117 protein-coding genes (2 of these 117 running past the window's edge) are annotated in these 112,181 nt (G+C 56.4%); 45 read left to right on the forward strand and 72 right to left on the reverse strand.

Annotated elements, in window-relative coordinates:
- From RVM24_RS11285 to RVM24_RS11320, 8 genes are all read right to left on the reverse strand, one after another.
- A protein-coding gene (locus RVM24_RS11285; RefSeq protein WP_431474001.1) for a hypothetical protein crosses the window boundary here: on the reverse strand, positions 1 to 177 show its beginning. It extends 381 nt beyond the left edge of the window; only the first 177 of its 558 coding nucleotides appear in the window; the start codon lies at positions 175 to 177; its stop codon lies off the left edge, out of view.
- Between the two features lie 184 nt (positions 178 to 361).
- Entirely contained in the window at positions 362 to 2,101 is a 1,740-nt protein-coding gene (locus tag RVM24_RS11290) for an N-acyl-D-amino-acid deacylase family protein (protein ID WP_374812453.1), read from the reverse strand.
- Between the two features lie 127 nt (positions 2,102 to 2,228).
- Positions 2,229 to 2,687, reverse strand: coding sequence for a DUF4112 domain-containing protein (locus RVM24_RS11295; protein ID WP_374812455.1), 459 nt, complete (start codon positions 2,685 to 2,687; stop codon positions 2,229 to 2,231).
- Positions 2,688 to 2,723: 36 nt separating this feature from the next.
- Entirely contained in the window at positions 2,724 to 3,155 is a 432-nt protein-coding gene (locus tag RVM24_RS11300) for a DUF3010 family protein (RefSeq protein WP_374812457.1), read from the reverse strand.
- Positions 3,156 to 3,183: 28 nt separating this feature from the next.
- Positions 3,184 to 3,528: a PBPRA1643 family SWIM/SEC-C metal-binding motif protein gene (locus tag RVM24_RS11305; protein WP_374812459.1), complete on the reverse strand. Its 345-nt coding sequence runs from the start codon at positions 3,526 to 3,528 to the stop codon at positions 3,184 to 3,186.
- Between the two features lie 170 nt (positions 3,529 to 3,698).
- The gene (locus tag RVM24_RS11310) at positions 3,699 to 4,409 is read right to left on the reverse strand and encodes a DnaJ domain-containing protein (RefSeq protein WP_374812461.1); all 711 of its coding nucleotides are present in this window, start codon (positions 4,407 to 4,409) and stop codon (positions 3,699 to 3,701) included.
- Positions 4,410 to 4,447: 38 nt separating this feature from the next.
- The gene (locus tag RVM24_RS11315) at positions 4,448 to 5,143 is read right to left on the reverse strand and encodes a VWA domain-containing protein (RefSeq protein WP_138437063.1); all 696 of its coding nucleotides are present in this window, start codon (positions 5,141 to 5,143) and stop codon (positions 4,448 to 4,450) included.
- A gap of 26 nt (positions 5,144 to 5,169) precedes the next feature.
- On the reverse strand, positions 5,170 to 5,556 hold the full coding sequence (locus RVM24_RS11320; RefSeq protein WP_138437062.1) for a DUF2750 domain-containing protein: 387 nt from the start codon (positions 5,554 to 5,556) through the stop codon (positions 5,170 to 5,172).
- A gap of 111 nt (positions 5,557 to 5,667) precedes the next feature.
- On the opposite strand from RVM24_RS11320, the gene RVM24_RS11325 reads away from it, so the two are divergent.
- A complete protein-coding gene (locus tag RVM24_RS11325) occupies positions 5,668 to 6,567 on the forward strand; it encodes a hypothetical protein (protein ID WP_374812462.1) in 900 nt (299 codons plus the stop codon).
- A 3-nt stretch (positions 6,568 to 6,570) separates the two neighbouring features.
- Here RVM24_RS11325 and RVM24_RS11330 read toward each other — a convergent pair whose 3' ends face one another.
- A complete protein-coding gene (locus RVM24_RS11330; protein ID WP_106694872.1) occupies positions 6,571 to 7,209 on the reverse strand; it encodes an SDR family oxidoreductase in 639 nt (212 codons plus the stop codon).
- Between the two features lie 192 nt (positions 7,210 to 7,401).
- On the opposite strand from RVM24_RS11330, the gene RVM24_RS11335 reads away from it, so the two are divergent.
- A complete protein-coding gene (locus RVM24_RS11335) occupies positions 7,402 to 8,070 on the forward strand; it encodes a glutathione S-transferase (RefSeq protein ID WP_342630948.1) in 669 nt (222 codons plus the stop codon).
- A gap of 53 nt (positions 8,071 to 8,123) precedes the next feature.
- Here the strand turns inward: RVM24_RS11335 and RVM24_RS11340 are convergent, their stop codons facing one another.
- Positions 8,124 to 8,579, reverse strand: coding sequence for a GatB/YqeY domain-containing protein (locus tag RVM24_RS11340; RefSeq protein WP_374812465.1), 456 nt, complete (start codon positions 8,577 to 8,579; stop codon positions 8,124 to 8,126).
- Between the two features lie 102 nt (positions 8,580 to 8,681).
- Between RVM24_RS11340 and tenA the strand changes: the two genes are divergently transcribed.
- Positions 8,682 to 9,350: a thiaminase II gene (gene tenA / locus RVM24_RS11345; RefSeq protein ID WP_374812467.1), complete on the forward strand. Its 669-nt coding sequence runs from the start codon at positions 8,682 to 8,684 to the stop codon at positions 9,348 to 9,350.
- Positions 9,351 to 9,361: 11 nt separating this feature from the next.
- Here the strand turns inward: tenA and RVM24_RS11350 are convergent, their stop codons facing one another.
- The 3 genes from RVM24_RS11350 to RVM24_RS11360 all read right to left on the reverse strand — a co-directional run bounded on the left by RVM24_RS11350 (position 9,362) and on the right by RVM24_RS11360 (position 11,179).
- Positions 9,362 to 9,796, reverse strand: a complete 435-nt coding sequence (locus RVM24_RS11350; protein ID WP_138437058.1) for a DUF4399 domain-containing protein — start codon at positions 9,794 to 9,796, stop codon at positions 9,362 to 9,364.
- Positions 9,797 to 9,861: 65 nt separating this feature from the next.
- Entirely contained in the window at positions 9,862 to 10,473 is a 612-nt protein-coding gene (locus tag RVM24_RS11355) for a class I SAM-dependent methyltransferase (RefSeq protein WP_374812469.1), read from the reverse strand.
- Between the two features lie 64 nt (positions 10,474 to 10,537).
- Positions 10,538 to 11,179: an MBL fold metallo-hydrolase gene (locus tag RVM24_RS11360; protein ID WP_374812470.1), complete on the reverse strand. Its 642-nt coding sequence runs from the start codon at positions 11,177 to 11,179 to the stop codon at positions 10,538 to 10,540.
- Between the two features lie 143 nt (positions 11,180 to 11,322).
- Between RVM24_RS11360 and soxR the strand changes: the two genes are divergently transcribed.
- Positions 11,323 to 11,790 carry a redox-sensitive transcriptional activator SoxR gene (soxR, locus tag RVM24_RS11365; protein ID WP_374812472.1) on the forward strand — a complete coding sequence of 156 codons (468 nt, stop codon included), beginning with the start codon at positions 11,323 to 11,325 and terminating at the stop codon, positions 11,788 to 11,790.
- 19 nt (positions 11,791 to 11,809) lie between these two features.
- Here the strand turns inward: soxR and RVM24_RS11370 are convergent, their stop codons facing one another.
- Positions 11,810 to 12,061 carry a hypothetical protein gene (locus RVM24_RS11370; RefSeq protein ID WP_374812474.1) on the reverse strand — a complete coding sequence of 84 codons (252 nt, stop codon included), beginning with the start codon at positions 12,059 to 12,061 and terminating at the stop codon, positions 11,810 to 11,812.
- Between the two features lie 16 nt (positions 12,062 to 12,077).
- Between RVM24_RS11370 and RVM24_RS11375 the strand changes: the two genes are divergently transcribed.
- Positions 12,078 to 13,070, forward strand: a complete 993-nt coding sequence (locus RVM24_RS11375) for an MBL fold metallo-hydrolase (protein ID WP_374812475.1) — start codon at positions 12,078 to 12,080, stop codon at positions 13,068 to 13,070.
- A 5-nt stretch (positions 13,071 to 13,075) separates the two neighbouring features.
- On the opposite strand, the gene RVM24_RS11380 is transcribed toward RVM24_RS11375, so the two are convergent.
- From RVM24_RS11380 to RVM24_RS11395, 4 genes are all read right to left on the reverse strand, one after another.
- A complete protein-coding gene (locus RVM24_RS11380) occupies positions 13,076 to 13,996 on the reverse strand; it encodes a bifunctional transcriptional activator/DNA repair enzyme AdaA (RefSeq protein ID WP_374812477.1) in 921 nt (306 codons plus the stop codon).
- A 103-nt stretch (positions 13,997 to 14,099) separates the two neighbouring features.
- Positions 14,100 to 14,804, reverse strand: a complete 705-nt coding sequence (locus RVM24_RS11385) for a class I SAM-dependent methyltransferase (protein ID WP_374812479.1) — start codon at positions 14,802 to 14,804, stop codon at positions 14,100 to 14,102.
- A 90-nt stretch (positions 14,805 to 14,894) separates the two neighbouring features.
- Positions 14,895 to 15,344: a hypothetical protein gene (locus tag RVM24_RS11390; protein WP_106694861.1), complete on the reverse strand. Its 450-nt coding sequence runs from the start codon at positions 15,342 to 15,344 to the stop codon at positions 14,895 to 14,897.
- 38 nt (positions 15,345 to 15,382) lie between these two features.
- Entirely contained in the window at positions 15,383 to 17,143 is a 1,761-nt protein-coding gene (locus RVM24_RS11395) for a DEAD/DEAH box helicase family protein (protein ID WP_374812551.1), read from the reverse strand.
- 611 nt (positions 17,144 to 17,754) lie between these two features.
- Between RVM24_RS11395 and RVM24_RS11400 the strand changes: the two genes are divergently transcribed.
- From RVM24_RS11400 to RVM24_RS11415, 4 genes are read left to right on the forward strand one after another with little or no spacing between them, the layout of a single operon-like run.
- The gene (locus RVM24_RS11400) at positions 17,755 to 19,179 is read left to right on the forward strand and encodes a TolC family protein (RefSeq protein WP_374812481.1); all 1,425 of its coding nucleotides are present in this window, start codon (positions 17,755 to 17,757) and stop codon (positions 19,177 to 19,179) included.
- Between the two features lie 10 nt (positions 19,180 to 19,189).
- The gene (locus RVM24_RS11405) at positions 19,190 to 20,479 is read left to right on the forward strand and encodes a multicopper oxidase family protein (protein WP_374812483.1); all 1,290 of its coding nucleotides are present in this window, start codon (positions 19,190 to 19,192) and stop codon (positions 20,477 to 20,479) included.
- A gap of 23 nt (positions 20,480 to 20,502) precedes the next feature.
- Complete coding sequence (locus RVM24_RS11410) at positions 20,503 to 20,928, forward strand: copper resistance CopC family protein (protein WP_374812485.1); 426 nt, start codon at positions 20,503 to 20,505, stop codon at positions 20,926 to 20,928.
- Positions 20,929 to 20,933: 5 nt separating this feature from the next.
- Positions 20,934 to 21,791 carry a copper resistance D family protein gene (locus tag RVM24_RS11415; protein ID WP_374812487.1) on the forward strand — a complete coding sequence of 286 codons (858 nt, stop codon included), beginning with the start codon at positions 20,934 to 20,936 and terminating at the stop codon, positions 21,789 to 21,791.
- 60 nt (positions 21,792 to 21,851) lie between these two features.
- Here the strand turns inward: RVM24_RS11415 and RVM24_RS11420 are convergent, their stop codons facing one another.
- Both RVM24_RS11420 and RVM24_RS11425 read right to left on the reverse strand, forming a co-directional pair.
- Positions 21,852 to 22,268: a helix-turn-helix domain-containing protein gene (locus tag RVM24_RS11420; protein WP_319634396.1), complete on the reverse strand. Its 417-nt coding sequence runs from the start codon at positions 22,266 to 22,268 to the stop codon at positions 21,852 to 21,854.
- 5 nt (positions 22,269 to 22,273) lie between these two features.
- A complete protein-coding gene (locus RVM24_RS11425) occupies positions 22,274 to 22,516 on the reverse strand; it encodes a type II toxin-antitoxin system HigB family toxin (protein WP_374812490.1) in 243 nt (80 codons plus the stop codon).
- A gap of 254 nt (positions 22,517 to 22,770) precedes the next feature.
- Between RVM24_RS11425 and RVM24_RS11430 the strand changes: the two genes are divergently transcribed.
- A complete protein-coding gene (locus tag RVM24_RS11430) occupies positions 22,771 to 23,397 on the forward strand; it encodes a DUF938 domain-containing protein (protein WP_374812492.1) in 627 nt (208 codons plus the stop codon).
- Positions 23,398 to 23,445: 48 nt separating this feature from the next.
- On the opposite strand, the gene RVM24_RS11435 is transcribed toward RVM24_RS11430, so the two are convergent.
- From RVM24_RS11435 to RVM24_RS11455, 5 genes are all read right to left on the reverse strand, one after another.
- Positions 23,446 to 23,826, reverse strand: a complete 381-nt coding sequence (locus tag RVM24_RS11435; protein ID WP_058092303.1) for a ribbon-helix-helix domain-containing protein — start codon at positions 23,824 to 23,826, stop codon at positions 23,446 to 23,448.
- 70 nt (positions 23,827 to 23,896) lie between these two features.
- A complete protein-coding gene (locus tag RVM24_RS11440; protein ID WP_374812493.1) occupies positions 23,897 to 24,466 on the reverse strand; it encodes a DJ-1/PfpI family protein in 570 nt (189 codons plus the stop codon).
- Positions 24,467 to 24,640: 174 nt separating this feature from the next.
- Positions 24,641 to 25,153, reverse strand: a complete 513-nt coding sequence (locus RVM24_RS11445) for a DUF4124 domain-containing protein (RefSeq protein ID WP_319634203.1) — start codon at positions 25,151 to 25,153, stop codon at positions 24,641 to 24,643.
- 120 nt (positions 25,154 to 25,273) lie between these two features.
- Positions 25,274 to 25,729 carry a CopD family protein gene (locus RVM24_RS11450; protein WP_152438841.1) on the reverse strand — a complete coding sequence of 152 codons (456 nt, stop codon included), beginning with the start codon at positions 25,727 to 25,729 and terminating at the stop codon, positions 25,274 to 25,276.
- Between the two features lie 100 nt (positions 25,730 to 25,829).
- Positions 25,830 to 26,453 carry an ankyrin repeat domain-containing protein gene (locus tag RVM24_RS11455; protein ID WP_374812496.1) on the reverse strand — a complete coding sequence of 208 codons (624 nt, stop codon included), beginning with the start codon at positions 26,451 to 26,453 and terminating at the stop codon, positions 25,830 to 25,832.
- Between the two features lie 138 nt (positions 26,454 to 26,591).
- Here RVM24_RS11455 and RVM24_RS11460 point away from each other — a divergent pair, with 138 nt between their 5' ends.
- Together RVM24_RS11460 and RVM24_RS11465 are read left to right on the forward strand one after the other, a co-directional pair.
- Positions 26,592 to 27,218 carry a hypothetical protein gene (locus RVM24_RS11460; protein ID WP_374812498.1) on the forward strand — a complete coding sequence of 209 codons (627 nt, stop codon included), beginning with the start codon at positions 26,592 to 26,594 and terminating at the stop codon, positions 27,216 to 27,218.
- 32 nt (positions 27,219 to 27,250) lie between these two features.
- A complete protein-coding gene (locus RVM24_RS11465; RefSeq protein ID WP_374812500.1) occupies positions 27,251 to 27,796 on the forward strand; it encodes a nucleoside 2-deoxyribosyltransferase in 546 nt (181 codons plus the stop codon).
- Positions 27,797 to 27,864: 68 nt separating this feature from the next.
- Here RVM24_RS11465 and RVM24_RS11470 read toward each other — a convergent pair whose 3' ends face one another.
- The 5 genes from RVM24_RS11470 to trxC all read right to left on the reverse strand — a co-directional run bounded on the left by RVM24_RS11470 (position 27,865) and on the right by trxC (position 31,994).
- Positions 27,865 to 28,677: a histone deacetylase family protein gene (locus RVM24_RS11470; RefSeq protein ID WP_374812502.1), complete on the reverse strand. Its 813-nt coding sequence runs from the start codon at positions 28,675 to 28,677 to the stop codon at positions 27,865 to 27,867.
- A gap of 19 nt (positions 28,678 to 28,696) precedes the next feature.
- Positions 28,697 to 28,972: a hypothetical protein gene (locus tag RVM24_RS11475; protein WP_374812504.1), complete on the reverse strand. Its 276-nt coding sequence runs from the start codon at positions 28,970 to 28,972 to the stop codon at positions 28,697 to 28,699.
- Between the two features lie 141 nt (positions 28,973 to 29,113).
- Positions 29,114 to 29,938 carry a DUF6544 family protein gene (locus RVM24_RS11480; protein WP_374812505.1) on the reverse strand — a complete coding sequence of 275 codons (825 nt, stop codon included), beginning with the start codon at positions 29,936 to 29,938 and terminating at the stop codon, positions 29,114 to 29,116.
- 291 nt (positions 29,939 to 30,229) lie between these two features.
- A complete protein-coding gene (locus RVM24_RS11485; protein WP_374812507.1) occupies positions 30,230 to 31,432 on the reverse strand; it encodes a M24 family metallopeptidase in 1,203 nt (400 codons plus the stop codon).
- A 121-nt stretch (positions 31,433 to 31,553) separates the two neighbouring features.
- Positions 31,554 to 31,994: a thioredoxin TrxC gene (gene trxC, locus RVM24_RS11490; protein ID WP_286251386.1), complete on the reverse strand. Its 441-nt coding sequence runs from the start codon at positions 31,992 to 31,994 to the stop codon at positions 31,554 to 31,556.
- 251 nt (positions 31,995 to 32,245) lie between these two features.
- Here trxC and RVM24_RS11495 point away from each other — a divergent pair, with 251 nt between their 5' ends.
- The 6 genes from RVM24_RS11495 (at position 32,246) to RVM24_RS11520 (ending at position 36,381) form a co-directional block, all read left to right on the forward strand.
- Positions 32,246 to 32,422 carry a type II toxin-antitoxin system RelE/ParE family toxin gene (locus RVM24_RS11495; RefSeq protein WP_374812509.1) on the forward strand — a complete coding sequence of 59 codons (177 nt, stop codon included), beginning with the start codon at positions 32,246 to 32,248 and terminating at the stop codon, positions 32,420 to 32,422.
- A 16-nt stretch (positions 32,423 to 32,438) separates the two neighbouring features.
- Positions 32,439 to 32,729: a helix-turn-helix domain-containing protein gene (locus tag RVM24_RS11500; RefSeq protein ID WP_058092290.1), complete on the forward strand. Its 291-nt coding sequence runs from the start codon at positions 32,439 to 32,441 to the stop codon at positions 32,727 to 32,729.
- Positions 32,730 to 32,811: 82 nt separating this feature from the next.
- Positions 32,812 to 33,339: a retropepsin-like aspartic protease family protein gene (locus tag RVM24_RS11505; RefSeq protein ID WP_106694831.1), complete on the forward strand. Its 528-nt coding sequence runs from the start codon at positions 32,812 to 32,814 to the stop codon at positions 33,337 to 33,339.
- 118 nt (positions 33,340 to 33,457) lie between these two features.
- The gene (locus tag RVM24_RS11510) at positions 33,458 to 34,942 is read left to right on the forward strand and encodes a hypothetical protein (RefSeq protein ID WP_230715894.1); all 1,485 of its coding nucleotides are present in this window, start codon (positions 33,458 to 33,460) and stop codon (positions 34,940 to 34,942) included.
- Positions 34,939 to 35,979 carry a succinylglutamate desuccinylase gene (locus RVM24_RS11515; protein ID WP_431474002.1) on the forward strand — a complete coding sequence of 347 codons (1,041 nt, stop codon included), beginning with the start codon at positions 34,939 to 34,941 and terminating at the stop codon, positions 35,977 to 35,979. Before RVM24_RS11510 ends, RVM24_RS11515 begins: the two co-directional genes overlap by 4 nt.
- Before the next feature lie 114 nt (positions 35,980 to 36,093).
- The gene (locus tag RVM24_RS11520) at positions 36,094 to 36,381 is read left to right on the forward strand and encodes a type II toxin-antitoxin system ParD family antitoxin (protein WP_061333929.1); all 288 of its coding nucleotides are present in this window, start codon (positions 36,094 to 36,096) and stop codon (positions 36,379 to 36,381) included.
- Positions 36,382 to 36,946: 565 nt separating this feature from the next.
- Here RVM24_RS11520 and RVM24_RS11525 read toward each other — a convergent pair.
- The 14 genes from RVM24_RS11525 to RVM24_RS11590 all read right to left on the reverse strand — a co-directional run bounded on the left by RVM24_RS11525 (position 36,947) and on the right by RVM24_RS11590 (position 49,931).
- Positions 36,947 to 38,161, reverse strand: coding sequence for an IS256 family transposase (locus tag RVM24_RS11525; protein WP_152439654.1), 1,215 nt, complete (start codon positions 38,159 to 38,161; stop codon positions 36,947 to 36,949).
- A gap of 96 nt (positions 38,162 to 38,257) precedes the next feature.
- On the reverse strand, positions 38,258 to 39,121 hold the full coding sequence (locus RVM24_RS11530) for a PEP-CTERM sorting domain-containing protein (RefSeq protein ID WP_431474003.1): 864 nt from the start codon (positions 39,119 to 39,121) through the stop codon (positions 38,258 to 38,260).
- 242 nt (positions 39,122 to 39,363) lie between these two features.
- The gene (locus RVM24_RS11535; RefSeq protein WP_431474004.1) at positions 39,364 to 39,534 is read right to left on the reverse strand and encodes a hypothetical protein; all 171 of its coding nucleotides are present in this window, start codon (positions 39,532 to 39,534) and stop codon (positions 39,364 to 39,366) included.
- 90 nt (positions 39,535 to 39,624) lie between these two features.
- Entirely contained in the window at positions 39,625 to 40,119 is a 495-nt protein-coding gene (locus RVM24_RS11540; protein WP_431474005.1) for a gamma-glutamylcyclotransferase family protein, read from the reverse strand.
- A gap of 135 nt (positions 40,120 to 40,254) precedes the next feature.
- Complete coding sequence (locus RVM24_RS11545; protein ID WP_431474006.1) at positions 40,255 to 40,623, reverse strand: hypothetical protein; 369 nt, start codon at positions 40,621 to 40,623, stop codon at positions 40,255 to 40,257.
- A gap of 389 nt (positions 40,624 to 41,012) precedes the next feature.
- Entirely contained in the window at positions 41,013 to 41,609 is a 597-nt protein-coding gene (locus tag RVM24_RS11550; RefSeq protein ID WP_431474007.1) for a transposase, read from the reverse strand.
- A gap of 202 nt (positions 41,610 to 41,811) precedes the next feature.
- Positions 41,812 to 42,567, reverse strand: coding sequence for an IS21-like element helper ATPase IstB (istB, locus tag RVM24_RS11555; RefSeq protein WP_374813366.1), 756 nt, complete (start codon positions 42,565 to 42,567; stop codon positions 41,812 to 41,814).
- A complete protein-coding gene (istA, locus tag RVM24_RS11560; protein ID WP_374787886.1) occupies positions 42,564 to 44,030 on the reverse strand; it encodes an IS21 family transposase in 1,467 nt (488 codons plus the stop codon). The genes istB (RVM24_RS11555) and istA (RVM24_RS11560) overlap by 4 nt, the downstream gene beginning before the upstream one ends.
- A 260-nt stretch (positions 44,031 to 44,290) precedes the next feature.
- Complete coding sequence (locus RVM24_RS11565; protein ID WP_431474008.1) at positions 44,291 to 44,941, reverse strand: hypothetical protein; 651 nt, start codon at positions 44,939 to 44,941, stop codon at positions 44,291 to 44,293.
- Positions 44,938 to 45,558 (reverse strand): 7-cyano-7-deazaguanine synthase, encoded by a 621-nt coding sequence (locus RVM24_RS11570; RefSeq protein WP_431474009.1) that lies wholly within the window; start codon positions 45,556 to 45,558, stop codon positions 44,938 to 44,940. The genes RVM24_RS11565 and RVM24_RS11570 overlap by 4 nt, the downstream gene beginning before the upstream one ends.
- Complete coding sequence (locus tag RVM24_RS11575; protein WP_431474010.1) at positions 45,555 to 46,886, reverse strand: nucleoside 2-deoxyribosyltransferase; 1,332 nt, start codon at positions 46,884 to 46,886, stop codon at positions 45,555 to 45,557. Before RVM24_RS11575 ends, RVM24_RS11570 begins: the two co-directional genes overlap by 4 nt.
- Complete coding sequence (locus RVM24_RS11580) at positions 46,883 to 47,275, reverse strand: hypothetical protein (protein WP_431474011.1); 393 nt, start codon at positions 47,273 to 47,275, stop codon at positions 46,883 to 46,885. Before RVM24_RS11580 ends, RVM24_RS11575 begins: the two co-directional genes overlap by 4 nt.
- Positions 47,276 to 47,572: 297 nt before the next feature.
- Positions 47,573 to 49,096, reverse strand: a complete 1,524-nt coding sequence (gene dgt / locus RVM24_RS11585; RefSeq protein WP_431474012.1) for a dGTPase — start codon at positions 49,094 to 49,096, stop codon at positions 47,573 to 47,575.
- 49 nt (positions 49,097 to 49,145) lie between these two features.
- Complete coding sequence (locus tag RVM24_RS11590; RefSeq protein ID WP_431474013.1) at positions 49,146 to 49,931, reverse strand: hypothetical protein; 786 nt, start codon at positions 49,929 to 49,931, stop codon at positions 49,146 to 49,148.
- A gap of 219 nt (positions 49,932 to 50,150) precedes the next feature.
- Here RVM24_RS11590 and RVM24_RS11595 point away from each other — a divergent pair, with 219 nt between their 5' ends.
- From RVM24_RS11595 to RVM24_RS11605, 3 genes are all read left to right on the forward strand, one after another.
- Entirely contained in the window at positions 50,151 to 51,491 is a 1,341-nt protein-coding gene (locus RVM24_RS11595) for a hypothetical protein (RefSeq protein WP_431474014.1), read from the forward strand.
- Positions 51,492 to 51,656: 165 nt separating this feature from the next.
- Positions 51,657 to 52,901: a type VI secretion system PAAR protein gene (locus tag RVM24_RS11600; RefSeq protein ID WP_431474015.1), complete on the forward strand. Its 1,245-nt coding sequence runs from the start codon at positions 51,657 to 51,659 to the stop codon at positions 52,899 to 52,901.
- A 10-nt stretch (positions 52,902 to 52,911) separates the two neighbouring features.
- Entirely contained in the window at positions 52,912 to 53,367 is a 456-nt protein-coding gene (locus tag RVM24_RS11605; RefSeq protein ID WP_431474016.1) for a hypothetical protein, read from the forward strand.
- Between the two features lie 51 nt (positions 53,368 to 53,418).
- Here the strand turns inward: RVM24_RS11605 and RVM24_RS11610 are convergent, their stop codons facing one another.
- Positions 53,419 to 53,787 carry a helix-turn-helix domain-containing protein gene (locus tag RVM24_RS11610; protein ID WP_431474017.1) on the reverse strand — a complete coding sequence of 123 codons (369 nt, stop codon included), beginning with the start codon at positions 53,785 to 53,787 and terminating at the stop codon, positions 53,419 to 53,421.
- Positions 53,788 to 53,884: 97 nt separating this feature from the next.
- Between RVM24_RS11610 and RVM24_RS11615 the strand changes: the two genes are divergently transcribed.
- The 4 genes from RVM24_RS11615 to RVM24_RS11630 all read left to right on the forward strand — a co-directional run bounded on the left by RVM24_RS11615 (position 53,885) and on the right by RVM24_RS11630 (position 57,739).
- Complete coding sequence (locus RVM24_RS11615; RefSeq protein WP_431474018.1) at positions 53,885 to 54,352, forward strand: lecithin retinol acyltransferase family protein; 468 nt, start codon at positions 53,885 to 53,887, stop codon at positions 54,350 to 54,352.
- Between the two features lie 386 nt (positions 54,353 to 54,738).
- Positions 54,739 to 56,283: an IS21 family transposase gene (istA, locus tag RVM24_RS11620; RefSeq protein ID WP_431474019.1), complete on the forward strand. Its 1,545-nt coding sequence runs from the start codon at positions 54,739 to 54,741 to the stop codon at positions 56,281 to 56,283.
- A 14-nt stretch (positions 56,284 to 56,297) separates the two neighbouring features.
- Positions 56,298 to 57,053, forward strand: a complete 756-nt coding sequence (gene istB / locus RVM24_RS11625; RefSeq protein WP_011783959.1) for an IS21-like element helper ATPase IstB — start codon at positions 56,298 to 56,300, stop codon at positions 57,051 to 57,053.
- Between the two features lie 143 nt (positions 57,054 to 57,196).
- The gene (locus RVM24_RS11630; RefSeq protein ID WP_431474020.1) at positions 57,197 to 57,739 is read left to right on the forward strand and encodes a hypothetical protein; all 543 of its coding nucleotides are present in this window, start codon (positions 57,197 to 57,199) and stop codon (positions 57,737 to 57,739) included.
- 295 nt (positions 57,740 to 58,034) lie between these two features.
- Here RVM24_RS11630 and RVM24_RS11635 read toward each other — a convergent pair whose 3' ends face one another.
- The 10 genes from RVM24_RS11635 to urtA all read right to left on the reverse strand — a co-directional run bounded on the left by RVM24_RS11635 (position 58,035) and on the right by urtA (position 69,820).
- Positions 58,035 to 60,095, reverse strand: coding sequence for a DUF4209 domain-containing protein (locus RVM24_RS11635; protein WP_431474021.1), 2,061 nt, complete (start codon positions 60,093 to 60,095; stop codon positions 58,035 to 58,037).
- Between the two features lie 242 nt (positions 60,096 to 60,337).
- On the reverse strand, positions 60,338 to 61,483 hold the full coding sequence (gene gapS4b / locus RVM24_RS11640) for a GapS4b family protein (protein WP_431474022.1): 1,146 nt from the start codon (positions 61,481 to 61,483) through the stop codon (positions 60,338 to 60,340).
- 12 nt (positions 61,484 to 61,495) lie between these two features.
- Complete coding sequence (gene gapS4a, locus RVM24_RS11645; RefSeq protein ID WP_431474023.1) at positions 61,496 to 62,422, reverse strand: GapS4a family protein; 927 nt, start codon at positions 62,420 to 62,422, stop codon at positions 61,496 to 61,498.
- On the reverse strand, positions 62,412 to 63,437 hold the full coding sequence (locus tag RVM24_RS11650; protein WP_431474024.1) for a nucleoid-associated protein: 1,026 nt from the start codon (positions 63,435 to 63,437) through the stop codon (positions 62,412 to 62,414). The genes gapS4a and RVM24_RS11650 overlap by 11 nt, the downstream gene beginning before the upstream one ends.
- Positions 63,391 to 63,945 carry a nuclease-related domain-containing protein gene (locus RVM24_RS11655; protein WP_431474025.1) on the reverse strand — a complete coding sequence of 185 codons (555 nt, stop codon included), beginning with the start codon at positions 63,943 to 63,945 and terminating at the stop codon, positions 63,391 to 63,393. Before RVM24_RS11655 ends, RVM24_RS11650 begins: the two co-directional genes overlap by 47 nt.
- Positions 63,946 to 64,184: 239 nt before the next feature.
- Positions 64,185 to 64,883, reverse strand: coding sequence for an urea ABC transporter ATP-binding subunit UrtE (urtE, locus tag RVM24_RS11660; protein WP_431474026.1), 699 nt, complete (start codon positions 64,881 to 64,883; stop codon positions 64,185 to 64,187).
- Positions 64,883 to 65,707, reverse strand: a complete 825-nt coding sequence (gene urtD, locus RVM24_RS11665) for an urea ABC transporter ATP-binding protein UrtD (protein WP_431474027.1) — start codon at positions 65,705 to 65,707, stop codon at positions 64,883 to 64,885. Before urtD ends, urtE begins: the two co-directional genes overlap by 1 nt.
- On the reverse strand, positions 65,704 to 66,840 hold the full coding sequence (gene urtC / locus RVM24_RS11670; RefSeq protein WP_106694813.1) for an urea ABC transporter permease subunit UrtC: 1,137 nt from the start codon (positions 66,838 to 66,840) through the stop codon (positions 65,704 to 65,706). Before urtC ends, urtD begins: the two co-directional genes overlap by 4 nt.
- Positions 66,841 to 66,843: 3 nt before the next feature.
- Positions 66,844 to 68,448 (reverse strand): urea ABC transporter permease subunit UrtB, encoded by a 1,605-nt coding sequence (gene urtB, locus RVM24_RS11675; RefSeq protein WP_431474028.1) that lies wholly within the window; start codon positions 68,446 to 68,448, stop codon positions 66,844 to 66,846.
- Positions 68,449 to 68,521: 73 nt separating this feature from the next.
- A complete protein-coding gene (gene urtA, locus RVM24_RS11680; RefSeq protein ID WP_138435329.1) occupies positions 68,522 to 69,820 on the reverse strand; it encodes an urea ABC transporter substrate-binding protein in 1,299 nt (432 codons plus the stop codon).
- Positions 69,821 to 70,161: 341 nt separating this feature from the next.
- Here urtA and atzF point away from each other — a divergent pair, with 341 nt between their 5' ends.
- From atzF to RVM24_RS11705, 5 genes are all read left to right on the forward strand, one after another.
- Positions 70,162 to 72,003 carry an allophanate hydrolase gene (gene atzF / locus RVM24_RS11685; protein ID WP_431474029.1) on the forward strand — a complete coding sequence of 614 codons (1,842 nt, stop codon included), beginning with the start codon at positions 70,162 to 70,164 and terminating at the stop codon, positions 72,001 to 72,003.
- Between the two features lie 58 nt (positions 72,004 to 72,061).
- A complete protein-coding gene (gene uca, locus RVM24_RS11690) occupies positions 72,062 to 75,694 on the forward strand; it encodes an urea carboxylase (protein ID WP_431474030.1) in 3,633 nt (1,210 codons plus the stop codon).
- A gap of 425 nt (positions 75,695 to 76,119) precedes the next feature.
- Positions 76,120 to 76,815, forward strand: coding sequence for a GntR family transcriptional regulator (locus RVM24_RS11695; protein ID WP_431474031.1), 696 nt, complete (start codon positions 76,120 to 76,122; stop codon positions 76,813 to 76,815).
- Between the two features lie 408 nt (positions 76,816 to 77,223).
- Positions 77,224 to 77,496 carry a ComEA family DNA-binding protein gene (locus RVM24_RS11700; RefSeq protein WP_061332622.1) on the forward strand — a complete coding sequence of 91 codons (273 nt, stop codon included), beginning with the start codon at positions 77,224 to 77,226 and terminating at the stop codon, positions 77,494 to 77,496.
- Positions 77,497 to 77,605: 109 nt separating this feature from the next.
- Positions 77,606 to 78,550 carry a DMT family transporter gene (locus RVM24_RS11705; protein ID WP_431474032.1) on the forward strand — a complete coding sequence of 315 codons (945 nt, stop codon included), beginning with the start codon at positions 77,606 to 77,608 and terminating at the stop codon, positions 78,548 to 78,550.
- A 24-nt stretch (positions 78,551 to 78,574) separates the two neighbouring features.
- Here the strand turns inward: RVM24_RS11705 and gloA are convergent, their stop codons facing one another.
- The gene (gene gloA, locus RVM24_RS11710) at positions 78,575 to 79,117 is read right to left on the reverse strand and encodes a lactoylglutathione lyase (RefSeq protein ID WP_431474033.1); all 543 of its coding nucleotides are present in this window, start codon (positions 79,115 to 79,117) and stop codon (positions 78,575 to 78,577) included.
- A gap of 200 nt (positions 79,118 to 79,317) precedes the next feature.
- Positions 79,318 to 80,457, reverse strand: a complete 1,140-nt coding sequence (locus RVM24_RS11715; protein ID WP_431474034.1) for an alkane 1-monooxygenase — start codon at positions 80,455 to 80,457, stop codon at positions 79,318 to 79,320.
- 257 nt (positions 80,458 to 80,714) lie between these two features.
- Between RVM24_RS11715 and RVM24_RS11720 the strand changes: the two genes are divergently transcribed.
- From RVM24_RS11720 to RVM24_RS11730, 3 genes are all read left to right on the forward strand, one after another.
- Positions 80,715 to 81,371 (forward strand): GntR family transcriptional regulator, encoded by a 657-nt coding sequence (locus RVM24_RS11720; RefSeq protein WP_374815992.1) that lies wholly within the window; start codon positions 80,715 to 80,717, stop codon positions 81,369 to 81,371.
- Between the two features lie 196 nt (positions 81,372 to 81,567).
- Positions 81,568 to 82,584, forward strand: a complete 1,017-nt coding sequence (locus RVM24_RS11725) for a DUF6160 family protein (protein WP_374815989.1) — start codon at positions 81,568 to 81,570, stop codon at positions 82,582 to 82,584.
- A 107-nt stretch (positions 82,585 to 82,691) separates the two neighbouring features.
- Positions 82,692 to 83,639, forward strand: a complete 948-nt coding sequence (locus tag RVM24_RS11730) for a YbgA family protein (RefSeq protein ID WP_286251405.1) — start codon at positions 82,692 to 82,694, stop codon at positions 83,637 to 83,639.
- 70 nt (positions 83,640 to 83,709) lie between these two features.
- On the opposite strand, the gene RVM24_RS11735 is transcribed toward RVM24_RS11730, so the two are convergent.
- The 3 genes from RVM24_RS11735 to RVM24_RS11745 all read right to left on the reverse strand — a co-directional run bounded on the left by RVM24_RS11735 (position 83,710) and on the right by RVM24_RS11745 (position 86,510).
- Positions 83,710 to 84,441: a DUF481 domain-containing protein gene (locus tag RVM24_RS11735; protein ID WP_374815378.1), complete on the reverse strand. Its 732-nt coding sequence runs from the start codon at positions 84,439 to 84,441 to the stop codon at positions 83,710 to 83,712.
- A 25-nt stretch (positions 84,442 to 84,466) separates the two neighbouring features.
- On the reverse strand, positions 84,467 to 85,486 hold the full coding sequence (locus tag RVM24_RS11740; protein ID WP_106694802.1) for a rhodanese-related sulfurtransferase: 1,020 nt from the start codon (positions 85,484 to 85,486) through the stop codon (positions 84,467 to 84,469).
- Positions 85,487 to 85,778: 292 nt separating this feature from the next.
- Positions 85,779 to 86,510 (reverse strand): DsbA family protein, encoded by a 732-nt coding sequence (locus RVM24_RS11745; protein WP_374815380.1) that lies wholly within the window; start codon positions 86,508 to 86,510, stop codon positions 85,779 to 85,781.
- Between the two features lie 115 nt (positions 86,511 to 86,625).
- Here RVM24_RS11745 and RVM24_RS11750 point away from each other — a divergent pair, with 115 nt between their 5' ends.
- Positions 86,626 to 87,588, forward strand: coding sequence for an NAD(P)H-dependent flavin oxidoreductase (locus RVM24_RS11750; RefSeq protein WP_374815382.1), 963 nt, complete (start codon positions 86,626 to 86,628; stop codon positions 87,586 to 87,588).
- Here the strand turns inward: RVM24_RS11750 and RVM24_RS11755 are convergent.
- The 5 genes from RVM24_RS11755 to RVM24_RS11775 form a co-directional block, all read right to left on the reverse strand.
- Positions 87,574 to 88,170, reverse strand: a complete 597-nt coding sequence (locus tag RVM24_RS11755) for an ACP phosphodiesterase (protein ID WP_374815384.1) — start codon at positions 88,168 to 88,170, stop codon at positions 87,574 to 87,576. The genes RVM24_RS11750 and RVM24_RS11755 overlap by 15 nt on opposite strands.
- Positions 88,171 to 88,179: 9 nt before the next feature.
- Entirely contained in the window at positions 88,180 to 89,688 is a 1,509-nt protein-coding gene (locus RVM24_RS11760; RefSeq protein WP_374815386.1) for a DUF5666 domain-containing protein, read from the reverse strand.
- A 38-nt stretch (positions 89,689 to 89,726) separates the two neighbouring features.
- Entirely contained in the window at positions 89,727 to 90,122 is a 396-nt protein-coding gene (locus RVM24_RS11765) for a DUF6502 family protein (RefSeq protein ID WP_374815388.1), read from the reverse strand.
- The gene (locus RVM24_RS11770; RefSeq protein ID WP_152438884.1) at positions 90,119 to 90,982 is read right to left on the reverse strand and encodes a DUF6502 family protein; all 864 of its coding nucleotides are present in this window, start codon (positions 90,980 to 90,982) and stop codon (positions 90,119 to 90,121) included. The genes RVM24_RS11765 and RVM24_RS11770 overlap by 4 nt, the downstream gene beginning before the upstream one ends.
- A gap of 77 nt (positions 90,983 to 91,059) precedes the next feature.
- Complete coding sequence (locus RVM24_RS11775) at positions 91,060 to 92,490, reverse strand: DUF5666 domain-containing protein (protein WP_374815390.1); 1,431 nt, start codon at positions 92,488 to 92,490, stop codon at positions 91,060 to 91,062.
- 194 nt (positions 92,491 to 92,684) lie between these two features.
- On the opposite strand from RVM24_RS11775, the gene RVM24_RS11780 reads away from it, so the two are divergent.
- Positions 92,685 to 92,861 carry a DUF6435 family protein gene (locus tag RVM24_RS11780; protein ID WP_286921006.1) on the forward strand — a complete coding sequence of 59 codons (177 nt, stop codon included), beginning with the start codon at positions 92,685 to 92,687 and terminating at the stop codon, positions 92,859 to 92,861.
- Between the two features lie 37 nt (positions 92,862 to 92,898).
- Here RVM24_RS11780 and RVM24_RS11785 read toward each other — a convergent pair whose 3' ends face one another.
- The 3 genes from RVM24_RS11785 to RVM24_RS11795 form a co-directional block, all read right to left on the reverse strand.
- On the reverse strand, positions 92,899 to 93,243 hold the full coding sequence (locus RVM24_RS11785; RefSeq protein WP_286921004.1) for a chaperone modulator CbpM: 345 nt from the start codon (positions 93,241 to 93,243) through the stop codon (positions 92,899 to 92,901).
- Positions 93,244 to 93,254: 11 nt separating this feature from the next.
- Positions 93,255 to 94,226, reverse strand: a complete 972-nt coding sequence (locus RVM24_RS11790; protein ID WP_374815393.1) for a DnaJ C-terminal domain-containing protein — start codon at positions 94,224 to 94,226, stop codon at positions 93,255 to 93,257.
- A gap of 92 nt (positions 94,227 to 94,318) precedes the next feature.
- Entirely contained in the window at positions 94,319 to 94,564 is a 246-nt protein-coding gene (locus tag RVM24_RS11795) for a Rho-binding antiterminator (protein WP_374815395.1), read from the reverse strand.
- 111 nt (positions 94,565 to 94,675) lie between these two features.
- Here RVM24_RS11795 and RVM24_RS11800 point away from each other — a divergent pair, with 111 nt between their 5' ends.
- The 6 genes from RVM24_RS11800 to pntB all read left to right on the forward strand — a co-directional run bounded on the left by RVM24_RS11800 (position 94,676) and on the right by pntB (position 101,505).
- Positions 94,676 to 95,356 (forward strand): DUF3348 family protein, encoded by a 681-nt coding sequence (locus RVM24_RS11800; RefSeq protein WP_374815397.1) that lies wholly within the window; start codon positions 94,676 to 94,678, stop codon positions 95,354 to 95,356.
- Entirely contained in the window at positions 95,353 to 97,152 is a 1,800-nt protein-coding gene (locus RVM24_RS11805) for a DUF802 domain-containing protein (protein ID WP_374815399.1), read from the forward strand. The genes RVM24_RS11800 and RVM24_RS11805 overlap by 4 nt, the downstream gene beginning before the upstream one ends.
- Positions 97,152 to 97,808 carry an OmpA family protein gene (locus RVM24_RS11810; RefSeq protein ID WP_374815401.1) on the forward strand — a complete coding sequence of 219 codons (657 nt, stop codon included), beginning with the start codon at positions 97,152 to 97,154 and terminating at the stop codon, positions 97,806 to 97,808. Before RVM24_RS11805 ends, RVM24_RS11810 begins: the two co-directional genes overlap by 1 nt.
- A complete protein-coding gene (locus RVM24_RS11815) occupies positions 97,805 to 98,410 on the forward strand; it encodes a DUF2894 domain-containing protein (RefSeq protein WP_374815403.1) in 606 nt (201 codons plus the stop codon). The genes RVM24_RS11810 and RVM24_RS11815 overlap by 4 nt, the downstream gene beginning before the upstream one ends.
- A 113-nt stretch (positions 98,411 to 98,523) precedes the next feature.
- Positions 98,524 to 100,101 carry a Re/Si-specific NAD(P)(+) transhydrogenase subunit alpha gene (locus tag RVM24_RS11820; protein WP_374815405.1) on the forward strand — a complete coding sequence of 526 codons (1,578 nt, stop codon included), beginning with the start codon at positions 98,524 to 98,526 and terminating at the stop codon, positions 100,099 to 100,101.
- 12 nt (positions 100,102 to 100,113) lie between these two features.
- Positions 100,114 to 101,505 (forward strand): Re/Si-specific NAD(P)(+) transhydrogenase subunit beta, encoded by a 1,392-nt coding sequence (gene pntB / locus RVM24_RS11825; protein WP_374815407.1) that lies wholly within the window; start codon positions 100,114 to 100,116, stop codon positions 101,503 to 101,505.
- A 107-nt stretch (positions 101,506 to 101,612) separates the two neighbouring features.
- On the opposite strand, the gene fba is transcribed toward pntB, so the two are convergent.
- The 4 genes from fba to tkt all read right to left on the reverse strand — a co-directional run bounded on the left by fba (position 101,613) and on the right by tkt (position 107,233).
- Entirely contained in the window at positions 101,613 to 102,677 is a 1,065-nt protein-coding gene (fba, locus tag RVM24_RS11830) for a class II fructose-bisphosphate aldolase (RefSeq protein ID WP_374815409.1), read from the reverse strand.
- A 243-nt stretch (positions 102,678 to 102,920) separates the two neighbouring features.
- Positions 102,921 to 104,081, reverse strand: a complete 1,161-nt coding sequence (locus tag RVM24_RS11835) for a phosphoglycerate kinase (RefSeq protein WP_374815411.1) — start codon at positions 104,079 to 104,081, stop codon at positions 102,921 to 102,923.
- A gap of 120 nt (positions 104,082 to 104,201) precedes the next feature.
- Positions 104,202 to 105,233: a type I glyceraldehyde-3-phosphate dehydrogenase gene (locus RVM24_RS11840; RefSeq protein WP_431474035.1), complete on the reverse strand. Its 1,032-nt coding sequence runs from the start codon at positions 105,231 to 105,233 to the stop codon at positions 104,202 to 104,204.
- Complete coding sequence (gene tkt, locus RVM24_RS11845; RefSeq protein WP_431474036.1) at positions 105,233 to 107,233, reverse strand: transketolase; 2,001 nt, start codon at positions 107,231 to 107,233, stop codon at positions 105,233 to 105,235. The genes RVM24_RS11840 and tkt overlap by 1 nt, the downstream gene beginning before the upstream one ends.
- 235 nt (positions 107,234 to 107,468) lie before the next feature.
- On the opposite strand from tkt, the gene RVM24_RS11850 reads away from it, so the two are divergent.
- The 4 genes from RVM24_RS11850 to metF all read left to right on the forward strand — a co-directional run.
- The gene (locus RVM24_RS11850) at positions 107,469 to 108,470 is read left to right on the forward strand and encodes a metalloregulator ArsR/SmtB family transcription factor (RefSeq protein ID WP_058092732.1); all 1,002 of its coding nucleotides are present in this window, start codon (positions 107,469 to 107,471) and stop codon (positions 108,468 to 108,470) included.
- Positions 108,471 to 108,566: 96 nt separating this feature from the next.
- Positions 108,567 to 109,757: a methionine adenosyltransferase gene (metK, locus tag RVM24_RS11855; RefSeq protein WP_061332607.1), complete on the forward strand. Its 1,191-nt coding sequence runs from the start codon at positions 108,567 to 108,569 to the stop codon at positions 109,755 to 109,757.
- 469 nt (positions 109,758 to 110,226) lie between these two features.
- Positions 110,227 to 111,621 carry an adenosylhomocysteinase gene (gene ahcY, locus RVM24_RS11860; protein ID WP_431474037.1) on the forward strand — a complete coding sequence of 465 codons (1,395 nt, stop codon included), beginning with the start codon at positions 110,227 to 110,229 and terminating at the stop codon, positions 111,619 to 111,621.
- Positions 111,622 to 111,633: 12 nt separating this feature from the next.
- Positions 111,634 to 112,181: the 5' portion of a methylenetetrahydrofolate reductase [NAD(P)H] gene (gene metF, locus RVM24_RS11865; protein WP_061332605.1), read on the forward strand. It continues 322 nt past the right edge of the window; only the first 548 of its 870 coding nucleotides appear in the window; it begins with the start codon at positions 111,634 to 111,636; its stop codon lies beyond the right edge, outside the window.

The raw sequence follows: 112,181 nt of genomic DNA on the forward strand, positions 1-112,181 counted from the left end.
TGCAATCAACTGGGCGATCAGGAACAGCGGCACGAAAAACCATAGCCAGGGTTTTACCTCATGCTGACCTAAACGACGCACCTCACGGAGTCGCCCTACCAGCCAGAACATGGTGTATAACCCAAACGTGGATGCATGAAGAATGAAGTCCCACCACCAGGCTCGGGGGGCTTTCATTGGTTGATCCGAACCGGAATCTTGGTTGAGGTACTTCGAAGCGGCGCCGACTTCCTGACTTCCCTGGCCATCAAACACAGCTGTGTTTCTCCTGAACTGAGGCGTAAGCGTGTTAATACAGTAACAAAACGTTCTCTGTTTTATGCATTTGTTTTAACGTTTTTGAGACCCGATCACGAAACTATTAACCGGCTGGAATAAACCTCCCAAATCCCATGTCACGCCCCAGTGCAGGTAAGATCTCTTCTTCATCCACTGCGAGCTTGCCGTTGATAATCACAGTTTTCACGATACCGGGATTACGGTTAACCAGGCGCTGAAGGTCGAAATTCTCCATGTCACCCCAGTGCACCTGCTCCAGGTTCTGGTTAAATCCTGATGGGTCCAGCACCACCACGTCGGCCCTGTCTCCCTCCCGGATTTTCCCGGCGTCGATGCCAAACCAGTCGGCCTGGTCTCCGGTCAGGCGATGCACCGCTTGCTCCATGGTCATGATCGGATCGCCTTCATCAATGGATTCATGCACCAATTTCAACATGCGTAGCGGCAGGTTGTAGAACGCCATATTGCGGATATGAGCGCCGGCGTCGCTGAAGGTAATGAGTGAGCGGGGGTCTTTGACGATCCGCTTGAGCACCTGTTTCCGGTGATTGCCCACGGTGGTGTACCACCGGATTTTCTTACCGAACTCCACGACAAGGTCCAGGAACAGGTCCACCACATGAACGCCCCGGGCCTTGGCCACTTCCTCGAAGTTCTTTCCAATCAGGGATTGGTCCGGGCAGTCGATGATCATGGCGTCACCAAAGTCGCGCTGCCACACCCTCGGGCTCAGTTTTTCGCCATAGAACTTACGGAACTTACGCCGGTACGCTTCGTCTTTCAGGAGCTCGTTGCGCTCAACCGCGTCTTTCAGGTCCAGGGCCATTTCGCCGGCGCCGAACTCTTCAAAAAACACCACATCGATGCCGTCGGCATACACCGTGAACGGCGTGGGCAACACCTGCCAGCGGAAATCCCCCCGTAACGCATTGGTAAACACAGAGGTCAGGCGGGTCAGGTTGGTTAGGTAGGCACTGCCCTTAAGATCCATCTGGCTGATCAGTGTGGTCTTCAGGGGCCGGCGCAGCCAACCCAGGCATTCGCGCACGTACTGCAGAATCTGTAGCGGCGTGGCGGCATTCGGAGCCCCCTGATGCACACGGTTATACTGGCGCACCAGCCTGTTCAGGCGCGCCACCTCTTTCCATTTAGCGTAAGTGCTGGGCAGGCTCTTGGACCACTCCCGGTCGCCGTCCACCTTGTCCCATTTCAGGCACATGGTGGAGAGCCCCAGGAAGCCTTCATCCAGGGCCTCTTTCAGCAATCGCTCCATGGTCTGCATTTCGTCCTCGGTGGGCTGAATCGCCAGGTCGGTGGCCCGGCTCAGGCCCATAACACCCACCCGCAGGTCACTGTGCCCCAGAAAACTGATCACATTTGGCCCCAGCGGCACCTGTTTGACATGTTCCACCCATTGTTTGGGGGTAGACCAGGTTTTGTGTTCCTTCAGAATCGGCAGCACCCGCTCCCGGGGCACGGTTTCCACCCGGGTGAAAATGTCGGAAGCGTCCTCATACTCACTGCAGATCATGCTCAGGGAACAACTGCCCACCAGCACAGTGGTTACACCATGGCGCACGGATTCCGACAGGCTGGGGCTAACCAGTAGCTCGGCATCGTAATGGGTGTGGGTATCCAGAAACCCCGGCGTCACCCATTTGCCCGAGGCATCAATCACCCGATCCGCCTCAGCATGATCGATGGCCTCATCAGTGACCTTGGCAACTCGGCCATCCTTGATCGCCAGAGTGCGGATGGAAGACGGGGCGCCGGTGCCATCGAAATAGCGGCCACCTTCAATAATGAAGTCGTAGTGAGCCATAGCGGTGTTCCCTTTCACTGGTCTTGTTATTGTCAGGGCATTGGCCAGAATCAAATGCGATGCAGTGTCTGGCCTGAGACTAATCAGGATAGCTCAAGAGCGGACGATTATCGCCGCGAAACAGGTCTCAGAGTATCAACGTTAACCCGCCGGTAAACAGCGCGAGCAGAATCGACAACCCTATCAGCGTCTTCCAGGGGAATGGCGGTGGTGTTGGCTCAACAGCCAACTGTTGCTCCAGGTACGTTCTGAGCAATCCAGTGTTGCGGGTATTGGCTTTGTAGATGGCATCAAAGGCGTCGCCAACCACGGGTAACAGGCCGCCCAAAAAATCGATAATCATATTGCGCCGCATGCGTCGCTTCACGGCTTTGCTTGCGCCAACCCGATGCGCTTCGATCAGGACATAACTCGACAACACCAAGCCTACGAAGTCTCCCACCACCGGCACCAGCCCAATAATGGCTTCGACGCCAAACTTGAAGCGGGTCAAGGGAATGCCAATGCTGCTGTCCATCAAACGGCTGAACTTATCCAGCCGCTTCAACGTAGCCCGCTGCTGGGCTTCAGTGGGTTGCTTCGCCATGCTCGCTCCAAACGCCGTTCTGCGGATAACGCCCCATTACTTCGCCATCAATCCAACATAGGCTGCGGTGAAGGCGGTTTCCTGGAAGGCTTTCAAACCGGTCGCTTCAAAATGAATGGGCAGCGGGTTGGCAGCCAGCGTAGATTTGATCAGAGCAGGAGGCAGCAACCTGATATCCAGATCCGGGTCGGCAATGAGCTGTATCGTCGCCTCCAGTTTGAAGCTGATGGCTCCGCCGGCAAACTTGCCTTTGGGCATGCGTTCCTTGATCGCGACACGGGTTACCTCGTGCTCTGCCATCAGTTCCGCGAACGCCGCCTGGAACTGTTTCAGGTCTTCGCGGGTGTGGTTTTTAACCAGCGATAGCTTGCGCACCTTGCATTCCGGCAAGCTGATCAGCCCCCGATCCAGTTTCAGCAAACACAGCACTGCGTCGCTCGCGGTGAGTTCAACGCCACAAACAATCATAATGTTGCTCTCTTAGTTCGCCGCACCTTCAGCCACAGCACTTTTTGAACTTCAAGCCACTGCCGCAACTGCACGGGTCGTTACGCGACGGCGTTTTCGTGGTGACGACCGTCGCAACCTTGTTCAGAAGTACCGTCAGCTCGGCGATGGATTCAACCGCACCCTCGCGGCTGTCTACGGTAATGTTGGCGTGCAGCCCGGCCTCGGCCACCTGGGCTTCGATCTCTTGCTTGCGTGCCTCACTGGTTACCACCAGTTTTAGCGGAAATTTCTTGCTGCCGCTTTTCTGACTGGCCTTGGTCTTAAACCCGCCGTAATCGGTGTGATGCTGGCGAGCATCCTGCCGGCCTTTATAAAAGAACTTGTCTGACATGCTGATATCCTGATGAACGGAAGAGAGCCCGAAGCCAGTACAACGCCTGCAGCCGCTGGGCGGAGACGTTTTAGCATGCTTGTGGCGCCGAATATATAGGCAGAAGCGGAAGTCTGTCAGTTAAAGCGGCAAATCCAGTGAAGAAACCCTGCAGACCTTGTGTGAATGCATCAGCCCAAGAGCCGCTCCTTCGCCTCATTGATACGTGCCGCCAGATAGTTACTACCGCCACGGTCCGGATGCATTTTCTGCATCATCCGGCGATGGGCCTGAACAATCTCTTCTTCGCTGGCGCCGGGTTCCAGGCCAAGGATATCCAGCGCTTCGGCCTCGGTAAGCGGGCCGCCCGCCCGTGACTGCTGGCCGGATTCGCTGCCAGCGGTATCGCCCTGATCATCCGCGCGCCAGGAATCACCAAAACGGCGGTCCAGATAGGTTTCCAGCAAGCGGGCAGAGTCTTCGTCTTCCATACGACAGTACTGCAGAAGCTCCAGAAATTCGCTCTCGCTCAGATCCGACAACGCTCGCCTGGCCATTGGGCCTTTAAGAACCTTGCCGCTCATGGTTCCGGAATCGTGGTCCAGGCTCATTTCCAGGATATCGCTGGCGACCCGGGATTGATTACCCGTTTTCGCCTGGCCACCGCCCGGTAGGTTCCCAGTCAGTATTGACGGCAACACCCTGCGCAACAGCGGGTAAAGAAACGCCAATAACGCGAACAGAAAATGCAGCCGGCCGGTAACAGCCATAACCAACACCAACCCGATCCCAACAATCAACGTCAGCTTGATAATCGCCGGTTTGCGTTGACTGGCCGGCTGGCTGCGCAGCCAGACCCACGCAACAACCGTTAACACAATAACCAACAGCGTTAGTGGCACTCAGATACTCCGGGTTCTCTCAGTCTACTCAGCAAATGCTAGCGGATTTGCTGAGTAAGACGTTTCACTTCCGCAGAACTGCGGCTGGAAAAATCCTCCAGGGCTTTTGCTCCCCCGGAAGCATAGACCGCGACAGCCGCCATAAGATCCTTCAGTACCTGCGGGCTGTTTCGGTCAAAGGGTACGTAAGCGCCGCCAGACAACTTGCTCACCTGCTGGAACACCGCCTTGGCGTGGGGATCATGCCCCTCGTGGAACATGAACACCGGCGTTCGCAACAGGCCCAGTTCGCCCGCGGAGTGGCAAAGCTCATCCACCGGCTCCTCGCAACAATCGCCGATAAACACCACGGCTTTTACCGCTTTTGCCCGGGTTTCCTTCACCGCATGGGCCAACACCCGGCTAATCTGGGTGCGGCCACCCAGGCAAGACACGCCGTTCATCAGGTTCAGCAGCTGGCCGGTCTCATTCACAAACCCGGTCGCCTTGAACTCACCAAAGCCACGGTAATAACACAACTGAATGGCCAGGCCTCCCAAATCTTTGGTAGCCATGAACAGCTCGCTCTGAAGATGGCAGGCCTGGTCCCAGGTTGCTTCCCGGCTGGCGGTGGCATCCAGAGCGAAGATCAGGCGCCCCTCGCCACCCCCCTTCGCGGGCAGCGTGCGAACCTGGTGGATAAACTGGTCGATGGCCTGTTTATCGGATTTGGTACGTAGCTCTTTATCAGCCATAAGCCTCCGCCACCTCCCATGTAAGACTAGAACGAGCTGGACATCACCTCTTGCAGATCACGCTTGAGTTCTTCCGCCGGGGTTATCCATAATTCACCCTCACCACCGGGGAAGACACCCACTTCCAAGCCGTCCCGGGTTAAACCTGGCACCCACTTCTTGAAGAAGTCAGGCAAAGAGACCGCCTTCGGTGAGAGGTCGCCGGAATCCTTGGCGTAATCCGCCGCGAACTCAGCACCCGGCCAAACTGGCAAATACCCAACACCGTCCTCTTCCGAGACAATTTTCAAAAACTGATTGTCGGTATTGATCAGAATCCAGATTTCGCGCTCGTCGGCGACGGCATCCAGAAAGTAGTCATACCGTTCCTCGCCATCCATCTCAAGAATCTGGGCCAAGGGGTTATCGCTCATGAAGACTCCATTATAGGGAACCAATACCGGTTTCACCGCCCGAAGCGGCCATATATAAACTGAAGCCTATCAGGAAAGAAACCAACTTGCCTGAACAAGCGCTATGGTTAGATGACACCCCGAACAATGGCAGGCCCCATGGTGTTCCGCGACTCCAGTGCCCAAAGCAGACATCGGCCCACAGCAACACAAGCAGCTGCAACGGCCATACTGTTAATCTCACTTGCGCAACCTGGCCCGGTTAACGCTGCAGGCACTTTCTACCTGCAGTATCGTCATTGGCAACCGTATAGCTGGCCCGGCAAAGAGCCCACCGCCAAAGACGTCAGCCGCTCCCAGCGGGAGCTGGGCTGGCGCTATCAAGGCGCAACCTCCACCGTTGGCCTGGACTACGATTACCAGCCGCTTCGCATACGCACGGGCACTCCGGCCCACAACGGCCACCTGCACCGGCTGACATTCGGGGGCGAGTGGCAACACAACCTTTATCACCTGGAGACTCAAGTGGGCGTCGCAGGCACCTCCAATATGTTCAAACATCAGGACTTCCACCGCCAGGTACTCAATGGCCGCCTCGCTGCATTCAGAGCCTGGCACGAGGGCTCAGACCTGAGCGTGGGTGTTGGCGGTGATCATCGCTTCGGTTCGTTTCGCTGGCTGCCGCGGCTGAGATGGGCGCAGTCCACGGATAACGGCCACTGGTTGATGGATTTGCCCGTTTTGCTGCAGTGGCAAAACGCCGATCATCGCTGGACCATCCGGATGGAGCGCGCGGGCGACCGTTGGGCCACACTCGACAAGTCCCGCGAGGTTGAAAGCGCGCTGTATCTTCGGGAATGGCGGGCGGAACTGAGCTACCGGCTCGGCTTTGGCAATGATTCGTGGCCTGCGGTTGTGCTGGGGCTAGGCGCCAGTATCGACACCCGCGTTCGATACCAGGATCTGGACGCGGGCACCCGGGATATTCGCCTCGGCGATCGTATCTTCGGCCGGGTGATGCTCAGCTGGTAGGAATTAAAGCTTTGCCAGGGCATCAACCACCGGCGTGTCGCCTGAAACCACATCGAACACCCGGTTGTCCGTGTTATCCGAGTCCAGCACGGCCAGCAGCACCCGAGCCACGTCCTGCCGGGGAATCTCCGCGAAAGAGGCCAGCCGTTCACTCACCGCCACCTTGCCGGTACCGTCATCATTGGTCAGCCGCCCCGGCCGCACAATGGTGTAATTCAAGCCGCTGTTCTTCAGGTGTTCATCGGCATTTCGCTTGGCCCGAAGATAGTGCTGAAGTTTTTCGGGGCCCTTCTCCGGCTCCTCGGCGCGCATACTGCTCACCATGATGAACCGCTTTATACCCATGGCCCTGGCAGTGTCTACCAGGCGGATAGCACCGTCCTGATCCACATCAATGGTTTTATCCGGGCCAGTATGAGGGCCAGAACCCGCGGTAAAGATGACGGCATCACAGCCGCGCATGGCCTCACTGCAGTCGTGCTCCAGATCCCCCAATACGGTTTCGGTGGCGCCCAGCTTCTGCAGTTCCGGCCCCTGATCCGGGTGACGGACCAGCGCCCGGGCCTCGTGATTGCTGTTTGCCATCTCCTGCAACAAATGTTGCCCGATCTGCCCGTTGGCGCCTGCTATAAACACGTGCATGTAGACCTCCTGCTTCGCTGTTCAGCGTATGTATCTCTTATAGTTGAGTGCCCGCTGAACGCAATTCAAGCCACGAAAGCGGTTTACTCAGAAGCATCATTAAAAATGAATAACACCAAAGGTGAACCAAAAGGCCTCTGTCACACTATTCTACTACCCGAACACTCTTTTTAACGGGAACGGAGCTTCCGCATGATTACAGTCCATCACCTCAACAACTCCCGCTCACAACGGGTTCTCTGGATGCTCGAAGAACTGGGCGTGCCCTACGAAATTCAACGTTACGAGCGCGACGCTGAAACCATGCTGGCCCCCGCCAGCCTGAAAAAGGTGCACCCGCTGGGGAAATCACCGGTGATTACCGATGGTGATCTGGTGGTGGCGGAGTCCGGCGCCATCATTGAGTACCTGGCCCACACCTACGGCAAAGACACCATGCTGCCCCAAAACGGCGGCCAGCAATGGCTGGATTACACCTACTGGATGCACTACGCCGAGGGCTCACTGATGCCGCCTCTGGTCATGCGGCTGGTGTTTGAGAAAGTGAAAACCAGTCCGATGCCATTTTTCATCCGGCCGGTGGCGAAAGGCATCGCCGACAAGACAAACCAGATATTCATCGGCCCTATGATCAAAACCCATCTGGACTTTGTGGAAGCGCACCTGGCGAAGAACACCTGGTTCCTGGGGGACGAACTGAGCGCAGCCGATATCCAGATGAGCTTCCCGCTGGAAGCCTCGGTGGCACGCGGTATTGTGGGTGCAAGCCGCCCCCACATCTCTGCCTGGGTGGCGCGAGTACATGCCCGGCCGGCTTACCAGCAGGCCCTTGAGAAAGGCGGCGAGTACGACTTCGCCTGAGGATAGCAGCGAGGGCCCGTGGCCCTCGCCTTCAAAACAAAAGGGGGCGGTGCTCAGCCCGCCAGTGCGGCCCGCACCTTCTTGCTCAACTGCCCCATATCCACCCGGCCCGTCACTTTCGGGCGCAGCTCGTTCATCACATTCCCCATATCCTGCATACCTTGGGCACCGGTTGAGCTGATCGCCTCAGCAATCAAGCCGTCCAGTTCTTCCTCGGATAACGCCGCCGGCATGAACTCCTCAATAATCGCCATTTCCGCCCGTTCCTTGTCCGCCAGCTCACCCCGGCCGGCGTCATCGTATTGGCTGGCGGCATCCCGGCGCTGTTTTAGCATCTTGTCCAACACCTTCAGCACATCGTCGTCACTCAGCTCGCGGCGCTCATCAATTTCAATCTGCTTGATGGCAGACTGGGCCATACGCAGGGTAATCAGCCGGTCCTTGTCTTTGCTGCGCATTGCGTCTTTCACCGCATTGCCGAGCTGTTCCTTGAGAGATGCTTGTGCCATGGTCAGGCTCCTGTATGAAGGAAAAAAGGGTGCGGGCATAATAGCAAAGAACCAGCCTCGGGCCCTCAAAACCAACTCGACAAACACCGCCGTGGAGTCTCAATGCCCTATCAGTTCGAAGACCTCAAAAACGCTTTTCCTGCCGAGTGGCGAGCCTATGTCGAACACAGCTTTGTGCAACAGCTGGGTAACGGCTCACTGGCCCCGGAAGCTTTCCAACACTACCTGAAACAGGACTACCTGTTCCTGATCCAGTTTGCCCGGGCCTATGCCCTGGCGGCCTACAAAAGCCCGACACTGGCAGATCTGTTGCAGGCCAAAGACGGGCTGCTGGCCATTCTGGATACCGAGCTGGGGTTGCACATCCGCTATTGTACGGAGTGGGGAATCTCAGAACAGGAACTGAACAGCCTGCCAGAAGCCCGTGCCACCCTCGCCTACACCCGCTACGTGCTGGATACAGGCAATCGCGGCGACCTGCTGGACCTGCATGTGGCCCTATCGCCCTGCATGGTCGGTTACGGCGAAATCGCCAACTGGCTGAACCAGCGCTCAGGAACCCTGCGGGGCGAAGCCAACCCCTACGATGCCTGGATCGCCATGTACGAAAGCGACGAATTCCAGGGCGCCATGCAGGCGGAAATCCGCTGGCTGGATGAACGCCTGGCCGACGTAACCCCTAGCCGGTTTGAACAGCTATCCCATATCTTCCGGGATGCCACCCGCCTGGAAATCGACTTCTGGGATATGGGGCTGAATCTGAGCGACTAGGTTTGCGCTCCCTACTCCACCGTGATGGTGATTTTCTCAGACATCACTGGCGGCTCATGGGGAATGTGCAGGTGATCACCAACCAAAAGCTGGAGTGTGTGCTCGCCCGGCTCTAACTCCAGAGTGGTCTGGGTTTGGCCTCCCCCAAAATGAATATGCCGGTCATCCGCAGGGATCGGTTTGTCCATCGGGGGCAGGTCATCCACATTAACCAGCAAATGGTGGTGCCCTGTTTTCTCACGCTCCACCCCCGCTGGCGCAACACCCAAGCCCTCCAGGCCAAACCTTACCGTCACCGGAGAGCTCACTGTTTGCCCGTCGAGCGGTGTCACAAAATACACCGCCGCCCCCTCAGGCGCGGGCGTTGCCCCATGGGCACCGGCGACCATCGAAGCGGCAAGGATCAAACCAAACGTGACACGCTGTGTCCTGATCATGGTGTTCATAACCTATTCCTTCAGTGAGTGAACCACTTCCTAATAGTAGGTTAACTTTCCTGGTTATGAAAAACTCAACCACCCCCACCTTTAAACCAACTGTATACCCGCATGGGCGGAATGTTCAGCAGTTCCAGCGTACAGCTGGTGTGAGCCCCCATTACCGGATCGGTAAACCGGGCGACATCTCGGCGGAACTGGTAGGCGATAAACCGCCCACCCTCTACCAGGTTGTCATTCACCGCCTGTACGACACGATGAGCCACAGCTGCCGGCATCTTTGAGAAGGGAATCCCAGAGATGATCACATCCGGCTGTTTCATGTGGTGAACAGCCAGAATCTCGGTGAGATCCTCGGCGCTGCCCAGGTGGTTGCAAAAGCGGGGGTCAACAATGTCGCCAAGCAACTCATGGAAGAAAGGGCTCAGCTCAATTGACAGAAGCCGCGCGTCTCGCCCCAGGTGACGAAGAAATGCGCGCGTGGTGCCGCCCGTACCGGGGCCCAGCTCCACGACCTGTCGGGCGACAGATAGACCAGACGCTTCAACGATTCGCTGCTCCAGAAATCTCGAACTGGGGATAACAGAGCCAACCTGGCCCGGTTCCCGCAGGAATCCTCGAAAGAAGGCCGCCGGATTCGTCCTCCGGCTCGAATCGGCCTTCGGCTCGCCACTTCCTCCATCCATTTTGCTCGCCCCACTAACGACCTCAACTGTTCATCGAGTATAGCAGTGCGACCCATAACCCGACTTACCCAGCCGTAAGCAAAGGCTGCAGTGCGCTATCCACGTGGCGTGCCCAATCGTTTGGCGACATTTCCTGGTAACCGTCCTTGTCGGCAAATGCGCTGGAAATGACCACATCTGGCTGCAACTCACGCAACATCCGTAAGCTGGCCACCAGAGTGTCACGGTCACTCCAACCCTTGATGAAGCCATTGCTCCATTGCCCTTTTCGGTTTCGATAAACCGTGTCGCCCGTGAAAAGGTAGGTCTTACCAGTCGCCGATTTCACCTGAAAACAAGTACTGCCAGGTGTGTGGCCGGGGGTTGGAATCACCTCGATGTTGCCAGCCAGTGTCTGTCTTCCGGTGAACAGAAGGTCCGGCTCCAGGATCTCCGCGAAGGATTCCCGCTCAAGCGCATGCCCGCCCAGCTTGGCTCCGTAGCGTTCACGCACCCGCAAGAGTGATTTACCCAATTCATCCTGATGACTCAACAATTGCCAATCAACGCCACCCAGGGTGGCCATGGCATCAATTTCATGCTCGTGGCCAGTGTTATAGAAGAGCACGTTGCCTTCTTCTCTCGTCAGCAGGTAGGCGTGAGTGGTAAGTCCGGGGAATGGATTCTCGACGTCAGTTTGCCAAAGGTCTGGAAAAATCTGTTTCATGACATTCTCCTGATGCGTCACTGATTGAACGGTTTGTCACTGCACCGCCAGCCTAATACCTAAAGTTAAGTTGAGGTCAACAAACAGAATCATGGAAAATGGCTATCGGGAGAATAGCCAGACCAAGCCCCTCGGAGGCAATCATGAAGACAGAATATAATCAGGAGCTGCGAGCCACGCTCAGTGTTGGGGAAGTTGCCAGGCGCAGCGGCGTGGCGGTATCGGCCATCCACTTTTATGAACAGAAGGGGCTGATCAAGAGCTGGCGCAACGCGGGCAACCAGCGGCGCTTCCAGAGAGATGTGTTACGGCGAATCGCGGTGATCAAGGTGGCGCAGCGGCTTGGTATTCCATTGGCCGAGATCGGCGATGCCCTGGCCGCACTGCCAACGGATCGCTCGGTTACCGCTGACGACTGGAAACACCTATCAGAGCTCTGGCGGGCAGACCTGGACCGCCGCATAGACATGCTCACCGGGCTGAGGGACCAACTCAGCGACTGCATTGGCTGCGGCTGCCTGTCTATCGACGCCTGCCGGCTAAGGAACCCCTGGGATGAATTGGGCGAGCGAGGCCCCGGGGCTCGGCTCTTGGAGCCGGATGCCGAGTAACCGGGTTACCCCGAGATCATCAACTGCTTTTCAGGTTGATCTGCTTTGTGCCGGTGGAAGTCAGTTGCCCACTTTTACCTTTGCCCACCTGCTCAACACGACCGCCGGACTTTAAAAAGGCTGCAGTCTGCGCTTCAATTTCGGCAGATGTTAAGGTAGCTTTAACAGCTTTCTTACTCATATTGTTTTCCATATCAGGTCTTGGCTTAAATGCCAGAATCAGCGCTCCCAGTCTATCTGAAACAAAAATATATTGCTGAACTGATTCCAATCGGCGAGCCTAACCCATGACCATCAACCGTGAACGCCTTGCTGCCCTTGCCGCAGAACCCCATTGCCATGGGGGAAGGTATCGAAACCTTGAGCCTGTACCCCGCCACGGTCTGGGGGATTTCCTGCGCTGGCAGTTAGCGCCCGGCCGCCGTTTCCCCCAGGGTAAACGCTACACACTGCTGCGCCCGGATGGCCATTTGCTGGCAAAGCCACCCCAAAAGCCACAACTGGTCTGGCTGGGGCACTCGTCTTTCCTGTTCCAGCATCAGGGCCTGAACGTGCTGACCGACCCGGTATTGTCAGACCGTGCCAGCCCTTTCCAGTTGATCGGGCCAAAGCGGCACACACCGCCGGCCCTGACCGTGGCAGACATGCCGCCTATCCACCTGGTATTGATCTCACACAATCACTACGACCACCTGGACGAAGCAACCGTGCGCCAGTTGCACCGGCGCTTCGGGACACACCTGCGCTTTTGTATTCCCATGGGCTTGCGCCCCTGGTTTGAAAAACGCGGCATCCATAACCTGGTAGAACTGGGCTGGTGGCAGTCTGACCGTATAGCCGACGATCAGGAGGTGTTCTGCCTGCCAGCCCAGCACTTCAGCGGCCGCACCGCAACGGACACCAACACCACGCTCTGGTGTAGCTGGCTTCTGGAAATCGACGATTTCCGTCTCTATTTCGCCGGGGACACCGGCTACGGCGGAATATTCAGGCATATCGGCGAGCTGTTCTCACCCATTGATCTGGCGCTGCTACCGATCGGCGCTTACGACCCGCGCTGGTTCATGGCCCCGGTGCACGTGGCACCGGAAGAGGCGGTCAGGATTCATCAGGACATTGGCGCCCGCCAATCCGTCGCCATGCATTGGGGCACCTTCGTACTCACTGATGAGCCCATGGATGAGCCACCACGGCGACTGCGGCTGGCGCTGGAGAGACAAGGGTTGAGCGAATCGGAGTTTCGGGTAATGCAACATGGAGAAGTCTGGTCGCCAACGTAGCCTCCCTAAGAACCGTCGTCAGCTCTCTGCTGTTTCTGCTCTGCGTCAAGCAACGCTCGCTTTCTCTCCAAGCCCCAACGATACCCACCAAGCCCGCCATCTCCCCGCAACACCCTGTGACAGGGAATCAGCACGCCTATCCGGTTTTTGCCGCAGGCAGAGGCCACGGCCCGCACCGCTTTGGGCTTGTCGATCTTCGCGGCCAATTCGCTATAGCTAAGCACATCGCCTTCCCGGATACTCAACAGGAATTGCCACACCTTCATCTGAAAAGCCGTCCCTCGCATATCCAGCGGCAGATCCGGCCTCGGGGCGCCTTGGCTGATGTGTTGATCCAAAGCCTCCACCCAGGCATCAAGCTCCGGGGCATTCCGGGCCGGTGACGCCCTCACTTCGGCCTTGGGGAATTCTGCTTTCAGACCACTCACCAACGAGGACTCACTGTCACCAAACTGGACAAAACAGACGCCCCTATCCGTTGCGGCCATGGCCATCAAGCCCAGAGAGGTGGGTCGACAAGCGTAGACGATGACCTCACCCTCACCCCCGGCCCGATAGGCCCTGGGCGGCATTCCAATATTGCGGTGCGCTTCCCCATAAACCCGGCTGACGGAACCAAACCCAGAGGCAAAGATCGCATCCGTGACCTTATCGCCATTTTTCAGGGATTGCTTGAAGTAGCGCATCCGCACCGCGTCCTGATAAGCTTTGGGAGAAACACCAAACGCTTCTTTGAATTGCCTTTGTAACCGCGAGGGAGAAAGCCCAACAATAGTCGCCAAGCCTGCCAGTGTCAGCGGCTCGTCTGCGTGCGTTTCAATATAATGTGCGATTCTTACCAGTCGGGTCATTCGTGAATCCCCCTCCTGGCGGTCGTCCCCGGATTCCAGGACAGCCCGCATCTCCTGCTCCACTGGCAACGGCATGTCATTCCCCTATATTCGCCAAGCACGGGGTTATTACAACGGACATTGCCAGGCGTTTCCATCCGATTCTTGCCCTGTTACTCCTTGCCAAGCCAGCCGACGTTTACTGGCCAGTCCTCTCGCATCGGGAAACAACAAAAATCAGGCTCTTGGGATCGGCATTTCCTGCAGTTGGTGCCAGCATCCGGGAAACGCCTAAACCCGCCTCACTGAATAACCGGCTCCAGTCGTCCAGTGTCCGAACATAAAGAGGAGACGGTTCACCGAAATCGCCGGGCAAGTCGGCCCAGGTGCCTTCCCGCCAACCGCTCTTGGCCACCTCGTTTCCGCTGAACATCATCGGGTGCAGTGTCTGGATAATCAACACGCCGCCTGGGGTCAGCATTTGAGGGACAGACATAACGCATCGGCGCACAGTTTCATCGCCAAACAGTGAAAAGTTACAGACGACCAAGTCAAATATTCCAAGCCCCAACTTAGCGAGATCAGACTGATCTCCAACCACATAATGCCCCTTGCGATGCTCTTGGGCGTATTCGATTAGCTCGCGGGATGCATCCACGCCGACGGCGCGAAAACCGGACCCGGTCAGTAAATCCACTAACCAGCCCTCTCCGCATCCCACATCCAGGACCCGAGAGTTCGGCTGAACATGGCCATTGATTGCGGCAAGCAAAGCGTCACGCGACGCCACGCCCGGCGCACGGATTCCGTGATCCCGAACGGCATCAATCCAGGCCCTCCCGTTCTCATCCCATGCCTGGACAATCAACTTTTCATAGAGATCTGGGGTCTTCTTGAGGGACATCAGGGGCTCCGCGGCGCTTCAAAATGCCCCATTGTAACCTGCAGCAACGACTCCAGCGGTACTGCAGTGACGAATGGCAAACGAGCCTCTCTAGCCCTGCCAGATGCCAAGCATCGCTCCTACTCCCAAAACCAGGCTACCACCCACTTCCCCAAGTATCAGCAGCACCATGAATACCCCAGTCATCCAGGGCGGTAGAAGTCGCTTTCCCAAACGATGAGGGCGGCGCAGTTGGTTGTCGGTATCCTGAAGCAGGCCATGGAGGATATAGGTACCAATGGCAAACGCGAAAAATGCTAAGGCCGAGACAGCCGCCACAACATTCACCCAGTCCGCAAAAACACTGCGGGCACTGAACGCAGCCAACAGCAGTGCCGCAAAGCTGTAGAGCAGTGAACTGCGGTGAGCGATGTCGACATAGGTCGGCGACGAAGCGTCCTCGCTTCGGGCCATGTGCCGGTATTTCCAGATGCCAGTGAGAAGCCCCGTCATGAAGAACAGGAACGCCGCTGAAAGACAGATCTTTTCGGCCAGAGACATACATTTACTCCTTGGTTATAGTTGTAAGGCTGAAGTAATCACACCTCATTCGCTTTCCGATACTGCCCCCGATAATCAAATATCCGCTCCTGTACCTGCCAATAATGCTTCTGCTTACGGGCAATCACAAAATCCGGCGCCGGCAACAGAGCTTGCAACTCTAGTACCTCCTCCGCCTTACCGAAGGTTTTTGGAGCCTGGCCGTTCGCAAATCTGCGGCCGAACAGTTTGTTAAACACGTGGCGCTGTGCCGGCTTGCTGAAATCAAACGACTCGCCAAGCTCCTCCCCATCCTCACCGTGGTAGGTCATCTTCAGCTTGCTTCCGCCAAGGCCCAGGGTGATCCCCGCACAACGAATCACCACGGCATCCTTGAGCCTCAGGGCATCCCTTAGCTGATCGTCCGGGTCGATAATCGCTTTACGACAGTGCCCGCAATTTCTGGCCGCAATGTCGTTCTCGCCACCACAGTGGGGGCACTCCTTGAAGCGGAAACGGTAGTCGCATTGCTGGGCGCGCGTGCCATCCCCCTCCGCGGGTTCCAGCAGCCCCTGGCAACGGCGCCCGTAATGTTCAATCACCCGGCCGTCACTGTCGGTTTTACCCCAGAAAATATTGGCAAACCCGCAGCCAGGGCAGAACACCTGCACCGGTTCACTGTCCGGATTCGGTTTTGGCTCCCCAACCTCCGGGTGATGCAAGTTCATATGGTTGCCGGCGTAATCAATCACCAGGCAATCCTTTTTGCCCTCATCCAGGCGAAGACCACGGCCCACCATCTGCTGATACAGGCTCACCGACTGGGTAGGGCGAAGAATAGCGATCAGGTCCACATGGGGCGCATCAAAGCCCGTGGTGAGCACAGATACATTCACCAGGTACTTTAGCTGCCGCTGCTTGAAGCGCCGAATCAGTAGATCCCGATCTTTCTGATCGGTGGCGCCGGTCACCAGAGCGGTTTGGTTCTCCGGCAAGTAGCCGGTGATCTCCCGTGCATGCTCCACCGTTGCGGCGAAAACCATCACGCCCTGGCGGTCTGCGGCCAGTTCCACCACCTGTTCAATGATGGCACGTGTCACCCGCTTGTGTTTGCTCAGCAGCTGATTGACGTCTTTCTCCGCGTATTCGCCAAAGCGGTCCTGAGCCAGCGACGAGAAATCGTATTGCGCCACCGCTGCATTCACCAACTCAGGCCGGGTGAGATAGCCCCGATTGATCATATAGCTCAACGGCAGTTCGTAGATGCAGTGCTGGAAGGGCTTGTCGTCTTCGCTGCGAACAAAGCCCCGGTAGTGATAGCGATAGATCCAGCCCATGGCCAGGCGATAGGGCGTGGCGGTCAGCCCGAGTACTTTGAGGGAGTGGTTCTGCTGTTTCAGCAGGTCAATGATTTGTTGATACTGGCTGGTTTCCTCACCGCTGACCCGATGGCACTCGTCGATGATCACCAACGAGTACTCATCCCGGAACTGATCCAGGTTCGCCGCTACCGACTGTACACTGGCAAAGGTGACCTGATGCTGACTCTCTTTGCGCTTTAACCCAGCGGAGAAGATGCCACCGGCTAACCCATAGCTCTCGTATTTGGCGTGGTTCTGCTCCACCAGCTCTTTCACGTGCGTGAGTACGAGAATCTTGCGCCTGGCAAGGCGGGCCAGTTCGGCAATCACCAGGCTTTTGCCGGCGCCGGTTGGCAGCACGATGACGGCAGATTCGTCCGACTTGCGAAAATGATTCAGCGTGGCGTCGACAGCTTCCTGCTGGTAGGGGCGGAGCGTGAAAGGAGCTTTGTTTTTGATGGGCGTAGAGTCCTGTTTAACAGTTCACCGTGCACCATTATAGCCAGCACCGGCACTGACTACACTGGCCCTCGGGGGCGCCCTGCGCTCGTGTTCTGCGGAATATTGACTTATGACAAGGCAATATGGAAACTTGCAAGGATGTCGCTCAAACGTCGCTCTCTGATTATCATGCTCATCTTATGGCTGCCCGTCCAGGGGCTAGCGGCTGGCCTGTTACATTGCGACATTCACTCGGCACAGACCGCTGCAGACGAACCGTCTTCCCTGCATCAACACCATGCTCCGAATTCCCATGAAGCCGTCCACGAGCATCACTACAGCGCGTCAAACGACACCGGCCACCACGCCAATCATAAACACCCGGACGCCCAGCACGCCGATCCTTGCCAGCAGTGTTGCCAAGTCTGCACAACGTTGATCCCCTCGTACGCTCCCGCAGCCAGTCCCGATCTGGCCACGCCAGTTATGCGGCACGCAGAAAGTGCCGACAGTATTATCTCCGACCCGCTATTCCACCCACCACAAAACCTCAGTTAACCAAAAACCTGAACCTGCCGCGGCATTGACCGCCACGGCATGACCCTTGGTGACTTTGAGGCAATACAACCATGAAAAACCTGATTGGCGGAGCTATGGCCGTCCTGTTTCTGCAGGGCTGTGCCACGATGGCGCCCCCTGATTATTCGCAACTGGAGGCCGATCTCGACCCGCTGTTGCAGTCTCCGGCGCGGGGCCAGATTCACCAGACTCTGGAATTGTCCGAGCAAGAGCGATTTGAACAGGTCGACGACTTATTGTTTGAACCGCTGACACCCGGAACCGCGCAACACCTGGCGCTGGTCAACAGCCCACATATCCGCGCGCACTTACACCGGTTAGGCATCGTTGAAGCAGAACAGCTACAGGCACAAATGCTAAGCAACCCGACCCTCGCCGTGTCAGCCATGCGACCGGATGGCGGTGGCCGTTGGGAGCTGGGGCTGGGCCTGAGCCAAAGCCTGCTGGATTTGATGACCCACTCTTTACGAAAGACCCTGGCGGAGGAAGCGCTAACCAGCGCACGGCTTGACCTGCTGGACACCCTGAACCAGGAGCTGTATCAGGTTCAGCAGGATTACTTCCATGCCGTGGGTGCCAGCCACCGTGAAGCTGTCGCCCGGCTGGCCCTGAATGCAGCGGAAACAGCCCTGTTGCTGGCGGAACGCCTGCACGAGGCCGGCAACCTTAAAGAACTGAGCTTGCTGCATTACCGAGACCAGCAGTTACAGAGCCAGCGTGCCCTGCGCCGCGCCCAGGCCGATGCCCAGCAAGCGCAAACCACACTAGCGCTGCGACTGGGCCTTGAACATCCCGCCATGATGGAGTTGCCGGTCACCCTGCCACAACTGCCAAACGATGAACAGATAGACGTTGCCGCCTTAACAGACCACGCCCTGACACAGCGGCTGGACCTGCGCATCGCACGGCAAGTCCAAGCCGTTGCAGAGCATCGCCAGGCGTTCTACGCGCGCCAGGGCGGGATCACCCAATGGGACATCGGGATCGATGTCGAGCGCGATTCTGACGGCGGGTACAGCACGGGCCCCTCGATGTCGATTGGCCTGCCCCTGTTCGACCGTAACCAGGCGCGGAGGGCCGGGGCTGGCGCCCAGTTATTGCGCGCCGACGCGCTGGTGAATGCCAGGGAGCTCGAACTGCGTACACAACTCCCGGATTTGGCTAACCGATTAAGACTTACCCGTACCAACGTTGAGCAACTGGAACAACAGGTCATCCCGCAATGGCAACGGCAAGTGGACCTGCGCCTGCGCGAATACAACTTTATGTTGGTGGGCGCCTTTGAACTGCTCAATGCCAGGGCGCGGGAATTCGATGCCTGGCGCGAGCACGCTGAAACCCTTGAGCAGTATTGGATTCAGCGCATACATCTGGCGATGATCAGCGCCACCCCCCTAGACGCCGCTCTGCCTGACGCGGTACAACTGCCCTCCGTCCATGCCGGCGGCCAGGGTCACGACCACCACAATCACTGAGGCAGCCACCATGGTTAATCGTCGTCATTTTATACTGGGCAGTGCTGCGGGTCTGGTCGCCGGTGCCCTGCCAGCACAAGCGTTCGCCGCTGGTAATCGCCACGAAACAACCCACACACCGCTCACCGCCCCGGGCCAGACTGATCAGGGCTATCGCCCGGTGATCACACCCAACGGCCGAACCCTGGGCTATCGCCTGCGCGATGGCGTCAAAGAGTTCCACCTGATCGCCGAAGAAATAGAACACGCCTTCGGCGACGGCACCACCATCAAAGCCTGGGGTTACAACGGCAGTACCCCGGGGCCCACCCTTGAGGCGGTAGAGGGTGACCGGGTAAGAATCTACGTGACCAACCGCCTGAAAGAACCCACCAGCGTGCACTGGCACGGCCTGATACTACCCAATGGCATGGACGGCGTGGCGGGGCTGACCCAGCCCTCCATCCCGCCCGGCAAAACCTTTGTGTATGAGTTTCCGCTGGTGCAACACGGCACCCACATGTACCACCCTCATGCAGATGAAATGGTGCAGATGGCCATGGGCATGATGGGTATGTTCATCATTCATCCCCGCGAGCCAGAAGCCAACCCGGTAGATCGGGACTACGCCATCATGCTGCATAACTGGGCCATTCATCCGGGCACCTACCGACCCGACCCATCCATCATGCAAGACTTTGATCTGTGGACCATGAACAGCAAGGTCTTTCCATTTATCGATTCACTCGTGGCACAAACGGGTGAACGAGTGCGAATTCGCATGGGCAATCTATCCATGTGGAACCACCCCATGCACGTTCACGGCGTCAAGTTCTGGGTCACCGGTGGCGACGGCGGGCGTTGGCCCCAGGCGCAATGGCGCACCGAAGCCACCGAAATTGTCGGCGTCGGCCAGGCCCGAGACATCGAGTTTATTGCCAAGCCCGGCGACTGGGCCTTCCACTGCCATATGGCCCACCACACCATGAACGCGATGGGGCACGATATCCCCAACACCCTGGGTGTGAATCAGAACGAGGTCGAGCAGCGCATTCAGGCCCTGGTGCCTGGCTATATGGCGATGGGTGAACACGGCATGGGTGAACACCAGACTCATGTCGATGCCGGCCATATGCCTGGCCCCGAAAACACCCTGGCCATGATGATGGGCAAAGGCCAGTTCGGAAATATGGAAATGGGCGGGATGTTTACCGTCATCAAAGTTCGCGATCAACTCGACGGAGACCCTGGCTGGTATCAGCACCCAGCGGGCACCGTTGCCCACGAGGCCGATCGTGTTCCCAATGATTTACCAAAATAGCTTCAAACACCGGAGAAAGACCAATGACTAAACACCTGCTTCTACCCCTGCTAATGATGTTTGTCACCCTCACCAGCGCCAGCCTGGCCAAAGCCCACACGGATGTGGTTTATTCATCACCCGCAAGCGACGCGCATGTGCAAACGTCCCCGGAACACCTGGAACTCCGTTTCGGCGACACCGTAAGACTGATGCGCGTAAACCTGACCGACGGTGCCGGCGAGCGGGTACGAGTGGATTTCCGGCCCAGCCGCGAATCCAAAACCGATTACCGGATTGACCTGCCAACACTTCAAGAAGGGCACTACGAAGTGGAATGGCGCGCCATGGCCGACGACGGCCACACCATGACCGGCGGCTTCAGCTTCCACCTGGGAGAGAGCGCTGAGGCCCATGAGAGTCACCAAGACTCAGCCTCCGGCCAGGATGCACATGAGGGTCACCACTGACCGCCATGGACATCTGGACCCTTCTAACCATCGCCACCAAGGTGCTGATCTATCTCAGCACCGCAGGGGTGATTGGCGGCCTGTTCTGCCTGTGGTTGCTTAAACCTCACGGCATAGAGCGGCCGATGCATAGCTACATTCTTGCGGCAGGAGTGCTGGGGCTGTCAGCTACTGCCGCCAGTTTTCCGGTGCACACAGGGGCCGCATTTGGAGGCGGCATCGCCGGTGCCTTCGACCCCGACATCGCGAACATTATCTGGGAAACCAATGTAGGAGACACCACACGGGCACACCTGCTGGGATTTACGCTCACCCTGGCAGGCCTATGGGTGGCAGTCTGGCGAGGCCGGCGCCTCGGCTACACGCTGGTGATTGCAGGCGCCGCCAGCCTACTGTTTGCCTTTACGCAAACCGGACATTTACATAACGACAGCCGTGGCACTGCGTTGCTGGTCGTTCACCTATTGGGGGTCTCCCTGTGGCTAGGGGCACTCTATCCTCTGTGGCGGGTCAGTAACAGTCATCAGATCGCTCAACTTCAGGCCAGCATGGACCGCTTTGGCCAGACGGCCGTAGCTTTTGTTGGCGCACTGGTGATCTGTGGGGTACTCATGATTCTGCTGCTGGTTCAGCCCCTGTCGGGGCTGATCAACAGCGCCTATGGCTGGCTGCTGCTGATCAAGCTCTCGCTGGTATCGCTGTTGCTGGTGCTCGGCGCCATCAACAAGTTCTGCCTGGTGCCCCGGCTGGCATGGCCGGGATATACGCGGCGGCTGCGCCAATCTATCACAGCAGAAATGACGCTTGGCCTCGCGATCCTCATTGTGACCGCGGTGCTGACCACCTCGGTGGGGCCAGACTAATCCGAGCCTTCCTCGTGATAGAGGCGGAGTTTGAAGGGTGCTTCAAAGTACTGAGTCGTGCTAGAAGAACAAAACCGGAGGCACTTCAAAACGTTTGCCAAGGGCTTCCATATGTTTGCGGGTAAGCTTTTTTCCCTCGGCGCCATTGAGAATTTTGCTCACATTACCCTTCGAACCCAGCTCCGGCAGATCGGCAACCCCAAGGCCGTGTTGGGCCATCAGAGTTTTCAGTACCGCAATCCCCCTATCAGTTTCATCAACTGCGGCATTAAAGTCAGAAAACTCCGGGGCCTGATCTTCCCAGCGCTCAATGCTGACAGCCAGAACCTCAATCAACAGCTTGTTGGCGTCATAGTCGTCCACCAGCTCGTCCATCAGCTCCAACGCTCGATCATAATCTTCCTCAGTCTCAATATGGGCGATGAAAGGCACTCGAGCCAAGGCTTCCCTAATTTCTACAAAAGCAGTCGATAACATGAGCCTTACTCCCTACTGCGACGATATTTGTCAGTCAGCCGGTCGTATTCGGCGTGGCCGCAAATGTGTTTCACGTACATTCGGTTATCACGAAATTCAATGAAGGCAATCAGCCGCAAGTTATTGCCGCCAATGTCGATAACCCACCATTTGTTCCGATATTTAAAGTTGTCCAACGAGGGGAACACCTGGCGCAGCTGCTCCGGCGTTTCAAACCTTCCATTACGCAGCGTAATGTAGGTATTCACCAGAGCCTCCCGATCATTAGGAAATTGTTTGGCCGCGTCATTGAAAGGCTTTCTCGAAATAATATGCACGAACATTCCTTGTTTCTTTTTTTGAAACTCTAGCACAAAGTTTCAAAAAAAGAAACTGCATGACACGGAATCACCAACACCTTGCTGGTGCTGGCGGGAGCCGGAAGTAAAAGCTTCCGATTATACCGGCCCATGGCCAGCTCACCGTTTTATGATACCGTTCCGGGAAAAGGAGAGCCCAATTGATGACCACCCACCTGCCCTTTTCCCAAGCCTGCGAAAACAACAAAGGCCCCATCCTGGCAAGACTGTGCGAGGTCTTCAACGCACCGGGCACCGTGCTGGAAATAGGCACCGGCACCGGCCAGCACGCCGTGCATTTCGCAGCAGCCCTGCCCCACATAAAGTGGCAGCCAACAGACCACCCCACGGCCGCGCACCTGGCAGTTGCCCGGCTGGAACAGGCTGCGCTGCCAAACATTCTCCCCATGCGAAAGCTGGACGTGGCCAACACCCCATGGCCCGCACTCGATTTCCGATGGGCGTTCTCCGCCAACACCGCCCACATCATGGCCTGGACAGAAGTGGAACAAATGTTCCAGGGCATCGGTGCAAGCCTGCCTGATGACGGCGCGTTTTGCCTGTATGGGCCGTTCATGCACCAGGGTGAGTTCACCAGTGAAAGTAATCGGGCGTTTGACCGGTCACTAAGATCACAGGCGCAACACATGGGTATCCGCGATATCGAGGATTTGTCTGCGCTGGCCAAGGCGGTGGGGTTGGTACTGCGGGAAGATTACGCAATGCCGGCAAACAACGAGATGCTGGTGTTTATTCCATTGCATTCGACCGGTATAAAACCGACAGACTGAGGATTAGAGACTGTATCCGCGAATATGGGAACCTGGGTTGTCTCGCGCCTAGTGGCTTGCCTTACTCACGACTTTCGGTGTTGCCGATTTACCGCGCTTACCAGCAAGAATACGGTCTGCATCCAGCGAAGCGATTGGCACCCGGGTATCCCTCGGCACGTCACCACTCAATTGCAGCTCAAGGTAGCGCAGCGCGCAGACCCGGAGAAAGGATGTGAAATTGCCCAGATCATGGCCCGCATCAATGGACTCATGATAAAGCCGGGTGATCATCTGCGGCAGATTCATACCATCGCGCTCAGCCAGCTCCGACAGTACCTGCCAAAAGGCGTTTTCCATCCGCACACTGGTGACCATACCGTCAATTCGCAGGGAGTGGGTGCGGCTAACCCAAAGCTCCGAATCGGCGTTGATAAAGAGCTTGCACATAACGGCCTCCCCGAATGTGGTTGATGGCGCTTGACGGTGCTGAGGAGCCAGCGAACTGGCCCCTGCTATGTTACTGGTCCAGCAACTTGAAAAACTGCGCAAGCCAGGCCGGATGGGCAGGCCACGCAGGCGCTGTTACCAGATTAGCATCAGTGACCGCCTGATCAACCTCGATAGCGGCGAAGGTACCGCCCGCCAGCTCCACTTCCGGTTGGCAGGCCGGATAAGCCGAACATTTGCGACCCTCCAGAACCCCTGCTGCGGCCAGCAACTGAGCACCGTGGCAGATCGCCGCCACCGGCTTGTTGGCTTCAAAGAAATGGCGAACCAGACTCTGCACCTCCTTATTGAGCCGCAGATACTCCGGAGCGCGGCCGCCGGGCACCACCAGCGCGTCGTAATCTGCCGGATTCAGTCCGTCAAAATCCGCATTCAGGGCAAACCGGTGGCCGGGCTTTTCAGTGTAGGTCTGGTCACCCTCGAAATCGTGAATCGCTGTGGCGACCGTATCGCCTGCCTTTTTGTCCGGGCAGACGGCATGAACCGTATGGCCAACGGCCTGCAGTGCCTGGAACGGCACCATGGTTTCGTAGTCTTCGGTGAAATCACCGGTAATCATCAGAATCTTCTTCCCGCTCATGGCTGTCTCCTTGTGTTTGTATTGCCAGGTCAGGAAACATTAGCAGTGGTGGTGTCGGGGCGGGTATTAAGGGGTTACTACAGGTCTTAAAGCGGCAATCACAGCTGCAGCAGCAGGCTCCTGGTACCAAACGCTGACCGACCTTGCATGGACTAAGCAGGGCGCGCGTCAGAACTAACGAACATCTGGATAGCGCGGTTTCTTAACGGACTCGCATTCCTCAAAGGCATACCCCCTGGTACCACCGCCCTTGATCTGGTACTTGCCGAAACACGCCATACTTTCCCTATACCGCTGCATCTCCGCTTCATAATTGGCCATACGCTGCTCACGGGTCAGGCGCCCCTGACCCGGCTTCACCTCCTCCGGCAGGGTAGACACATTCTGCTGCGCCGGTGCTTGTTCTGACTCCTCCAAGCGCTCTTTTTCCCGTCGCTGCTCACCCAACTCTCCTGCTACGCGTTGCAACGACTCAGCACGAGCTTCAGCCTGGCGCTGTTCTTCAGCAGAAGGTATGCGAACTGAAAGGTCGACAGACTCTCCTGACTGCTTGTGTTGTTCAGGAATGCGGTCTCCGAAGTGAACGTTGCCAGCATCATCTACCCATTTATAAACTTCAGCAGAGGCTGGTGGCAAAGGGGCGATAAAGAACACGCAAAGCGGTAACATCGTCCTGCGAAACCACATAACAAAGTTCCTTTTTTGGCTTCTTGATATCTTCACCATAGCAAAAGAGAGATTGTTTAGCGTAACGCCCGCCTACCAGATTAGCGACCGACTTAACTGCTGACGTAAGCAACCGCCCGCTCACAAATACCGCCCACCAGCTCCAATCGCAACCACAATCAACCCAAGAATCAAATTAGTGCCCACCAGCTTTCGAATCTGCCCCACCTGGCGCCCGCCTTCCTGGGGGTTCTGATTGGCCACTGCCTGTTTCAGCCGCCGGAAGGGCGCAAAATAAACGTGGGCGTAGATCAGGATCATCACAATACCCAGCGCCTGCATCACTTGGATATGCCAGCCGGCACCGGCCATGCCGCCGAACACACTGAAAATCATCCAGTACCCGGTGACCAGCAACAGAATCACCGCCGCCCATACCCATTTAAAAAATCGTGACAAGGTGGCACACCAGAGCGCGCCTCGCTGTGAGGCATCAATCACCTCAACTACCGCCGGGCGCATAGCCATGTAGGCGAAAAACATACCGCCAACCCAGATTACGGCAGATAGGACATGCAGTGCGATGGCCAGACCCATAACGCAACTCCTGGATGAGAAATTCGAGTGATAAGTATAAGTTTAGCCATCGCGAAACAAACCTAAAACAACGGAAGCGGTTGAGGACGATCGAGCCCGCCTATAGAGCATCAAGCTCTGCCCGGATAGTCTGATAAATTTCCTGGTTCCGGGATTCCAAAAACACCGCAAACTCAAAAGCGTTAAAGCCATGATAGTCCTTCCCCGGACTATCAATCGGCAGGCTTGGATCCGCCCCCAACTCCAGAAGGGCGCGGAGATAACCCACATCGGCGTAAAGGACGGCCTCATGCACTGGTGCCAGCCCGTTGTGATAGCCGTTCAACGGCTCACCCCTTGCGGCAAAGTGTCGAAGTAACGCATAGCCACGGCGCGTCATGATGGACTCAGCATCGTGCCTATCCAACGAGGCGCCTACGAAATTGACCAAAGGTTGCAAACAGCCACCCATCGCCTTCATCGCTTTACCGCAGCGTTCATAGGGCCAGTCGAAATTGGTGAGAAGCCAGTAAGCCACTGCAGGCCGGATCGCCAGGCTATTAAAATCCGAGGGGCTCCAGGGCACTTCTTCGGGGTCAAGAAGCGCTATGACTGTCAGCCCCCAGGCATCGGAACCGAAAGCCCAGGTGCGATAGAACATCGGGTACAGCGTCAGAGCAATCACCAGACACCCGCCACATAGGGTGAGCGCCTTTTTGTGGCCCAGGAAATATTTGATAAGCACTTTGCTCCTCCTTGAGCATTTTTTGTTTTGGGGGGTTAGCTCTCTCTGCCAAAGGTATGCTGTGCTACGCACAAGCATTTGGTACGATACCCCCCCGCTTGCGTAAGGACTACGCGGCCTGACTGTAAGGGATTATGTATGAAAAGAACTGGCCTTAAATCCAGCATGAATCGGCACCAAAAAGTCCTGTGCGTCATTCTGCTGCCAATGGTCATCCTCTCAGTACCTCAGATATTCGGCCCTACAAACTTCTTACCCAATCCAGAGGTCGCGACGATTGCTCTATACCTATCGGCATTTGTCGTCATCGTGGTATCGCTTTGGGCCGGGTACCTGCTTCACACGGGAAAGATCACTCCGGATCCCCAATGGCATTCATTTGGCCTTGGCAAAAAATGCCTCACCTTCATAGGTTGCCCCTTGTTGCTCTGGATGATGTGCCACTTATCCTTCGGTTACACGATCCCGCGCATCTGGACGATGCTGAGTAGTGAGACAATAACGGTAGCATACCAAGTCACAAAATACCGTGGCGGTGGTCGCCACTCGTGCACCTATCAACTTGAAAATGATCAACTGGACCGAATGTATTTCCAAATCTGCGTGCCCAGAGATTTCTGGTATCGTTTGCCAGACGGCCCGTTCATCGCAATGTTCAAAGTTGAGCAATCGCCTGTAGGCATGACATTCAAAGGGACTCGAGAAGACTGGTTTGAACTAAACTTACCAACAAACTCATACAGCGATCGGTCGGCTCGGTTCTAATGGTCAACGCCGAATGGACAGACAAGACTCACATGCCAAAACCAAACCGCATCTACCTAGCCGGCCCGGAAGTCTTCTTCCCGACAGAGCAACACGAGGCCATCATGGCCGAGAAAAAACGCCTGCTCCGGGACGCAGGATTCGAGGGCGTCGACCCGCTAGACACAGCGCTGACATTTTCAGACAAAGAGGCAAAACCGGAGCGCGGCCACCGGATATACCGGGCCAACCGAGAACTGATGGACAGCTGCGACGCCATCATTGCCAACCTCACACCCTTTCGCGGCATCAGCGCCGATCCGGGTACCGTGTTTGAGGTGGGTTACATGATCGGCCAGGGCAAGCCCGCGTTCGGGTTCACCCTCGACAGCCGGCTTTATCAGCAACGGGCAGGTGCAACCTTCCAGGACGAACTGGGCCATACCATTGAGGATTTCGAGATGAGTGATAACCTGATGATTGAGGGGGGAATCCGCGAATCCGGTGGACAGCTGTTCGTGGCACAGCAATCAGGCGAGCACCGATTTTTCTCGGCGGAGGTGTTTAGCCGCTGCGTAAGAGCACTCGCCCATGCCTGAACCGACTCTGGCAAGCCCAAGCCCTGGCGGGCTGTTAACGGCGCGCCACTGCGGGCCCTCCACAACAACTACTCTTCAAGATCCTCAAAGGCCGAGCGATGAAACTCCGCCGCTTGCTCCGCCTCTCTTACACCCACTTCCCGTATTTCGGGAGCATCGCCGCCTGCCAAGGTCTCCAGCACCGCATGAACGCCTTTGGAGAGCGAGGTCAGGTTGTAGCCGCCTTCCAGAACCATGGCCAGCCGACCGTCACAATGTTTGTCGGCAATATCCTGAACAATACGGGTGATCGCCCTGAACCCGTCGTAGGTCAGGTTCAGCGCCATATCGTTACGGTGGGGATCAAACCCGGCAGAGACCAGAACAAGGTCTGGCCCGAAGTAATCAGCCGCCGGGATCAAGATCTCGCGAAAGACCTTCTCAAAGGCAACGTCACCCGCGGATTCCGGCAGCGGAACGTTGATGGTATAGCCTTCACCCAACCCCTCGCCTACCTCCTCAAGATGACCAGAGCCAGGATAGAACGGCGCCGCACAATGGGTATCGAAGAAAAGCACATCCGGATCAGCCCAGAAGATATCCTGGGTGCCATTACCATGATGGGCATCCCAGTCGATGATCAAAATCCGTTCACAGCCCAGTTTGGCCTGGGCGTGGGCTGCCGCAATCGCAACATTGTTCAGCAGGCAGAAGCCACGAGCCCGCACCGGCTCTGCATGGTGGCCCGGCGGCCGCACCAGTGCAAAAGCACTTTGACACTCCCCCTTCACAACACTGGTTACAGCGGCGATGGCATTCCCAGACGCCGCCGTAGCAGCGCTGATGCTATCCGGCGACACCGCCGTTGTATCCTTGTCCAGCCAGGCCCGCTTACCCGCCATGGAAAAAAGATGGTCTAGGTTACGAGGTGGTGTGCACTCGCGCCAACTGTTCGTAAGTGGCAGGGGCCGCCCCACTAACAAACCGCACACCGTTTATCGGATTCTCATCCAGGTATGCTTTGATGGCAGACAGGCGGCCCGGATGTTCCGGATAACTCCACTTGAAATTGAGCCCCTGGAGAATCGACCTCACGCGCTTTTCCACCCGGCTGGGCATAAAAGGCAGATCCACCTCCGGGTTGTGCCCGAGCATCACTTCGTCATAAAACACAGTTACGCTGCGATCGCCGATCATGAGCCCTGCCCTCTTTTCCTGCGTTCCCGATAGCAAACCCTGTGGCACGTGCCTTCCAGCCGCATTAGCCACCACTAAATAGCCTAGTCGCTCAAGGATCAAGCTGCATCGGGAATTAGCTTCTGGGGAGCTTACGGAAGATCACGCACCGGGAAACTCAACAACGCTCACATCCGCCACAAAAAACGGAAAATACTGGTCCGTCTCGAAATGATTGCCAGCTTCCACATGAGTCGGCAAACGAAACCCGCCGAACAACCGGAACTCAGAGAGATACCCGCCAAACGGCTGTAACCGGTGCTTGTTCTCGGGATTGGCGTTACTCCACCGCTGAAAACTGACCTCAACGGGCTGGCCCTCTGCCGACACTTTGAGATCCACAGACTGTGACAGGCCGCGATACTCCACCGTGACCCGTGCCTTGTCATTATCCAGGCTCTCCCAGGTAACACCCGGGCCGGGCAGCAGCGCCGCAGGCGTCCAGAAAACGGCTTCGGCAACATAGCGGCCAAACGCCGAGCGGGTGTGATCCGGGTCGCCGCCAAAGCGGGCAACAGGGAGCAACCCCATCAGCCAGAACCGCGTCCACCGCTGGCTGTCAGAGCCAGACAGCCGCATCAGGCCGCGCCTCGCGCGCATCTTCCAGACAAATCCAGAAGGCATGGCCAACACCTGGGTTGCCTCAAAATCCAGATAATTGGGATTGCGCCTGTCACCCATGCCGAAGCGCCCCGCCATGCGCATGCGGGCGACTGTCGCAAGCGGCGTACCGGGTTCAATGGTATACAGAAAATAGCGCCGTGCCGGCTCGGGAAGATCGGCAACCATCCCGGCGGTAAAGACCGGAGGCTGTGCGGGCTGCGCGCCCACCAGCTCACGCATGGCTTTGAGGTCCGCCCGGTGGTCCAGCAGCCGCCAGGCCGACAGTGCCAGCCCGGCAAGAATCAGCCCCCCAAATAGAATCACCGGACAACCTCCTCAAACAGAGACTTTCAGGCCGGCACTATCAACGCCCACCAACGGACATCCAAAACAAAAAGAAACCACCTACGAGAAGCACCACAGCACCATGAACCAGCAGGTTCCTCCGGATAGTTGGAGCAGGCTTTGGCGGGAAGTTGAAGTAATCCTCACCAAACAACCCAACGCCGCAGCTCTCACAGTAATTCTTCGAGTAAGAAACACGCAACGCAGATGGCTCAAACTTTTTTCGGCAGCTGTAACAACTGGGTTTAAACATGTCGGGTCCAGGTACGTTTAAGATTTAATGAGGTCAACCCGTTCATTGACCTGCCAATCATTGTCGGTGATGGCTACACCACCCTTGGCAGTGACCTGTACTGTGTCACTGAGGCCAATCCCCCACTCCCCAGGCAGGCGAAGACACAGGGGGAGGTGGAAAACCATGTTTTCCTCAAAGCGGCGGGTGAGACCGCGGGCGATGTAGCCGGTGCCTTCAACCCAGCTGGGAGGGAACTGCGCTCCTACTGAGTAGCCAAATACGCCAGAGAAAAATACTCGATCCGCATAGGGTGCCAGGGCCGCCTCGGCAGCCTGTGCTGCATCATCAAAGGTATTACCCGGGCACATAGTTTCTTTCAGGGCGGTATAGAGGCTTTGGCACACTTCCGCGATCTGGTGCATCTCAGCCGTGGCTCTGCCCGCTACAGCGGTGCGCATCATCGGCGCTGTATAGCGCTGATACGCTGAACCAAATTCAAGGAAAACCGGATCCCCTGCCTCAATAACGGTGCGTTTATGATTGACGTGTATCACGCTGCTGCGCTGACCGCAGGTCACGATCGGCTGCAGGCTCATGAACTCGCTGCCCGCCGCGAGCAGGGCACGTGCACCCTCGGCAGCCACCTCATTGTCGGTGATGCCGGGCTCAATGATAGCTTCGGCAGCTCGTAGCCCGATTGCGGTGATGCGTGCGCTCTCGCGCAGGCAGTTCAGCTCGGCTTCGCTCTTGACCAGACGCTGACTATCCAGCAATGCGCCGCCATCATGGTGAAAGCGTGCCTTGCCCAGACGGTTTAGCAGGGGTTGAATGATGGCGTAGCGCAAACCAGCAGAATTCGCATCCAGGCCTATGCGCTGGCAGGGTGACAGCAAGGCCAGCAAAGGCTCGATGACTTCACTGATATCTTCCCAGCGGTAACCAATGATTTCGTCCACCCTTGCGGTAACAACAGCCGGCCCGGTCTCAATCGACGGTACCTGCAGGACGATACGTTCCGCCGTGACCAGCAACGCGGTATGCACGGAGACCTCAAAGGTGTGATAGCCGGTCAGGTAGAAAATATCGGCAGGATCGGTCAACAGCAGGGCATCACGTCCGGCTTCAGTCATCAGAGCCCGGGTACGCGCCAAACGGAGACTTAATTCATCTGCCGGAAAGGGTAGCTCGCTGCCTTCCAGGGTGTCGGCTAAAGCCTGGCGGTAAGCGTGGAAATCCATAGTAGTCTCCAGAATCAATAAGGGACTACTTGAGTGTAGGCATAAAACGCCCTGCCCCTAAACCAGGATAATCGTTGAAAGGGCTTGAGGCCTCCCGAGGACTGCCAATTACACCATAAGTCTACCGAATCCCCTTCGATTGCAGCCACTGGCTGATCTGCGCCTGATTCATCGCACCGCTCTGACGGGCCACTTCCCGGCCATTCTGGAACAGGATCATGGTGGGTATGCTGCGAATACCAAACTGCCCGGCCGGTCCCGGTGACTGTTCGGTGTTCAGCTTTGCAAAGCGCACTTTACCCCGCCAGGCTTTCGCCGCCTGCTCGAACTGAGGCGCCATCGCCTTACAAGGCCCGCACCAACTGGCCCAGAAATCCACCACTACCGGCACATCGCTGCGCCCGGTGTGTGCCGCAAACGTCTGCTCCGTAAGATCCAGCACCTGGTCTGGCCAAAGTGCCTGTTTGCACGCGCCGCAGTTACCACCGGCGGACAGCTTGTCGGCCGGCACGCGATTCACTTTGTGGCAATGGGGACACACAAGATGTCGGATGTCAGTCATGATAGGTCGACCTATGATTCATCAGATGATTGAATTAATCGGGTCAAATGGCCGGAAATCAAACGGCGAGCCGAGACCCTCTACGCCATCGGCACTGACGGATGGTTTAGATTCATTATGTAGGATTATTGATCGGGCCTGCAGTGACAGCCACTGGGTACACTCCACCCTGACTCAATTTTCCACGCCTCCAAACCACTTCTCTAAACGACGGTTATCATATATGATAACAAAAAGACAAAGGAGACCCCATGGATTGGGAAATAGAACTCTACGGGAAAGTAGACGAAGAATTGGCCAAAATGCCGCCCAAAATTCAAGCCAGAATGATTCGGCTGATGGAATTGATGGAGAAACATGGGGCGAACCTTGGGGAGCCCCACACAAAATACCGAAGAAAGACCTGGAGCTCGCCAACGAGCGATTGAAGGAGGTCAAAAAATCATGAATTTCAAACAGTTTAAGCAAAAGGCACTGGAAAATCCTGAGATACGCCGGGAATACGATTCACTTCAAGACGAATTCAGCCTGATCGATCAGCTGATTACGATGAGAACCAAAGCGGGCCTCACCCAGGAGGACGTTGCGAAGAAACTCGGAACGAACAAAAGCAACATATCCAGACTAGAACGCGGCCGAAGCAATCCGAGTTGGGGAACACTAAGCAAATACGCCGAGGCCTGCGGATTTCGGGTGAAGCTGGAAGCTGTTGAAGATGACAGAGCATCGGCATGATGGGTGAACCAATGCAGGCGCTCGACCGCGTGGCCAAGGTAGTATTGGAACAACCTGCCCATGCCCCACAACAAGGAACAGGATGAGCAAACCCGGCATCATCAAACCCGAAATTCGATACCTCCTGTACTTCGCAGTGTTCTGGGTTGTATTGCTCGCCGCTGTCACGCATTTTTTCGGCAGCTGGGACTCCCAACAAAACAACCCCAACCAGCAGCTGGTTAGTCACACCCGCGGCAGCGTCACAGAGATTGAACTGCAAGCCAACCGCCAGGGCCATTATTTGGCAAACGGCACCATCAACAACCAGCGTGTCACCTTCATCCTGGATACCGGTGCCACAACCGTGGCCGTCTCAGAATCCCTCGCCCAAAAAGCAGGCCTTAGAAAGGGCCAATCCGGCCGTGCACATACCGCCGCTGGTACAGTCAATGTGTGGAGCACGACCATTCAGGAACTCCGCCTGGGCGATATGACATTCTACAATGTACCCGGCACCATCAACCCGGCCATGGATCCCGACATGGTGTTGTTGGGGATGAGCGTGCTTGGGCAGCTGAACTTCTCCCAGCAATCGGGCGTTCTAACCCTGAGCCAGGACAATCGTTGATAGGGGGTTAAGGCCCCCGGAAGACGTCTTCATATCGCTTTTCTCCTTCGGTCAGTCACTCGCGCACCCCTCATTTCCGCTACTATCAAAGTAAGCCAGTGCTAGAGACACAACCGCTATGGGACTGTCGATAAAACAATCGGAATTTACGGCGGAAGAATTTGACCGTTTTGCGGCCAAGGTGCGAACGGACCTTACCGCACTCACCCGCCTTCTAAACCGGCCCGGCTTTGGTGAGGGGGAATCTTCCATTGGTGCCGAGGTCGAGTTCTACATCGTAAACCCGGACCTGCGTGTTCAGCCGATCAACACGGAACTAGCCGCCAGCGTTCAGGATCCACAACTGACGGTTGAGCTCAACCGCTTCAACCTTGAATACAACCTCAGCCCCCAGGCCTTCAAGGGAGCCCCCTTTGCCAGAACCGAGCAGGAACTGCTCGAGGCCATGCGGCGAATCAACCAGCACGCCGCCCCATTGAATGGCGAACTGGTGCCCATCGGCATTCTACCCACGTTGCGCCAGTCCGATATGGGCGCGAAGGTGATGACAGACGAACCCCGCTACCATGCGCTATCCAACGCCTTGATCCAGCAACGGGGCGAGCCATTCAGCATCCATATCGGTGGTAATGACGTCATCGACCTGGAAGCGGACGACGTCACCATGGAAGGGGCGACCACCTCGTTCCAATTGCACTGGCGGGTGCCTGCCCACCGCTTTGCTGACTACTTCAACGCCGTGCAGTTGGTGACGCCCATTGCGCTGGCTCTGGCCAGCAATTCGCCCAGCCTGTTCGGCCACCACCTCTGGGACGAAACCCGCATCGCGCTGTTCAAACAGTCCGTCGACAGCCGATCGCCCAACCACAGAACCTGGAAACACCCGCCAAGGGTTTATTACGGCAACGGCTGGGCACGCAGCGCCTGGGAGCTGTTTGCCGCCTCAGCCTCCTTGTATCCCCCCATCCTGCCATTGATGTCGGAAGAAGATCCGATGGCGGTGATTGATCGGGGAGAGGTACCGGAACTGGCCGAACTGCGGCTGCACCATGGCACCACCTGGCCGTGGAACCGGGCCATTTTTGATCACACAGAAGGCGGCCACCTGCGCATCGAGATTCGATCCATGCCGGCCGGCCCAACCGCCGTGGATATGTGCGCGAACGGGCTGTTCATCATCGGGGCGGCGTTGGCGGTACTCGAGGATATCCGTCACCTGACGTCGATACTTCCCTTTCACTACACCGAACACAATTTCTATCGTGCCGCCAAATACGGCATCGGTGCAGACATCATCTGGCCCCACAAAGACCAGGTACAGTTACAGGATACACCCCTGTTGAACGTTGCCCGTGACCTGCTGCCGCGCGCCCGGGAAGCCTTGCAACGAACCGCCGTGGACGAGGCGGAGATCCAGCGCCTGCTCGGGATGATCGAAGGCCGCATTCAAACCAGGATGACGGGCGCCCGATGGCAGCGCCAGATCACGGAGTCTTTTTACAGGACCCAGACTACCGACGAGGCGTTCAAGAGTATGCTGTCTCTATACATGAGCCATCAGAAGACAAACACACCACTGCACGAATGGACCTTGGCACCATGAGCCGCTCGAACACCCTGGATTACCTCAACAACCCCTCACCCCAGACCCTGGGCCGCTCGCCCCTGGAGTGGCTGGACCGGCTGCAACGGCCCACGGTGGTTCGCGTTGCTGGCCGCGATCCTTCCAGAACCCGGGCCATGGCAACCCTGCTTCACGGCAACGAACCCTCAGGGCTGTTCGCGATTCACCGATGGCTGCTGGAGCAGCACACCCCGGAGGTCAACCTGCTGTTCCTTCTGGGCGGCATCCATCCCGCAAAAATCCCGCCGGTATTGTCACTGCGCCAAGTGCCAGGCGGACGTGACCTGAACCGGTGCTTCAAAGAACCGTTTGAAGGAGAGGAAGGCGCCATTGCCCAGGCCATGCTGGCCGAGCTTCAGACAGCCAACCCCGAGTGCCTGCTGGACGTGCACAACACCTCTGGCACCGGCCCTGCCTTCGCCGTGACCATCACCAACGACGCTGCCCACCAAGCGCTGGCGTCGCTGTTTACCGACCGGCTGATCATGACGGACCTTCGCCTGGGGGCACTGATGGAATATTCCGAGCAGGAGGTGCCCACCGTGACCATCGAGTGCGGCGGGGCTCAGGATGATCTCGCGCACCAACTGGCGTACGAAGGGCTGGTTCGGTATGCCTCACAATCTGACGTGCTCTCGCTGGAAAAAGCCGAATGGAACGTTGCGGTACTGCGCAATCCGATTCGGGTAGAGCTGGCACCCGATGCGACCATAGAGTACCGATTAACGCCCAGTGGGCAGGCGGATCTCACGTTTCCGCCCGACATCGAACGCCGCAATTTCGGGATTGTGTCGCCGGATGAGCCCCTCGGATGGGTGGGGCAAAAAGGCCTGGACGTGCTCACGGCCATCAGCCACAACCGCACCGAGAACATGGAACAGGTGCTGCAAATCAGGGATGGGCGAATCTACCCCGCCCAGGCCATCAAGACCTTCATGATCACCACCAACCCGGTGATTGCGAAGAGCGATTGCCTGTTCTATGCGGTCAAGGCCACGGGCGATCCTATTTTCTAAACCATAGCGAGCCGCTTTTTCTCGTAACTTAACCACCAGAGTCACCTCATCCCCTAGACAGGAATTTCACAGATTGGCATATTATGCCAATGCAATTCCGACAGGATCACTCTAATGGCAACGAGAAACATCGTGCTCACTAACCATCAATCCCAGGTCGTCGATCACCTGGTTGCCTCAGGCCGCTATCAAAATGCGAGCGAGGTACTTCGCGCCGGCCTGAGAATGGTCGAGGAAGCCGAGTCCCGCTACGTCACGAAAATGAATGACCTGAGAGCCGCCATCGATGCGGGCCAGCAAGACCTGGAGGCTGGCAGAACCACAACGTTCACTGGTGACCAGTTCGCTACTTACCTTTCAGAGCGTGCGGAGCACGCCATCAGGGAGAAACGGGATACCTGATTAGGTCTGACATTCGGTCCGGAATCGCTACCTATCCGCTTGCAAGGGAAGGCAAAGCTTCACCACATCAGTTTTATCTTAAGATGGAAAATGATGCGCACAATCAGTCCATTATCATTCTTCGGGTCTTGCACCAAAGGATGGATCCTGAGGCGCACCTCTGACCGACGACATCCCCTTCGAAGACTCGCTCCACATCCACTTGTTGGATGAAGACCTCGACAGAATCGATACAGTGACACTCGGCGCACCCTACACCACCGGGCACTTTCGTAACCTGAAATGCGAGGATTCCAGTGGGATCACTTTTGAGTTTTTTGGGGATTGTGTGTGGGAGATCGTGATGTTGCCGAAAAAGCGGCTGCGGCTTCCTTTTGTTTCGGGGCAGAAGGGTGTTTCCTGGCGGAAGGGGTGGTTTCACGCCTTGGAACTGAGAGCCAGAAAATAGATCTGTCTCGGTTTTCCAGTGTGGGATTATTGATCGGGTGTATAAAAAAGCCTCGGATAGAACCGAGGCCTTAGAAATGGCGAGCCTGTAAATAAATCTGTGTAACTGCCCACCCCATTACAGGTGGCCGTCCAGGCGGTCACCGAATTCGATAATAAAGCGATTCAAGGCCGGCTTCCAATCACGGATCGGCATGGTCCATTTCTTCGAGGCCTGCTGGATAGCCAGAAAGGCCACTTTCAGCGCCGAGTCATCACTTGGGAACAGCTTCCGGCGCTTGGTCGCTTTGCGGATCACGCTGTTCAGTGACTCAACGGCATTGGTGGTATAGATCACCTTCCGGATCGCCGGCGGGTACTCGAAGATGGTAATCAGATTGTCCCAGTGGCTGTGCCAGGAGCGAGAGATCTGTGGGTATTGGCCGTCCCAGCGTTCGCCAAAGGCCTCCAGCGCCTGCCGGGCTTCATGTTCTGTGGCAGACTGGTAGATCTGCTTCAAGTCGGCCGTCACGGCTTTGTAGTCCTTCCAGGACACGTAGCGCAGCGAGTTGCGGACCATGTGGACGATGCACAGCTGCACCTTGGTCTGCGGGTACTCAGCAGCAATGGCATCCGGGAACCCCTTGAGACCATCCACACAGGCGATCAGGATGTCCTCCAGGCCACGGTTCTTCAGTTCTGTCAGTACTGATAGCCAGAACTTCGCGCCTTCGGTTTCGGCCAGCCAGAGACCCAGCAACTCCTTCTGGCCGTCCATGTTGATGCCCAGGGCCAGGTATAGGGACTTGTTGATGACCCGCTTGTTGTCGCGGATCTTCAGCACGATGCAGTCCAGATAGACGATGGGATAGATCGGATCCAGCGGACGATTCTGCCACTCCTGAACCTGCTCGATCACCCGCTCCGTCACTTTGGATACCAGAGTGGCCGAGATGTCCGCGTCGTACATTTCCTTGAAGGCATCCACGATATCCCGGGTGCTCAGGCCCTTGGCGTAAAGCGCCAGGATCTGGTCATCCATCTGGGTCAGGCGGGACTGGCCTTTGCGGACGAACTGAGGCTCGAAGGAACCGTCCCGGTCACGAGGGGCCTCTATCGGTACTTCGCCGTGCTGGCCCTTCAGGCGTTTGGCAGAATAGCCATTACGGCTGTTGCCGGTGCCACGGCCTTCGGGCGCGTGCTTCTCGTATCCGAGATGTGCGTCCAGTTCGGCGTTGAGGGCGGTCTCGACCGTAAGCTTGACCAGCTGTTGAGTGAGGGCTCCGAGATCTCTTTCGGACTTGATGTCCTTGGCCAGCTCGGCGGCCATGGCTTTGAGTTTTTCTTGATCCACTTGTGTACCCACGATGGTATCCTTTTGAAAAGATTACTCAGTCGTGGGCAGTTACACAATTTGGTTTACAGGCTCGAAATGGCGTAACTGAGCTAATTAAACTGCTCTTCTTCGACGTGACAAACCCAATCCCGCCAGACCCAATCCAAGAATGGCTAATGTGCTTGGCTCAGGGACACTACTCGCATCATCGAAAAGATCGTAGCCCTGGAAGCCCCCTAAAGAATTGCTGTACACAAATAGTTGACCATTTGCATAACCAGCATCGAAATCTGAATCAGGATTGAACCCAAGAAGAGAGCTACCCAAATAGTCACCGCTAGTTGAGAAGATGTAAGCGCTGTCACCACTTGTGCCAATCAACGCATCTTCAACCTCGTCATAACCTAAGAACCAACTATTCAAGGAAGATATGCCTGCAGCTGCAAAATCAAGTAAAAAGGAACTTGATAGCGCCCCTGTTGCATGATCAATCACACTCACTGAAGGGCCACTGGATATTCCATAGAACACATCCAAACTCGCATTGTAAGACAGCATGGACTGAGCGTTTGGAGACCCCGACATATCATTTAGCTGAGTTGTATATGTACCAGTTAAAAAACCTGAGGCATCACGCCCGACAGTTAACAGGTCACTCGTGAACGTAACAAGCTCAAGCTGTCCAGAGTTGCTGTTGTAGTTCCAGCCGCGAGCGTCCGCATTCAATGGACTGAGCGTTTGCTGCAAAGCCCCCGTATCGTCCCAAACCGCAGCCGAATATGAGGAACTGCCTGCTCGTGACCCATAGTAAAGCCCTAGGGTTGGGTCATAGGCAATTGAGGCCGTGTTTGGTTCAACACCCACCGCAATAAGCTGAATAGTTTCATTTGCCGTTGAAATAATGCCTGCCTGAACAGACGCGCCGGTTACCGCTAGCCCCATTGCAAAGGCACATTTTAGGAGTCCCTTTGTTGTCATAGCCTCACCCTCTTTTCAGTTCCCTACCAAAAACACTCAACTGCATAAGATATGCCATACAAAAAAGTGATTTGTTTTCATTAGGAAATTGTTTGGTGCGCCTTATATCCACCAGAGGAATGTAAAAAATACCGACAGTGAAGATCATTTTAGAAAACCGAGAACCGGGACAGACCTATTTTTTAGATGCAGGCCTTCCGCGCTTACGAGTTTCAACTCTGATACCGATACGGTTTTCAATTTCATCCAATCAGGCAATAGCTGAACGCCTCCAGCTCGTAGACCTGCTTCCATTCCTGAAGGTTTGCGAGGTAGTACTCAAAGTCGCGGCGCTCGACGAACACAGGTTGGCGGTTATGGCCGCGTTGCGCAATATCGCCAAAATAAATCTGTCCCAGTTTTCGCTTGATCACCACCAACCCCGTGATTGCGAAGAGCGATTGCCTGTTCTATGCCGTCAAAGCAACGGGCGATCCCATTTTTTAAACCCTGGCGAGCCGCTTTTAATCGTAGATGGCCCGCTCTCTCGCATCCCGTTTTCGATCAGGGTCTTCCTGGCTTCTAGTGGCTGAAATGACACCGAGGTAGTCAGCGGGAACGCCTGTTTCTTTCGCACCAACGATCACGTGATTCAAATACCAGGAGTGAGGCAGCAAAGATGGATCCGTTGACGTTGCACAGTAGGTAAAAGCGTCAACGGAATTGCCGAAAGCATCCGTAACCGTGACCCGCTTTTCCTCGTAACCGAAACCCAACCCCTCAGCCCTGTCCAGCGGGCCTTTCTCGCTGCGCGGCATCTCAAACAGTGCGCCAATAACGAAGTCCTCCGGATTGCCAGTGAACAGTGCGTCGCATTTGGCGGATTGGTCTTTCCTGCTCCACTTATGAAACCGAAGGGCATGCTCAACCAGCGTGAACATACCGATTCGCTCCGCGCTTGGAACCCGCTCTCTCAACCTGAGGAGTGACATGTTCGATCCGTAAGCGAAATACTTCATGCTGCCTCTGTGACTGCACTGTCTACTCAGGAACCTGAAGTCATAATCTTAGCAAAACCGAGACAGGTCTATTTTGCCAAGTTCATCCGTGAACTTGTTACCGCCGGACAGAAAAATAAATCTGTCACCGTTTTCTTAGTCGAGATTATTGAAAAGAATTACCAGAACCAAAGGCACTATTACCCATAGTAAAATATGGAAAAGGGGGCTCCATGCTTGGCCTTGTGCGTCGGTTATCCGTGCAGCCTTCGAATAAGCATCAGTATCTATCTTGCGGCCAAAATCAGACTCGTGACTCAATTCTGATTCGTCTTTAAGTGATCGTACTCGGAACTGTATATAAAGTGCTTTCGTTTTTTCTGGGTTCCCGCCAGATTTTTCTATCGCCTTTGCATATAGGCCATGGCGGACGACACCATTCTCGTACTCTTCGATCACTTTTGCGTAGAATCGCTCTTCCTCAATTCTCGCCTGAGCAGATCGCTTTTTAAGTGAATCGAACATTCCTATTCCTCCCACCACACCCGCCCGCAGCGTTTTGGTTCATCAACACCATTTGAATATACTAGCTCTTCGAACCGCCAATAGTATGACCCTAAGAATAGTTGATCGAGCCACTCCATGGCCAACTATGCCCTGAGACCGCTAGATATTTGAGATCGGGTATCAATATTATTAATTCGATACTGCGAAGACGATGCCCAAGAGCCTGTCATGGCTCGTTGGCGAACCACCAAATCTGCATCCACCTGCGCACGAACTAGCACCGATGGTTTCTGGGGATTCGGCTAAAGCCACCTCAACGAGCACCATGAACGGACTTATTCCTGATGGGTGTCCCGGCCTTCTCTGCTCGACTTCTGCTAACATCACTCGCGAAAACCGGGACAGATCTATTTTTTAGATGCAGGCCTTCCGCGCTTACGAGTTCCAACTCTGATACCGATAAGGTTTTCAATTTCATCCACGAACTTGTTGCCGCCGGTCAGTTTATTGCTATTGATTGCAGTACGAATCAATTCATCTGACGACGAAGCATCTTCCTGCTCAACAAACTTCCGATAGGCTTCAATTTTCATCTGGTGACTGCCTGCCAGTGCCCGAAAGGTGTCGGGCTCATCCAGCCATTGGCAATGTGACACCCCGCCCCATGCACAATAGCTCGACCACTCATACAACTCAGGTTTATCCACCATCCCTGCTTTAACAGGGTTGAGCTCCACATAGCGACAACAAGCCAACAGGTAGGTATCAGTATAAATGGGGCTAATCTTGTAGCGCCCTTCCTTGAGAGAACCACTGCGTTTTTCGAGGGAATTTACAAAGCGCGTTTGACGCCCAGCCAGACGCCTCATCAGTTGAGGGATTGCGGTCGGATTGTCGTTTGCCTGAACGACCAGATGAACATGGTTCGTCATCAGGCAATAGCTGAACACCCCCAGCTCATAGAAATGCTTCCATTCCTGAATGGTTTGCGAGGTAGTACTCAAATTCGCGGCGCTCGACGAACACAGGTTGGCGGTTATGGCCGCGTTGGACAATATGGTGGGGAAAACCGGGCACAATCACCCTGGCCTGCCTTGGCATACGCACCTCCTTGCTTTTAGACCACAGAATCCGTTCTGCGGGCCGGTGTCTGGCGTCAACTATCTTGTCCGGTCCGCGACAACTATGATGGCCGGTTGGGTGGTCTTACTTTTTGCTCTTTGAAGCTTGCTTAAGCTGTTGCTGTCGTCGGTAGCTTTCCCCCTCTAATTCGATAATTGTCGCGTGGTGTATCAGGCGGTCTACGGCGGCTACGGTCATCATGTTATCCGGGAAGATTTGATCCCATTCGCTGAATGGCTGGTTGGCGGTGACGATCAGGCTGCCACTCTCATAGCGGTGGGCGATGAACTCGAACAGAACCTGGGTTTCTGCATCCGTTTTTTTCACGTAGCCAATATCGTCAATGATGATGACCCGGTACTTGTCCAGTCGTGTCATGGCGGTCATCAGATCAAGATCGCGCTTAGCCTGCTGCAAGTGCTGAACCAGGGCGATGGCCGGGAACAGCTTGCAGCGCACCCCCTGTTCGGTGAGTTGATGGCCCAGGGCATTGGCGATGTGGGTTTTGCCGGTGCCACTGGGGCCGATCAACAGCACATTGTCGGCATGGTGTGCCCAGTCACTGTCTTGTTGCAGCTTGGCCAGTGCCGCGTTGCAGGGGCGGCTAAAGCCGCTCTGATCCAACGCCGAGAAGGTTTTGTTGGCCGCAAGCTTTGCCTCCCGTAGCCATTTCTGGGTACGACGCTGGTAGCGGTCTGAGAGTTCGTACTCACACAGGGCGGCCAGGTAATCCGGGTGTGACCAGTTCTTTTCAACGGCTGTTTCCCAGAGCGATTGATAGTGACGGTGGAAGGCCGGCAGGCGGAGTTCTTTAAGCAGTAAGGCGACGGAGTCGGTCATATCGACGCCTCCTGGCTGCGGATCGAAGACAGCAAGTCGTCATAACTGACCAGGGTGTGTTGACTTGAAGCCGAGAATTCGAGGTCGGGATTACCGCCAAGGTAGCGTGACTGGATCTCGGTAATTGACGCGAACCGGCCGGCCCGGGCTTCTATCAACAGGTCTTCCCCCAGTGATTGCTCGTCATCGTATTCGAAGGCCAGCCGCAGTGTTGTCACGATCCACTTGCAGGCTTCACGGGGTTCAAGATGCTCATCCGCGAGTTGCCAGAGTTCGCGGTAGTTGTCGTCCGGCAGCAGGTCATCACGCAGCTGAGAGTAACGGAAAGCCTGTGGCTTGGAGGCCAGCGAGCAGATCACGTGCCGGTAATTGACGCTGCGGGCACGGTTCTCGCCAGGCTTGGGGTAAACACGCACCAGGGTCAATGCAGGCTGCTGACCAACGAACAGCACCAGCTTGTCGTGATGCAGCCTGACTTGTATCGATTCGCCAATCAGGCGCGATGGCACCGTGTAGACAACGCGGCGGACTTCGATCGTTGAGCTGCGCGTCACCTTGAGATGGAGGGTCTGATACTCGGCGGCTGTAAACTCCGGCAGTGGCTGCAAGGCGGCCTGCTCTTCAACCACACGTGCTCGGTTGCGCCGATTGAGTTTGTCGACAGCACAATCGATAAACGCCTGATACTGTTCGACACTCTCGAAGTCATTGTGGCCGCGCAGTAACAGCTGTTGTGCCAGGCGTTTCTTGAGCGAGCCATTGGCACACTCCACGACACCGTTCTCATGGGACTGCCCCAGATTATTCCGGGTGGGCGTCATGCGGTAATGCTGGCACAGCTCGCTGTAAGCGTCAGTCCACACGTTCTGCCGGTTATTGCGTGCCGCACTCAGGCTATCCGTGCGGTGCTCAACAGGGCTGCCACCCGCTTGCTGTAGGGCTCGCTGCAATCCCGTCGCCAGAGCCGCATAACTCTCACCGCCCTGAACCACGGTGACCGAGCGCCAGCCACTGTAGGCCAGTCGAAATTGATAGAGCAGGTGTGGAAAGGCCTTGGACTGAATCGTAATCGGGTTATCGGGGTGGGTAAAATCAGAGAATCCCTGCTGTGCGACAACGGCCTGTTGGCGAAAAATGACCTCTCGCTCCGGCCCATGCAGTGCTCGCCATTGCTTCACCCGGCGTTGCAGTGTGCGCAAAATGGTCTGGTCGTAGTGCTCAGGATACTGCTCTTGCAAGTAATCAAGCAGGGTTGTTCCGGTCAAATCCGGCTTGGCTTCTAGCAAGGGGAGCAACTCTGTCTCCCAAACGGCTTCCAGTGGATCTTCTCGGGTGCGCCACTGCCGCTCGGTGTTAACGCGGGGTTTTTGTGTTGACGTCTCGATGCGTCGTCCGGATCGAACGGAAATGCCCGCCTTGGCGGCAGCCACTTCCTGGCTTGCGCCATTTTGTCGGTGCTGCATGAACAGCTCCTCTTGTCGGTTGGTTATGTGTTGGCCTGGCACCCATTGCTCCACCATGGAAAACAAGGGGCCAATTGTTACACCCAACCGGCCAAGATAATTGTCGCTAACCGGTCATCCTAATTGTCGCCGAACAGGCCGGCAAACCAGTATTAACCGAAGTGTGGAGAGGGTTGATAGTGACTCAGATTAGCTCTGAACCTTCAAAGAAGCCGTGAAAATAAACCTGTTCCGGTTTTCCGCAGGTTTTCCGAATGGCTCTAGACTACTAAAGCCAACTGCGTCTGAGTCGGCTCTGCGGCCCGACGCCAGAGCCAGGCGTCAAACTCCCGGCGTGGAAGTGATAGGAGATCAGCAGCACAGCAAAATGACGCACGCAGAAAGTGGTAGTCATCATTCTCAACACCAACAGTTTTTGCGAAAGTACGAACGTGGCGGTCAACTGCAACGGAGTCAACGCCGACAAGGCACGCCATATAATCTACGGTCTTAGGGCCGATACCTCTGACGGTTTGAACAGCATTGCAGAACTCTTCGGATGCCAAACACGCACACAAATCGTGCACATCCTCGACTCCCCATTTCTGTAAAAATGTTACTAGTTCCTCGAAACGCCTCACCTTCTGGTGATGACGCCAATTCAAGAATGCACCGGCCTGACCGCTCTGAATCAACGAGACCAATGAGGAAATCGTGTGGCGATCCGGGTGCCCCCTAAGAATGGCTAGTACCCGTGGGCGCACGACCGTCGTGTAATTAAGCCCTGCCTGTAGCACCGAATCCGCAAGAACGGCTCCCATATGCTCACAGGTAGCACGTGGGTGTTTCTCCTCAAAGAGCACGCCTTCATCCTTCGCGCGGTTGGCGATGCGACGTGCTACGAGCAACACCTCGATGGCGGAACTAGTCATACCAACTTAGCCTCTTTCAATGCATTCAGGCGTTCAACGCAGTTCGGGCAAGCACCACACGGAAATTGCGCGGAGGCTTGGCACGAGTATGTTCGTCCTATTGGTACGCCAAGCTCAACAGCCGCCCTAGCCACATCGGCTTTGGAAGAATAGCGGAACGGCGAGTGAAATCGCACGGGACCGATACTCGAAGTAAGCCCGTCAAGGCTGTCCATAAACGCGGCGGTACAGTCAATTTCTTTGGCGTGGTTACTGTTGATGAACCCAGTGTATACATCCAGAACACCAACAGTCTGCGCTCGCGCCGCAGCGGCGGCGAAGAATAGCATTGTTCTGTACGGGATGTACAAATCGTCATCCTTAACCTCTTCGGTCCAGAGATCAGCTTCGCGAATCAGCCGCGACCGCGAACCTTGGAAGATGTCCGAAATATTGAAACGCTCAGGTCGATGCATATCAGAGGGTAGAACTTCGTTTACACGGTCCCACTCTATGTCTACGCAATGTTGTCCATAGTCAAAAAAGATCGGTACAACCTCAACGCCTGCGTCCGCGAGCTGATATGCAACAGTTGTCGAGTCCAGGCCGCCAGAGGCCAAAAGGAGCGCGTTCTTCATCGCGATTCAGCCCTCAACTTAGCGATAACTTTGAACGTGCCATTGAGGCAGACATCAAGGTTAGACGAGTATACTGAACTTCCGGAAACCACCATCGTATTCTCGTTTTCACGCCGAGGATCGTAGGTGATGACAGGCTTGCCCATTTCGATTGCCATGCCTAGTTCAACGAGCGTGCCAGCATCGCGGTCGAGAGGAATCGCGAAGACAACGTCACATTCCCGTAACAACTGACAGTCCATCTGATATGTTAGACGAAGGTCTCCCTCGCTAGCGGGCCGCTTTAATTCCCCATTCTCCAAGAGGGGACGCCGAACCCGGAAATTGTGATATATGAGGCTATCCACAGCACGGTCAAGCTCTTGCTTTTCGACATATGAGAAGTCTGGACCAGCAAGGTAGATTGAATAGCTTTGGCGGTCATGCCATGGGAGCATTGTGCCACCCAGAGCTTGCAGCACCTCCAACGAGAGTCGGAACGCGCGCTGCACATCCCGCTTGATATCGTCGGGAAACGTTGATTGGGAGTACGCAGTAGCGGCTTGGCATCCGCGCCACGCTGCTTCAGTCCATCCCTTCTGAGAGAGGGCCACCATTACGCCAGAATAGACATCCCCAACGCCGACTGAATTGACCGTATGACTCAGCGTTGCCGGTATCTCTTCGACCCTGCTATTTCGCACGTCAAAGAGGCGACTGCCTCCACGATTCTCTTTGAGCAGAAATACGTCTGGCGAAAGCCTCTTTATCGTCTCGAGCAGACCGTCGACACTGTCCTTTCCAAGCCTCAGAAACAAGGAGGATGATGTCGAGATAATCACTGCCTCCACGCGACCTCTGAACGCATGGAGCGATGAGAGGTCCTCTAGATCGTATGCGATGTCGAATGAGAATCGTGCCTCCTCAGAAAACATGCTGGCGAGTGTGTTGATATCGAACCTGCCTGGGAAGACAACGATCTTCTCATATGTGTCGAGTTGCGGTAACGGGGCATGAAATGTCACTACCTTGGTATCGCGCATCAAGTCCTCGTAACCTTGGTGTGAAACCTCGGTCACGTCACCGATTAGGAAAACGTTCGGCGCGCCGACTACGTCACCAAGCCAGATGAACTCTTGGCACCCAAGCTCCGCAAGGTAGTGCTTTGCCTCGTCAACGAGGTATTGCGGGCAAAAAGCTGCCACCGAATACTCAAGTTCAGCCGCCCATAATCCCCTTGCCGCATGACTGACGCCCCCTAAACGAAGTTTGGACATCACGCCACGCTGATTCAGCGTATAGTCCACGACTAGCTCGCCAACAATTAGGACAACATCCGTCTGGGTCATGCCTCTTGGGCCACGAAGTCGGCAGCGACAGTGGGGACGGGCGAGGCTGCGGAGGAGCTTACCAAACCAATATAAGTCACCCCGTCTTCGAGGCACGCTACGAGATAATTGAATGATGTTGGAAGCGCTCCAACCTTAACTCCATTCATATCGACTGCAAAGACACGTTTCGTGTCAAAAATAATAGCCAGTTGAGCGCCAACCGCTGGAACATTATTAAACTGCGAATAGAAGTCACTATTACCTACATCATCGAGCAAAACATGAAATGCCTGCTTGCATTTGTCGACGCCGCTGGCACCGCCTGCCATGCCTGTTCCATCTCCAGTGACTACTTTTGCTTTCGTACCTGGATAGTCTGAAAAATGACCCGAGCCCGAGCTTCCCATAGCAAATCCCTCCTACTTGGTAATTGACTTATTTACCCTCTAACGTTGGTCGATGCGTTTCAAGGTTATCGTGTATTTCACATCCGCTTCTGATCGACAACAACTACTTCATAGTCCTTGCAAGCTCGTTCATTATTGCCCCTCGCTATTGAAGTATAAAACATATAAGTAATCGGTATTCCCGTATAGGACAGCCGCCAATCTTAGGCAGACTAATTTAGTGTTTTGAAAGAAGCCGCATTCACAACACTGTAAAAATTCGATTTTATCGAATGGAAAGCGCGCTCGGTGCTAAAGTCACTTCCCATCCAGAACGGATAGAGTACGAAATTCATCCAAAGCAAATTGGTCTGTCATGCCACTAACCATGTCTTGGATCAGGCGGCACCTGCAATAAAACTCCCACAGTGGTTCAGAGATATCAGCAGGAGCTTCATTCCTCAGGGTCCTGTAAGCCTTCACGTGCTTAGCAGGCAACCGCTGCAACAATCGGCTCTCCACGAGAAAATTCCCGCTTTTCCCCTCAGTAAGTGAGTCAAACTGACTTTTACCCAGAGCCAACAACGGGCGATAGAATTCAAGCAGCCCGGAGATAATCCGATAGCCCTGCAGCTCCAGAGTCTGAACCTCAGGAAAAGAAAAGACCTCGTCAAAGGCAACCGTTTTGAAAGCCTTGATAACACTGTGGCATGGCGACTTATCTTCCAGAAGGGCACGATTCAGACAACCGCGAAACACTTCATCAATGTTATCGATGAACGCTTCCGCCGCATGATTAACAAGGGGATGAATCAGCTTTACCCGTAACCAGACAAAAAATTCATGCTCAGGGTTGATGTCTTCTCGTTCGGCCTTTTCAAGCACCTCATCCACTAGTTGATCGAATGAGTTTCTCTGCCCAAAATTAGCGAAATGCTCCTTCTGATAGTCCAACGGCCTGACCTGAGCAAATGCTGACTTAAGCTTGGCCGCTAGAGTCTCATAGTCGATGATTCCCTTATCGACGGCGTCTTCCAGGTCGGCAAGGCAATAGGAGATATCATCTGCAGCTTCCATGACATATGCCAACGGGTGGCGACACCCGGACTCCATTCCCAAAGACGCTTGCATTCGCTCAACAAACGACGACTCAGAGAAGTAATATCCAGGCTTCTTCTTCAGGTACGCCAATGGTTCATCGCTTTCTGGCTTGCCCTCCGTTGCCCTGCGCGTGTACTTGAAAACGGACGCGACCTGAACATAGGTCAAATTCAGCTTTTGTAGCCGGCTGATTAGACGAATGGCCTGAGCGTTGCCTTCAAATGAACACAATTCCGACGCGAGCTCTTGTTTGAAGGCTTCGGTTTCATTGATCTCTTTAAACGGTGTGAGTTCGTTTAGATTAGAAGCAAACCAGCGAGAAATTGCAGCTTCACCGAAATGGCCAAAGGGTGGATTGCCGATGTCGTGCATCAAGCAAGACATCTCAACCAAGGTTTCAAACGCTCTATTCAGCCCTTGTAATCCAAATTCCTCAGCCCTTCGACCGAGTTTTTCGTAGATCTTCCGCGTAATGAAGCGGCCGGTTTGTTGTACTTCCAGAGAATGCGTTAAACGACTTCGGACAGCAGCATTACGCTCCAACGGAAATACCTGTGTCTTTTGTTGTAAGCGGCGAACGGCGGCAGAGTTAATGATCCTCCCGCGATCACTTTCCAGCTGATTCTCGAGTTTTTCAATACCACAGGTAGTCAGTTTGAACTGAGCGGGATCAGCGGTGCCTGCCCCACGGTTGTATTGACGTTCAATTGAAAAGCGATCTCTAAAATCAATCTCTTGCACTTAAAACGCTCCATCGAGTTATCAAAATACCGTACTTCCTATTCCAGCTCTAAAAGAGCCGCCTCTGACTATTCTGGATCTCAGCCTTTTCAATGAAGGTGAAGTCGTAACTTGCTGAGCCTACCTTTACGTTGAACTTGTAGAAGGACTCTGGCCGCTGATCAAACACCGTCATTTCTGACTGAAATCGCCCCACCAAACTTTGGCCAGGAAAAACGGTAGTCTTCTGAAGATATCCTGCGAGAGAACTAAGATTTTGATCCAGGTCAGATTTAATATTCGCGATACCGGATTGGGCACTACTCTGAATTTGAGCCTGGGCCGCAGCACTAGCTGCTGGGTCATGTGAATAGGTAGTGGAAGTTCCGTAGTAATTCACCGTGCCACCGGCCCCGTATGCGGTACCGGAGTCATAGGAAGACGACGTGGCAGGCTGAGATGCACTTAGGCTCTGGGCCATTGCACCGAGAGCTATAGCAGTGCGGCGAGATTGCGCCTGGCCAATGTACTGCTGTTCCAGTTCTTCGTAGGATCGCAGGGATACTTGGCGCTCGTCCTGATAGAAGACTATATCAGTGATGCCGACGGTTACTGGATCATCCGACCTATTCTCGACGTACAAAACTGCATTTACGTTCTCCCAAGGTTGTTTGCCCTCGCGCACAGCAAGCTCAACCACGTAGTCACTATCGCGATGGCTTTGGACGATCCACCCACTGGCGTAATACGTCTGAACACCGACCTTATCAGCCGCAATAAATTCAGTGCGGATGCTCTGGCTCGCGCAACCAGAAAAAACAACGCCAAGAAGGCACACCCCCCATTTCGCTCTCATAACCACCCTCACGATCACCAATATTGATCAGAGTAGAACACGTATTTCTAAAGTGCATGTTCAGTTGTTGGGGAATAGCTCAACAGCGCTCTAACAAAAGGCAAACGGGCAGTTAATTTTTCAAGGTTTTACAAAGAAATCCGGGGATACCCGGCGGCCCACGGAATTACTGCTAATATTCAGTAGGAAACTAAAACCAATAAAAGCATGGAGCTACCCATGGCAGTCCGTCCCGAATTCCTTATCGGCGGAGAACCCGCCCGCCTGATCCCTATCACTGCCGACAGCGCCAGGGAACAAAAGTCTGTCTCCATTATCCTCGCAGGCCTACGCTCCGTGCTTGAGCTTCGCCAGTCCCTGCTTAAATCCCTTAACGTACGAGTCGGAACCAGCGCAACCCTGGAGGCTTGGATAGAGCCGGTATTCCAGAACGAAGACAAGAAAGCCATCAAGAACAAAGATCGCCCAGACGGTCTCGTGATACTTCGCACGGGCAAACGTGAATGGCGGGCGCTGATAGAGGCCAAGGTGAACAACGACACCATCGGTGAAGAACAGGTGTCGCGCTACCTGCAACAGGCCAAGACTCACAAACTCGATGCCGTGATCACCATCACCAACCAGTTCGCCGCGCTGCCAACTCACCACCCGGTAAAGCTCCCGAAGACCGCCACCAAATCTGTCGCGCTTTTCCACTGGTCTTGGGCCTTCATCCGCACCCAGTGCCAGCTACTGCTCAAGAACGACGGCGTTGAAGATGAGGACCAGGTATTCATCCTTAGCGAAATACTGCGCTACCTGGAAAGCGACCGCTCCGGCATCAGCCATTTCGACCAGATGAACGCTGAGTGGAAAGACGTCGTCAACAAAGTTAAGAGCAACGCAACGCTGGCGAAAACCAGTGATGAGGTACAGAACACCATCGCCGCCTGGCATCAGGAACAACGGGACCTTTGCCTGATTATGTCCCGAATGACCGGCAGCGACGTTTCCCTGAAACTGAAAAACGACCACCGCCTGGACCCCGCCAAACGCCTGAAAGATGATGCCGACGCATTTTGTAAAACACCCGCCCTGCACTGCGCACTCAACATCATCAACGCAGCGGCAGACCTGGAAGTAACCGCAGACCTCCAGCGGCGAATGATTTACTGCTCCATGCGCCTGGCGGCACCGAAGGACAAACAGAGCACCAAAGCCAGGGTGAACTGGCTCCTGCGACAACTGAAGAAAACAGAACCCGCCGGATTTTTTATCCGTGCCACCAGACCCGGCAAAGCAGAAACAACCTACAAGCCACTGAAAGACCTTCGGGATTCGCCGGAGTTGCTGGAATCGGAAACCTCCAATACGGCCGCCACTACGCTGGAAGTCGTGTACGAGGTGGATCTAGCCGGGAAGTTCAGTGGGCGGAAGGTGTTTGTTGAGGAATTGGAGAAGGCTGTGCCTCATTTTTATCAGGAAGCTGGGCAGTTGTTGAAGGCTTGGGCGCCACCGCCTCCGAAGATTTCGAAAACTGAGAGTAATCCGGCACCTCCGGATGAGGACACTGACTCATAAATACAGGTCTGTTTCAGGTTTACTAATCATCAGTCAAATTGACAGCCCGCCGCGTCTTGATAGACTTCCACCGGTTGCGATGGAACGGCGTGACTTAAAGGAAAGCTCGCAGTGCTATACCAATCCCCAGCACTGCAGTCATCAAGGAAGATAAAGGAAACAACCATGAGCGGAAAGAAAGTCGTCTTGCTCGGCGACATGGGCACGGACCACAACGGATTTCCACCAACCCCGGTGATTGCCGGCTCGTCTGATGTGCTGATTGATGGCAAGCCAGTTGCCCGCGTTGGAGATCCACTCGCCCCTCACTCCAAGCCCAAGCACCCACCCCACCCTCGTGCTATCGCATCAGGTTCTTCAACCGTGTTGATCAACGGCATCCCGGCAGCCGTTACCGGAAGCACCGTCAGTTGCGGTGGCGTGACGATTGGTAGTGGTAGTGTTGTGATTGGTGACACATATTCGCCTGCCTCTTTTTCCGGGATTTCTCCTGCGCCAGCACGCTCAAGACCTACCGACAAGCAAACATACTCCCGTGCCAATCAAGCAAGTTCATTACAGGCCGATGGCACTTCAACCTCTGCTCCCGGCCCAATCGCAACAGCGGGCTCTGATCAAGAAGGCCATACCGCCAACCCCGCTACGAGTGAACGGCCGGGCAGTCAGGCCACACCAGCAGCCAGCCACACCACTCCAGAAGCTGCTAGTTCAACGGAAGAGAGTTCTGACCGGGAAATCTTTGAACGTGCAATCCGTGCTCTGGAAGCTGAAATCGCAAATATCGGAACCCATGCCACCATTGACGGGCAGGCTCGGCAGGCATACGCACGGCAAATACGGCGCATGGCAGACGAGCTGCGCACTGAAGCAAGGTCAGGACGCATTACCTGGAAACAAGCTGCCGGGCAGGCAGAAGAAGCACGCAACCTCATCATGGATATGATACGTGGGAGGAGTACGCCAGTCGGGCGGGCATTGGCACAGCAGATCAAAAGTGAAGGCAAAACACTCGATGAGCTGATCGGGCGCAAGACACAACAACTGTTCGGCCGCGGTACCAATTTCCAGGCGCTGACGAACTCTCAGCAACAGGCCGTGTACGGAGCCATCGTCGAATCTGCCGGCAAATCCAACCCAAAAGTATCCGCGACGATGCGAAGGCTTTCTAACGCTGGAAAGGGCCTGATCGTACTTTCTCTCGGGCTGTCGATCTACCGCATTTCAAATGCTGAAGACAAGGTTGAGGCCGCCACCCAGGAAGCAGCGATTACGGGGGCTGGAATTGGGGGCGGGATGGCCGGTGGTGCTATCGCGGGGCTGGCCTGCGGACCGGGTGCGCCCGTGTGCGTTGGCGTCGGAGCGTTCGTAGGTGGAGCATTGGCCGCCTTCGGCGTCAGCTTTTTCTGGTAAGGTTTATTACATGCAACAATGTATCCGGGAAGACGCCAGTCTGGCACTGGCAAGGGAAGGCAACGATCAAGAACTCGCAACGAGCTTCGCAACCATTGCGGGGCGTACGTGTGAGGAACCACTCGAGGGTACCGTTCTCGAGGCCTGTATACAGCATGACAATCGATACCTTCTATTTCTGACCGACGACATCCCCTTCGAAGACTCGCTCCACATCCACTTGTTGGATGAAGACCTCAACAGAATCGATACGGTTACACTCGGCGCCCCCTACACCACCGGGCACTTTCGCAACCTGAAATGCGAGGATTCCAGTGGGATCACTTTCGAGTTTTTCGGGGATTGTGTGTGGGAGATCGTGGTGTTGCCGAAAAAGCGACTACGGCTTCCCTTAATGTCCGGCCCGAGAGGTGTTTCCTGGCAGAAGGGGTGGTTTCACGCCTTGGAACTGAGAGCCAAAAAATAGATTTGTCCCGGTTCTCGAGGGAGTCGATCTGTGTCGATGCCCCAGATAAGTTTACTTTTTGTTGGCAGCATAGATCAGCGCGGCCAAAGCAGCCCCTCCCAATAAAAGTAACCCAGAATTATCCCCAGATTCAGGGCTTCTTTGTGGCTTCTCATATGAGACTTCAAAGCCTTGGGCCTGCATCTGGCGGGCAGTATTGTCGGCCCTAGCCAGAATTTCTCCCGGGAGCACTCCAAGTTTCTTTGCTGCCCTAGCCAACTGATCAACAGACATTACAGCTCCGCCTTTCTCTATTCGGGACCATGCCGACTGGCTCATCCCCACTCCCTTGGCCAAATCTCCCTGTGAGATCACCTTCTGATTTCTGAGATCGGTTATCACAGCTCCTACTAGAGCGGTATAGGTCGCACCTGCTTGCACTATGCCTCCAATTGTGAAATAGTCAATTTTGCCTGTCAGGACAAATTTAAGTTAATGGCAATTAACATGCCTTAGACAAATTTTAAAGGAGAATATCATGCAACCTCAAACAAACCTAATTCCAGGTGACGTAGTAAAAATTCCATACCCAGCATTCACCCATTACGGCGTGATCTCGGATCGAATTGGAAGTGATGGAAAACCTATGATCATTGACAACTCCAACGCCGCGGGGACGGTCTCAGAACGAACTTGGAGCCAGGTGACACGCGGAAAATCAGTTATCAAATCAAGTCTTAAGTCTCAACGCCCCAATACACTAGTCCTTGCCGCTGCAAAACAGCTAATCGGACAGCTCAAGTACTCCATAACTGGACAAAACTGTGAATGGTTCGTACGAGTTGTACTGGGCGTCGCGCCAACGAGCCAACAAGTAAAAGCGTCTTTGATCACAGTTCCAACCGCAGGCCTCGTAGCTTACCGCATCACACGCGGCAACCTGCTTTTGACAGGGCTGGGATGCTGCCTCGCCCTCGCCGCCACGACCCATGCCGTTTCTGATTAGGGAGCTCGAATAGGATGGAGAAAGTCGAAATAGAATCACTTATGAAAAGGACGAAATGATCAGTAAAAGTCCGGGACAGATATACTATCAAGGTGGCAACCTTCAGCGGTTTACGCACAAAGGGGTGGATCATCCAGAAGCAGGAGTCTGACGACTATGTAGTTCAGATGGCTGTTCGAGACGGAAAGCAGGCGTGGGAGTGCATATTCCGGCCCATCGTGACCGCCCATTCCGTTTGAACGTGACCGATTTCGGGTGTTTTTCCGGAATCGCCGGTCACGATGCCGGAATCACCGGTCACGTTCCTCCGGAATCACTGCCAACACGCTGGAATTCTTCAACTTTATCCGGCATACCCGTTTCTTTTTCATCACGAGGAAGGGCGGATGCCGGCAGCGAGGATTTCCATGCGACAGATCATCGAGGTCTTGCGCCTCAAGTACGAAGCGGGCCTGAGCCATGAGCGCATTGCCCGTGCCTGCGGACTCTCCAAAGGCGTGGTCGGCAAGTACGTCAGCCTGGCCACCGCGCAGGGCATCACCTGGCCGTTGCCGGAGGGCACGGATGAAGTACGGTTAGAGGCCCAGCTGTTCCCGGCCAAGACACCCCCATCTCGATTTGCTGAACCCGACTACTTCCAGGTCCACCAGGAACTCAAGACCAAGGGCGTGACCCTGCAACTGCTGTGGGCCGAGTACGTGGAACGTCATGGCGACAAAGCCCGCCGGTACAGCCAATTCTGCCATCATTACCGGCTCTGGCGAGGCCGGCAGCGGCGCAGCATGCGCCAGGTCCACCGGGCCGGTGAGAAGATCTTTATCGACTACTGCGGTCCCACCGTGCCGGTGGTGGACCGCAGCACCGGCGAGATGCGCAAGGCCCAAGTCTTTGTGGCCGTGCTGGGCGCGTCCAGTTATACCTTCGCCGAGGCCACCTGGAGCCAGAGCCTGCCGGACTGGATCGCCTCTCACCAGCGGATGCTGGCGTTCTACGGCGGGGTAGCTGAGCTGTTGGTGCCCGACAATCTGAAGGCAGCGGTCACCAAAGCGGACCGATACACCCCGAAGATCAACGAGACCTACGCAGAACTGGCGACCCATTACCAGACGACGGTATTACCGGCACGCCCCTACAAGCCTAAGGACAAGGCAAAGGCCGAAGCCGCTGTGCTGCTAGTTGAACGCTGGATCCTGGCCCGGTTGCGGCACCGAACGTTCTTCTCACTGGCCGAACTGAACTCGGCGATTGCAGACCTGCTACCGGCACTGAACCAGCGCCCGTTCCAAGGGCGCTCCGAGAGCCGCCAGAGCCTGTTCGAAACACTGGATCGACCCGCGCTGAAGCCACTGCCGGCAACGCCCTACGTCTACGCCGAGTGGCGCAAGGCGCGGCCAGGCATCGACTACCACATCGAGATCGACAAACGGCTGTACAGCGTGCCTCACGCTCTGGTGGGTGTGAAGCTGGATGTTCGGGTTACCGATACGTCCGTAGAGGTCATGCACAAAGGCCAGCGGGTGGCTCTGCACCCTCGGCATGGCAAGGGCCGCTTCGTCACCTTGACCGAGCACATGCCCAAGTCCCATCAGGCCCATCAGAACTGGTCGCCGGGGCGGTTCCTTAACTGGGCCACTGACATCGGTCCCGCCACGCTGGACGTGGTGCAGCGACAGCTCAAGGATCGCCCTCATCCAGAGCATGGTTACCGGTCATGCCTGGGTCTACTGAACCTGAGTCGACGTTACAGCCGTGACCGGTTGGAGCAGGCCTGTAGTCGAGCACTGGCTATCAACTCGGCCAGCTACCAGAGCATCAGCTCGATCCTGAAACAGGGGCTGGATCAGCTCCCGTTACCCCTGGCCGAGGAAGAACCGGAACTGGCCGATCTGCCTGTTCACACCAACGTTCGCGGTCCCCACTACTACCACTGATCCCGGAGAAACTGATGCTGACTCAAAACACCCTCGATACCTTGCGACAGCTCAAGCTGACCGGCATGTGCGATGCCCTGGAACAGCAGCGGGCACAGCCCGACACCCACGACCTGGCGTTCGAGGAACGCCTGGCCTTGCTGATCGACCGGGAGGTGCTACATCGTGAAAATCGCCGTCTGGATCGGCTGCTGAAGGCGGCCCGGTTGCGGGTCCCTGCCTGCGTGGAAGACGTCGATTACCGCCATCCACGGGGGCTGGAGCGCTCCCGTATGGCGGGGCTGGCCAGCTGTGACTGGATCCGCCAATCCCTGAACCTGTGCATCACCGGCCCGACCGGTTGCGGCAAGACCTGGCTGGCCTGCGCCCTGGGCAACCAGGCCTGCCGGCAGGGGCTCTCGGTTCGCTACTTGCGCGTGCCGCGGCTGTTCGAGCAGGTGCGCATCGCCCACGGCGATGGCAGCTACGCACGGCTGATGAACCAGTTGCTGAAAACCGACCTGCTGATCCTGGACGACTGGGGGATGCAGAAGGTCACGGCGCAACAGCGTCAGGATCTGATGGAGGTGATCGAAGACCGGCACGGGCGAGGCTCAACGCTCATCGCCAGCCAGTTACCAACCGAACACTGGCATGACTACATCGGCTCCGCCACGCTGGCTGACGCCATCCTGGACCGGCTCCTGCACGGTGCTCACCGACTCAATCTGAAGGGGGAATCACTGCGAAAAGCCAAAGCACAAAATACGGAATCAGTTGACCCATCGTGACCGCTCAGAGTACAAAACTGACTCCAGCGTGAGGGCCGTGTGCAAATCGGTCACGATCCCCGGAATGACCGGTCACGTTCGCCGGAATACGCAGGGAGGCAATCACTGGTCTACTCTTCGTTCAAAACAAGTCTGAGGAACCCGTGAATGTCAGTGTGGAAAACATCTCCTTTCAGCAGGACGAGTACTCGATTGACCTTCTTTCTTACAACGAACTGACTCAACAACACATCAGTCGTGCTCAATCCCGAAGAACCGCACTTGCTCTCAGCGCTATGGCCCAGAGCTTCAATGCTGCACAGCCCCAGACCACCACAACCTATGGTTCAGGAACTGCATACGGAAGCGGAGGGACTGCAAGCTACTACGGCTCTGCTCAGTCGTACACTCATGACCCCGCCGCCTCTGCGGCGGCTCAGGCTCAGATTCAAGCCAACGTCCAGGCCGGAGTTTCAAACATCCAGTCAGACCTGCAGCGCAACCTTAGTTCGATGGATGGATATCTCCAGAAGACAACTGTTTTTCCGGGGCAGAGTTACAGTGGAAGATTTCAATCCCAGATGACTCGCTTCGACCAAAGGCCTAAGTCGATATATGCTCTGACAGTAGAACTCGGCGGCGAAAGGTTCAGCTTCAAGTTTATCGAAGAGGCAGACATTCAGACGCACCAACGAAAACTGTTTTGAAAAAATCAGAACCACTATCCGAGACAGGGACAGGGACAGGGACAGGGACAGGGACAGGGACAGGGACAGGGACAGGGACAGGGACAGGGACAGTGTAATCCTTCGAAACCTATTCGAATACAAATACGTGCGCCTTTGGGTCAGAACCAGAAAATAAATCCGCCCGGTTTTCGGTACACAGTTCAAGACAGAGAAATAGTCCCGAAATTGGAAAAACGAGAGGGAGCAAAAGGAAAGACCCGACGCCGATATTCCATTTGAAATCGATCTGCCCCCGGTTAGCTTACAGCGTTCCCTACTTACGCCAGCATTCTGTCGATTGGGAGCACTTTCGGTTAGCCTTGTGTTTATCGCTCCCAGTGAGCTCTAGTGAAGACCTCCATACTATTCTTCCGGCCTCTTCAACAACTACTTGTGTAAATGCGCCTGAGGTGACATCTTTATAAATATACTCTTTACCTTCGCCATCATCATCCATATAGACCATCGGATCACTATTATTCTCCGAGTCATTTGAATTAGAGGATTCTTTTGTTTCAGAAAATGAACCAATTATTATCGAATTAAGAATCAACCTTAAAGACATCCACCACGCATAGATAGCAGATATTGAGTTTGAGGAGCTGTCATTTAACAGCCCATGCGCAACCTCATTTCTTAAATTGAAGCCAAGAGTATCTGTAAAAACACTCTTAATCTCGAAAGCCAAATCATCTCCAAATACTTCCTTAGCCTCCGGAAGATCAATCAATGTACTTAGGCCATTTTCATTTTCAATGCCTTCACGATCAATATTACTGGTGTGAACCCCACTCTCTTTCAATTGACCCCTTATGATGTTTTCAATCTGAGGACAAACAAGATGAACCGAATTTCCAAAATCATGCTCAAACCCCAACCACAATGCGAACGCTAATAGCTGAATTCGATCTTCCGAAACAAGAGGAGATTGATGACAAACCGCTTGTAAGAAATCCTTAGTGACCCGATATTCCATCTGTATCTGACTGAGTGCTGGTAGAATCTGGCCATAGACTGTTAACCTAACCTCCGCTTCAAATAGTTGCAGAATTTTTCTATTCAGTACCGCTTGATTCGATGGATCGCCATCACTCGCGCTAAGGTTGGCTGCAGGTGTTTTCGCAACAACCCTTCCGTCATTGCGGATATGGCAAGAGCCAATAAGGCTGCTGAAAGGGTTCTGTTGAATATTTTCTCGAGCATTCTCTGTGAGGCTCTGATACTCAGGGCCAGGATAAAGCCCAACAAAATGCATTAAAGCCTCTTCAAGGCTGTGTTTTCCGGCAACATGAGCAATTGAAATCTCAACCATATCGGAGACATCAAACCCTGGAGTTCTTACTACCCCCATCTCTGCCAACGACGCCTTCCCAGTAACGCTGATCTTATCTCGAATCGACTTTAATTTATTTTCGACATCGTACGTATCACGATACTTTATCGGAACACGTCGATAAGCTTGCATTGCATTTTCGTAAAATGAATTGGCAACCATGTTACTATCTGAAGTTCGAGAGTCCGCTTCTTTTTCGAAGCAGTCAGCAATTGATACAAGGCTATCAAGCCAGCCCTGTTCGTCGTTGCCTTGTTTAAATTTTTTTTGCGCCAGTTCGAAATAGGATCTAGCTATATAGAAATCATCTTTTTCCTTTAGCTCAGATCCTAATTGGAATAATCTACTTGCTATTTCTGACCTATACTCGGAGTCAATTTTAAGTCTATCTAAAAGATCTGCCAACCAAAATACCATGAATGCGCATTCTGGATAATCCAAATTGAATGCCGAAAATAACTCATCTCTAATCAATTCTATCTTATCTTTGGCCTTGATCTGCATAGCTATACGAGCGGCACGTTCCCAGCAATTATCTATATCTTTACGCCAGCTATTTGAATCAATGGGGTGAGAAATATACGACTCTACTGCCAGTATTGCATTATCAGGATTCTTAGGTCTCTTACACAACCACAATAAATCTGACAACCTTGCTTTCAGCCAAGGCTCATCCATATCAGACAGAATAATCTCGAAAAACTCCAGCTCCTCTTTAGTAAAATCTTCTGGTATCGCTGACCTTCTTCCAGTTTGGAAATCTTGAATATATGGCATGAACGGTTCGTTTACACTGTCAGGAACCAGCATCATTGACGCTGCGCGCTCTAATAGCTCTAACATTTCTGCCTGATGAACCTGCCCCTCATCACGCTTTTCCTTCGCCAGCTCATGAAGGCTTTGCATTACCGATGAGTAGCCATAGTGATCTTCAGGAGAAGCAGTATATGTCCAACCGCAGCCAACAAACTGGTCGGAATTAAAATTCAACTTCGCGCTCATTTTCAAAACCTCTATTTCTTACCAGAATCGTTCAACCGTAGCGGATTAAATAGATCCCTGCTAAACCTAACGCCTTTCTCAGGAGGAATCGACAAACTCAAAGCTAATCTTATTAAGATTCGACCTATTATTATTAATTGATTTAATCTTACTTTAGGCTACTCAATGGATATAGATTAACCCTTCCTAGCATCTAAAAACCGGTCAACTAAAAAAACCTCCACGTCTGGTCCAGAAATCTATCAATCGTCTACCCTTTTATCTTTTTCACGCTCTTTTAACATTAACTGATATTTTTCTTCAATAAGATCCTTTATAGAATTATGTATTACCTTTGACGTCTCTTTCTTTGCAAACTCATTCACTCTATTCTTAAACCGCAAATTCACACAGGAAAAAACAAGCTCTGATTGTTCGGAAACGCCTTTCCCCGGACCACTAAACGAAAAACAAAATCGACATTGACCCTCGTTTGCTTTAAATTTAAAACCGTAATCGACATCCATCTTTTGAATCGAATAATATGGATAATATTTTTCATTATTTATTAAGAAGATATCATTAAGTTTCTCCCCACTTATTCTCAACCCCTTAACAACCCTTTTCATCCAAGAAACCTCTGGATCATTTGGCAAGTCCGCGCCGCTATTTACAAGAGAAATCTCTATATTATCCACCTTCCCAAGGTCTAATCGCCCTTGAACTGAAGCGGTAAGCCTTTTAAAGAAACGCACACGTTCAATGTTACTAAACGAGCCAAAGGTTATTGCTCTCGGATTGGAGGACATCGCTATATTATTATTTTTCAGGAATTTAGAAATTTGATTAACAATCTTTCGATTTATTTCTTCCGTCTCCTTTGATGAGTGAGTAGAAGAAAACTCAAGAACTAGTGCGTTACCCTTTTTCTCTATAGAAACCTCGCCTTCAAACTCAAGCTCTCTTTCCAGCCACTCTTTACTATAGTCTTTTTTGTTAATTACATACGGTATTCTTACCTTTCCAGATTCGATCTCTACGTGCGGCATTGTAACAAAGTCAATCGCTTCATGGTCTACAGATAAATCACTTTTCGTAGATAGTGGTAAATCTCGAAGAGACGCAACCCAATCTCCGCCCCCTGGGACCAAATCTATAGATGAAACCTTGTTTTTGGGCTGTGATTCTCTATCCACACTGGCCTCAATGAGGTCAGTGAATTCGGTTGGTGTAAGCAGTGTTGCCGATAATAATGGGACAGTAACACTCTTGTCTGACCGACCAATAAACACCCCTTTTTTCTTCAAGCAGGAATGCACTTCACCATAAGAGATGTGATCACTGTTCAGAAGTGTCCGGAGCTCACCTCCAGACAATATACTAGCATCCAAGTCAAACTTAGATCTCATATTTACCTCTAGTCATTCCAAAAGATTTAAAATTGATCGCTTAAATGAAAATGGCTCAATACGCTCCTTTCTCTCTTGAAAGGAAAATCGCGCTTTCTTAGCTTCATTATCATGCTTAGCAACATTAAAATCAGGCATGCCAATTTTTATATCATTGACCAGCCCCGCGGAAAACTTAAGGGCGTAATGAATTAACTTCTTATAAGCTTCACTTTCAAAAGGCTGATTTGCATACAAATAAAGCACCTTCCTTCCGAATTCTTCAACAACGAATAAAACAACATCTGAAGCAATCAACTCCAAAGGTAAATATGAACCGCACCGTTCCTCTGCAACTTTAATGCTGGTACCTATTTGCGGGTAATAAAAGCTAGCATCACCACTAGATCTCGAAACGTGATCAATTACACTCAAAATAAATCCCGCACGCTCATTATCTATCAAATATACCGGATACCGGTCGTCTTGATCTAATCGCACACTGGAAAGCTCTTTCTTGATATCACTATTTACATTATATTCATCGTTATGAACCCAAATAAGCAAACCAGAATGACTAACATTAGACCTACCTCTAAAAGCAGATACCAGTTCATTTATTTCAGGATTACGCACTGCACAGTCTATAGTTTCCTGAAGATCGCTATAGTGTGATCTAAATTTTGTTCTTAGAGTTTGGGCGGCAGGATATTTTTTTAAATTATTTTTTACAGAAACATGAACAACTTCAGTAAAATCGTCATGAAATGGATTATTATATATATAAACCCTGTCCTCACCGTGACTTTTCCTCTGATTACCGCTTGAGCCAATATGGGCTTCGTTATTACAAGGTATATTTACGTTATGTAACGATCCCAACCAGCCAATTATCTCCAACAACTTCTCAGCTAATTTTTCACCCAGCTCTCCAGATGTTTTTGACGCCTCACCCATCATTAACCTCGTTCTTCTTAAATCGCAAAATTGCCTTGATCTCTTTTTCAGTTTCAGATACCAGAACATCCTTCAGCAGAAATTTATCAGACTTCATAACAACCTCCGCCGCTCCGTCAACAATACGAACGCGAGAAAGAAATGATTTTGACTTCTTCTTTAGCAAACCACCATCGACAAAATGCGCTGACGTGTCTTCGGAAAGTCTACCCCCTAAAGCACTTTCGCATATTTGGTGACTCGCCTCTGTCCCAACAATTTCTTCAGAGATCTCTCTTATTTTCTCAAACGACACTTTCCCACTTTCTTCCAAGCTATCTTCCAACTTTTTATTAATTTCAAGAATCGTTTCTGAGTCTTGGCACTTGGAAACTACTCCCTTTAACACTTTAGCTGCAGCACCGGCAAAGAATTCATCATTTTTCTTCGGCATCAACTTAAGAAAAAGCTCATCCCAATATTTAGTTTTGTGGCCTAAATTATCGACAGATAATACGGAGCCATCTTGAGAAAGAACAAGCGCACCTTTCTGCACTCTTCCCAAAGGAACCCCCTGCCGCTCATAAACGGTAATCACCCCATCCTGCTCTCTTATATCAAGATATTCGTCCTTAGACTCAACCTTAAGTATTGCCAATCCAATTCCGGGCTCCTCATCTAGAAAAATATTAGAAACCAACATAATTATTAACTCACCTTCCGACACATTGGGGTGAGTTGACACGCTGTAGAGATGTTTTGCAACATGTTTGCTCTCCTCTACAAACGTAGATTGATCAAGGAATATTTTTTTTGAGAAGTTATTTACAGCATTAAGACTTATATCCGACTCATGGAAAAAATCGTATAGCTTTTGGGATTTGCTTAGCGGCTTCAGGTACCCTCTTATAAGAACCTCATTTAACGTCTCGTCTGAATCTAATTCGGATTCCGAAAGTACATAGCCTTCTTCTCGAATTTTATTGCCAACTTTATGAACTATAACCCGCTCTAGTTGTGCAGAACTTACATCCAACATTACTTTCTCCCCTACTCTGCGTCACGTTACCCGGCATTTCCGTCTTAAACGTCAAATTCCCCACAAATACCACCAACGAATGCACCTGCTGATCTTCCAGTCCCAGCATGCTCTGCAAGGTCTTGACATGCTTGTAGTTCTTATGCAGTGGGTTCTGAAATTTCTGCGAGTACTTGAAGATCTTCTGCGTCCAATACCGCTGTTTGGCGTTACCGAAGATCCAGCCCTTCATGTTCTTGGTTTCCACCACGAACACCCCGTAGCGGGACACAATGATGTGGTCGATCTGGGTGGTACCGTCTTCGGTGGGCAAGGTGACGTTTTTTATGAGGTGGTAGCGCGTTTTGTCGAGAAACAGCTTAGCGGCAATGTTGACCATGGCTTCGCCGGCTTTGCCTTTGAACCAGGGTGTTCTCAGAATTGGCAACAGGATGAACAGCGGTACGAAATACCAGAGTTGATTCGGTAGAGAGTTCAGGAGTGTGTTGAATAGCTGGCCGAAGTCCATCGGTTTTCCTTAACAGCTGCCAATCCGTTTCTTATAACTACACACTAACCTACTCTTCAGGAAACTTCCCATACCGTCAAGGTCAAATTTTGTAAAAGAGATACTGAAAAAGCCGCGCGGTTTCCCGAGCGGCTTTTGGTGGGCTACGATGTGAAGGTGCGGACAGGTAGCCGCCGCCCAGCGCCGTTTCTGGTCGAAACGGTCGCCGGTGGCGTGGCGGTTTATGTCTTGATAGGCGGTCAAACAGTCAGGTGCTGTTTGATGAGTTCATCCGTCAACCCCGAAATCTCATCCTCAGCAACCCCCCGCCCCCGATCCAAAATCACAAACCGATCCGCATACTTCCGCGCAAACGGCAACTTCTGCTCAACCAGCAGCACCGTCAGCCCATCCTCTTCGATCAATTTGCGAATAACCTCCCCAATCTGCGCCACAATATTCGGCTGAATCCCCTCCCCCGGCTCATCCAGAATCAACAGCCTGGGCTCGATCACCAGCGCCCGGCCAATGGCCAGCTGCTGTTGCTGCCCGCCTGAAAGATCACCACCTCTGCGGTGTTTCATTTCCTTCAACACCGGAAACAGCTCATACACCCGCTCGGGTATTTTCTTACTGCCGTCCTTACGCACGGCCAGGCCGGTGCGCAGGTTTTCTTCCACGGTCAGCAGCGGGAATATCTGTCTTCCCTGGGGCACGTAACCAATGCCGAGCCGTGATCGGTCTTCGATTTTCTTTTTGGTCAGTTCCACGTCCTGGGCGAATTCGATGCTGCCGCTTTCGGTGGTTTCCTCACCCATGATGCATTTCATCAGGGTGGTTTTGCCCACGCCGTTGCGGCCCATTACGCAGGTGCACTGGCCCTGGGGGATGTCCAGGTCCAGATCCCAGAGGGTGTGGCTTTCGCCGTAGTATTGGTTCAGCTTCTGGATCTTGAGCATTACGCGTCCTCCCCCAGGTATACCTTGATCACTTCCGGGTCGTTGGAGACCTGGTCCATGGTGCCTTCGGCCAGTACGCTGCCCTGGTGCAGTACGGTGACCTGGCGGGCGATGGAGCGCACAAAGCCCATGTCGTGTTCTACCACCACCACGGACTGTTTGCCGGCCAGGCTGGTGAGCAGTTCGGCGGTGCGTTCCATTTCCTGTTCGGTCATGCCCGCTACCGGTTCGTCCACCAGCAGCAGCCGGGGTTTCTGCATCAGCAGCATGCCGATTTCCAGCCACTGTTTCTGGCCGTGGGAGAGGATGCCGGCGGGTTTGTCCCGCAGGGTTTTGAGTTTGATCATCTCCAGCACTTCGTCGATGCGGTCCCGGTATTCGGGTTTCATGATGGCGGTCAGGGTTGGGAATATGCGTTTGTCGGCGGCCATGGCCAGTTCCAGGTTTTCGAATACGGTGAGCGCTTCAAACACCGTGGGTTTCTGGAACTTGCGGCCGATGCCCAGGCTGGCGATGTCCGGCTCGTTCATGGTGAGCAGGTTGTGGCGGCTGCCGAACCACACGGAGCCGGTATCCGGCCGGGTTTTACCGGTGATGATGTCCATCATGGTGGTTTTACCCGCGCCGTTGGGGCCGATAATGCAGCGCAGTTCGCCGTCGTCGATGGTTAGATTGAGGTTGTTGATGGCCTTGAAGCCGTCAAAGCTCACGTTCACGTCTTCCAGGTACAGGATGGGGCCGTGGCGCACATCCACCGGGGAGGCAGCGGGAGCCAAGAATTCAAATACCCGGTCGCGGTTGGCCAGTTGTTCGAACATGCTCATGCGGTGGCCTCCTGCCCGGTGGCGGTGTCGTCGTCTTTGGCTTTTCGGCGCTTCTGCAGCAGCCCGGCAATGCCTTTAGGTAGGAACACGGTCACCAGCACAAACAGCGCGCCCAGGGCGAACAGCCAGGCATCCGGCATTACGCCGGTGAACACGGTTTTGGCGTAGTTCACCAGGATGGCGCCAATCACGGCTCCGTACAGCGTTGCGCGGCCGCCCAGGGCCACCCATACCACGATTTCGATGGAGAACAGCGGCGAGAATTCGCTGGGGTTGATAATGCCCACTTGCGGCACGTACAGGGCCCCGGCCACACCCGCCAGCATGGCGGACACCACAAATACGAACAGCTGCACCCGTTCTACCCGGTAACCCAGGAAGCGGGTGCGGGCTTCGGCGTCCCGGCAGGCCACGCTTACCCGGCCGAGTTTGCTGGTAACAATGCCCCGGCAAATCACATAGCCAATGGCCAGGGCGATGCCGGTGGCGATGAACAGCCCCAGGCGGGTGGCGTCGCTGCGCAAGTTAAAGCCGAGGATGTCTCGGAAGTCGGTCAGGCCGTTGTTGCCGCCAAAGCCCATTTCGTTGCGGAAGAAGGCCAGCATCAGCGCAAAGGTGAGCGCCTGGGTGATGATGGACAAGTACACTCCGGTTACCCGGGAGCGGAAGGCCAGAAAGCCGAACACCAGCGCCAGCAGGCCCGGGGCCAGCAGCACCATGATGAAGGCAAACCAGGCCATGTCGAAGCCCTGCCAGTACCAGGGCAGTGTGTCCCAGTTCAGGAACACCATGAAGTCTGGCAGTACCGGGTCGCCGTACACGCCCCGGTCGCCGATCTGGCGCATCAGGTACATACCCATGGCGTAGCCGCCCAGGGCAAAGAAGGCACCGTGGCCCAGGCTGAGAATGCCCAGGTAGCCCCACACCAGGTCTACCGCCACCGCCAGCAAGGCGTAGCACAGGTATTTGCCCAGCAGGGTGACCGTGTAGGCGCTTACGTGCAGCGCGCTGTCCTGGGGCATGAACAGGTGCAGAAAAGTGACTACTATCAAAGCGCCGAACAGCACGCCCAGAAAGAGTTGGGTGGAACGCTCCTGCAGGGGCCGGAGCAGCCAGGTTTGTGATGACGCCATAACTCAGCCCTCCGCCGCACGGCCTTTCTGGGGAAAGAGTCCCCGCGGCCGTTTTTGAATGAACAGGATGATCAGTACCAGCACCATGATCTTGGCCAGTACCGCGCCAGCCCAGGGTTCCAGAATCTGGTTGATGGTGCCCAGGGTCAGCCCGGCTACCAGGGTGCCCCACAGGTTACCCACGCCGCCGAACACCACCACCATGAAGGAATCGATGATGTAGTTCTGGCCCAGGTTGGGGCCTACGTTGGTGATCTGTGACAGCGCCACACCCGCCAGCCCGGCCACGCCGGAGCCCAGAGCGAAGGTCATGATGTCCACCTTGGTGGCCTTGATGCCCATGGAGCGAGCCATGGCGCGGTTCTGGGTAACGGCGCGCACTTCCAGCCCCAAACGGGTGCGGCGCATGATCAGCATCAACCCGGCGAACACCACCAGGGCAAAGCCGATCACGTACAGGCGGTTGAGGGTGAGGGACAATGCCTCGTTGATCATGATGGAGCCGCTCATCCATTCCGGGGTAACCACGGTGCGGTTGAGCGGTGAGATCACGGTGCGCACCAGTTGCTGCAGAATCAGGCTGATGCCAAAGGTGGCCAGCAGGGTTTCCAGCGGGCGGCCTTTGAGGTGCTGGATCACGCTGCGCTCGATGATGATGCCCGCCAGCGCGGCCACCATGAAGCCGGCGGGGATAGACAGAATCAGCGCCAGGCCCGGCTGGCCAGGAAACAGTTGCTGCATGCCCCAGGTGGTGTAGGCACCCAACATGATCAGTTCGCCGTGGGCCATGTTGATTACGCCCATCACCCCGAAGGTGATGGCCAGGCCGATGGCGGCCAGTACCAGTACGGAACCAAGAGAGAGGCCGAAGTACAGGGTTTCGGCGGCGCTGTTCATTTTCAGTTTCTGTTCGATGCTGGCCAGCGCTTTCTCGGCGGCCGCGGCGATGGCCGGGTCGTCACTGCTGGCCGCGTTATTCAAAGCAGCCCGCACGCGGGAGTTCAGGCTGCCAGAGAGTTGTTCGATGGCGTTGATGTCGCCTTGTTCCAGTTGGTGGATGGCCAGGGCGTTAGCCAACAAATCGCGCACCCGGTCGTTTTCTTCCACCTCAAGTCGTTCTTCAATCAACGGCGCGGTTACCGCATCCACCCGGCCCAGCAAATGGCGGGCGGCGGCGCGGCGGGTGCGGTGGTCGGCTACCGTCAGGTCTACCACCGAGAGAATGCCTTCCACCTGGCTGCGCAGGGCGTTGTTCACCCGAATGCTGTCCAGCTCCCGGCGAGACATTTCACCCATGCTGTCACCAGTCACGGCGCTGGCCACTTGCCAGTTGCGCCCGGTGTTGTTGGTGACCAGCACCACGTAGCCGGAGGATTTTACGGTGGCGAGCTTGCCGCCGGCGAAGGCTTCCAGCCAGCCCCGGGCCCGTTCGTCGCTGCTTTCTGCAATCTGTTTCAGTACCTTGCTTTTCTCGGCGTTGTTGGCTTCTGCGAGCCGTTGCAACAGCGTTTGGGCGGTGTCGTCCTGCACCTGGGCAGTGGCCACCGCCGGCCCCAGAGCCAGGCACCAGGCCAAAGCGAGCCCGGCGAGCAGTCGGAAGATGCTCATGGTTCATTCCTGTTGGCGTTGAAATGAGAGTGGAAAAGCCGGGCAGGCACGCTCACCTGCCCGGTTGGGTCGCTTAGTTGGAAGCCACTTCCGCAGAGCCACCGCACTTGCCGGTCACCACGTTGAAGTTGCCGCAACGCAGCGGGGCGCGCCAGTCACTGATCAGGTCTTTGGAACCCGGCAGGAAGTCAGACCAGGCATCGCCAGCCACGGTAGACGGCGTTTCCCAGACTACGGAGAACTGGCCGTTGTCCTGGATCTCGCCAATCAGCACCGGCTTGGTGATGTGGTGGTTGGGCATCATGGTGGCAATGCCGCCGGTGAGGTTGGGCACGGCTACGCCGATGATCGCGTCTTTGATGGCGTCGACATCGGTGGTGCCGGCTTTCTTCACTGCCTCAACGTACATGTTGAAGCCGATGTAGTGGGCTTCCATGGGGTCGTTGGTGACGGCTTTTTCGTCGCCCTTGAACTCTACCCAAGCGTCGATGAAGTCGTAGTTGGCTTCGTTATCCACGCTCATGAAGTAGTTCCAGGCAGCCAGGTGGCCCACCAGCGGCGCGGTGTCGATGCCGGAAAGCTCCTGCTCACCCACGGAGAAGGCCACCACTGGAATGTCGGAGGCGGAAACACCCTGGTTACCCAGTTCCCGGTAGAAAGGCACGTTGGCATCGCCGTTGATGGTGGAAACCACGGCGGTTTTCTTGCCGGCGCTGCCAAAGCTCTTGATGTCGGAAACGATGGACTGCCAGTCCGAATGACCAAACGGGGTGTAGTTGATCATGATGTCTGCATCGGCCACGCCCTGGTCTTTCAGGTAGGTTTCCAGGATGCGATTGGTGGTGCGCGGATAAACGTAATCGGTGCCCGCCAGTACCCAGCGTTCAACGCCCAGGTCGTTCTTCAGGTAATCCACCGCCGGAATGGCCTGCTGGTTGGGCGCAGCGCCAGTGTAGAAGACGTTTTCAGAAGATTCCTCACCCTCGTACTGCACCGGGTAGAACAGCAGGCCGTTCAGTTCTTCCACCACCGGCAGCACGGATTTACGGGACACCGAGGTCCAGTTGCCGAAAATCACATCTACTTTTTCTTTCTCCAGCAGTTCCCGTGCCCGCTCAGCGAACAGCGGCCAGTTGGAGGCGGGGTCTACCACGACCGGCTCCAGCTTGCGGCCCAGTACACCGCCTTCGGCGTTCTGCTTTTCGATCAGCATCAGCATGGTGTCTTTCAGTGCGGTTTCACTGATCGCCATGGTGCCGGAGAGGGAATGCAGAATGCCCACTTTGATGGGGTCTTCCGCCGCCATGGCGTGGAAGGAGACAGACAGTGCCAGTGCAGACAGGCCCATTTTCACGTGTTTTTTGATGCTCATGTTGCGCGTCCTTTTCGTTGGGTTATGAGTCGTCAAACGCAACGGGGTGATTGCATCTGCCGTTCCAACTCCTACAAAAAGCACGATAAACCAATAAGTTATCTAGTATACAAGCTAGACAAAGGCCGCCAGGGCCGGTGATTTACCCGGATTGAGGCCTGATTTTGGTGCCTTCTGGCGCGTTTCTGCGCCTTACTGGTGCATGCCGGTTTTGCCCAACTATCATGCAAAAACCATTAACCAACTGTTTTTATTGAAATAGTGACGTTTATCCGGTGTCTGGCACGCAGCTTGCCATTGCTCATGTATACAAGTTTTACCACACATGAGGACGACATCCCATGCCAACCACCCTTGGATGGACGATCGCAGACTGGCAACAGGCCTATAGAGAAGGCGCCGAGCCAGAAGCCCTGATCAGCAAACTGCTGGATTACCTGAAAGGTGACGACAGCGCCTGGATCTCCCGGTTGGGCGAAGACGGCTTCCACCAGGCTATGGCCGAACTGGCGGACCAGTTGGAAACCGTTGACGGTGATCTGGAACAGTTACCGCTTTATGGCATTCCGTTCGCGGTGAAAGACAACATTGATGCCGCCGGCTTTGAAACCACCGCCGCCTGCCCGGCCTTTGCCCACACCCCCGAACAAGACGCCACCGTGGTGCGCAAACTGAAAGCCGCCGGCGCCGTGGTGATTGGCAAAACCAATCTGGACCAGTTCGCCACCGGGCTGGTGGGCACCCGGTCGCCCTATGGTGCGGTACCCAACAGTGTTAACCCGAAGGTGATCAGCGGCGGCTCCAGCTCTGGTTCTGCCTCTGTGGTGGCACGGGGCCTGGTGCCCTTTGCCCTGGGCACAGACACCGCCGGCTCCGGCCGGGTGCCCGCCGGCCTGAACAACCTGGTGGGGCTGAAACCCACCAAGGGCCTGTTCAGCATTAACGGTGTGGTGCCGGCCTGCCGGTCGCTGGACTGTGTCTCGGTGTTCGGCCTGACCATTGGCGATGCCGTCCTGGTGGCAGAGGTGATGGCGGGCTTTGATGCCGCCGATGCCTTTTCCCGGAAAGCACCCAGCGCCCTGCCCCTGGATGCCCCTGCCCTTCGCCGCCCCGGCCCGGTGCAGCGCCTGGCCATTCCTGAACACCCCGAGTTCTTTGGTGACCAGCAGGCGGAAGCGGCCTGGAATACCGCGTTGGGCCAGTGGCGCCAGTTGGATACCGCCGGTGTTGAACTGGTGCCGCTGGATTTCAGCCCGCTGCTGGAGTTGGCCGCCCTGCTCTATGAAGGCCCCTGGGTGGCCGAACGCCATGCGGCGGTGCAGACGTTTATGGCCGAACACAACGGTGACATGAACGAGACGGTGCGGGCAATCATCAGTAAAGCCGCCAACTTCACCGCCACCGACACCTTCAAAGCGCAGTATCGCAAGGAAGAATTGCTGAGGCAGATTGACACGCTCCTGGCGGAAGTGGACAGCCTGATGGTTCCCACCGCCCCCATCGCCCCAACCATTGATGCGGTCAATGCCGACCCGGTGGTGCTAAACAGCCAGCTGGGCACGTACACCAACTTCGTGAACCTGGCGGATCTGTGCGCCCTGGCGGTGCCCGCCGGCTTCCGGGACGACGGCCTGCCCTTTGGCGTGACGTTGATCAGCGGCGCCTGGAAAGACCGGGAACTGCAAACCCTGGCCAGCCAGTGGCTGAATGCCCACCCAACGCCGTTGGGCGCCACAGATAAAACCCGCCCGGAGGAAGTGGTTACTTACCAACCGGCCGTTCCGACCATTCAGGTGGCGGTGGTGGGCGCCCATTTGTCTGGTATGCCCCTGAACACCCAGCTCACCGAACGCAAGGCCCGGCTGCTGGAGCAAACCACCACCACCCCCAACTACCGCCTGTACGCCCTGCCCAACACCACCCCGCCCAAACCGGGCCTGAAACGGGTAGAGCAAGACGGCGCCGAAATCGTGCTGGAAGTCTGGGAAATGGCCGCCTCGGAATTCGGCTCCTTCGTCGACCTGATCCCCGCCCCCCTCGGCATCGGCAACGTTGAGCTGGCCGATGGCCGCTGGGTGAACGGCTTTATCTGCGAAGGCTACGGCTTCACCGGCGCCAGAGATGTCACCGAATTCGGCGGCTGGCGCGCCTTTGTCAAATCCGGGGCCGCCGCCCCCCAATGATGCGCTTCGGGGTCAGACCCTGCGGGTCTGACCCCACCTACTCCGGAGACCAAACAACATGTTCAAGAAAGTCCTCATCGCCAACCGAGGCGAAATCGCCGTCCGCACCATCCGTACCCTCAAAGCCATGGGCATCGGCAGCGTTGCCGTGCACTCCCATGAAGACCGCCACAGCCTGCACGTCACCACCGCCGATGAAGCCGTGGCGTTGGTGGGCAAAGGTGCCAGCGAAACCTACCTGGACAAGGCCCAGATTCTGGCAGCAGCCAAGCAAACCGGCGCGGAAGCCATCATTCCCGGTTACGGCTTTTTGTCCGAGAACGCCGACTTCGCCGAAACCTGCGAGGCCGAAGGCATTGTGTTCATCGGCCCCACCCCGGAACAGATGCGCGAATTCGGCCTGAAACACCGGGCCCGGGAACTGGCGGAAGCCGCCGGCGTACCCCTGGCCCCGGGCAGCGGCCTGCTGGAAACCCTGGACGAAGCCCTGCAAACCGCCGAGCGCCTGGGCTACCCGGTAATGCTGAAAAGCACCGCCGGCGGTGGCGGCATCGGCCTGACCCGCTGCAATAGCGAGAGCGAACTGCGGGATGCCTTCGAAACCGTTCGTCGCCAGGGCCAGAGCTTCTTTAACGACAGCGGTGTGTTCCTGGAGCGCTTCATTGCCCGGGCCCGCCATGTGGAAGTGCAGATGTTCGGCGATGGCCAGGGGAATGTGGTGGCCCTGGGCGAACGGGACTGCTCCCTGCAGCGGCGCAACCAGAAGGTGGTGGAGGAAACCCCGGCGCCGAACCTGCCGGCCGCCACGCGCCAGGCCATGCTGAATGCCGCCGTCTCCCTCGGGCAGTCGGTGAATTACCGCTCTGCCGGTACCGTGGAATACATTTACGACGCCGACCGGGACGAGTTCTATTTCCTGGAAGTGAACACCCGCTTACAGGTAGAGCACCCGGTGACCGAGTCTGTCACCGGCCTGGACCTGATCGAGTGGATGCTGAAAATCGCCGCCGGCGAAAGCCCGGACCTGGCCAGCTTCCAGCCGGAACTGAACGGCGCGTCCATGGAAGTGCGCATTTACGCGGAAGACCCGCTGAAAGATTTCCAGCCCTCCCCCGGTGAACTGACCGATGTGTACTGGCCGGAACACGGCGTGCGGGTGGATACCTGGGTGGAAAACGGCAGCGAAGTGTCCGCCCACTACGACCCGATGATCGCCAAACTGATTGTGCACGGCACCGACCGGGCCGATGCCCTGGCCAAACTGCGCCAGGCGCTTGCGGAAACCCGGCTGATGGGCATCGCCACCAACCTGGATTACCTGCGCCAGGTAGTGGCCCAGAAAAGTTTTGAGGATGGCATTGTCTCCACCCGCGCGTTGGAGAGCTTCGAGTTCAAGCCGTCAGTGGCGGAAGTGCTGAAACCCGGCACCTACACCACCGTGCAGGATTACCCCGGCCGTGTGGGCTACTGGAACATCGGTGTACCACCCAGTGGCCCGATGGACGACTACGCCTTCCGCATTGCCAACCGGATTGTCGGCAACCACAACGACGCCGCTGGCCTGGAGTCCACACTGATTGGCCCCAGCCTGAAATTCCACAAGGATTCCGTAGTAGCGCTGACCGGTGCTCTTACAGACGCGACCCTCGACGGCAAGGCGGTGGAATTCTGGAAACCCATTACCGTCAAAGCCGGCCAGGTGCTGGCCGTGGGCAAGGCCATCAAAGGTTGCCGTACCTATCTGGCGGTACGCGGCGGTTTTGATGTGCCGGTGTACCTGGGCAGCCGGTCTACCTTCGCCCTGGGCCAGTTTGGCGGCCACGGCGGCCGCCCATTGCGCCCCGGCGACATGCTCGGCATCAGCCAGCTGGAGCTGCCCGCCTGCACCACCCCGGGGCCAACCCACGACCCCGCCCCGGCAGACCCGGACCTGATTCCGGATTACCCCAACCACTGGGAAATCGGCGTGCTCTATGGCCCCCACGGCGCCCCGGATTTCTTCTCGGAAAAATCCATCGAGAAGTTCTTCGAGCAGGATTGGGAAGTACACTACAACTCCAACCGCCTGGGCATCCGCCTGAATGGCCCGAAACCGGAATTCACCCGTGAAGACGGCGGCGAGGCAGGCCTGCACCCGTCCAACATCCACGACACCGAATACGCCATCGGCTCCATCAACTTTACCGGCGACATGCCGGTTATCCTCACCAAGGATGGCCCCAGCCTGGGCGGCTTTGTGTGCCCGGTGACCATCGCCAAAGCCGAGTTGTGGAAAGTCGGCCAGGTAAAACCCGGCGACACCATCCGGTTTGTAGCGATTGATAACGACACGGCGGTGCAACTGGCCGAACGCCAGGAACTGGCCATCAAGAGCCTGATGGCCCCGCCGGCGGTCACCCTGGTGGCGCCTGACCTGGCACCATTGAATGGTTTGTCTGCCACCATCCTGGCGCACCTGGACGAAACCGACGGCCGCCCGGAAGTGACCTACCGCCAGGCCGGTGACCAGTACATTCTGCTGGAATACGGCGCCAACGTACTGGACTTGGGCGCCCGCATGCGCATCCACGCCCTGATGGAAGCCATCGCCGATGTACAACCCAACGGCCTGCTGGAACTGTCCCCCGGCGTGCGCTCCCTGCAGCTGAGGTACGACGCCCGCCTGCTGTCCCAGGAAGCGCTGATGACCTACCTGCTGGACCTGGAAGCCACCTTGCCGCCCACGGATGAGCTGAAAGTCCGCAGCCGGGTCATCCACCTGCCCATGGCCTTCGAAGACAGCGCCACCCTGGAAGCCGTGGAGAAATACCGCCAGTCCGTTCGCGACACCGCGCCCTGGCTACCCAGCAACGTCGACTTCATGCAACGCATCAACGGCCTGCCCAGCCGGGACGACGTCAAAGACGTGCTCTTCTCCGCCCGCTACCTGGTACTGGGCCTGGGCGACGTCTACCTCGGCGCCCCCTGCGCCGTGCCTCTGGACCCACGCCACCGGTTGCTCACCTCCAAATACAACCCGGCCCGAACCTACACCGCCGAAGGCACCGTGGGCATCGGCGGCATCTACATGTGCATCTACGGCATGGACTCCCCCGGCGGCTACCAACTGGTGGGGCGAACCCTGCCGATCTGGAACAAATACTTGAAAAACAAACAGTTCGCCGAAGACGCGCCCTGGCTGTTACGGTTCTTTGATCAGGTATGCTACTACCCGGTCACCGAAGACGAACTGACCGAGATGCGCGACCAGTTCCGCGCCGGCAAGCTGGAAATCAAGATCGAAGAAGAAACCTTCGATCTGAAATCCCACCAGGCCTTCCTGGACGCCAACGAAAGCTCCATCGCCGAGTTCCGCAAACTGCAGCAGGCGGCTTATGCTAAAGAGGTGGCTTTGTGGAAGGAGAGCGAAGCCGAAGAACTCGACCGCCTGGCCAAGGCCCCGCCAAAACCGGATACCTCAGACTTGGAGCGGTTTGGGGAGTTGGTGAGCGCGGAGATTGCCGGGAATATCTGGAAGTGCCTGGTGAAGCCGGGGGATACGGTGGCGGAGGGTGATCCGTTGGTGATCGTAGAGGCTATGAAGATGGAGTTCGAGGTAAATGCGACGCTGTCTGGCACCATCAGTGCCATGCATGTGGAGCCTGGGAAGTCTGTTACTCCCGGGGAGCCCCTGCTTAGCATCGAAGTTTGATTACGGTTGCTGGTTTCGGGGTTGGGAAATCGGCGCCTTTGGTGCTGGCCTGCTGTTTGGGTGATAGCGCCGCTGTGCGGGAACCCCTCCACAGACACGCCGTGAACCCATCCATGGGGGCTTGAGCGCAGCATCCATGCTGCGCACAGTCTGTGGAGGGGTTCCCGCACATCGGCTTGGCTGGCTCCTGTGATTGCGGCTATCACCTCTCGCAGGCTTAGGGAGTCGGGTTTGGGGATTGGGGAGGCCTTTCAAAAGTGTGTGCGACAGGGATGTCGCACTCAAGCCTACATGGACGTATTCACGGCGTCTTTTGAAAGGCCTCCCCAATCCCCAAAACCCAGCGCCAAACTCCAAAACAAGAGGACACCCCCAAAAGAGGGCAAACTCCGAAAATGAAAACGACCACCAAAAGAAAGGCCTCCATGGCAGACCGGGTTTATGAAGCCCTGAAGGACGATATTTTTGAGTTCCGCCTGATTCCCGGGGACAAGTTCAGCGAGGGCGACGTGGGTGCCCGCCTGAATGCCAGCCGGACACCGGTGCGCGAGGCCCTGTACCGGTTGCAGCGGGAAGGCTACGTCGATGTTCTGTTTCGCAGTGGCTGGCAGGTTAAGCCCTTTGATTTTCAGCAGGTGGAAGAACTCTACGACTTGCGGATTACCCTCGAACGGGCCGCCATGCACAAAATCTGCGCCCTGCCCGAGGAACCTCAAACCCTGCGCACCCTGATTGCCATCTGGAACCCGGACCACCCCTCCGAACGGGCCGTGGGCAGTACCGTGCGGGCACTGGACGAGAGCTTTCACTGTGATCTGGTGGCCGCCGCCGGCAATCGGGAGATGACTCGTATTCACCGGGAAATTACCGACCGCCTGCGGATTATCCGCCGGCTGGATTTCACCCGGGATGACCGGGTGGATGCCACCTATATTGAACACTCACAGATTCTGGAAGCACTTCGCACCGGCCACGCTACCGATGCCGCCGACCGGCTGACCCGGCACATCCGGTCCAGCCAGAAAGCGGTGCGGGAAATCACCATGGAGAAGATAAAAGAGGCCGCCGACGCGCATCGCGGCGGGCAAGAAATTGCCCAGAAAAGCCCCGTGAAACAATGAACTTAGGTTCACCGGCCGGCTCACAGCCCTGTAGGAAATATCGCACACACCGACAGGCAGATGTCCGATTCTTAATGAACCGGCCAGGCGTAGAATGAGCATTGTCAGGGATGACAAGCCAGCACGGACGTTGGCTCAGGGATGGAAACTCCACGGAACCGGAGTTGCCCGATGGAACAGGGCTTACAGGGACGAACGCAAGGACGAAGTGCTCAGGATGATGCGCGCCTGATGGATCAGGCAGGGGTCAGCCACGGAATTTGGGGACTACACGGACTGTGGTCCCGTTCCGTGCACTTACACAGCCTACCGTTTTACCGTTTCTCTCATCGCTCCAGCCCATTACCCACACCCACGGTTTGTTACTCCTGACGTCTCATAACAACGTCTTTAAAAAGGAGTTCTCCGATGAAACACACAGGCATTCTGGCTACCCTCGTTCTGCTGTTCTCTCTGGCCACAGGCTTCGCCCACGCTGAACAGCCGGCTACCATTAACATCAATCAGGCGGACGTTGCCACGCTGGCCACCCTGAACGGCATTGGCGAAAGCAAGGCCGAGGCCATTGTGGCTTACCGCTCTGAAAACGGTCCGTTCCAGTCTGTGGAAGACCTGGCCAATGTGAAAGGCATCGGTGCTCGCACCGTTGAGCGCAATGCCGATCGGCTGTCTGCCGAGTAAGCGTTTAAGCCCTCCGGGCAGCCCTGGCTGCCCGTTCTTTCCCCTATAGCGCCAACTGCCAGCCACTGTTACCCTTTTCGGCTTTACATTCATTGCGTTGGCCACTTTCATGATTCATGGCGCTTTACTCATCGCGTTCGCGGCCCTGCTGTGGGGCACCACCGGCATTGTTGCCAAATTCCTGTTTACCGGCACCGAGCTGACCGGCCTTACGCTTGCGCTGTTGCGCCTGGTGGTTGCGTTGCCGTTTTTCTACCTGTTGATGCGGCGGGAACAGCAGCAGCTGGAATTACAGCATCCCGGCCAGAAGGTCCCCGGTAGTTCACTGCGCGGGCTCAGCGCCAAGGCCCTATTGCCATTAGCTGCAATGGGGTTGTTCCAGGCGTTTTATCAGGGTAGTTATCTGGTGGCGGTTGATCTGACCGGTGCCGGCATCGCCACGCTGATCGCCCTGTGCCTGCCGCCAGTTCTGGTGGCCATTCTGGCGGCGCCCATGTTAGGCGAAAAACCGGGCCCGCTGACTCTGGCGGCGGCGTTTGCGGCCATCCTCGGCACTGGCATGCTGGTGGCCAGTGATATGGACACGGCCGGTACCTTGCGGCTTGCGGGTATTCTGATGGCGTTGCTTGCCGCCGCCGTATACACCGGCTTTACCCTCACCAGTCGCTACAATTCCGCCGGCACCCCGGTGTTCACCACCGCCTTTATCTGTTTTCTGACCGCTGCCCTTCTGCTAGTGCCGATAGTGGCACTTACCGGTGGCTTTGCCGGGCTCGCCAGCCTTGGGCTGTCGCACTGGTTGATGGTGCTGTACATCGGCGTGGTGCCAACCTGTATTGGCTACCTGTGTTTCTTCGCGGGGATGAAGACTACGCCTGCCACGCTTTCCAGCATCATCGTCACGCTGGAACCGTTGTTTGTGGCACTTCTGGCCTGGCTGATTTTGGGGGAGGTGCTGGGGCCCATCGGCATTACCGGGGCTCTGATACTGACCATTGCGGTTATTGTGGCTTCCCGTTTTGGCAACGCTCCCGGCAACAGTCGTTCAGACTGACGCCAGGGCTTTGCCAAGCCAGCCTTACTTGCGCTGCTTCTCCAGCATGTTGGGCTGCAGGATTTCAATCCAGTAGCCGTCCGGGTCTTTGATAAAGGCCAGGCCTTTCATCTTGCCGTCGTCCGGCTTTTTCACGAACTCCACGCCCAGCTTTTCGAAACGTTCGCAGGCCGCGTACACATCTGGCACGGCCACACCAATGTGACCAAAGCCCTGGGGCTGGTCATTGCCGTTGTGGTAGGCAAAGTCTGCGTCATCTTCTGTGCCCCAGTTGTGGGTCAGCTCCAGCATGGCTTCGCGGCCAAAGGTGAAGGTGGTGCGGTGGGCGTCATCGTTTGGTACTAGCTGAGCCTGTTTATCATCCAGGTAGCCCAGGAAATACAGGGTGAACTTCATTTCCGGGAAGTCCAGTTTGCGTACCAGGCGCATGCCCATCACGCGGGTGTAGAAGTCCATGGAGCGCTCGGGCTCTTTGATGCGCATCATGGTCTGGTTGAATACGTAACCTTCGGTCTCGGGAACCGGGGCGTCGTAAAGGCCCGGTGCCTGTTCGAAATGCTTGGGCATGTCGAGTGTCCTTATCGGATTGAGGGTTCAACCAATATACCTGTGTGCCCCCTTCCCGGATTTCAAGGGTAAAAAAAGACCCCGTGAACCAGAGACGCATTCACGGGGCTTTAAGGCCGGGTGTTACCCCGGCATTCTCCAGAGACACTCTGAAGGCTGTACCGCCCCGGCCGGGCAGGCCGGAGCCAATGAGAGGACTGTCAGGAAGTAAGCTGGTGCTCTTCGCCCTGGTAATAGGCTTCTACCCGAGGGTTCATCACCTTGCGCCAGAGGGGCGGGATGCAGGCCAGCACTACCATGGTGGCGTAACCCGCCGGCAACTGCGGGGCGATGTCGTGATGGCGCAGCACCTGGTAACGGCGCTTGGCAAAGGCATGGTGATCACTGTGGCGCTGCAATTGGAACAGGAACACGTTGGTCAGGAAGTAATTGCTGTTCCAGCTGTGCTCCGGCGTGGTTCGCTCGTAGCGGCCGTTGTCCAGCTTGCGACGATGCAGGCCGTAGTGTTCCAGATAGTTCACAATCTCCAGCAGGGTAAAGGCAATAAAGCTCTGGCCCAGGAAGAAGGCGGCGCCCAGCCAGCCGAACGCAACCGTGAAGGCCACCAGTGCCAGCAGGCTGATGCCATACCACCAGATCAGCTCGTTGCGCCAGCTCACGGGTGCCTGCCCCTTGCGCTTCAGGCGCTCGGCTTCCAGTTTCCAGGCGTTCATGAAGTTACGCACGTAGGCCTGGGGCAGGAAGTTGTACAGGGACTGGTTGTAGCGAGAGGATGAAGCATCCTCCGGCGTGGACACATGCACGTGATGGCCCCGCAGGTGCTCCACCTTGAAGCCGGCATAGCACACCAGCGACAACAGAAAGCCGCCCGCCCAGGGTTCCAGCTTGCCATCTTTGTGAATCAACTCATGGGCAACGTTGATGCCCAAGCCACCCACAATACCGATGGACACCACCCAACCAACGGCGCCGGCTACACTGAACACGCCGGAGGCCAGGGTGATCATGCTCCAGACCAGCAAGGCTGCGTAGGCAGCCACCCAGCCCAGCGTGATGACTTTGTAGAACTTTTCCTGATTCAACCGGGGCACGTCGTCCTGCTCATCCGGGTTCAGGGCGTCTTTACCGAGCATCATGTCCAGCAACGGAATGATGCCGAACACCACCACCGGCACACCCCAGGCAAACAGATTGATCAGGCCGGTGCTTTCCCCGGCCGCCAGCAGCAACGGCGGCAGCACCAGAGGAATCATGGCAATCAGGTAGCTGTATTTTTTCAGGGTAATCAGAACCCGACGGCGGCCAGCCTCGGTGTTCCAGGTAATCAGACGTGAGCTCATGGTAGCCCCCTTTTGTTGTCGAACCTTGTATCGGGATGGAAATAATGGCCTTACTTTTTCTGCATTATTGTCCTACAATATATCAGTCGTCAAGCATTGTTCTGGTTATTTTTTGACAATTGTCACGAAACACCCGCCCAGCGCGGGCCTGAATCCATCCATCAAGAGGCTGTGATAAACTCATGCGCGTTCAACCATCTGCCGGCGTACTGCCCTCTTTGGCCAGCCGGATTGTTCAACCTGTTCAGAGAGCCCTTATGGATTTTCAGGTGCCCAACACCCTGGCGGAGCAGATAGCCAACTACCTGGCGGAACGCATCATGACCGGGCAGATCCGCCCCGGTGAACGTATTCAGGAAGCCACCCTGGCGAACGAACTCAAGGTCAGCCGGGCGTCAGTGAAAGAGGCGTTGTATACACTCGAACGCTGGCACCTGGTGGAAATCACCCCGCGCAAAGGCGCCTCTGCCACCAAACTGAACGCCGATTACGCTTCAGAGCTGTATGACGTGTACATGCACCTGCTGATGATGCTGGCCGCCCGCCTGTGTGAGCGCTGGCAGGAATCGGACAAGCCAATGATGCTGGGCGCCGTGGCCCAAGTGGTGGAACAGGTAAAACAACCAACCGCCGACATTACCGCGGTGGTGGAGGCCAGTTTCGGGGTGATGGAGGCCTGCTGTAAGGTGGTGGACAACCCGTACCTGACGGAAGCCCTTTCCAACTTCAAACCCGCGGTCAGTCGCGCGTACTATCTCAGCGCGGAGCGGTATCGCCAGGGGCTGGCCCAAACCAGTCAGTTTTTCTCGGAACTTCCCCAGGCAGTCCTGGCCAGAGACGCCGACAAGGCCCAGGTGCTGATTCGCGGCTTTGCCGAACACCAGAAACAGCTGATTCGACAGGCCCTGAGCTGAGGCACTACTTGTCTGCTGTTCAGGGTGTGATCAGTCTCACAGATCCTTCCAGGGCACCGGCATAAAGTAACAGTGTGTAACCATTAACCACCGCAGCCTTGGTCCTGCTGTCCCTGCGGCCCGTCAGAGTGCCCGTAGCCAAGCCTTCAGGCCTCTGAATAACAACAAGAATGTCTGAACGGAATCCGGGGCCATCATGTCTTTTCACAGGGTTTTTCGTCATCCATCACGCCTGGCAGGTGCCTGCCTGTCTGCTACTTTCCTGTCGCTTCCGGCACTGGCGGATTTCCGCCCGCTGGATGATGCCTCCATGGCCGCCGTTACCGGCCAGGCTGGCGTGTCCATCGAGCTGGAAACCAAACTGAGCATCGACCGGCTGACCTGGACCGACGAAGGCTCGCTCAGTGTTAACGGCCTGCGGCTGTCCGGCCACAACGACACGGTACTCGACAACCTGAAGCTGACCATCGACATCGCCGGTGAGGGCGAGGTGCTGGAACACGGTTTTTCCGAGATTGCCCGGCGCGCCAACGCGGGCCTGTTGGATACCAGCAATCCGGATGTAGCCGATGCCCTGGCGAAGTATTCCGTGGCCGGCAGTTTTGGCAAGCAGTTCAATAGCGGTGATTTGGTGATTCACCTGGGCGCCACCGACTACGGCGACCCGACCAGCCTGGACGACTACCTGAAAGCGGTGGATTTTGAGCTGGCCATCGACAGCATCACCACCTCCGGCACGGATGGCAGCACCAACCTGTTCTCCGACATCAATCTTCAGGGCTACATCGGCCCTACCGATCTGGTGATTCGCAACGGCGGCAACTCTACCCGCACCCTGGCCAATGGCAATACCGTCTCAGGCTCCGAACTGCAGCTCGACACGCATTTTGAGGTGACCGACGGCAGCCTGAACTGGGACGCCGCAGACGTCATCCTTATTTTCAACTTCGCCGCTGTGGGCATTGAAGGCTTGCAAATACACAACCGCAGGGGTAACGATACCCTCGGTCATTTCGGCATGGCCCACGCCACCGCCAAATTGTCTCGCGGAACCGGTGCCACTTCTGGCAAGGAAGGCCTGTCGATCCATGAGGTGGAATTCCGGGCCGATATCGATATGCCGGTGTTCAAGGTGGGTGGCACCAGCATTGGCTCGGTGCAGTTCACGGATTTTGTCATCAGTGATACCACCATGATGGTGTACGGCCACTGACGGCTCCGCAATTACCCGGATGAACACTCTGCCCTGACTTGATCGGGCTATACTCACAGCACGTATAGTGGTGTAGTACCCGATCATCCAACGGCTGGAGAGTTTTAGTGACCGGTATTCCTGTTGGTATTAGCACTTGCCTGCTCGGCAAGGAAGTTCGCCACGACGGTGGCCACAAGCATTCCCGATACTGCACCCAGGTGTTGGCCAAGCATTTTGAGTTCCGCTCTATTTGCCCGGAACTGGAAGCCGGCCTGGGTGTTCCCCGCCCGGCCATTCACCTGCGCGAGCACGAAGACGGCCTGCACCTGGTGGAAAGCAAGGGCACCAAAGACCACACCGGAGGCATGCAGAACTTCATTGCCGAGGTGATGCCCTCGCTGGCGAACCTGCGTGGTTACATCCTGATGGCCAAATCCCCCAGTTGCGGCATGGAGCGCATCAAGATTCACAACGCGGAAGGTAATTTCATGCACCGGGATGGCCGTGGCATGTTTGCCGAGGCACTGATGAAGGCCTACCCCTTGATGCCGGTGGAGGAAGAAGGCCGCCTGCACGATGACATGTTGCGGGAGAACTTCATTGAGCGCGTGTTCTCCTACGACGACTGGATGCAGAACGTGGCCGGCGACAAGCTGACCAAGCAGTCGCTGCTGGAGTTCCATCAGCGCCACAAGTTCACACTTCTGGCCCACTCTGAAAAAATCTACCGGCAGCTTGGCCCGATGCTGGCCGACCTGAAAGCCGAGCCGCTGGCGCAGATTGCGGATCGCTACATTCACGGCTTTATGGAAGCCATGACCCAGCGCGTAAGCCGGGGTTCTCACGTGAATGCCATGCAGCATCTGCTGGGCTACCTGAAAGACGGGATGGCAGCGGAAGAGAAAGCGGTGCTGCTGGAGCAGATTGAAGCTTACCGGCGCGGCGAGATTCCGCTGGTGGTGCCGATGACGCTGCTGCGACTGGCCCAGCGTAAGGAGCCGGTGGATTATCTGCACACCCAGAAGTACCTGACCCCTTACCCGGATGAGTTGGGGCTTCGGAATAACGTCTGAGATTTCACGATATGAAAAAGGGGCAGATGACCAACCATCTGCCCCTTTTTTTGGCTCCGGGAATCCGGAATCAGAAACCGTACAGCAGCGAGAGCGAGGTCTCGGTGTCGGTTTTCTCTGAACCGGCGGGCGCATCAGAGACGTGCTTCACACGAAACGCCGCCTTCATGGACAAGCTGCCCACGATGGTGGTCTGCAATGCAGTCTCAGACTGGGTGATGGCATTGTTGTCATCCAGTCCAATTTCGGTGCTCAGCTTCTGGCGAAACAGGGCGGTGTCAGAGAAGGCATAATCGAACTGGCCAGCCAGACGGGCAATGGCCTCTTCTTCCACATCGCGGCCATCGGCATTGTCTTCCTTGAGTTTGTTATAGCGATAACCGCCACCCACTGAGAGATCCAGGAAGGAACGCTCCCCTGCCTGCCAGACCCGATTGCCATAACCGGTGGTCAGGGTGGATTCGAAGTCGTACCCGGAGAACCGGTCGTCCTCATAGGAACCGCGCAAGAACCAGTACTGCTGGTCGTCAAACTTGTAGTCTGCTTCCAGAGCCGCCTTGTATTCCTCAGCGGTGGTCTGGTCTTCGGCTTCGGTGTAGCGGGAGCTGAACTCACCGGTGTTGCGCCAGGTCTGGGTTTCATGCTGCAGGCCCAGACGGCTGTTCACTTTGGTTTCTTCGGTGTTGCCTGAGGTTATCAGCAGGCCAAGCTCGGCCTCACCTTTCCAGTTGCCACTGTCCTGAGCCTGTGCCATCGGGGCCAGGGCCATGCATGCAATCACCAGCGGTTTTCTGATACCCATGTTATCTCCTTGGTTGGGTTAGTCTTCAGTTGTTAACAACCTTACGAACTTTCTCCCCCTCCAGACTTTTGCGGGCCTGTTCTTCGCGCTCGGCCTTCTTGCGGGCCTTCCGCTCAGCAATAACGCGGGCGGCTTCACCACCCACGTGCGCTTCCCCGCGTTCCCGGGCCAGTTGCATCTGGCGCTCACGTTCCTTGAACCGGGCTTTTTGTTCTTCTGTCAGTGATTCAATGCACTGATGGCAGCTCACGCCCTGTTCGTATTCCGGGCGTTGCTTGTCTTCTTCGGTGATGGGCCGGCGGCAGGCGTGGCACTGGTCGTAATCGCCGCGTTCGAGGCTGTGGTTGACGGTTACCCGGTCGTCAAACACGAAGCACTCGCCCTGCCAAAGGCTCTGTTCCTGGGGCACCTCTTCCAGATATTTCAGGATGCCGCCTTTGAGGTGGTATACCTCATCGAATCCTTGTTCTTTCAGGTACGCCGTGGATTTTTCACAGCGGATGCCGCCGGTGCAGAACATGGCGACTTTCTTGTGTTTGCTGGGGTCCAAATTCTGTTTCACATACTCTGGAAATTCCCGGAAGGTGTCAGTGGCCGGATTGACGGCGTTTTTGAAGGTGCCAATCTCGACTTCGTACTGGTTTCGGGTGTCTACCAGCAGTACTTCGGGGTCTGAGATGAGGTCGTTCCATTCTTTGGGGTCGACGTAGGTGCCAACCACTCGCTTGGGGTCGATGCCTTCGACGCCCATGGTGACGATTTCTTTTTTGAGTTTGACCTTGGTGCGCTTGAAGGGCTGGATGTCTACGAAGGATTCTTTGTAGTCCACGCCGTCGAAGCGCTCGTCGCTGGCGATCCAGTCTTTGATGGCGTCGATGCCCTGGCGGCTGCCGGCGATGGTGCCGTTGATGCCTTCCCGTGCCAGCAGCAGGGTGCCGTGGACGTCTTTTTCCAGCATGAGGTTCAGCAGGGGTTGGCGTAGGTCTTTGTAATCATTCAATACTGCGAACTTGTAGAGTGCGCAGACGACTATTTCGTTGCTCATGGTTTCTCCTGCGGGCCGGATCGTAAATCCGGAGCATGGTTTGATGTTTGTTACGGGGGTGGCCGTTAGGGGGCAAAGTTTAACCAACTGGGGTTTCGGTGCAAGTTGGGGAAGCCCTTATCTTGGCACCCTGGAGCCCGCCGTTGGCCGGGGAAGGCCTCCCAAAAGACGCTGTGTATACATCCCTGTACGCTCCGCTCCGCCATCCATGGCTCCGCAGGCTTTTGGGAGGCCTTCCCCGGCCAACGGCTAGCTTCTCAATTTGCCGTCAAGATGAGTCGGCTACAAGTGATTAGTTATCCGCTTTATTCAATTCACGTTCAACGACCGCCGACAACTGACCCCAGCCTGGTCTTGTTAACTGGATGTTGTCTACCATCACCGTTGGGGTGCTGGTTACGCGCATTTGAACGGCCACTTGCAGGCTTTGTTCTACCGCTTCTTTGTGGAGTTCGGTGGTCAGGCAGCGGCGGAAGCGGCGTTCTTCGAGGCCGAGGCCGTTGGCGTAGCGGGTGAAGGTGGCTACCGGGTCGTTGGAGCCGCTCCATTCGCTTTGGGCGTCGTAGAGTTTGTCGTGCATCTGCCAATACTGGCCCTGGTCTCCCGCGCAGCGGGCGGCCAGGGCGGCGGGGACGGCGTTTTGGTGTTGGCGTAGGGGCAGGTCGAAGTAGACGAAGCGGACTTTGCCGGTATCAACGTACTCTTCTTTTAGGCGTTTGCTGGCTGAGGCGAAGCGGGCGCAGGCGGGGCATTGGTAGTCGGCGAATTCGCGAACAACCACCGGAGCATCCTCAGAGCCGGCGGAGATGCCGTATTGGTCGAGGAAGGCCGGGAAGTCTGATGCGTTGGGGGCGGCTACCGGTAGTGCCTCGGAGGTTGGTTTGGGCGGTTGTGTCAGGAAGTAGACGGCCACTGCAACAACGGCGATGACGGCAACAGAGATGCCGATGATGGCCGGTTTCTTGTTTCTGTGCTTACGCGGTGCGGGGGCGCCGGTTTGTTTGCGTCTTTTTGCTTCACCCATGGTGGGCTCCTTTTGTTTTGTCCTGTCACCCGTTGGAACGATTGTCCACTGCTCGTCGGGCAGGCTAAGATCCCCTATATCCTGAGAAAGTTCCAATAAAAATCAAGGACCAATCATGCCAATGCCCGTTCAGCTCAAAGATTCTCTGTCATTACCCCTGATTGCTGCACCGATGTTTCTGATTTCTTCGCCCCGGCTGGCGCTGGCCTGCTGTAAGGCGGGCGTGGTGGGAAGTTTCCCGGCGCTGAATCAGCGCAGCAGTGAGGGGTTTGAGGAATGGCTGGTTCAGATGAACACAGAGTTGGCGCAATGGAGACAGGCCCATCCGGACTCAGTTACCGCGCCCTATGCGGTTAATCTGGTGGTGCATCGCACCAATCCTCGCTGGCAGGCGGATCTGGAGCTTTGTGTGAAGCACAAAGTGCCGATGGTGATTACGTCACTGGGCGCGGCCAGTCAGGTGGTGGAGGCGGTGCACAGCTATGGTGGGCTGGTGTTCCATGATGTGACCAATCAGAAGCATGCCCGTAAGGCGGCGGAAGCCGGTGTGGATGGAATTATCGCGGTGAGTGCCGGGGCCGGTGGCCATGCCGGTACGGTGAATCCGTTTGTGCTGGTGCACGAGATTCGCGAGGTGTTTGACGGCACGATTCTGTTGGCGGGCGGGCTGTCTCATGGTGAAGACCTGCTCGCCGCGCAGGCGCTGGGGGCGGATCTGGCCTATATGGGTACGCGGTTTATCAATACCGAGGAATCCGAGGCGGAGGATGCCTATCGGAACATGATTATTGAGGCGGTCTCTGCCGACATCATTCACACCCCGGCGGTTTCCGGGGTTCCCGCCAGTTTCATGCGCCAGAGCCTGGAGGCGGCCGGTTTTGATATGGCGAAGCTGAACCAGGCCGGTGATGTGAATTACGGCGAGAAGCTCAAGCCCATGGACGACGAGGCCAAGGCCTGGAAAACCGTCTGGTCCGCCGGCCAGGGGGTGAGCCTGATTCATGACGTTCCAAGCGTTCAGGCGCTGGTGGACCGGCTTAAAGCGGAATACCAGCAGGCGCGTTCACGATTGGGCTGACAGGCTGGCGGCTTCCGCTTCGGCGAAGTTAAGCAGTTCCGGAAAGAACTGGAGAAACCGGGCTTCGAGCTGTTCATCGTTAGCCCGGATTTCTTCGATGATGCCGGCAAACTGATTGGCGAAGCGGATTCGACCGGCCACGCGATCCAGGGCATAGCCAATGTTTTCGAAGTCTTCGTAGGCGCCGAACCAGTCATGCTGAACCATCCGGCGGGTCACTTTGACCATGGTTGGCGGCATGACATCTTCGTGACTTGTCAGCTCCCGATACACGCCCCGCACAAACCGGTGATGATCAACGTCACTGAACCTCTGCCAGTGCCGCAGCAGGTAGTGATCATAAAGAATGTCCAGCGCCACACCGGCAAAGCGTCGGCGCTGGCTGGAGAACAGTTGCTTGCTGGCCCGCACTCCCGGATGCTGGTCAGTAAAGGCATCCACCGCCCGATGGTGGCGCACGCCCAGCAACACCGGCTCAGGCAACTCCGCCAGCCTCATACCTCTGCAGAAGTCACCAAGGATGCTGCCCACACGGGCCTCCGGGGAGTCCGGGGCGAGGAAGGTGTGGGCCAAGTGGTTCATTGCACTGCCTTAGTCGTCTTCGAGTTCAATTTCTTCGGCCCAGAAGGTGCCGTCATTTCGTTTTATGTACTCTACTTCCAATAACGGGCGCAGCCCCCTGTCGCGGGAGTCACTCTCCAGCTGGGAACAGTTCACATCGTCAAACTCGGTGGCACTGGTTAAGTCCATTCTAACCCCGAGTACGGTGATCGAAACGGAGCAGTTGATCTCCCCGAGCCGGCCGGTCATCTGATACTCGTTATCAGTATCATCGTCATCACGCTCGATCTTGACCGCTTCGAGGAAAACACTGCCATCGAGGCGTGACCGTTCGATGCCCTCGACTTCCAACTCATAGCGCCCGTTCAGATCATTCAATGTGAGCCGTTGATCGTCATCGTCGTCAGTAATAATGGTTTGCGGCGTCACCTGCACCAGCACGCCCCCCAACCGGAAAGTGCGGGCACTGAAGTCGATAACTCCGGGTTCAATCGCGCCTTCCACTTCTGAGTCTGCCTCCCGAAGCTCGATCTCCTCTGCCACTACCACGCCATCGGACCGGAAGGCCCCCTCAACCTGGACCAACAGGCCCGAAACAAGATCACCGCTGGTCAGGCCGTCCTCGAATACGTCGTCATTGGGCACCAACACCGTCAGGCCGTTAATCGTGAAGGTCCGATCGGTGTTGTTAAAGGCGGACGAAACCGGGCCGGTGAATTCGATATCGTCGGCATCACCACGCCGATAGCGGCGGGTATCGTCCCTTCCTATGGTGTGCGCCTGAATGGCTGGGCGGCCACTGATCTCAACAAGCTCACCCTCCACTTCCACGCTCAATCCAGCGGTTTGCAAGTCGTTCTCAACCACGCCATCCCGGAATTCCGTGTTGTCATCGTCGTACTCGATGAGGAAACCGTTGATCTCGAAACGGTTCAGCCCGAGATCCGTGGAGCTGTCGGTTATCCGGCCTTCAATTTCCACGTCCGTTTCGTCTGCAGTTATCACGCCGATATAACTGGCCCGGTAGCTGCCACTTTCAAGCTGCCAGGCACTGACACGCACGAAATCCCCGTTCGCCAGCGTTTCAAGCGAGCGGCCTTTGAGAACCGTGAGCTTGTCGGCGCTGATTTCCTGGCCATAGATCCGGAAACTTACCCTAACGATCCGCCCCTCGGCGTCCGTGGTCTTCTGAACACTCGAGACACGCCCACGGAAGGTGTCGTCATACTCAATCGCATTGGCCGTGCCTTGCCCGTTTGTCCGCCACTCGCCATCTATCCGAAGGATCATGCCCTTGTCGAGCTGTGCCTCAGAACCAATGCCATCGTTGCTGATCACGTCGCCGTCAGTCTCAAACCGCACCCCATTCACAAACACACTGCCAAACCCGGAAACCGGCCCGACGCTCGAGCCTGTGCCCCTGATACCACCCTCTGCGATATCCACACCACCTCCGCCGCCACCGCAGGCGCTGAGCACGCCGAAAGCAACAGGAGCGAACAGGAGGGACAACCGTTTGGGAGTAACTTGAGGCGTCATGGCAATCTCCAACCGGCCTTCCGGGCCGGCGAATGGTGTCAGATATCGTTAAAACGACGGCGAGGAGAGTAAGCCGCCAGGCAATCGTCAGACGCGACCGTGGACTGCTGGGCGGCCTCTGTGGCGGGCGCATAGGCGCTTCGTCTGAGCAGTACGTGCCCGCTTTCAAGGGTCTCAACAATGCCTTTTCTGAGTAATTCGTTGAGCACGACCGCCGGTGCCAGGTTCGAGTTGGCGGTACGAACCAGATCCCCGAAGGTGCCGGGGTCATTGATCATGGCGAGCAGCATTCGAGGGTGCTGTTGCTCATCCAGAAACCCGAAAGGCCCAAGCCAGCACCGAATGACTTGTCTGGCTCCGGGAGACAGCAGTGTGGTTACCAGGCCCGTTGGCTGCCACTTTGGAGGGTGGCTTTGCGAGTGGTTGGGGCTCATGGTTGGTCATCTCCGTTTTTGCCTTGCTGAATCGGCTCTTCAAAATAGAAAATACTGACACCGGTTCGCACTGCATCTTTCGCGCTATCGTTACCCTGGCTTCCGGTGACATCCCGGTCGTAGGGGCCCAGCCAACTGTCGAGGTCTTCCAACAATGCCTGTGACCGCCCTGCCGCGTGTTTGCGCCAGCGCTCGATAACGTCCGACGGTATGTTGTCGTAGGTCAGCGTGCGCTGAAACAGCGGCTGCCTGCCCTGTTCGCTGCTGACCAGGTTGTGATCAACGGTTGCTATAAGATCTGATACGTCTTCGCCAAAGATCTGGAGCATATCGTCACTGTCACCTGCAGGAACGTAAGCCCTTTTGCGGAGGTGCAGACTGCCAGTACCTTCCTCCACCACCACAACACCCACCCGCAGAAGCTCATCCAGCACTGCTCTTGGCGGCATGTCACCACTGTACTTGCGGACCAGACCGGCAAAACTGGGTTCACCCTCGAAGGCCAGAACAGCAGGCTGACCGTCGGCTGACTGAAAGGTTGCATCGTGCACCCAGCCAGAGACCACCCGGGACGCCCGGTTGGCATTAGACGTGGTCTCCCGTGCCGGATTTCCGCCTGACAGTATTTCCCGCTGGCGTTTTACTTCCTTTCGGGTCAGGCCTGTCATAACGGCCGCCCGTGAGTCTGTGGGTTTGCGCCGACCATCGGTAAAATCCTCAAGAGCCGATTCCACATAGGCCCGCTTCACCAGTTCAGAGAACTCGCCATAGGGCACACCGTTGCGCAACAACAATCTGGCCAAAGGACGCAGAATGCGAAACAGCGCTTTGTGAAGGGGAGTGATGTTGGAATCAGTCATATTTGGGATTGTATTCCCATAGCAACCGTGAAGCCAGCGCCGGGGGCCCTGAGGCACCCCAAGCGCTGCCCGGTCGGTTAATCGTCGATATCGTCGGTCAGTACATACTGACCACCGCTGGTGCGACGATATTCCACTTCAACTTCGTCACCCACGCGGGCGCCGTCGGTGCTGTACCCGTACAGCAGGATTTCCAGGTTCATAAAGGTAACCGACGTGCTGCTGAGTGCATCGATCCGCGCTTCCAGCTCGTAGTCATCATCGTCGTCATCTTCCCGTTCGATGGTGAAGGCTTCCAGGTAGCCGCCATTCTCACTGCGCTGGCGGCCCTCGATCTCCAGATAATCGCCAACACGGAAACCGTTGATGTCCTCTACGCGGCTTCGACGGTCGTCGTCATCGTCGTCATCGTCGTCATCGATTAAGGTTCCCGGCGTCAGCTGAACACGGATGCCGCTGACGATCAGCACTTCGTTGCTGAGATCGATCTGCTCCAGCCGGCCATCGAGTTCAACATCGCCATCGCGGCCTTCGATTTCTTCCGCGATCAATACGCCATTGCGGAAGTCGCCTTCGACTTTCACAAACAGGCCGTTCTGCAAACTGCTTTCGCGGATGTCGTCGAACTCGGTGCCACGGTTGTACTGAACTTGTACGCCGTTGATCCTGAAGCTTCGGCCGGAGGCATCGAAGTCGTAGATTTCACCCGAAATTTCTACGTCATCGTCGTCATCAAACAGATCGTCTTCATCCTCGATCTCCCTGGCGATCAGAATGCCGTTTTCCAGGTAGCCTTCCACTTCCACCGCCAACCCATTGCGGAGATCGTCCAGATCAAAATCGTCATCACCGGTTGCAGAGGTATAATCGACTGACAACCCGTTAATCTCAAAGGTTCTGGCGCTGGCGTCAAGGTTGGCAACAAAGCCTTCAATTTCAACTTCGTTGAAGTCGTCAAACCGCGAGCCAGCGCTGCGGGCGCCTACGTAACTTGCGCGAAAGTCGCCATTTTCCATGCGCCAGCCGCTAATGCGCACGCTGTACCCCGAGGGATTACCCGCCAGCGCTGCCGGTGTCGCGCCACGGAAGACCGTTTGACGGTCCAGCCGGACGGTCTGGTTCAGCAACTGCAACTGGCCAGTTTTATTCACATCATCCCAACTGGCACCGGTAAGCGGGCCACGCAGGGTGTCATCGTAGGAAACCCGCTCAGCGCGACCTTCACCACGGCCATTCCATGAGCCCTTGACCTTCAGGATCATGCCTTTCTCGAGTTGCTCCTCACGCTCGATGCCATCGTCACTGCTCACAGAGCCGTTGGTTTCAAAGCGGGTGCCATTCACGTAAACACTGCCAAAACCGGTAACCGCGCCCACGCTGGTGCCATCGCTGGTGCTGCTTACCACTTCCCCACCACCAGAACCGCCTCCACCGCAAGCCGCAAGGGTTCCGATAAGGGTTCCGGCAATGACCATTCTTACCGCTGTTGTTAGTGCGTTGCGTTTCATGATTGATCTCCAGGCATATCGTCGTTCAGTTCCCGGCCATCTTGGCCATTTATTTGGGATATATTTCCCAATCTGTTTTTGGGAATTTAATCCCATATTTTTTATTTGTCCAGTTTTTGTGCATTAAAATTTTATGAACCCTGCGCCTGAAGCTTCGTATACCCTTGTACACATACTTCAACCGGGCCAACGTTATGCTGGGATTTTTGAAAAGCGATCCGAAGAAAAAACTGCAGAAAGCCTATGAAGACAAGCTCGCCAAAGCGCTGCACGCTCAGAGGAATGGGGACTTACGCAGTCACGGAACGCTGATGGAAGAGGCAGAGAAGATCTATGCGGAGATTCAGACCCTGGAGCAGGGCAAGAATTGATGGTGGGGGGCAGTGCTTTTGACACTGCCCCGGGCAATCATTCGTCCATCAGTTGTCGAAGCTGTTGGTTAAGCCGAGCAATTTCTCTGCGCATATCCTGAACTTCGTCGAGCAAATCCAGAGATACCGCCAGGCCCGGCAGGTTGAGTTTAAGGTCTCTCTGCAACCGCATGGCTTTTTGCAAACGGGCCAGAGCATCCACATCAAACTGCCATTGGCGTGCTTCAGGCACGTCGTCCACCGGCGCGATGATGCCGTAGCTCACCAGCTTGATGACGAACTCGGCATGGCAGTCGCCCCGTTCACATATCTCCCTGAGGGTAAAAGTACTGCCAGCGGCGTCGGTGAGTTCTACGGTCACGATCTGATCTTTGCTAGTCATACCCACCCCGCTCACACGTGCAACTTGCTGCGTGGATTAAAGTTCTTCTCTAGCTCCGCCAGCTTTTCATAAAGCGATTCAGCCTCAGCCGAGTGCTGCTCTGGCATGGCGACCTGCAACACCACAATCTGGTCACCCGGATGCTTGCCCGGGAAGCCCTTGCCTCTGAGCCGGAGTTTTCGGCCACTGGTGGAACCCTTTGGCACTTTCACGTTCACCTTGCCACCAATGGTTGGCACGGTAATGGTCGCACCCAACGCGGCTTCCCAGGGGGCCACTGGTACGGTGATCACCACATCCGTGCCTTCCACGGTAAAGTGCGGATGTGGCGCCAGTTCCACCTCGATAAACAGATCCCCGCTATCGCCGCCGCCTATACCCGGCGCGCCCTGGCCTTTCAGGCGGATATGCTGCCCCTCACGCATACCGGCGGGTATTTTAACGTTCAGGGTCTTGCGGCGCGCGATCATCCGGCCATGGCCATCCGGTTCGTGCACCGTGAACGACACCTGTTTTTCACAGCCATTAAACGCTTCCTCAAGGAACAGCGCCAGGCGGGCATGCACATCTTCACCACGCATGGAACGGGCCTGCCGGAAACCACCGCTGTAACCTGCACCGGAAAATCCGCCAGCACGGCCACCGCCAAAGATCTCTTCAAAAAAGTCACTGAACTGCCGGGCATCGGCCTCGGTATAGCCGCCACCACCAAAGCCGGATGAGCTCTGCCAACCTGGAGGCGGCTGGAACGAGCCGTCGGCACGGGCGCCGTACTTGCGCAGTTGATCGTACTCGGCGCGTTTTTCGGGGTCTTTCAGAACTTCGTAGGCTTCCCCGACTTCCTTGAATTTGTCGCTGGCGTCCTCTTCCTTGCTGACATCCGGGTGATACTTTCGCGCCAGCTTGCGATAGGCCTTTTTGATGTCCTCGGGTGAGGCAGACTCACTCACCCCCAGGGCGGCGTAATAGTCTTTGAAGTCCATGGAACTCCTCACGTCTGATCAAAGTTCGTACTCTGGTATCTAATAGTTGACGCTGGCGCTGAAAATACAAGAGGGCAGTCTCGATTGCCTGGCTAACCAAATTCCACCCGGTCGAAGTGCTTGTTTTCCTGTAGGGCTGTCATAGACGCAACACCTTCCAGTACGATCCAGCGTTCGTGATCGTCAATCTGCATTAACAGGCACTCCTCCCTCTGGTCGTTGTAGCCGGTATCCCGTGGCACCCCCACCACCTCGCGACCGTCACCCCAGGCCAACGACACCGGTATCCTGTACAAGCAGGCGATTTCAAGGTAGTCCGACTGATGACAAGTGATCATATCTACACTCAGTTTCTATCCCGTCAGTCATTATGTTTCGTGTTCCATACTGAGTAGAATAGCCCTTTTTCAGAACTGCAAGATTTGATCACGGAGTGAGACACCGAACGGATGCCATACCAGCCTCAGGCACAAACAGGCCACCCATCCAAACTGCTCGCACAGCTGGGCGCACCTGCTGCCTCTGACGCCCTGCCCTGTTTTGCAGAGCGCCTGAGCCGGCTGTTTGGCCTGGGCGACACCATGACCCTGGACGCCGCCACGGCCTACCGCGCCCGGCAGCCCGGCCAGGCGCAAGGTGCTGTGGTCGATAAGCTGACCGCCGAGCTGGCCACCACCCGCCGGGCACTGGTCCGCCGCGTTCACACCTGGGCCGATGAACTGGAACTTGAAGGCGAGCCGGAATGTGAGCCGGTGTTAAATGCCTGGCTGGCATTACAGCGCAAGATCGCGGCCAATAGCCGCCAGTTCAGGGATAAAGTACGCAAATCCATGAAAGATCAGGGCCAGACCCTGGCTCGCCTGGCTGAGCTGGACGCGGTGTTCGATCACACCATGGCCGGCTACACCGGCCAGTGTTTTTCCACCGTATCCCAGGTGCTGGAGCAACGATTCCGGGCCTTACAGACGTCCGATGAACAACCCCAAACATCAGGCCAGGCACCCCACGACTGGTTCCACCGTTACTGCGAGGAAGCGCAGGCCTTGTTACTCGCTGAACTGGACGTTCGGCTGGAACCGGTGCTGGGTTTGCTTGAAGCCTGCCACAATGAGGTTAATAACACCCCATGAGTAAACTGTTCTTTACCCTGGCGTTCGCCATCGGCCTTGCTGTCGTGAGCTGGATTGGCGCAGGCTTTATTGGTTCTGACCTGCTGGCCCTGGCGTTCACCGGTCTGATTGGCGCGGTGTATTGCCTGGGTTTTGGCGAGCTGGTGAACTTTCGCCGGCAAACCCGGCAGTTGGCCGGGCAAGTCGGCCAACTGCCGGAAAGCCAGGACCAGGTTTCCCGTTGGTTGAACACCTTGCCCCAGCCGCTTCAATACCCGGCTCAACGTCGCATCGAAGGCCACGCCGCTGCCCTTCCCGGGCCGCAGATCACCCCCTACCTGACTGGCCTGCTGGTGATGTTGGGCCTGCTGGGCACCTTTGCCGGCATGATCGTGACCCTGGGCGGGGCCGCCTCGGCCCTGGATAACAGCACCGAACTCAGCGCCATCCGCAGTGCGCTGGCCGCCCCCATCGCCGGGTTGAGCCTGGCCTTTGGCACCTCCATTGCCGGTGTGGCCGCCTCCGCCATGCTGGGGCTGGCCTCTACGCTGAGCCGCCGGGACCGGGCACAGGCATCCCGCACGCTGGATACTGCCCTACGGGAGAAACTGCACCACCTGTCTGCCGATCATCAACGCCAGCAGGCGTTCCAGGCTCTGGAAACCCAGGCACAAGCCTTACCGCAGATGGCCTCGGCTATGGAACGTATGACCACGCGCATGGAACAGCTGGGTCAGCAACTGGAACAGTCCCTGACCCGCAACCAGCAGGAATTCCACAGTACCGTTGGCAGCCACTACCAGACCCTGGCCGATTCCGTCGCCAACTCCCTGAGATCCGCGCTGGATGACAGCGCAAAGCAGGCAGTAGAGCGGGTTGAGCCTATTGTCATCAGTGCCATGGAGCAACTTCAGAGCAATGCCCGGTCCCTGCAAAAGAACTGGGCGGATGATGCCCGCCAGCAACTGGCTGAAATGACCGCCGGTTTTCAAAAAACCACCAGTGAGGCTGGCGATCGCTGGCAGCAAAATCTGGCGGAATACCAGCAACATTTCAGTCGTAACACCGCAGAGCTGGTGACAAACCAGAAAGCCGGGCTTGAGCAACTGGTCACCACCATTGGCCAACAGCTCTCCGCACTCAGGGAGCAGGAGTCCGGTCGCGCTGATGCCTCTGCGGCACGCATGGAGAGCCTTGAAGCGACTGTGACCAAACACCTGTCAGAGCTGGGCACCGCGCTGGAGGCCCCCATGACCCGCCTGATTGAAACCGCCTCCGAAACCCCGAAGGCAGCCGCCGAAGTGATCCGCCAGCTCCAGTCGGAAATCGCCCGCAACAGCGAGCGGGAAAACGAGCTACTTGAAGAACGTCAGCGGCTGGTCCAACAACTGGACAGCCTGCTGGAAAACCAGCGCAGCACCGCCGACAGCCAACGGGACGCGGTGGCGTCGCTGATCAGTGGCGCCGGCGAGACCCTGACCGGCATCAGCGAGCGCTTTAACACTCTGATTCAGGAACAAAGCCAGCAGTTGGGCAAACTGGGCGACGACATTACCGGCAGCAGCCAGGAAGTGGGCGCCCTGAGCGATGCGTTCGCGCAGGCCATTGAGCTGTTCAGCCAGTCCAACCAGCAGGTTGTCGCCAGCCTGGCGGATATCCAGAAAGCGCTGGATAACGCCGGCACCCGCCACGATGAGCAACTGGCCTACTACGTGGCCCAGGCACGGGAAGTGATCGACCTGAGCGTCAGCGCCCAGAAAGATGTGATTGATGCCGCCGCAGCACTGCGCCGGGCCGAACCCAGCGAGGCGGGCTGATGGAACAGCTGGAAGGCGGCGAACAGCAATCGGCACCGGTCTGGGCCATTTTCTCAGACCTGATGGCGGCGCTGGTGGGCATTCTGGCGCTGATCCTGGTGTGGGTAATCGGCATTCAACTGGAACTCAGCCAGTCGTTGGCCCAGGAAATCGAGAAGCGGGAAGCGGAAGAGCAGCGTCGAATTGCCCTAGAGCAGGCCCTGGAAGACCCGCTCACCAAGGGCCTGGTCACCTTTCGGGATGGCCGCATCGGCATCAGCGGCAACGTGCTGTTTGAGCTGAACTCGGACCAGTTGCAGGCCGAAGGCGAGGAGATTCTGGAATCACTGATTCGCCCTCTGCAAACCTACCTGGAGCAGCACGACGAACTGCTGATGGTGAGCGGTTTTACCGACGACCTGCCCATGCACCCCGGCAACCGTTACCAGGATAACTGGGGCCTGTCAGCCCAGCGGGCGCTCACCGTCACCCGCTCGTTAACAGAACTGGGCCTGCCCAACGACCGCGTCTTCGCCGCCGCCTTCGGGCCGCACCACCCGGCCGTACCCAACACGGATGCCGAATCAAGAGCCCAGAACCGGCGGGTGGAAATCAGTACCGTACCCCGGGCACCTTCGGCGGCCACGGACCCCGAAACCGGGGCAGGCAACGGATGATGAACCAAGCCACCAGCCCTTCATTACTTGATCACCTGAGGCAGCAAGGCGCAGACCGCTTTGACCCTGTCCGCTTTCGTTATCTGGAGTCCTTCGAACAGCGCCTGCGCGCGAACGGACTCCAGCAGGGCGGACACTGGCGGAAGCTCGAGCAGGCCATCTCCGATTATCAGGCCAGGTTAGAGGGTGCCGAACAGCCCAGGCAGGCACCCGCTGCCCCAGCGCCATCCCTCGTTTCATCCCTGCTGGACAGACTGAACCAAACCACAGAAACACCGGCTGAAGCCCCGAGATCAACGCTGGAACAAAGGGTGTTCGGAGAGACTTCAGAGCTGGAGCAAATGCGCACGGCGTCAAGCTCCAACAGTCCACAACCGCTCAAGGCGATGATCAGAGCAAGAGCGGATCAGGGCACTCAAGCCCTTCAGGAGCGCATCCGCCACGCAATTGAGAGCACCCCGAAAGAGGCGGGGCCGATGAACGCACACCGGCTGGTTAGCCGGGCGCTTGCGGAAATGCAGAAGTTGTCGCCGGAGTATCTGGAGCGGTTTGCACACTATACGGACACACTGATCGCTTTAGAGCGGCTGGGCCGGAAATGAAATCACCTCGAGTCCTTGTTTGGGAGTAGCTAAGCGAGCGAATCTGACAACCTGCACTAGTATGTAGGTATCCAGACATCTGATTGATCGGGAAATCCGGAGGCAAACCAATAATGAAAATCGGTATCCCAAAGGAAATCTTTGAGGACGAGCGGCGGGTGGCCGCTACGCCACCCTCGGTTCACAAACTGATCGGCCTGGGTTACGACGTAATCGTTGAAGGTGGCGCCGGGGAGGCAGCGAACTACTCCGATGCCGCCTACGAGAAAGTGGGCGCTGCCATCGCCGCTGACACCACCATGTTGTGGAAGGAGTCCGATTTTATCCTGAAAGTCCGGGCGCCCATGGAGAACCCGTCGCTGGGCAAGCACGAAGCAGACTTGATGAAGGAAGGGGCGTTTCTGGTCAGCTACATCTGGCCGGCGCAAAACCCGGAGCTGCTGGAAAAGCTGGCCGCCAGAAAGATCACGTCTTTCGCCATCGACAGCCTGCCCCGTATCAGCCGCGCCCAGAAGATGGACGCCCTCAGCGCCATGGCCAACATTGCCGGCTACCGGGCGGTGATTGAGGCGGCGAATCACTTCGGACGTTTCTTTACCGGGCAGGTAACGGCTGCCGGCAAGGTGCCACCGGCTAAGATTATGGTGATCGGTGCGGGGGTGGCGGGCCTCGCAGCGATCGGCGCCGCTAACAGTATGGGCGCGATCGTTCGGGCATTCGATACCCGACTGGAGGTGAAGGAACAGGTCGAGAGTATGGGGGCCGAGTTCCTGGTGCTGGATTTTGAAAACGAGGATGGCAGCGGCAGCGGCGGCTACGCCAAGCAGATGAGCGACGAGTTCATCCAGGCCGAGATGGCGCGGTTTGCGGAGCAGGCGGAAGAGGTGGATATCATCATCACCACTGCCCTGATTCCCGGTAAGCCGGCACCGAAACTGATCACCGCCGACATGGTGAAATCCATGAAGCCCGGCAGCGTGATCGTGGATCTGGCCTCCGAGCGCGGCGGCAACTGCGAGCTCACCGAGCCCGGCAAGGTAGCCCATCACCATGGCGTCACCCTGATCGGCTACACCGATCTGCCAAGCCGGATGGCCAAGGTGGCCAGTGACCTGTATGCCACCAACCTGGTGCATCTGCTCACCGAGCTGACACCGGAAAAGGACGGCCAGCCAGTGGTGAACATGGAAGACGAAGTCATCCGTGGCCTTACGGTAGTGCACGAGGACGACATCACCTGGCCCCCGCCAAAACCGGAATCGCCGGTCAGCCCCAAACCGGCACCGGGCACCGAGGAGCCCTCAGCCGAAGCAAAAGCCGCCGCCAAGAAAAAGGCCGACCGCCGCAGCCAGATCGGCAAGGGCGTGTTGTTTGTGGTCACGGCACTGGCGCTCTACGGAGTCGGCGCCCACGCGCCAGAGAGCTTCCTGCAACACTTCACCGTATTCGTGCTGGCCTGCTTCATTGGCTGGCAGGTGATCTGGAACGTTACGCCTTCCCTGCATACACCCTTGATGAGCGTCACCAATGCCATCAGCGGCATCATCGTGATCGGCGCCATTCTGCATCTGGCCCAGGCGGAGAATATTGCCGTTGGCATCATGGCGTTTGTCGCGGTGCTGATTGCCAGTATCAACGTGGGCGGTGGCTTCCGGGTCACCCATCGCATGCTCAAAATGTTCCGCAAGTAGGAGACGCCCGATATGAGTACCGGACTGGTGAGCGTGGCCTACGTGGTCGCAAGTATCTGTTTCATTCTCAGCCTGGGCGGTCTCAGCCACCAGGAATCGGCACGGCGCGGTAATCTCTATGGCGTCGCCGGCATTATCATTGCGGTGGGGGCCACCCTGGCCAGCGTGGACGGAGGCATCACCGCCATTGTCATTGCGGTGCTGCTTGGTGTTGGCATTGGTATTCCCATCGCCAACAAGGTGGAAATGACCCAGATGCCGCAGCTGGTGGCCCTGCTCCACAGTTTTGTGGGTCTGGCCGCGGTGCTGGTGGGCTTTTCCGGCTACATCGAGCCGTTGATTGCCACCTCAGGTACCGAGCACACCATCAAGCTGGTGGAGATATATGTGGGCATTTTCATCGGTGCCATCACCTTCACTGGCTCACTGGTGGCCTGCGGCAAGCTGGACGGCCGAATCGACAGTAAGGCGCTGACCCTGCCCGGCCGGCATCTGATGAACCTTGCAGCGATCACAGTCTGCGTGTTCCTCGGGGCCTGGTTCCTGGGCACCGAGAGCATGGCCCTGGGCATCGTTGCCCTGATTCTGATGACCGCCATTGCCTCGGTTCTGGGCATCCACCTGATCATGGCCATCGGCGGTGCGGACATGCCGGTGGTGGTGTCCATGCTCAACAGTTATTCCGGGTGGGCCGCCGCTTCCATCGGGTTCATGCTGGGCAATGATCTGCTGATTGTCGTGGGTGCTCTGGTCGGCAGCAGCGGTGCCATTCTCAGCTACATCATGTGCAAGGCCATGAACCGGTCTTTCATCAGCGTGATCCTTGGCGGATTCGGCCAGACCAGCAGCAGTTCGGCAGCGGAGAATGGCGACCAGACGGTGCATGAATCCAGCGTGGATGATGTCTGTGAGGAGCTGCGCAACGCCCAGTCGGTGATCATCGTGCCCGGTTATGGCATGGCGGTGGCCCAGGCCCAGAATGGCGTCAGCGAAATGACCAAGATCCTTCGGGACCGGGGCGTGAACGTGCGCTTCGGCATCCACCCGGTTGCGGGCCGCCTGCCCGGACATATGAACGTGCTACTGGCGGAAGCCCACGTACCCTATGACATCGTGTTGGAGATGGACGAGATCAACGACGACTTCCCGGATACCGACGTGGTGCTGGTGATCGGCGCCAACGACACGGTGAACCCGGCAGCCGCCGAAGACCCGGGCAGCCCGATCGCCGGCATGCCGGTGCTGGAGGTCTGGAAAGCCCACCAGGTGGTTATTCTCAAGCGGGGCATGGCCACCGGTTATTCCGGGGTGGAGAACCCGCTGTTCTTCAAGGACAACGCCCGTATGTTGTTTGGCGATGCCAAGGAAAGCATCGACAAGCTGGTCAGTGGTCTGCGGGGCTGAAGGAAGGCTTGCGGGGCTGAATTGGCACAACCTGAACCGTCATCAGCCGGTGGTATTCACCAACCCCAGAAAAAAGCCCCCGACTCGCGGGGGCTTTCTTTTGCAGCTTACTTAACCTTGGGGTCCAGCTCGCCAGCCTCATAACGCTCGAACATCTGCTCGAGGTTCAGCGGCTTGATCTTGCTGGCCTGGCCGGCGCAGCCGAAGGCTTCGTAGCGGGCGATGCAGATATCGGTCATCGCGACCATGGTGGCCTTGAGGAATTTGCGCGGGTCGAACTCGGCCGGGTTCTGGGCCATGAAACGACGAACGGCACCGGTGCTGGCGAGGCGCAGGTCGGTGTCGATGTTGACCTTGCGTACGCCGTGCTTGATGCCTTCCACGATTTCTTCCACCGGCACACCGTAGGTTTCCGGAATCTCACCACCGAATTCGTTGATAACCTTCAGCCACTCCTGGGGTACGGAGCTTGAGCCGTGCATGACCAGGTGGGTATCTGGAATGCGCTTGTGGATGGCTTTGATTTGCTCGATGGCCAGGATGTCGCCAGTCGGCGGACGGGTGAACTTGTAGGCGCCGTGGCTGGTGCCGATGGCGATGGCCAGGGCATCTACGTGAGTCTTCTTGACGAAGTCGGCGGCTTCTTCCGGGTCAGTCAGCATCTGGTCGTGGTCCAGGGTGCCTTCGGCGCCGATGCCGTCTTCTTCACCGGCCTGGCCGGTTTCGAGGGAGCCCAGGCAACCCAGCTCACCCTCTACGGACACGCCACAGGCGTGGGCCATTTCGACGGTGCGGCGGGTGACGTCGACGTTGTATTCGTAGCTGGTCGGGGTTTTGCCGTCTTCACCCAGGGAGCCGTCCATCATGACGGAGCTGAAGCCGAGCTGGATGGAGCGCTGGCATACGGCGGGGCTGGTGCCGTGGTCCTGGTGCATAACCACCGGGATGTGCGGCCATTCTTCGATGGCGGCCAGGATCAGGTGGCGCAGGAAGGGGGCACCGGCGTATTTGCGGGCACCGGCGGAGGCCTGAACAATCACCGGGGAGTCGGTTTTGTCGGCGGCTTCCATGATGGCGCGCATTTGTTCGAGGTTGTTTACGTTAAAGGCTGGCACACCGTAACCATGCTCGGCGGCGTGGTCCAGAAGTTGCCGCAGCGATATCAGGGCCATGGGTTGTCTCCTTCGTTGACTTTTGATGTTTGGATTCTTGGTTTTCCCGCCGACTCCGGCATGAAACGCTGCCTTGGCAGTCTGCGGCGGAGGGTGGGGTAGGTCGTTCGCGGAACCGCTACGAGCACATCCGTGTGCGCTTCTCTCAGGCCATCCTTGGCCTTCGAAATTCCGCGAAAGACCTACCCCACCCTCCTTGCGATTCTGGCCCTGTGTGGGCTTCTCCCAGAATCGCTTTGTTGATTACGCTCCGCGCTCTTCCAGTACAGCCACTGCCGGCAGGGTTTTGCCTTCCACGAATTCCAGGAACGCACCGCCGCCGGTGGAGATGTAGGAGATCTTGTCAGCTATGCCGTATTTGTCAACGGCGGCCACGGTGTCGCCGCCGCCGGCGAGGGAGAAGGCGTCGCTTTCGGCGATGGCTTCAGCCAATGCTTTGGTGCCGTTGCCGAACTGGTCGAATTCGAACACGCCAACCGGGCCGTTCCACAGGATGGTTTTGGCGTTCTTGAGCAGGTTGGCGAACTGGCCGGCGGTTTCCGGGCCTACGTCGAGGATCATGTCGTCGGCGCTGACGTCGGAGATGTTTTTGACCGTGGCGGTCGCGGTTTCGGCGAATTCGGTGCCGACGACCACGTCAACCGGCAGCGGGATCTCTACGCGGCTGGCGATTTCCTTGGCGGTGTCGATCAGGTCGTGCTCGCACAGGGATTTGCCGACCGGGTGGCCAGCGGCGGCCAGGAAAGTATTGGCGATGCCGCCACCGACGATGATCTGGTCACACACTTTTTCCAGGGCGTTGAGTACGTCCAGTTTGGTGGAGACCTTGGAGCCGCCAACGATGGCGACGACCGGCTTGGCCGGGTTGTCGAGGGCTTTGCCGAGGGCGTCGAGTTCTGCCGCCAGCAGGGGGCCGGCGCAGGCTTCTGGGGCAAACTTCGCTACGCCGTGGGTGGAGGCCTGAGCGCGGTGGGCGGTGCCGAAGGCGTCCATTACGTAGACGTCGCACAGGGCGGCGTATTGTTTGGCCAGGTCTTCGTTGTCTTTCTTTTCGCCCTTGTTGAAGCGAACGTTTTCGAACAGCACCACTTCGCCATCGGCGACTTCAACTCCGCTGAGGTAATCCTTGATCAGGCGCACTTCCTGGCCCAGCAGGGTGCTCAGGTGCTCGGCGACTGGCTTCATGGAGGAGGCTTCGTCGTAGACGCCTTCTTCCGGGCGGCCCAGGTGGGACATCAGCATGACTTTGGCGCCGGCGTCTTTAGCGGCTTTGATGGTCGGCAGCGAGGCACGGATGCGGGCGTCGCTGGAGACTTTGCCGTTTTTGACCGGTACGTTCAGGTCTTCACGAATCAGAACCCGCTTGCCGGCGAGGTTCAGGTCAGTCATTTTTTTGATGGCCATAGTTACAGTTCCATTTCTACGGGTTAGAACGTTATTGCCACGGACGACACAGACTTGCACGGACGAAAAGATAAAAGAGCTTTGTATTTGTCCGTGTTCGTCCGTGTGGTCCGTGGCTCATCAATCAGTTTTCTCAAGCCAGACCTTGCTGACATCCAGCATCCGGTTGGCGAAGCCCCATTCGTTGTCGAACCAGCAGAGTACTTTCACCATGGTGCCGCCGGTGACTCGGGTCTGGCCTCCGTCTACCACGCCGGAATGGGCGTCGTGGTTGAAGTCGGAACTGGCCAGCAGTTCGTCGGTGTAACCGAGGATGCCTTTCAGGCCACCCTTTGCGGCGCTCTGCAATAGCTGGTTTACCGCCGCTACATCGGTGGCCTCGCGTACATTCACCACCATGTCTATAGCAGAGACATTGAGTGTTGGCACGCGCATGGCAACCGAGCTGAAGCGACCTTCCATATGGGGTAACAAACGCTCTATGCCACGGGCCAGGCCGGTGTCTACCGGGACGATATTATGGAGCGCGCTGCGGGTGCGGCGCAGATCCTGGTGGTGGTAGGCATCGATCACCGGCTGGTCGTTCATGGCGGCATGGATAGTAGTGGTACTGCCCTGCTCTACGCCGAAGGCGTCGTCCAGTACCTTGATCACCGGTACCAGACAGTTGGTGGTGCAGGAACCAGCCGCAACAATCACATCATCGGACGTCAGACTGTTATCGTTGATGCCAAACACCACGGTGCGGTCCACATCGGATTCGCCCGGCTGGGAAAACAGCAGGCGCTGGGCGCCAGCCTGAATGTGTTTCTCCGCTGTGGCGCGGTCGGAATAGGCGCCAGAGCATTCCAGCACCAGGTCCACGTCCAGCAGACGCCAAGGCAATTCACTTGGGTCCGGGTGGCGCAGCACCCGGATGCGGTCGCCGTTGACCACCAGGTTATCGCCATCCACCGCCACCTCACCGTGAAACCGCCCGTGGGTGGAGTCGTATCTGGTGAGATGGGCGATGGTGTCGATATCCGACAACTCGTTAATCGCGACCACCTGCAGATGGTCGCGATAGCCGTTTTCATAGAGTGCCCGCAACACGCACTGGCCGATGCGGCCGTACCCGTTGATGGCGATGCGAAACGGCGTTGAGTTGGTCATCAGGCGTCCAGGAGCTCGTCAGCCACTTCCAGGATGTTATCGACGGTGAAGCCGAATTCCTTGAACAGCTCGCCGGCAGGCGCAGACTCACCAAAGGTGGTCATGCCCACAACCCGGCCGTCAAGGCCCACGTACTTGTACCAGTAGTCAGCAATGCCGGCTTCAATGGCGATGCGGTTGGTGACTTCCAGCGGCAGCACCTGTTGCTTGTACTCGGCGCTCTGGGCGTCGAATACATCGGTAGACGGCATGGACACTACGCGCACAGCCTTGCCCTGCTCGCGCAGTTTGGTGGCAACGTCCTGGGCCAGGGCCACTTCAGAGCCGGTGGCAATCAGGATCAGCTCCGGGGTGCCTTCGCTGTCAGACAGCACGTAGCCACCCTTGGCAACGTTGGCCAGCTGCTCGGCGTCACGCTGCTGGTGCGGCAGGTTCTGACGAGAGAACACCATGGCGGTGGGGCCGTCGTTGCGCTCAAGGGCGGCTTTCCAGGCTACCGCAGATTCCACGGTATCGGCCGGGCGCCACATGCTCATGTTCGGCGTAGTGCGCAGGCTGGCCATCTGCTCGATGGGCTGGTGCGTGGGGCCGTCTTCGCCCAGACCGATGGAGTCGTGGGTGAAGACAAAGATGGAGCGCTGCTTCATCAGAGCCGCCATGCGTACCGCGTTGCGACAGTATTCCATGAAGATCAGGAAGGTGGCGCCGTAGGGGACAAAACCGCCGTGCAGGGCGATGCCGTTCATAATGGCGGCCATTCCGAACTCACGTACACCGTAATAGATGTAGTTACCGGAGGCGTCGTCTTTGGTCACGCCTTTGCAACCAGACCAGATGGTCAGGTTGGAACCAGCCAGGTCGGCGGAGCCGCCCATCAGTTCCGGCAGCAGCGGGCCATAGGCGTTCAGGGTGTTCTGGGATGCCTTACGGGAAGCGATGGTGTCGCCCTTGTCCTGGCATTCCTGAATGTAGGCCTGAGCTTTTTCAGAGAAGTCTGCCGGCAGCTCGCCGGCCATGCGGCGCTTGAACTCAGCGGCCAGTTCCGGCTCGGCTTTTTCGTAGGCGGCGAATTTCTCTTCCCACGCTTTCTGGGCAGCCGCGCCTTTTTCTTTGGCATCCCAGGCTGCGTAAATTTCAGAAGGCACTTCGAACGGACCGTGCTGCCAGCCCAGCGCTTCCCGGGTCAGGGCGATTTCATCGTCACCCAGCGGGGCGCCGTGGCAATCTTCCTTGCCCTGTTTATTGGGGGAACCAAAGCCGATGATGGTTTTGCAGCAGATGATGGTGGGCTGATCGGTATTCGCGCGGGCCGCTTCGATGGCCGCACGAATGGCATCGGCATCGTGGCCATCCACATTCGGGATAACCTGCCAGCCGTAGGATTCGAAACGCTTGGGCGTGTCGTCGGTGAACCAGCCCTCTACTTCACCATCAATGGAAATGCCGTTGTCGTCGTAGAAGAACACCAGTTTACCCAGGCCCAAAGTACCGGCCAGGGAGGCGACTTCGTGGGAGATGCCTTCCATCAGGCAGCCATCGCCCAGGAATGCGTAGGTGTAGTGATCAACAATCTCGTGGCCCGGGCGGTTGAACTGCGCCGCCAGGGATTTCTCGGCCAGCGCGAAACCAACGGCATTGGCAATGCCCTGCCCCAGCGGGCCAGTGGTGGTCTCAATGCCCGGCGTATAGCCGTATTCCGGGTGGCCCGGGGTTTTGGAGTGCAGCTGGCGAAAGTTCTTGATGTCGTCAATGGAGACGTCGTACCCACTCAGGTGCAGCAGCGAATACTGCAGCATGGAGCCATGGCCGTTAGACAGCACAAAGCGGTCACGGTTGGCCCACTGAGGGTTGGCCGGGTTGTGGCTGAGGTAATCGTTCCACAGTACCTCGGCGATATCCGCCATACCCATGGGCGCACCCGGGTGGCCGGACTTGGCTTTCTGAACCGCATCCATGCTCAGCGCGCGAATGGCGTTGGCGAGATCTTTACGGGACGACATTGACTATTCTCCAGTGTTTTTCAGGAAAAGAATTCAAGCTGCAAAAACTGCTTAAAAAGAAGGCGCGTATTTTCGCCGATTACGGTATGCCGGGGCAAATCCATATGTAGTGGTTTTCCGATGGCGGCGGCACAAACTCGCCAAAGCAACTGATTTCACAAAGCCATAAACCTATATCAAAAAATTTTGATATGGCTATTGATCGACCAACCAATCACCCCTACACTTGCCAACCATGACCTCACTCAATGCACATGCTAACGAACTGTCCTCCGTGGACACCCTGGCACCGATCTTCAAGGCGAGCGGAGACCCCCTGCGCCTGGAGATCCTGCGGGTGCTGCGCCGTGACACCTTCGGCGTGCTTGAGCTGAGCCAGCTGTTTGATATGCGCCAGTCCGGCATGAGCCATCACCTGAAAGTGATGAACAAGGCCGGGTTGCTGGAACCCCAGCGTGAAGGCAACGCCATTTTCTACCGCCGCCCCCTGCATCTGGACAGCGACAAACTGGCGGACCAGGCGATCCGGCAGATATTCGAGACGGTAGACCGCGTGCCCTTGCCGCCGCAGCTGGAAGAAAAGATTGAGGCAATACGTGAGCAGCGGGCGGAGCAGTCCCAGGCGTTTTTCTCCCGACACTCGGAGCAGTTCCGGGAACAACAGGAATTGATTGCAGCCTTTGACCTGTATGCCGAGCCCACAGCAGAGCTGATCCGCAAGCGCACGACCCGGCAAGAATGGCGCAGTGCGCTGGAAATCGGCCCAGGTGAAGGTGCCTTCCTGCCCGTACTGTCAGCCCTGTTTGAACACGTGGTAGCGCTGGATAACAGCAAGGACATGCTGGCCAAGGCCACCCGCACCTGTATTGATGAGCGTTTGAATAATGTGGATTTGATTGAAGGCGTCACCGACACGCTGCTGGCCCGCGGTGATGCCTTTGACCTGATCGTCGCCAACATGGTGCTGCACCATGTGCCCAGCCCGGCGGACATCTTCCTGGATGCCGCGGCACTGATGAACAGCGGTGGCTGTTTTATCGTCAGTGATTTGTGCAGCCATGATCAGGACTGGGCGAAAGAGAATTGCGGCGACCTCTGGCTTGGCTTTGAGCCGGAAGAGCTGACCGCCTGGGCCGCTGATGCCGGCCTGACCGCCGGAGAGCAACTGTTTATTGGCCTGCGCAACGGTTTTCAGGTGCAGGTCAGGGAATTCTGGAAAACGTCCGCAACGGCCTGAGGCCCGAGCGGATACTGGAACATCAAAAAACTTTGATATTGTCGTACGTAGAAATACGTACACTGACTTTGAAAACGCTCACAAAGGAGCACCGCTATGTCTGACTACAACATCTTCACCTCCGAATCGGTCTCTGAAGGCCACCCGGACAAACTGGCCGACCAGATTTCCGATGCGGTACTGGATGCCATCCTGGCCGACGACCCGCACGCCCGCGTGGCCTGCGAAACCATGGTCAAGACCGGCGTTGCCATCGTTGGCGGTGAAATCACCACCAGCGCCTGGGTAGACCTGGAAGACCTGGTGCGCGGTGTGATCAAAGACATCGGCTACACCTCCTCAGACGTGGGCTACGACGGCGACACCTGTGGCGTGATCAACATCATCGGCAAACAGTCTGTCGACATCGCCCAGGGCGTTGACCGCCAGAAACCGGAAGACCAGGGCGCCGGCGACCAGGGCTTGATGTTCGGCTACGCCAGCAACGAAACCGACGTGCTGATGCCGGCACCGATCACCTTCTCTCACCGACTGGTACAGCGCCAGGCCGAAGCCCGCAAGAGCGGCCTGCTGCCGTGGCTGCGCCCGGACGCCAAGAGCCAGGTAACCTGCCGCTATGAGAACGGCCAGGTTGTCGGTATCGATGCCGTGGTTCTGTCCACCCAGCACGACCCGGACGTGACCCAGGAAGACCTGAAAGAAGCGGTAATGGAGCTGATCGTCAAGCACACGCTGCCGGAAGAACTGCTGCACAAAGACACTCAGTTCCACATCAACCCGACCGGCAAGTTCGTGATCGGCGGCCCGGTGGGCGACTGTGGCCTGACCGGCCGTAAGATCATCGTAGACACCTACGGCGGCATGGCCCGTCACGGCGGTGGTGCGTTCTCCGGCAAAGACCCCTCGAAGGTTGACCGTTCTGCCGCCTATGCCGGTCGTTACGTGGCCAAGAACATCGTCGCCGCCGGCCTGGCCGAGAAATGCGAGATCCAGGTGTCCTACGCCATCGGTGTAGCCCAGCCGACCTCCATTTCCCTGAACACGTTCGGCACCGGCAAGATCAGCGACGACAAGATCATCGACCTGGTACGCGCACACTTCGACCTGCGCCCGTATGCGATCACCAACATGCTGGACCTGCTGCACCCGATGTACCGGGCAACCGCAGCCTACGGCCACTTCGGCCGCGACCCATACGAGATGACCGTTGGCGGCAAGACCTTCACCGCGTTCCCGTGGGAGAAGACCGACCGCGCTGCGGCTCTGAAGGATGCCGCGGGCATCTGACGAATTTGGGTCTGACTCCTTGAGTTGGGCCCTATTTTGGCCCAGCCCGCCACCGTCTGGGGGTGGCGGCGCTGAGGTAAGTCCTTCGGGGACACGCTACAAGCACATCCATGTGCGCTTGTTTCGGGCCGTCCATGGCCCTCAACAGTCCCCGAAGGACTTACCTCACCACCGCTTTGCAACATCGGTGAGGGCTTATCCAGAAAAAAGGCCTTAAAAATTGCTGTACCTGAGGCCTGAAACAGATTGAGCGGCGTAGAAAAGACCGCATACGCCAAATGTTAAAACGAGGGAGTGGGGTTTTGCTTTCGCGGAATTTCGAAGGCCAGGGATGGCCTGAGAGAAGCGCACATGGATGTGCTCGTAGCGGTTCCGCGAAAGCAAAACCCCACTCCCGCGGCACCCAAATCATGCGGCCAGAGGATCACGAACTCCGAAGGCCAAAGCAGACTGACAGGAGAACACCCAAATGAGCACTCCGGCAGAAAAACTGACCACGTTTGAAGACTACAAAGTCCGCGACATCACCCTCGCCGACTGGGGTCGCAAGGAAATCAAAATCGCCGAAGGCGAAATGCCCGCCCTGATGAAACTGCGCGAGAAATACAAAGCCGAGCAGCCGCTGAAAGGCGCCAACATCATGGGCTGCATCCACATGACCATCCAGACCGCCGTGTTGATTGAAACACTGGTCGAGCTGGGCGCTAACGTGCGCTGGTCATCGTGCAACATCTTCTCCACCCAGGACCAGGCCGCAGCTGCCATCGCAGCACAAGGCATTCCCGTGTTCGCGTGGAAAGGTGAAACCGACGAAGAATACGAATGGTGCCTGCACCGCACCGTAGGTGCGGACGTGGACGGCTGGCAGCCGAACATGATCCTGGACGACGGCGGCGACCTGACCGAGCTGCTGCATAACGAATACCCGGAAATCATCAACAACGTGCACGGTGTCACCGAAGAAACCACCACCGGCGTACACCGCCTGCAGGAAATGCTGCGTGACGGCACCCTGAAGATCCCCGCGATCAACGTGAACGATTCGGTCACCAAGTCCAAGAACGACAACAAGTACGGCTGTCGCCACAGCTTGAACGATGCCATCAAGCGCGCTACCGACCACCTGCTGTCTGGCAAGAAAGCACTGGTGATCGGTTATGGCGACGTAGGAAAAGGCTCTGCCCTGTCCCTGCGTCAGGAAGGCATGATCGTAAAAGTGACCGAAGCCGACCCGATCTGCGCCATGCAAGCCTGCATGGACGGCTTTGAAGTGGTGTCTCCGTACATCGACGGCATCAACACCGGCACTGAGCAGGGCATCAACACTGATCTGCTGGGCACCACCGACCTGCTGGTGACCACCACCGGTAACGTCAACGTGTGCGACGCCAACATGCTGAAGGCCCTGAAGAACGGTGCTGTGGTGTGCAACATCGGCCACTTCGATAATGAAATCGACACTGCCTACATGCGCAAGAACTGGGAGTGGGATGAAGTCAAACCGCAGGTTCACGTGATCTACCGTGACAAGGCCGCCAACGACCACCTGATCCTGCTGTCCGAAGGCCGCCTGGTGAACCTGGGCAACGCCACCGGTCACCCGTCTCGGATCATGGACGGCTCCTTCGCCAACCAGGTGCTGGCTCAGATGTACCTGTTCGAGCGCAAGTTTGCTGACCTGCCGGAAGAGTCCAAGGCCAAGGGCGTTTACGTTCAGGTTCTGCCCAAGCAGCTGGACGAAGAAGTGGCCCGCGCGATGGTGGAAGGTTTTGGTGGTGTGATCACCAAGATGACGCCAGACCAGGCAAAATACATCGGTGTGCCGGTCGAAGGCCCGTACAAGCCGGAAAGCTACAGGTACTAAGCGGAAACGATCATGGAATCCCAGAAGCAATTCAAGCGCCGTTTCAGCTTTGAGTTTTTCCCGCCCAAGACCGATCAGGGCAAGGAAAAACTCCAGGCGGTGCGCAACCAGCTGGCCGAGGTGAACCCGGATTTCTTCTCGGTCACCTTCGGCGCCGGCGGTTCCACCCGGGACCGCACCATTGAAACGGTACTGAACCTGCACAAGCAGGGCATTTCCACAGCACCGCATCTGTCCTGCGTGGGTGGTACCCGCGCAGAGATCGGGGAGCTGCTGGATCTGTATAAAGAGAACGGCATCAACCGGATTGTCGCCCTGCGCGGCGACTTGCCCTCGGGCATGGGCGCTTCCGGTGAGCTGCGTTACGCCAACGAGCTGGTGGAATTCATCCGGGAGCACAGCGGTGATCACTTCAATCTGGAAGTGGCTGCCTACCCGGAGTTTCATCCCCAGGCGCGCAACGCCGAGGAAGACCTGAAGAACTTCGCACGGAAGGTACAGGCCGGTGCCAACAGCGCCATCACCCAGTACTTCTTCAATGCCGACAGTTACTTCTACTT

Origin of the sequence: Marinobacter sp. KM021 (assembly GCF_050707965.1) — a bacterium.
GTDB classification, from domain to species: domain Bacteria; phylum Pseudomonadota; class Gammaproteobacteria; order Pseudomonadales; family Oleiphilaceae; genus Marinobacter; species Marinobacter shengliensis.

Bases quoted from the DNA above. Each gene is read 5' to 3' on its own strand.
- RVM24_RS11290 (WP_374812453.1), bottom strand. From the start codon at position 2,101: ATGGCTCACTACGACTTCATTATTGAAGGTGGCCGCTATTTCGATGGC.
- RVM24_RS11295 (WP_374812455.1), bottom strand. From the start codon at position 2,687: ATGGCGAAGCAACCCACTGAAGCCCAGCAGCGGGCTACGTTGAAGCGG.
- RVM24_RS11300 (WP_374812457.1), bottom strand. From the start codon at position 3,155: ATGATTGTTTGTGGCGTTGAACTCACCGCGAGCGACGCAGTGCTGTGT.
- RVM24_RS11305 (WP_374812459.1), bottom strand. From the start codon at position 3,528: ATGTCAGACAAGTTCTTTTATAAAGGCCGGCAGGATGCTCGCCAGCAT.
- RVM24_RS11315 (WP_138437063.1), bottom strand. From the start codon at position 5,143: ATGGCTGATAAAGAGCTACGTACCAAATCCGATAAACAGGCCATCGAC.
- RVM24_RS11320 (WP_138437062.1), bottom strand. From the start codon at position 5,556: ATGAGCGATAACCCCTTGGCCCAGATTCTTGAGATGGATGGCGAGGAA.
- RVM24_RS11325 (WP_374812462.1), top strand. From the start codon at position 5,668: ATGACACCCCGAACAATGGCAGGCCCCATGGTGTTCCGCGACTCCAGT.
- RVM24_RS11330 (WP_106694872.1), bottom strand. From the start codon at position 7,209: ATGCACGTGTTTATAGCAGGCGCCAACGGGCAGATCGGGCAACATTTG.
- RVM24_RS11335 (WP_342630948.1), top strand. From the start codon at position 7,402: ATGATTACAGTCCATCACCTCAACAACTCCCGCTCACAACGGGTTCTC.
- RVM24_RS11340 (WP_374812465.1), bottom strand. From the start codon at position 8,579: ATGGCACAAGCATCTCTCAAGGAACAGCTCGGCAATGCGGTGAAAGAC.
- tenA (WP_374812467.1), top strand. From the start codon at position 8,682: ATGCCCTATCAGTTCGAAGACCTCAAAAACGCTTTTCCTGCCGAGTGG.
- RVM24_RS11350 (WP_138437058.1), bottom strand. From the start codon at position 9,796: ATGAACACCATGATCAGGACACAGCGTGTCACGTTTGGTTTGATCCTT.
- RVM24_RS11355 (WP_374812469.1), bottom strand. From the start codon at position 10,473: ATGGATGGAGGAAGTGGCGAGCCGAAGGCCGATTCGAGCCGGAGGACG.
- RVM24_RS11360 (WP_374812470.1), bottom strand. From the start codon at position 11,179: ATGAAACAGATTTTTCCAGACCTTTGGCAAACTGACGTCGAGAATCCA.
- soxR (WP_374812472.1), top strand. From the start codon at position 11,323: ATGAAGACAGAATATAATCAGGAGCTGCGAGCCACGCTCAGTGTTGGG.
- RVM24_RS11375 (WP_374812475.1), top strand. From the start codon at position 12,078: ATGACCATCAACCGTGAACGCCTTGCTGCCCTTGCCGCAGAACCCCAT.
- RVM24_RS11380 (WP_374812477.1), bottom strand. From the start codon at position 13,996: ATGCCGTTGCCAGTGGAGCAGGAGATGCGGGCTGTCCTGGAATCCGGG.
- RVM24_RS11385 (WP_374812479.1), bottom strand. From the start codon at position 14,804: ATGTCCCTCAAGAAGACCCCAGATCTCTATGAAAAGTTGATTGTCCAG.
- RVM24_RS11390 (WP_106694861.1), bottom strand. From the start codon at position 15,344: ATGTCTCTGGCCGAAAAGATCTGTCTTTCAGCGGCGTTCCTGTTCTTC.
- RVM24_RS11400 (WP_374812481.1), top strand. From the start codon at position 17,755: ATGAAAAACCTGATTGGCGGAGCTATGGCCGTCCTGTTTCTGCAGGGC.
- RVM24_RS11405 (WP_374812483.1), top strand. From the start codon at position 19,190: ATGGTTAATCGTCGTCATTTTATACTGGGCAGTGCTGCGGGTCTGGTC.
- RVM24_RS11410 (WP_374812485.1), top strand. From the start codon at position 20,503: ATGACTAAACACCTGCTTCTACCCCTGCTAATGATGTTTGTCACCCTC.
- RVM24_RS11415 (WP_374812487.1), top strand. From the start codon at position 20,934: ATGGACATCTGGACCCTTCTAACCATCGCCACCAAGGTGCTGATCTAT.
- RVM24_RS11420 (WP_319634396.1), bottom strand. From the start codon at position 22,268: ATGTTATCGACTGCTTTTGTAGAAATTAGGGAAGCCTTGGCTCGAGTG.
- RVM24_RS11430 (WP_374812492.1), top strand. From the start codon at position 22,771: ATGACCACCCACCTGCCCTTTTCCCAAGCCTGCGAAAACAACAAAGGC.
- RVM24_RS11435 (WP_058092303.1), bottom strand. From the start codon at position 23,826: ATGTGCAAGCTCTTTATCAACGCCGATTCGGAGCTTTGGGTTAGCCGC.
- RVM24_RS11440 (WP_374812493.1), bottom strand. From the start codon at position 24,466: ATGAGCGGGAAGAAGATTCTGATGATTACCGGTGATTTCACCGAAGAC.
- RVM24_RS11445 (WP_319634203.1), bottom strand. From the start codon at position 25,153: ATGTGGTTTCGCAGGACGATGTTACCGCTTTGCGTGTTCTTTATCGCC.
- RVM24_RS11450 (WP_152438841.1), bottom strand. From the start codon at position 25,729: ATGGGTCTGGCCATCGCACTGCATGTCCTATCTGCCGTAATCTGGGTT.
- RVM24_RS11460 (WP_374812498.1), top strand. From the start codon at position 26,592: ATGAAAAGAACTGGCCTTAAATCCAGCATGAATCGGCACCAAAAAGTC.
- RVM24_RS11465 (WP_374812500.1), top strand. From the start codon at position 27,251: ATGCCAAAACCAAACCGCATCTACCTAGCCGGCCCGGAAGTCTTCTTC.
- RVM24_RS11470 (WP_374812502.1), bottom strand. From the start codon at position 28,677: ATGGCGGGTAAGCGGGCCTGGCTGGACAAGGATACAACGGCGGTGTCG.
- RVM24_RS11475 (WP_374812504.1), bottom strand. From the start codon at position 28,972: ATGATCGGCGATCGCAGCGTAACTGTGTTTTATGACGAAGTGATGCTC.
- RVM24_RS11485 (WP_374812507.1), bottom strand. From the start codon at position 31,432: ATGGATTTCCACGCTTACCGCCAGGCTTTAGCCGACACCCTGGAAGGC.
- trxC (WP_286251386.1), bottom strand. From the start codon at position 31,994: ATGACTGACATCCGACATCTTGTGTGTCCCCATTGCCACAAAGTGAAT.
- RVM24_RS11495 (WP_374812509.1), top strand. From the start codon at position 32,246: ATGGATTGGGAAATAGAACTCTACGGGAAAGTAGACGAAGAATTGGCC.
- RVM24_RS11500 (WP_058092290.1), top strand. From the start codon at position 32,439: ATGAATTTCAAACAGTTTAAGCAAAAGGCACTGGAAAATCCTGAGATA.
- RVM24_RS11505 (WP_106694831.1), top strand. From the start codon at position 32,812: ATGAGCAAACCCGGCATCATCAAACCCGAAATTCGATACCTCCTGTAC.
- RVM24_RS11510 (WP_230715894.1), top strand. From the start codon at position 33,458: ATGGGACTGTCGATAAAACAATCGGAATTTACGGCGGAAGAATTTGAC.
- RVM24_RS11515 (WP_431474002.1), top strand. From the start codon at position 34,939: ATGAGCCGCTCGAACACCCTGGATTACCTCAACAACCCCTCACCCCAG.
- RVM24_RS11520 (WP_061333929.1), top strand. From the start codon at position 36,094: ATGGCAACGAGAAACATCGTGCTCACTAACCATCAATCCCAGGTCGTC.
- RVM24_RS11530 (WP_431474003.1), bottom strand. From the start codon at position 39,121: ATGACAACAAAGGGACTCCTAAAATGTGCCTTTGCAATGGGGCTAGCG.
- RVM24_RS11540 (WP_431474005.1), bottom strand. From the start codon at position 40,119: ATGAAGTATTTCGCTTACGGATCGAACATGTCACTCCTCAGGTTGAGA.
- RVM24_RS11545 (WP_431474006.1), bottom strand. From the start codon at position 40,623: ATGTTCGATTCACTTAAAAAGCGATCTGCTCAGGCGAGAATTGAGGAA.
- istB (WP_374813366.1), bottom strand. From the start codon at position 42,567: ATGACCGACTCCGTCGCCTTACTGCTTAAAGAACTCCGCCTGCCGGCC.
- istA (WP_374787886.1), bottom strand. From the start codon at position 44,030: ATGCAGCACCGACAAAATGGCGCAAGCCAGGAAGTGGCTGCCGCCAAG.
- RVM24_RS11565 (WP_431474008.1), bottom strand. From the start codon at position 44,941: ATGACTAGTTCCGCCATCGAGGTGTTGCTCGTAGCACGTCGCATCGCC.
- RVM24_RS11570 (WP_431474009.1), bottom strand. From the start codon at position 45,558: ATGAAGAACGCGCTCCTTTTGGCCTCTGGCGGCCTGGACTCGACAACT.
- RVM24_RS11575 (WP_431474010.1), bottom strand. From the start codon at position 46,886: ATGACCCAGACGGATGTTGTCCTAATTGTTGGCGAGCTAGTCGTGGAC.
- RVM24_RS11580 (WP_431474011.1), bottom strand. From the start codon at position 47,275: ATGGGAAGCTCGGGCTCGGGTCATTTTTCAGACTATCCAGGTACGAAA.
- RVM24_RS11590 (WP_431474013.1), bottom strand. From the start codon at position 49,931: ATGAGAGCGAAATGGGGGGTGTGCCTTCTTGGCGTTGTTTTTTCTGGT.
- RVM24_RS11595 (WP_431474014.1), top strand. From the start codon at position 50,151: ATGGCAGTCCGTCCCGAATTCCTTATCGGCGGAGAACCCGCCCGCCTG.
- RVM24_RS11600 (WP_431474015.1), top strand. From the start codon at position 51,657: ATGAGCGGAAAGAAAGTCGTCTTGCTCGGCGACATGGGCACGGACCAC.
- RVM24_RS11605 (WP_431474016.1), top strand. From the start codon at position 52,912: ATGCAACAATGTATCCGGGAAGACGCCAGTCTGGCACTGGCAAGGGAA.
- RVM24_RS11615 (WP_431474018.1), top strand. From the start codon at position 53,885: ATGCAACCTCAAACAAACCTAATTCCAGGTGACGTAGTAAAAATTCCA.
- istA (WP_431474019.1), top strand. From the start codon at position 54,739: ATGCCGGCAGCGAGGATTTCCATGCGACAGATCATCGAGGTCTTGCGC.
- istB (WP_011783959.1), top strand. From the start codon at position 56,298: ATGCTGACTCAAAACACCCTCGATACCTTGCGACAGCTCAAGCTGACC.
- RVM24_RS11635 (WP_431474021.1), bottom strand. From the start codon at position 60,095: ATGAGCGCGAAGTTGAATTTTAATTCCGACCAGTTTGTTGGCTGCGGT.
- gapS4b (WP_431474022.1), bottom strand. From the start codon at position 61,483: ATGAGATCTAAGTTTGACTTGGATGCTAGTATATTGTCTGGAGGTGAG.
- gapS4a (WP_431474023.1), bottom strand. From the start codon at position 62,422: ATGATGGGTGAGGCGTCAAAAACATCTGGAGAGCTGGGTGAAAAATTA.
- RVM24_RS11650 (WP_431474024.1), bottom strand. From the start codon at position 63,437: ATGTTGGATGTAAGTTCTGCACAACTAGAGCGGGTTATAGTTCATAAA.
- RVM24_RS11655 (WP_431474025.1), bottom strand. From the start codon at position 63,945: ATGGACTTCGGCCAGCTATTCAACACACTCCTGAACTCTCTACCGAAT.
- urtE (WP_431474026.1), bottom strand. From the start codon at position 64,883: ATGCTCAAGATCCAGAAGCTGAACCAATACTACGGCGAAAGCCACACC.
- urtD (WP_431474027.1), bottom strand. From the start codon at position 65,707: ATGAGCATGTTCGAACAACTGGCCAACCGCGACCGGGTATTTGAATTC.
- urtC (WP_106694813.1), bottom strand. From the start codon at position 66,840: ATGGCGTCATCACAAACCTGGCTGCTCCGGCCCCTGCAGGAGCGTTCC.
- urtB (WP_431474028.1), bottom strand. From the start codon at position 68,448: ATGAGCATCTTCCGACTGCTCGCCGGGCTCGCTTTGGCCTGGTGCCTG.
- urtA (WP_138435329.1), bottom strand. From the start codon at position 69,820: ATGAGCATCAAAAAACACGTGAAAATGGGCCTGTCTGCACTGGCACTG.
- atzF (WP_431474029.1), top strand. From the start codon at position 70,162: ATGCCAACCACCCTTGGATGGACGATCGCAGACTGGCAACAGGCCTAT.
- uca (WP_431474030.1), top strand. From the start codon at position 72,062: ATGTTCAAGAAAGTCCTCATCGCCAACCGAGGCGAAATCGCCGTCCGC.
- RVM24_RS11695 (WP_431474031.1), top strand. From the start codon at position 76,120: ATGGCAGACCGGGTTTATGAAGCCCTGAAGGACGATATTTTTGAGTTC.
- RVM24_RS11700 (WP_061332622.1), top strand. From the start codon at position 77,224: ATGAAACACACAGGCATTCTGGCTACCCTCGTTCTGCTGTTCTCTCTG.
- RVM24_RS11705 (WP_431474032.1), top strand. From the start codon at position 77,606: ATGATTCATGGCGCTTTACTCATCGCGTTCGCGGCCCTGCTGTGGGGC.
- gloA (WP_431474033.1), bottom strand. From the start codon at position 79,117: ATGCCCAAGCATTTCGAACAGGCACCGGGCCTTTACGACGCCCCGGTT.
- RVM24_RS11715 (WP_431474034.1), bottom strand. From the start codon at position 80,457: ATGAGCTCACGTCTGATTACCTGGAACACCGAGGCTGGCCGCCGTCGG.
- RVM24_RS11720 (WP_374815992.1), top strand. From the start codon at position 80,715: ATGGATTTTCAGGTGCCCAACACCCTGGCGGAGCAGATAGCCAACTAC.
- RVM24_RS11725 (WP_374815989.1), top strand. From the start codon at position 81,568: ATGTCTTTTCACAGGGTTTTTCGTCATCCATCACGCCTGGCAGGTGCC.
- RVM24_RS11735 (WP_374815378.1), bottom strand. From the start codon at position 84,441: ATGGGTATCAGAAAACCGCTGGTGATTGCATGCATGGCCCTGGCCCCG.
- RVM24_RS11740 (WP_106694802.1), bottom strand. From the start codon at position 85,486: ATGAGCAACGAAATAGTCGTCTGCGCACTCTACAAGTTCGCAGTATTG.
- RVM24_RS11745 (WP_374815380.1), bottom strand. From the start codon at position 86,510: ATGGGTGAAGCAAAAAGACGCAAACAAACCGGCGCCCCCGCACCGCGT.
- RVM24_RS11750 (WP_374815382.1), top strand. From the start codon at position 86,626: ATGCCAATGCCCGTTCAGCTCAAAGATTCTCTGTCATTACCCCTGATT.
- RVM24_RS11755 (WP_374815384.1), bottom strand. From the start codon at position 88,170: ATGAACCACTTGGCCCACACCTTCCTCGCCCCGGACTCCCCGGAGGCC.
- RVM24_RS11760 (WP_374815386.1), bottom strand. From the start codon at position 89,688: ATGACGCCTCAAGTTACTCCCAAACGGTTGTCCCTCCTGTTCGCTCCT.
- RVM24_RS11765 (WP_374815388.1), bottom strand. From the start codon at position 90,122: ATGAGCCCCAACCACTCGCAAAGCCACCCTCCAAAGTGGCAGCCAACG.
- RVM24_RS11770 (WP_152438884.1), bottom strand. From the start codon at position 90,982: ATGACTGATTCCAACATCACTCCCCTTCACAAAGCGCTGTTTCGCATT.
- RVM24_RS11775 (WP_374815390.1), bottom strand. From the start codon at position 92,490: ATGAAACGCAACGCACTAACAACAGCGGTAAGAATGGTCATTGCCGGA.
- RVM24_RS11780 (WP_286921006.1), top strand. From the start codon at position 92,685: ATGCTGGGATTTTTGAAAAGCGATCCGAAGAAAAAACTGCAGAAAGCC.
- RVM24_RS11785 (WP_286921004.1), bottom strand. From the start codon at position 93,243: ATGACTAGCAAAGATCAGATCGTGACCGTAGAACTCACCGACGCCGCT.
- RVM24_RS11790 (WP_374815393.1), bottom strand. From the start codon at position 94,226: ATGGACTTCAAAGACTATTACGCCGCCCTGGGGGTGAGTGAGTCTGCC.
- RVM24_RS11795 (WP_374815395.1), bottom strand. From the start codon at position 94,564: ATGATCACTTGTCATCAGTCGGACTACCTTGAAATCGCCTGCTTGTAC.
- RVM24_RS11800 (WP_374815397.1), top strand. From the start codon at position 94,676: ATGCCATACCAGCCTCAGGCACAAACAGGCCACCCATCCAAACTGCTC.
- RVM24_RS11805 (WP_374815399.1), top strand. From the start codon at position 95,353: ATGAGTAAACTGTTCTTTACCCTGGCGTTCGCCATCGGCCTTGCTGTC.
- RVM24_RS11810 (WP_374815401.1), top strand. From the start codon at position 97,152: ATGGAACAGCTGGAAGGCGGCGAACAGCAATCGGCACCGGTCTGGGCC.
- RVM24_RS11815 (WP_374815403.1), top strand. From the start codon at position 97,805: ATGATGAACCAAGCCACCAGCCCTTCATTACTTGATCACCTGAGGCAG.
- RVM24_RS11820 (WP_374815405.1), top strand. From the start codon at position 98,524: ATGAAAATCGGTATCCCAAAGGAAATCTTTGAGGACGAGCGGCGGGTG.
- pntB (WP_374815407.1), top strand. From the start codon at position 100,114: ATGAGTACCGGACTGGTGAGCGTGGCCTACGTGGTCGCAAGTATCTGT.
- fba (WP_374815409.1), bottom strand. From the start codon at position 102,677: ATGGCCCTGATATCGCTGCGGCAACTTCTGGACCACGCCGCCGAGCAT.
- RVM24_RS11835 (WP_374815411.1), bottom strand. From the start codon at position 104,081: ATGGCCATCAAAAAAATGACTGACCTGAACCTCGCCGGCAAGCGGGTT.
- RVM24_RS11840 (WP_431474035.1), bottom strand. From the start codon at position 105,233: ATGACCAACTCAACGCCGTTTCGCATCGCCATCAACGGGTACGGCCGC.
- tkt (WP_431474036.1), bottom strand. From the start codon at position 107,233: ATGTCGTCCCGTAAAGATCTCGCCAACGCCATTCGCGCGCTGAGCATG.
- RVM24_RS11850 (WP_058092732.1), top strand. From the start codon at position 107,469: ATGACCTCACTCAATGCACATGCTAACGAACTGTCCTCCGTGGACACC.
- metK (WP_061332607.1), top strand. From the start codon at position 108,567: ATGTCTGACTACAACATCTTCACCTCCGAATCGGTCTCTGAAGGCCAC.
- ahcY (WP_431474037.1), top strand. From the start codon at position 110,227: ATGAGCACTCCGGCAGAAAAACTGACCACGTTTGAAGACTACAAAGTC.